Below are 111947 nucleotides of genomic sequence, written 5' to 3'. Positions count from 1 at the left end.
CGCCCGGCGTCGCCGCGAACACGACCGTTCAACCGCTCATCGACCATGATTTCACGGTAAATGCCGGGCAGACGCTCTACACAACGACTCTGGACACGTTGTTCGCCAACGACGGGCTGCAGACGAACTACTCCACATTCACGAACGCGGGCTCGCTTTGGAACGTCGAGACAGGCAGGGATGCGTTCATCATCTATGCCTTCAATTTCGGCACGATCGTCAACCAGGGTCTGACGGTCGCACAGTCCACGGACAATGATGCGGCAGCCTATTTCGTCGAGAGCACGTTCCAGGGCGGCCTGACCAACACCGGCCGGATCTACGCCATCGCGCCGCAGGGCACGGCGATCGGCGAGTCCGACTGGTCGCCCAATCCCACGGTCCTCAACAGCGGGCTGATCGCCGCCCAGGGGCGCGGCGCATATGCGGTCGAGCGCTGGAATGGCGGCGCCGTAGTCAATGGCGCCACCGGCGACATCCTGGCCGAAGGGGGCGCTGGCGGCGCCGTAGCCGTCTATCTGGGCCGCGGTCACTTCGGCGATCCCGGGCATGCCGACGTCAACAACGCCGGGCTCATCGAGGCCGCTTCCACCGACCCTTCGGTCGCCTCGGTCGCCATCGACCTCAGTTCGCTCGACGTCGAGAACATGACGGTGCTCAACAGCGGCCGCATCGTCGGGGACTACGCCATCTATGTCGACGACGGGGCTTTCTCGCCACCGGCAAAGAGCCCCGACTACGTCGTCAACACCAGTTCAGGCGAGATCGACGGCGAGATATCGCTGGGCCTGGGCGACGACCACGTCACCAACCAGGGCCAGATCGTCGGCTACGTCGACATGGGCGACGGCAATGACGTGTTCGACAACACGGCGGGACGTCTGACCGGAACCGCCGACATGGGGCTGGGCAACGACACCTTCCTCGGCGGGGCCGGCGCCGACGCCGTGGTCGGCGGCCGCGGCGACGACCTGCTGATCGGCAACGGCGGCAACGACCTGCTGCTGGGCGGACGGGGCAACGACACCCTGATCGGTGGTGCGGGCAACGACGGGCTGTACGGCGAGACGGGCGACGACACCATCACCACCCAGGGCGGCGACCACGTCGAGGCGGGTTCCGGCAACGACACCGTGATCCTGGGGGATCTGCAGTTCGCCAGCGTCGATGGCGGCGTGGGCTACGACAAGCTGGTGCTGCCGACCCTGGCGCATCCCCTCGACCTGCAGGCCGCTCTGGCCGCCGGCCGCATCGCCGGCTTCGAGGAGCTCGACCTGACCGGGGCGCAGACCGTGGTGGTCCGTCCGGGGGACGTCCCGACCCTCACAGGCGGATCGCAGCTAGTGATCGCCGCCGGTCAGGGCAGCCAGGTTGACCTGGTCGGCGTCTGGACCCAGGGGGCGACCCAGACCATCGCGGGCGTCGCCTACGCGACCTTCACCAGCGGCGGCGAGACGGTGCTGGTCAGCGGGGCCGGCGCAGTGTCGATCCTGGGCGCCCCGCCCGCCGGGGCCGCCGGGCTCGACGCGGTCGCGGCCGGCGCCGCCGCGCCCCTGCCCGGATCGACCCCTGGGGCGGACCTCGCGGCCAGCGTGACCCAGGTGTCCGATTTCGTGCTCAGCTCGTCCCTGGCGATCGAGGCGGATGAGACCTGGACGACGCCGGTGGCGGACGGCGTGACGGTGATCGCCGGGCCCAGCTATCCGATCTACGCCCTGTCGAACGCCGGGACCATCACCAGCAGCGGCGGGCTGAACGGCGCGCGCAGCGTGGCCGGCGACTTCCTCTCGTTCACCAACACCGGAACCGTCACCGCCACGGTCACCGGCGACGACAGCCAGCTGAGCTTCAACCAGGCCCACTACCAGATCTATGGCATTTCAGGCGGCGGGTACGACGACGCCGTCGCGGTGGTGGCCGAAGGCTACAGCGTCCTGACCAACAGCGGCCTGATCAAGGCCAACGCGCAGGCCGGCGCCGCCGACGCCGCCGCCTGGAGCGTGATCCACAACAGCGGCACGATCGCGGCGGTCTCCAGCGAGCTCTACGCCATCGGCGCCGCCGCGCCGACGGTAGACAACAGCGCGAGCGGGGTGATCAGCGCCGACGGGGTGCTGGCCGCCTATGGCATCGCCGTGAACGGCGGCGGCGAGACCCTCGACAACGAGGGCCTGATTTCGGCGGTCGCCCACGGGGGCAAGAGCTACGGGGTGTTCGTCACCTATGGCGGCGGCGCCAGCAACATCGTCAACAACGGGACGATCACGGCCGACGTCGCCATCGAGACCAGCGTGGTGGTCAATTATGGCGTCATGACCATCGACAACGGTGGCCAGATCAACGGCCAGATCCTGCTCGACCTGACCCAGGGCGGCGGCGGGTCCTGGCAGGACCTCGTGCTTAACCACGGCGCCATCAACGGCGACATCCACCTCGGCGGGGAGCGCGACGTCTACATCGGTACGGGCGGCCAGGAACAGGGCGTCGTCTATGGCGAGGACGGCGACGACCTGCTGGTCGGGGGCGCCGGCGCGGACCACCTCGACGGCGGGACCGGAGATGACATCCTGCAGGGCGCCGCGGGCGCCGACATCCTGACCGGCGGCGCGGGACACGACACCTTCGTCTATCGCAGCCTCGCGGATTCCACCGCCGCCGGATTCGACACCATTACCGATTTCGAGACCGGCGTGGACCACATCGACCTGACGGCGCTGTCGGTCTCGTCTGTCGATCTCGTCGCGTCTGGCGCCGTCACTGTGCTGACCGCGCACACCGCCCAGGGCGACCTGGTGATCCACGTGCAGGGGGCCGTCGCGCAGAGCGATCTTCTCCTGACGCCCGCGGCGACCGTGCAGGGAACCGAAAGCGGCGACGCCCTGATCGCCGCCGCCGGCGGCGGGACGGTGCAGGGCGGGGCGGGTGACGACCTGCTGATCGGCAGCTCCGGAAACGACCGGCTGGACGGGGGCGCCGGCTCGGACCTGATGTTCGGCGGGGCGGGCAACGACACCTATGTGGTGGACGCGACGGACGGGAGCACCGACGTCGTGCGCGAGCTGTCCGGCCAGGGGGTGGACACCATCGAAGTCCACCTGGGCCCCTACAATTCGGTCTACGCCCTTCCGGACAACGTCGAGAATCTGACGCTGTTCACCAACGGCGGCGGCCACGAGCTGTTCGGCAACGCCCTGGACAACACGATCACCGGCAGCGCCTACGCCGACATCATCCACGGCGGGGCGGGGGCCGACCGCATGGTGGGCGGCGCCGGCGACGACACCTACTACGTCGACGATCCGAACGACGTGGTGGTCGAGAACCCCAACGAGGGCACGGATCTCGTCAACACCACCACCAGCTGGGTGATGTCGGACAACGTCGAGAAGCTGACGGTGGACCCCCTGGCCGGCCCGGTGACAATCACCGGCAACGCTTCGGCCAACACCATCACCGGCAACGACGCGGGCGACGTGATCAACGCGGGCGACGGCGACGACACCGTGACCACGGGCGCCGGGGCGGATCAGATTCACGGCGGCGCGGGCGCCGACCACATCGTTTCAGGCTTGGGCGCGGACGTCGTCTACGGCGACGACGGCAATGACCAGATCTGGGGCGATCAAGGGGCGGACGTGCTTTATGGCGGGGCGGGCGACGACCACCTGACCGGCAATTCGCCGATCATCTTCGACCTGATCAGCGAGGTCTATCGCCAGGCGACCCCGGACGACGACGCCACCGACATCCTCGACGGCGGACCGGGCAACGACGTTCTCGACGGGCAGGGCGGACGGGACATCGCTCTCTATCAGGTCGCATCGACCGTCGCGAGCTGGACGCACAATGCCGACGGTACGTGGACGGTGAACGCCGGTTCGGATGGGGTCGACACCCTGACCAGCGTTGAGGTGCTTCGGTTCACCGATCGCGACGTCAGCCTCTCCGCCGACTTCACCGGCCAGTTCGACGCCAACGGCGACACTTATGCCGACGTCCTGTTCCGCGACGCTTCAGGGCAGCTGGCCAGCTGGCAGATGAAGGACCTCGCGATCAGTTCCGGCGGCGCGATCGGCAATCCGGGTGCGGGCTGGACCCTGGTCGCCGAGGGGGACATCAACGGCGACGGTCAGAGCGACCTGATCTTCCGCAACGCTGCGGGGGTGCTCGCGGACTGGACGCTGACGGCCACGGGGATCGGCGCCGACAGCGGCACGCTCGGCGATCCCGGCGCCGGCTGGTCCCTCGTCGGCGTGGGCGACTTCAACGGCGACAACATTTCCGACCTGCTGTTCCGAGGCCCTGACGGGAGCCTGGCGACCTGGGACTACGGTCGGCCCGGGGCCACGGCCCAGACGCCCTACGCCCCCAATCGGATCGGCGGCGGGAACCTGGGCTCGCCGGGGGCGTCGTGGGCGGTCAAGGCGGTGGCGGACTTCGACGGCGACGGCAAGGCCGACATCCTGTTCGAGAACGCGGCCGGCCAGTACGCCGTCTGGACGATGCACGACACCACCATCGCCCAGAGTTCGCAGCTGGGCTCTCCGGGGGCCGGCTGGAGCTTCGCCGGGACCGGGGACTTCAACGGCGACGGCAAGGCCGACGTGCTGTTCGAGAACGCCTCGGGCCAGTACGCCAGCTGGGACCTGAACGGCGGGTCGATCGTCGGCGGCGGCAACATCGGCGCCCCGGGGTCGGCCTGGACCCTCGTGCAGATCGGCGACTTCAACGGCGACGGCAAGTCGGACCTGATGTTCCGCAACACCGACGGGACCCTGGCCACCTGGGACTTAAGCGACACCGCCATCGTCGGCGGCGGCACGGTGGGCAATCCCGGGAGCGCCTGGAGCCCGGTGGGGGGCAGCCACGGCCAGGGCTTCGCCGACCTGGTGTTCGCCAACTCGAACGGGACCTGGGCCACCTGGATGATCAACGGCGGCCAGATCGTCGGCGGCGGCAACCTGGGAACCCCGGGGAGCCAGGCGACCCAGGTGCTGGGCGACTTCAACGGCGACGGAAGCCGCGACGTGGCCTTCCAGGGCGCCAACGGATCGGTCTCCACCTGGCTGACCGACGGGGCGCATGTGATCGGCGGGACCAGCCTGGGCAACCCCGGCGCCGGCTGGACGCTGGTCGCCTCGGGGGACTTCAACGGCGATGGCCAGTCGGACCTTCTGTTCCGCAACGCCTCGGGCCAGCTGGCCACCTGGGACCTGCACGGCAACGCCATCGTCGGCGGCGGCGCCCTGGGCTCGCCCGGCTCCAGCTACGTCTTCGAAGGGGTCGGCGACCTCAATGGCGACGGCAAGGCCGACATCCTGTTCAAGAACGCCACTACCGGGACCTATGCCGCCTGGCTGATGAACGACACCCAGATCGTCTCGGGCGGCGACATCGGCAATCCCGGCGGCAGCTGGAGCTTCAAGGCCCTGGGCGACCTCAACGGCGACGGCAAGGCCGACATGCTGTTCGAGGACGCCAGCGGCGAATACGCCAGCTGGGACCTGAACGGCACGCAGATCATCGGCGGCGGCGACATCGGCGCCCCGCACGGGACCTGGAGCTTCGCCGGCCTGATGGACCTCAACGGCGACGGCCGCGCCGACATCCTCTTCCAGGACGCCAACGGCAATCTCGCCAGCTGGACCCTCAACGACAACCACATCACCGGCGGCGCCACCTTCGGCAACCCCGGGGCGGGGTGGCATCTGATCGGATAGGCGGGCGGCGGCGCAGCGCCCCGCCCCCCAAAACGGCCGTAACAGAAGACGCGAGACCGAGGAGTCCCAGTGCCGACAGTCATCTTTACCGCCAACGACGGCGTCCACGGCACAAGCCTCTTTGCCACGGATGGCTCCACCGTGACCCCGGTGGAGCTCCCCGCAGCGGCCAGTCCGTTCACCGTGCTCAACGGCGTCGCCTACTACTGGGCGCCCGACGGAGCCAACGGCGCCTACGGCCCCGAATACAAGCTCTGGCGCACGGACGGATCCACGGGCGGCACCTTCATCGTCGGCACGGGAGAAAGCGGCGGGGGCCAGGCGCCGCAAGTGATCTCGCTGGGCGGGAACATCTATTACGTCGGCGGGGACGCCTCGCATCGCCAGGCGCTTTACGTCATGGACGGAACCGCCGCCGGCCAGTTTGTCAGCCTGCTGGGCAGCGATCCGAACCAGGCCTACGGCGGCTCCTTTTTGGGGACCGTGGGCGGCCACATCCTGCTCATCGCCTCCAACGATTTCTGGATCAGCGATGGCGCCGCGGCCGGCACCCACGCGCTGACCGACAGCACCGGCGCCAAGCTGATGGGCGGCGAGGCGTATTTCGTCGGCGGAAAGGCCTTCTTCCTTGCTGCCAGCGGGGCGCTGGGCTCGCAGCTCTGGTCCACGGATGGCGTCACCACCGCCCCGGTTCCCACCGACAGCGCGATCTTCGCACAGGGGATGAGTGGGTTTCCGGCGGCGCTCGGCAACGAGCTGATCTTTGCGGTCAACACCGGCGGCGCGTCCCAGGAGCTGCGCGCCTGGGACGGCGTGTCCGCGACCAGTGTCACCCTGTTCTCGGCGCCGAACGGCATCTACAGCTACGGCAACTGGACGTCCGGCGGAAAGTACTACTTTACCGCGACTGATCCCAATACCCGCGGCCAGGCCCTATTCGTCACCGACGGGACCGCCGCCGGTACGTCCGAGATCGCGCAGGGCGGTTTCCGGGCCGGGATACAGCTGGGCGGCAACTACGTGCTCTACGACGCCAGCAGCAACATCTATGTCTCGGACGGCGCGCCGGCGCATACGACCCTTGTGTCGACCCAGGCCGCCGGCGTCGCCAACTTCATACAGGCAGGCGGCGAGGTCTTCTTCCTCCGCTCAGGCGCAACCTCTCAGGAGCTTTGGGAGAGCGACGGCACGGCGGCTGGGACCCATCTGGTGCAGAGCGGCTTCGCCTCCGTCGCCGGCCTGACCGCGGTGGGTGGCAAGGTGGTGTTCAGCGCCTCCACCGATGGCGTGAACATCGAGCCCTGGGTTTCCGACGGCACGGCCGCCGGCACGCACCAGTTGGCCGACATCGACCCGAAGCAGCCCGGAGCGCTGTCGATCAGCAATGAAGTGGCGTTCGGCTCGGACATTGCCTTCATCGGATCCATCCCTGCGCCCCTCAGCTATCCGTCGACCAAGAGCGCGATCTGGATTTCGGACGGTACGGCGGCCGGCACACAAATCGTGATCAATGCCGGCGCCGGCGCCGGGGTGGCGCCGTCGTCGCTGAGTGGGCCGCTCATTGTGGCCGGCTCGAACCTCTATTTCGACTACACGGTGGGCAGCCAGACGCATCTGATGGTGCTCGCGGCGGGGTCGACGACGCCTGTCGACCTGCAGGGGGCGCTTGGCCTCACGACGACGCCGTCCAAGCTGATCGCCATGGGCGGCAAGCTGTACTTCGCTGATCCCGCCGCCCTGTCAGGCTCCAGTCAGGGCGGTCTTTATGTCACCGACGGCACCGTCGCCGGCACGGCCCTGGTCGCCCCGTTGAGCGTTCTGTCGCAGCCGGTGCTGCTCAATGGCCAGATGGCGTTCGTCGGCAGTTCTTCAGCGGTTGCGAATGGGCTGTTCCTGTCTGACGGCACGGCCGGCGGCACGCACGCCGTGGCCGCCCTGCCCACCGACTTCGCGGCCCAGTCGCTCACCGTCTCCGGCGGCAAGCTGTTCTTCGTCACCGGCAGCACCGCCACCGGCGCCGAGCTGTGGATTAGCGACGGCACAGCCGGCGGAACGCACCTGGTGTCTGACATCGCCCCCGGCGCGGCCAGCGCGGGGATCGCCAACCTGACGGCCTATGGCGCGGGCGTGGTGTTCGACGCCAACGACGGTACGCACGGTTCGCAGCTCTGGTACTCCGACGGGACGGCGGCGGGCACGATCCAGCTCGACCTGAACCAGACCCACGACCCCAGCGCCTCGCTCTACACGAGCAGCGGCTTCAGCTTCGGCGGCAAGACCTACTTCATCGGCGGAACTGCAAACCAACCCGACGCCTTGCTGGTGTCCGACGGCACGGCGGGAGGCACTTCGGTCGTCACCAGCATTGGTATCGGCAGTGACGCTGAAGGCGCCTTCGTCGGTTCGGTGGGCGGCAAGCTGATGTTCAACGACTCCGGCCAGCTGTTCGTGACGGACGGCACGGCGGCTGGTACGGTCAAGATCACCCCCAGCGGCCTGGAGCTGAGAGCGGCCGCCTCACCGCTGCTGGTGCTGGACGGCAAGGTCTTCTTCGATACCGACCAGCCGAACAATCCAGCCTATTCCGCCGGTGTCTACGTCTCCGATGGCACGGCCGCCGGCACGCACCAGATCGCCGCGGCCGGCAGCGTCCTGACGGCTGCAGGCGACAACCTGTACTATTTCGGCGGCGACCAGACCCATGGGTCCGGCATCTTCGCCTACAACGCCTTGTCGGGGGCGACGACCTTCGTCGTGGCCGACAACGACTTCAGCAACAGCTCCGGAAGCCTCGGCGTCGCGGTCGCCGGCAAGCTGGTGTTCACCGTCCCCGGGGATAGCTTCGCCAGCGCCATCATGGTCAGCGATGGTACGGCCGCGGGGACCACGGTGCTCGCCAACGCACCTTCCGGCTCCCTGGGCTTCTTCGACAACACCGCCTTCGATGGCAAGGCGGCGTTCATCTCGGTCGGCGCCAATGCCAACGGGGTCTGGGTCAGCAACGGGACCGCGGCCGGCACGCACGAAGTGTTCAGCGGCATGGCGATTCAGAATTTCAGCCTAACCGCGATCGGGACCCGGCTCTACTTCATCACCCACGACGACAGCTACACCGTCACCCAGCTTTGGGAGTACGACGACGCTACCGGCACGGCTGCCCAGGTGAACACCGGAGCCGTCGCCGACATTCCCGACAATCTGGTCCAGGTGGGCGCCGGCGCCTACTTCATTGCCGACGACGCGAGCGGCGCGGCCCAGCTCTGGCATATCGACGCCACCAGCCATATCACCCAGGTCAGCACCACGGCGAACGGCGGCTTCGTCAACCTGCCATATCTGTACCACGCCCAGTCGGGATTGAATGGCGGCCTCGTCTACTTCGGCGACGATACGACCCACGGCAACGGTGTCTACTACGCCGCGGCCGGCGGTTCGATTTCGTTCCTGGCCAGCGTGACCACAGCACAGAACTTCTCCGTGATCGGCAACCTGGCCTATTTCGAAGGCCAGGATTCCACCAACGGCACGGAGCTATGGGTCACCAACGGCACGGCGGCCGGCACCCACCGGCTGACCGATACGCAATCGCCCAACGGGGCTGGCGCCACGGGCTTCGTGACCCTGGCCGGCAAGCTCTACTTCACGGCCAGCGACGGGGTGCATGGCGCCGAGTTGTGGACGTTCAACGGCCAAGCCGCCGGGGCGAGCCTGGTCACCGACCTCAATCCAGGAAGCGCGGGCTCCGGCGTCACCAGCCTGATGGTGATGGGTAACGCCCTCTACTTCATCGCCAGCAGCGGGTCGGGCGCGGCAGAGCTGTGGCGTTCCGACGGCACGGCGGCGGGCACGGTGGCGATCACGACGACCGCCAACGGCTCCAGCCCCAGTTCCCTGACCCTGGACGGCTCGGAGCTGTTCTTCGCCGGCTCGGACTCCGCCCATGGTTCGGGTCTGTTCGTCACCGACGGCACCGCAGCCGGCACGCACTTCCTGCACGCCTTCAGCGCGGCCGACAGCTTCAGCGTCTCCAACGGCAAGCTCTATTTCCGCGGGGCGGACAGCGGCGGCGATTCCGAGCTCTGGGTGTCCGACGGGACGGCGGCAGGGACCACCAAGCTCAGCGACACCGGCATCAATCCTGGCTCTTCCGCCGGGGGCTACACCGCCATCGGGACAGGCAGCCAGCCCGCCCACATGGTCGCCCAGGACTTCAACGGCGACGGCAAGTCTGATGCCCTGTTCGTCGGCGCGGGCGGAACCCTGGCCACTTGGCAGCTGAACGACGCGGCGATCGCCTCGGGCGGCGGGACGCTGGGGTCTCCGGGGTCGGGCTGGCGCTACGTGGGCAGTGGCGACTTCAACGGCGACGGCAAGGCCGACGTGCTGTTCGTGAACGCCGCGGGGAGCCTCGCCACCTGGCAGCTGAACGGCTCGGCGATCGCCGGCGGCGGGAACCTGGGCTCACCGGGCGCGGGCTGGAGCGAGGTGGGGATCGGCGACTTCAACGGCGACGGCAAGTCGGACGTGCTGTTCCAGAACGCGGCCGGGATGCTGGCCACCTGGGACCTCAATGGGACCAGCATCGTCGGCGGCGGCAACCTGGGCTCGCCGGGGGCGTCGTGGGCGGTCAAGGCGGTGGCGGACTTCGACGGCGACGGCAAGGCCGACATCCTGTTCGAGAACGCGGCCGGCCAGTACGCCGTCTGGACGATGCACGACACCACCATCGCCCAGAGTTCGCAGCTGGGCTCTCCGGGGGCCGGCTGGAGCTTCGCCGGGACCGGGGACTTCAACGGCGACGGCAAGGCCGACGTGCTGTTCGAGAACGCCTCGGGCCAGTACGCCAGCTGGGACCTGAACGGCGGGTCGATCGTCGGCGGCGGCAACATCGGCGCCCCGGGTCCGGCCTGGACGCTCGTGCAGATCGGCGACTTCAACGGCGACGGCAAGTCGGACCTGATGTTCCGCAACACCGACGGGACGCTGGCCACCTGGGACTTAAGCGACACCGCCATCGTCGGCGGCGGCACGGTGGGCAACCCCGGGAGCGCCTGGAGCCCAGTGGGGATCAGCCACGGCCAGGGCTTCGCCGACCTGGTGTTCGCCAACACCAGCGGGACCTGGGCCACCTGGATGATCAACGGCGGCCAGATCGTCGGCGGCGGGACGCTGGGAACCCCGGGGAGCCAGGCGACCCAGGTGCTGGGCGACTTCAACGGCGACGGCGCGCGCGACGTGGCCTTCCAGGGCGCCAACGGATCGGTCTCCACCTGGCTGACCGACGGGGCGCACGTGATCGGCGGGACCAGCCTGGGCAACCCCGGCGCCGGCTGGACGCTGGTCGCCTCGGGGGACTTCAACGGCGATGGCCAGTCGGACCTTCTGTTCCGCAACGCCTCGGGCCAGCTGGCCACCTGGGACCTGCACGGCAACGCCATCGTCGGCGGCGGCGCCCTGGGCTCGCCCGGCTCCAGCTACGTCTTCGAAGGGGTCGGCGACCTCAACGGCGACGGCAAGGCCGACATCCTGTTCAAGAACGCCACTACCGGGACCTATGCCGCCTGGCTGATGAACGACACCCAGATCGTCTCGGGCGGCGACATCGGCAATCCCGGCGGCAGCTGGAGCTTCAAGGCCCTGGGCGACCTCAACGGCGACGGCAAGGCCGACATGCTGTTCGAGGACGCCAGCGGCGAATACGCCAGCTGGGACCTCTCGGGCACGCAGATCATCGGCGGCGGCGACATCGGCGCCCCGCACGGGACCTGGAGCTTCGCCGGCCTGATGGACCTCAACGGCGACGGCCGCGCCGACATCCTCTTCCAGGACGCCAACGGCAATCTCGCCAGCTGGACCCTCAACGACAACCACATCACCGGCGGCGCCACCTTCGGCAATCCCGGGGCGGGGTGGCACCTGATCGGATAGGCGGGGCGGTTCGCGAGGCGCGTCCGCGACTGGAGCGGAACGACGCACCCTCGATTTCCTCTTCCCAAGGCGCGGGCGCCGAGAGCACCTTCGGACATCCGCAGGAAGCGTCGGCGCCGACTTGCCTATGCTCCGGCGGAGCCAGGGGCGTCGGCGTATGAAGATCCAGATCGTGTACGATTCCAGCGTCGCCAATGCGCCGGCTGGATACAAGACCGCGGTGCAGGCGGCGGTCAGCTACTTCGAGCACATGATCGTCAATCCGATCACCGTGAAGCTGACGTTCAGCTACGGCGAGCTCAACGGCCAGGCCCTGGCCTCAGGCGCCTTGGCCGAGAGCAGCACCAACGGCAACATCGAGACCTATTCCAGCCTGGTGGGCTATCTCACCGCCGCCGCGACCTCGGCGGTGGACAAGGCTTCGCTGGCCACCTTCCTGGCCAGCGATCCCACCAATGGCGGACGCTTCTGGGTCTCGGACTCGGAAGCCAAGATCTTCGGCCTGGGCAGCGAGCCGGGCTACACCGATCCGCAGGACGGCTTCGTCGCCGTCAGCAGCACCGCCAGCTTCACCTGGGACCCCAACAACCGCTCGGTCGCGGGGGAATACGACGGCGTCGGCGCCATCGAACACGAAATCTCCGAGGCGCTGGGCCGAATCTCGTACCTGGGGACGGGCAGCTTCCAGGGCTTCAGCCTGTACGCCCCGCTGGACCTGTTCCGCTTCTCCGCGCCGGGGACGCACGTGTTCACCGCGGCCGACGGCGTCTTCTCCTACGACGGCCAGCACCTGCTCTACGGCTACAATGGGCCGGGTTCGAACGCCGACTACGGCGACTGGGGCACGGGCATCATCGGCGACGCCTTCGGCTACGGCTACGCCGGGGTGTCGGGCCTGGTGTCGACCGTCGACCTGCAGGAGATGGACGTGCTGGGCTTCCGCCTGGCGGCGCCCACCACCAACGACGCCAACGGCGATGGCTACAGCGACGTGCTGTTCCGCAGCAGCGCCGGCGCCTATGCGCTGTGGGAACTGAACGACACCGCGATCATCGCCGGCGGGACCATCGCCAATCCCGGCGCAGGCTGGCGGCTGGTCGGCGGCGGCGACTTCAACGGCGACACCCAGGCCGACCTGCTGTTCCAGAACCTCGACGGCCGCGTCGCCACCTGGCAGCTCGGCGGGCCGCACATCCAGGGCGGCGGCACGATCGGCAACCCCGGCGCCAACTGGATCGCCATCGCCACCGGCGACTTCAACGCCGACGCCTCCAGCGACATCCTGTTCCGCAACGTCGCCACGGGCGACTATGCGACCTGGGACGTCAGCGGCGCGTCGATCATCGGCGGCGGCACGCTGGGCAATCCCGGCGCCGGCTGGGTGTTCAAGGGCGTCGGCGACTTCAACGGCGACGGCAAGGCCGACATCCTGTTCGAGAACGCCAGCGGCCTCTATGCGACCTGGCAGATCGACGACAACCACGTCGTCGCCGGCGGCGGCAACCTGGGCAATCCGGGCGCGGGCTGGGTGTTCAAGGGCCTGGGCGACTTCAACGGCGACGGCCGGACGGACGTCCTGTTCGAGAATGGCGCCGGGGCCTACATGACGTGGGATGTCGGCGGCGCGGCGGTGATCGGGGGCGGCCAACTGGGCAATCCCGGCTCCAACTGGACCCTGGTCGGCATCGGCGACTACAACAGCGACGGAACCAGCGACCTGCTGTTCCAGGGGACCGACGGGACCCTGGCGACATGGGATCTGAACGACACCGCCATCGTCGGCGGCGGCAATCTGGGCAACCCGGGCTCGTCCTACCTGCCGGCGGTGACGTCGCCCTGGACGCCACCCACCCTGGTGTTTCAGCGCGCCGACGGGACCCTGGCCACCTGGATGGTCAACGACCACCAGATCATCGGCGGGGGCACGCTGGGCTCGCCCGGCGCCGGCTGGACGGCGGGCCCGGTCGGCGACTTCAACGGCGACGGCTTCAAGGACATCGCCTTCCAGGCCCAGGACGGGACGATCGCCACCTGGGAGACCAACGGCGTCCAGCTGATCGGCGGCGCCACCCTGGGCAAGCCCGCCGCCGGGACCAGCATCGCCGGGGCAGGGGACTTCAACGGCGACGGGCAGGGCGACCTGCTGCTGAAGGCGGCGGACGGAAGCTTCAGCGAATGGCTGCTGCACGGCCCAGCGGTGGTCGGCCAGGTCAGCCTCGGCAAGGCCGACACCGGATACGCGCTGCAGGCCATCGGCGACTTCAACGGCGACGGCCGAGCCGATCTGCTGTGGCAGAACCCGACATCCGGCGTCTACGAAGTGTGGCTGATGAACGGCGCCCAGGTCGCGTCCCGCTCCACCCTCGGCGCCCCCGGCGGCTCCTTCACCTTCAAGGCCATCGGCGACTTCAACGGCGACGGCAAGGCCGACGTCCTGTTCGAGAACGCCAGCGGCCTGTTCGCCACCTGGGACCTGAACGGGGGTTCGATCATCGGCGGCGGCAACATCGGCAATCCGGGCGGAACCTGGGTGTTCGACAGCGTGGCCGACCTCAACGGCGACGGCCGCAGCGACCTGATCTTCCACGATGCGTCAGGCAACTATGCCAGCTGGGAGCTGAACGACACGCACATCATCGGCGGCGGCGCGCTCGGGGCGCCGGGCGCGGGATGGCATCTGCTCGGCTAGCTAGAGCCTGCCGCCTTTTGATGGAACCATCAAAAGGCGATCAGCAGGCTCGCCCTCTCTAAGTCTACGAGCACGATGGCTTTTGTCGATTCCGACAAAAGCCATCGTGCTCTAGGCGGCGCTGGTCCTGGGCGGTCGCCGACCGGCGGCCAAGCTCATGCCGACGCGCCCGGTCCGCCGGAGGCTTGCGCCGAATGCCATCGCCACGCGGTCTCGACGATGGCCTCCAGGTCGTAGGTCGGCCGCCAGCCGAGCGTGGCGGCCGCCCTGCCGGCGTCGGCGACCAGGGCTGGCGCATCCCCTGGACGACGCCCGGCCGTCTCCACCGGGAAGGTCCGGCCGCTGACCTTGCGGACGGCGTCCAGCAGCTCCCTGACGGTGACCCCGACCCCGGCCCCCAGGTTGAACGCCGTCGTGGCGCCGCCACCCATCAGGTACCGCAGGGCGGCCACGTGCGCGTCAGCCAGGTCGAGCACGTGCACGTAGTCGCGCAGGGCGGTGCCGTCACGGGTGGGGTAGTCGTCGCCGAAGATCCTGAACCCCGGCCGCTGGCCGAGCGCCGCCTGGATCGCCAGGGGGATGGCGTGGGTCTCCGGATCGTGCGCCTCGCCGATACGGCCCTCGGGATCGGCCCCGGCGGCGTTGAAGTAGCGCAGCGCCACCGACTGGAAGCCGTCCGTCCCGGCCAGGCGGGCGAGCGCCTGTTCGACCAGCCGCTTGGTCTCGCCGTAGGGATTCAAGGGCGCCTGCGGATGGTCCTCGTCCAGCGGCAGGCGCTGCGGCTCGCCGTAGATGGCGCAGGTGGACGAGAACACCACCCGGCGCACGCCCGCCGCCCGCGCGGCCTCGATCACGGTCAGGGCGCCCGCGACGTTGCTGTCGTGGAAGCGATCCGGATGCTTCACCGACTCGCCGACCTCGATCAGGGCGGCGAAGTGCAGCACCGCGCTGGGGCGGACCCGCCGCAAGACCTCGTCCAGCCTGGGGCGGTCGCGGATGTCGCCCTCTTCCAGCGGGCCCCACTGCACGAAGCGCCGGTGTCCGTTGCTGAGGTTGTCGTATGTCACCGGGCGAAAGCCGGCCTGAGCCAGCCGAAGACAGGTGTGCGCGCCGACATAGCCGGCGCCCCCGGTCACCAGGACAGTCTCCATCGATCGCGCCTCCCAGGCTCGTGTTCCGTCGCGGAGAGCGGGCGGGGCGACGCCAGCCGGCGTTCCGGCGCCGAGCGAGCGGTCGCAGGTCGGCGTCGGGCAGTCAGCGCTGTCGCAGAGGGTGGGAGGTTCGGGAGGCATTCAGCGCCGGGACGCGAGCGGCGTCACGTCCCGGACTGAATGGTGGAGCTAAGCGGAGTCGAACCGCTGACCTCTTGAATGCCATTCAAGCGCTCTACCAACTGAGCTATAGCCCCGGGAAACCCAGGTCCTTCGGGGTGGCCCCCTCGGGAGGCGCGGAACCTAGAGCGACGGCTTTTCCCGATCAAGAGCCGTTTTCAGCCAAAATGCCGCAATTTGCATTTTGGCGGTTCCGCGGTGGCGAACGCCTGCGCCCGCCACCGAAAACCGTCGACGCCGCACGGTCTAGCGATCGTCGGTGTCGCCCTCCTCCGGCAGACCGTCGATTTCGTCCTCGCTGAAGTCGTCGTCGTCCTCGTCCTCCAGGAACGGCACGTCGTCGTCCTCGTCGTCGGCCAGGTCGTCCTCGGCGAAATCGACGCCCACGTCCTCGTCGGCGACCGGCGTGTCGCCGTCGTCGTCGTCCGTGGTGATCAGCGGCGGCTCGTCGGCGGCGGCGTCCAGCTCGGGCGCCTCGTCCGGCTCGGCTTCGAAGCCGTCCTCGCTTTCGGCGACCACTGCGACCTTTTCCTCTTCCGCATCATCCTCGGGCAAGGTGGTGCGGGCGCGCACGCGACGGTTGCGCAGCGCCTCTTCAGGATCGAAGTCCGTGCCGCACTTGGGGCAATGCGCAGGGCGGCGGGTCAGGTCGTAGAATTTCGTCGAACAGTTCGGGCAAATCTGTTTTGCGCCCAGTTCGGGATTGGCCAAGGTGGCGACCTCTGGAAGATGTCGTGGAGCGGCGGCTCCCTTGCCACGCGAGCGCGGCGCTGTCAAAAGGCGAATCCTTTGTCTTCAGAGCCGGTTCGAGAGGCTCCCGAAATCCCAATGAGCGAAGCTGGAATGAAAGCCCGTCCCGGCGGGCCGTTGCGCGGCCGCGTGCGCGCGCCGGGCGACAAGTCGATTTCCCACCGGTCGATGATCCTGGGCGCCCTTGCGAGCGGCGTGACCGAGATCGAAGGCCTGCTGGAAGGCGACGATGTGCTGGCCACCGCCGGCGCCATGCGCGCCTTCGGGGCGCAGGTGGAGAGCCTGGGCGGCGGCCGCTGGCGCGTGACCGGCGCGGGCGGCTTCAGCGAGCCGGCCGACGTGATCGACTGCGGCAACGCCGGCACCGGCGTGCGGCTGATCATGGGGGCGGCCGCGGGCTTCACCCTGGCGGCGACCTTCACCGGCGACCGGTCGCTGCGCGGGCGGCCGATGAACCGGGTGCTGAAGCCGCTGGGCCAGATGGGCGCCAGCTGGATCTGCCGCGAGGGCGGCCGTCTGCCACTGACGCTGCGGGGCGGCGGCCTGACGGCGATGAGCTACCGCCTGCCCGAACCCTCGGCGCAGGTGAAGTCGGCGGTGCTGCTGGCCGGGCTGAACGCTGCGGGCGTCACCGAGGTGATCGAGCCGGAGCCGACGCGCGACCACACCGAGCGGATGCTGCGCGCCTTCGGGGCGCGGGTGGACGTCGCCGACGAGGCCGACGGCCGGCATGTCCGCCTGGCGGGCGGCCAGCCGCTGACCGGAACCCGCATCGTCGTGCCGGGTGATCCTTCCTCAGCGGCGTTCCCGCTGGTGGCGGCGATCATCACCCCGGGCTCGGAGGTGACCGTCGAGGGGGTGCTGCTCAACCCGTTGCGCACCGGCCTGTTCGAGACCCTGCGCGAGATGGGCGCGGACCTGACCATAGAGAACGCGCGCGAGGAGGGCGGCGAGCAGGTCGGTGACGTCGTCGCCCGGCACTCGGCGCTGAAGGGCGTGGCCGTGCCGCCGGAACGGGCGCCGTCGATGATCGACGAGTATCCGATCCTGGCGGTGGCCGCCGCCTATGCCGAAGGGCCGACCGTCATGCGCGGCATCGGCGAGCTGCGGGTCAAGGAAAGCGACCGCATCGCCATGATGGCCCAGGGCCTGGCCGCCTGCGGCGTCGGCGTCGAGGAGGAGCCGGAAGGCCTGATCGTGGTTGGCGCCGCCCGGGCCAACCACGCCGTGCGCGGCGGCGGCCTGGTGCGCACCCACGGCGACCACCGCATCGCCATGAGCCACCTGATCCTCGGCCTCGGCGCCGACGAGGCGGTGGCCGTCGACGAACCCGGCATGATCGCCACCAGCTTCCCGGGGTTCGGGGCGCTGATGGCCGGCCTGGGGGCGGACATTGTCTGAGGCGAAGGGCGCTGACCGCCCTCCCCCTTGTGGGGAGGGGTGGTCCGAAGGACCGGGGTGGGGGAGTCCTGCCGCGGCAACGGACGCCAAGCGGCTGGCGGCGGGGCCCGTGGCTGGGTTCCCCACCCTGATCGCTTCGCGATCTGTCCCTCCCCATGAAGGGGAGGGCGGATAGTGGGCTTCGTCATCGCCGTCGACGGGCCGGCCGCCTCGGGCAAGGGCACCATCGCCGTGCGCCTGGGCGCGCTCTACGGCTATCCGGTGCTGGACACCGGCCTGCTGTACCGCGCCGTTGGCGTGGGGCTGCTGAAACTGGGCGGAGACCTGGACAGCGAGGCGGCGGCGGCCGAGGTGGCGCGGCGCCTGGACCTCACACACCTGGAAGACCCGGCCCTGCGCACCCGCGCGGCCGGGGAGGCGGCCAGCCGGGTGGCGGTGCACGGCGACGTGCGTCAGGCGCTGCTGGACTTCCAGCGGGCGTTCGCCGCGCGCGAGCCTGGCGCGGTGCTGGACGGGCGCGACATCGGCACGGTGATCGCCCCCGGCGCGCCGGCCAAGGTCTATGTCACCGCCACCCCGGAGGTGCGCGCCGATCGCCGCTTCCGCCAGCTGGTCGGCCAGGGCGAGGCGGTGACCTACGACGAGATCCTCGCCGACATCCGCCGGCGCGACGAGCGCGACGGCCATCGCGACGCCGCGCCGATGCGGCAGGCCGAGGACGCGGTCTTGCTGGACACCACTGAAATGACTATAGAAGCGGCCGCCGATGCGGCCCGCCGCATCGTCGAGGCGGCGCGCGCCAGGTGGGAGGGATCCCCCGGCTAATCCAACCGCGCCATTCCCCTCGATGGCCGCGGGAATTCACCAGCGCTCCGGACCCTCCGACAAGATCGTCGGGGCGCTTTCGGTTCAACCCCTAACCGGACCCAAGGTCCCGGCGCCGCAGGCCCCGGGGCCCGACTGTCCATTCAAGACGAAAGAACGATTTAGCCAATGGCTGATGATCTGAGCATGAACCCGACGCGCGACGACTTCGCGGCCCTTCTCGACGAGAGCATGGGCGGCAGGGACTTCGCCGAGGGTACGGTGGTGAAGGGCCGCGTGTCGGCCATCGAAAAGGACTTCGCCATCATCGACGTGGGCCTCAAGACCGAGGGCCGCATTCCGGTGAAGGAATTCGGCGTCGACGAGAACGGCAAGGCCACGATCAAGGCCGGCGACACCGTCGAGGTGTTCCTGGAGCGCGTCGAGAACGCCATGGGCGAAGCGGTGATCAGCCGCGACAAGGCCCGCCGCGAGGAAGCCTGGACCCGCCTGGAAGGCGTGTTCGCCAAGAACGAACCGGTGCTGGGCGCCATCGTCGGCCGCGTGAAGGGCGGCTTCACCGTCGACCTGGGCGGGGCCTCGGCCTTCCTGCCGGGCAGCCAGGTGGACATCCGTCCGGTGCGCGACGTCGGCCCGCTGATGGGCCGCGAGCAGCCGTTCGCGATCCTGAAAATGGACCGTCCGCGCGGCAACATCGTCGTCTCCCGCCGCGCCATCCTGGAAGAAGCCCGCGCCGAGCAGCGCACCGAACTGGTGTCGCAGCTGCAAGAGGGTGAAGTCCGCGAAGGCGTGGTCAAGAACATCACCGACTACGGCGCGTTCGTGGACCTGGGCGGCATCGACGGCCTGCTGCACGTCACCGACATGAGCTGGAAGCGCGTTTCCCACCCGAGCCAGGTCCTGGCCGTGGGCGACACCGTCAAGGTGCAGATCGTCAAGATCAACCCGGACACCCAGCGCATCAGCCTGGGCATGAAGCAACTGCAGTCCGACCCCTGGGACGGCGTGGAAGCCAAGTACCCGGTGGGCGCCAAGTTCACCGGCCGGATCACCAACATCACCGACTACGGCGCCTTCGTGGAGCTGGAGCCGGGGGTCGAGGGCCTGGTCCACGTGTCGGAAATGTCCTGGACCAAGAAGAACGTCCACCCCGGCAAGATCGTCTCCACCTCGCAGGAAGTGGATGTGGTCGTGCTGGACGTCGACGCCTCCAAGCGCCGGGTCAGCCTGGGCCTGAAGCAGGCCATGCAGAACCCCTGGGAGCAGTTCCTGGAACAGCACCCGATCGGTTCGAGCGTCGAAGGCGAAGTCAAGAACGCCACCGAGTTCGGCCTGTTCATCGGCCTCGACAACGACATCGACGGCATGGTGCACCTGTCGGACATCGACTGGAACACCCCGGGCGAAGAGGCCATGGCCCGCTACAAGAAGGGCGATGTGGTCAAGGCGCGCGTGCTTGACGTCGACGTCGAGAAGGAACGCATCAGCCTGGGCATCAAGCAGCTGGGCGGCGATCCGCTGGCCGGCGACGTCTACCGCAAGGGCCAGACGGTGACCGTGCAGGTCACCGAGATCACCTCGGGCGGCATCGAAGTGCGCTTCGGCGAGGATGAAGCCCCGATCACGGCCTTTATCCGCAAGTCGGACCTGTCGCGCGACCGCTCCGAGCAACGCCCGGAACGCTTCGCCGTCGGCGATCGCCTGGACGCCCAGATCACCAACGTCGACAAGGCCGCCCGCCGGGTGTCCCTGTCGGTGAAGGCCCTGGAAATGGCCGAGGAAAAGGAAGCCATCGAGCAGTTCGGCTCGTCGGACTCCGGCGCCTCGCTGGGCGACATCCTGGGCGCCGCGCTGCGCGAGAAGGCCTCCAAGGAATAAGCCTCCCGGGGTTCGCCCCGAAGGCTGCGAAGGGCCCTTCCCCGGCGACGGGGGAGGGCCTTTTTCGTGCGCGCGGCTGCGGCGTCTGGTCGCATGCCGTCGCTTCGCATTGAGGCAGACCATCGGCCCCTGGCGTCCGCGGACGCGCAGCCGGCGAAGACCGGCGGGAGGAATGGATGGACAAGGTCCTGGACGGCGCCCACGGGCCCGCATGGCTCAAGAAGATTCCCAGCGAAGTGGGCATGACCGCGGCCGTCGTCCTGGTCGTGTTCGGGGTGGTGGCGACCGGTTCGGCGATCTCGTCGGCGGTGGGCGGTTCCTCGCCCTGGCTGTTCGCCGCCAGCTATGCCGGGCCGGCGGCCCTGGCCTACGGCGTCTACTGGCTGGCCAGCCGCCGCCGCTGACGCGCCTCAGTCCCGGGGCGCGCGCAGCGCCTCGAGCCCCGCGTTGAACAGATGCCAGCCGCCCCTGGTCAGGTCGAGGCTGGCCCAGGCGAAGCCGGCGTCTCGGGCGGCCTCCAGCGTGGCGACGCTGTTGACGCCATGCAGGCCGGGCATCGGCCCGACCGCCTTCAGCAGCGCCGCCAGGCCGACCAGGATCGGCCGCTCCTCCGACAGCTTCAGGCTGTCCGCCTCCAGGCTGGCGCCGGCGAAGCCGCGGTCCATCAGCCGGGGCACGTCGCTGCCGCCGCCCGCCAGCCGCACGAGCACTCCGCCGAACATCGGCCTGAGGCCGGCGGCGGCTTCGGCCAGGGCGGCGGCTGGCGCCCCCGGCTCGATATCCGTGAACTCGGCCACCGGCACCACCTGCCGCGCGCCACGCGCCAGGCCGCCCAGCCGCAGCAGCTCGCGCCGCACCCGCTCGGCCTTGGCGCACGCCCAGGGGATGGGGATCAGGGCCATGGGGGCCGGCCCGCCGCTATGGCGATCGGCCTGTGGCAGCACCTTCACCCCCTGCCGCACGGCCGCCAGGGTGACGCGTTCGCGATCCACGGCATTGAGGCTGTCGAGGGCGACGGCGCGCGCCTCGGCGTCGGCCGTGCGGATCCGGCAGGTCAGCGCCCAGCCGCGGGAGGTCGCCTCCACCAGGGCGAGCACCGGCCGCCAGTAGCCCTCCACCTGCAGATCCCGACCCGACGCCGACGCCAGGCGCGTGGCGAATCGGGCGGTCGCCGGCTGGGCCGCCACGGGGGTCGAATCAGTGGGCGTGGAGGCGTCCATGCCGGTCGAGGTTCCCAAATCCGGTCGCGGGCCTTCCTCCGAGACGCCTACAGGCTTGGCATATCGGGCTTTCGAGGGGTTTAACGCCCGTCCTCGTCGCGCAACCCCTTGAAGATCAAGCGACGTTTGGGCAAAGGTCTCGCCCGGGATAGGGGCAGAGTGTCCATGATCAAGTCCGAGCTTATCGCCGCGTTGGCGAGCGAGAACCCGCATCTCACCCAGCGGGACATCGAGCGCGTGGTGGGCGTGATCCTGGAGCGCATGATCAACGCCCTGGAGGAGGGTGGCCGCGTCGAGCTGCGCGGTTTCGGCGCCTTCTCCGTGCGCGCCCGTCCCGCACGCGCCGGCCGCAACCCGCGCACCGGGGAGACGGTCGAGGTTCGCGCCAAGCACGTGCCGTTCTTCAAGAGCGGCAAGGAACTGCGCGCCCGGCTGAACGCCGACTGACCCGGCTCGACCGGAGGGCCGGTTGACGGCGCTCCCGAAGCCCGGGAAAGTCCCGGCAAACGGAGGGGCCCATGAGCATCTTCAAGGAATTCCGCGAGTTCATCGCCCGCGGCAACGTCATCGACCTGGCCGTCGGTGTGATCATCGGCGCGGCCTTCGGCAAGATCGTCACCAGCCTGGTCGAGCAGGTGGTGATGCCGCCGATCGGCCTGGTGCTGGGCAAGGTGGACTTCTCGCAGCTGAAGATCGTGCTGCAGCCGGCTGACACCCTCAGCAAGAAGGGCGAGGTGGCGATCCTCTACGGCGCCTTCTTCAACACCGTGATCCAGTTCCTGATCGTCGCGGTTGTGGTGTTCCTGATGGTGAAGATGGTCAACACCCTGCGTCGCAAGGACGCCGAGGCGCCCGCCGACCCGCCGGCGCCGACCGTCACCGAGGCCCTGCTGGTCGAGATCCGCGATCTGCTGAAGAGCCGCCCGTAGGTCGGGCCCGTCGTGGCGCCGACCCCGGACATCACCCTCTACGCCTCGATCCACAGCCGCAGCTTCATGGCGCGGTGGATGCTGGCAGAGCTTGGCCTGCCGCACCGGATCGTCGACGTCGATATCCGCCGGCGGCGGCACAAGGCGCCCGACTACCTGCGCATCAATCCGATGGGCAAGGTCCCGGCGATCACCGACGGCCCGGTGGTGGTCACCGAGAACCCCGCCATCTGCCTCTACCTGGCCGACCGCTATGGCCTGGGGACCCTGGCGCCGGCGACGGACGATCCGCTGCGCGGCCCCTATCTGCGCTGGTGCGTGTTCGCCACGGCCGTGTTCGAACCGGCGGTCTATCTGACCGATCAGCCGGACGACGACGCCTCGGCCAGCGGTCGCGGCTGGGGCCGCCGCGAGACCGTGCTGAGCCTCATGGACGACCTCCTGGCCGGCGGACCGTGGATCCTGGGCGAGCGCTTCTCCACCGCCGACGTGGTGCTGGGCTCGGTGATCTCGGTGGCGCTGTTCACCGGCCGGATGCCGGCCACCCCCGAGACCATGGCCTACAACGATCGCATCTCGGCGCGGGAGGCCTACAAGACCGCCGCGGCGGCGAACTGGCCCCCGCCTTCCTAGATAAGGCGCGATGATCGACGATTTCGACAGGGGCGAGCGGCGCATGGCGGACCGCGGCGCGGGGCGCGGACCGCTGTTTGCCCTGGCGGCGGTGCTGATCGCCACCTTCGGCCTGCAGTTCCTGTTCGCGGACGACTCCCTGCTGGAATGGGCGGCGGTATCGTTCGCCGCCCTGGCCGAGGGCCGCTGGTACACGCCCCTGACCTCGGTGTTCGTGCACGCCGGCGTGCTGCACATCGGCATGAACCTGATGGCGCTGATCGCCCTGGGCGCGCCGGTCAGCACGCGGTTTCCCGGCACGGCGCGGGGCGTGGCGGCCTTCTTCGCCTTCTTCCTCGTGTGCGGCGTGCTGGCCAGCCTGGGCTTCGTGGCCCTGCACCCCTACGGCCAGGCCGGCGCGGTGGGCGCTTCCGGGGCGATCTGCGGCCTGTGGGGCGCGGCGACCCGGCTGGTGGACGATCGTCGGCGGCTGTCGCCGATCTGGTCGCACACCGTGTGGCTGAACGTGCAGTCGCTGGTGAAGCAGAACCTGCTGATGATCGTGGTGCTGTTCGGCTTCAGCCTGCTCAGCCAGGGCCAGACGGTGACCATCGCCTGGCAGGCCCACCTGGCGGGGTTCGTTGCCGGCCTGCTGCTGATCGGGCCGTTCCTGCGTCTCGGCGGCTGGCGCGCGGCGCCGGACTTCGCCGACCTGGCGGCTTGACCACGCCGCCACAGAGACTACCTGTCGCGCGGGTTTCTCCGAGCGGGGCGCATGCGCAAGGCCAAGATCTGCGGACTGTCGACGCCTCAGACCGTGCAGGCGGCGCTGGACGGCGGCGCGGCCTACCTCGGCTTCGTGTTCTTCGACAGGAGCCCGCGCAACGTCGCCCCGGAGCTGGCCGCCCGGCTGATCGCCCCCGTCCGGCAGACCGCCGCCAAGGCGGTGGCCCTGCTGGTGGATCCCGACGACGCCACCGTCGACCAGATCGCACGGATCGTGCGACCCGACTTCATCCAGCTGCACGGCCGCGAAACGCCCGAGCGGACGGCGGCGGTCGCGGCGCGCGCCGGCATCCCGGTGATCAAGGTGCTGCCGGTCTCGGAGGCGGCGGACATCGACCCGGCCCGGGCCTATGAGGGGGCGGCCGAGCACCTGATGTTCGACGCCAAGCCGCCGAAGGACGCCGATCGGCCCGGCGGCCTGGGCGAGCCGTTCGACTGGACGCTGCTGGCCGGCCGACGGTTCGAGCGGCCCTATCTGCTGGCGGGCGGCCTCGATCCCTGGAACGTGGCCCAGGCGCTGGCGTCCAGCGGAGCGCCGATCGCCGACGTTTCCTCTGGCGTGGAACGCGGTCCCGGACTAAAGGACCCCTCCCTGATCGCAGCCTTCCTCGAGGCGGTTCGCCGCGTCTGATGCGACCGCGCCTGACGGAACACCGCCCGTGAACATGATCGCCACGCCCAACGACTACTCGGCCTACCCGGACGCCCATGGGCGGTTCGGCGACTATGGCGGGCTGTATGTGCCCGAAACGCTGATGCCGCTGGTCAAGGACCTGGACGCCGCATACGCCGCCGCCAAGGCCGACGAGGGGTTCCAGGCCGAGCTGGCCTCGTTCCTGAAGCACTATGTCGGCCGCCCCAGCCCGCTCTATTTCGCCGAGCGGCTGACCGAGCATTTCGGCGGCGCGAAGATCTATCTGAAGCGCGAGGAGCTGAACCACACCGGCGCGCACAAGATCAACAACTGCATGGGCCAGATCCTGCTGGCCATGCGCATGGGCAAGACCCGGATCATCGCCGAGACCGGCGCCGGCCAGCACGGTGTGGCCACGGCCACCGTGTGCGCCCGCTTCGGCCTGCCGTGCGTGGTCTACATGGGCGCGGTGGACGTTGAGCGGCAGGCGCCCAACGTGCTGCGCATGAACCTGCTGGGCGCCGAGGTGCGGCCGGTCACCTCCGGGGCCTCGACCCTGAAGGACGCCATGAACGAGGCGATGCGCGACTGGGTGACCAACGTGCACGACACCTACTACCTGATCGGCACCGCGGCCGGTCCGCACCCCTATCCGGCGATGGTGCGCGACTTCCAGGCGGTGATCGGCGTCGAGGCCAGGGCCCAGCTGCTGGAGGCCGAGGGACGGCTGCCGGACGCCGTGGTGGCGTGCGTGGGCGGCGGCTCCAACGCCATCGGCATCTTCCACCCGTTCCTCGACGACGAGACGGTGAAGATCATCGGCGTCGAGGCTGCGGGTCACGGCATGGACACCGACCAGCACGCCGCAGCGATCAACGGCGGCCGCCCGGGCGTGCTGCACGGCAACAAGACCTATCTGCTGCAGGACCGCGCCGGACAGATCCTGGAGGCGCACTCGATCTCCGCCGGGCTGGACTATCCGGGCATCGGCCCGGAGCATTCCTGGCTGCACGACGTCGGCCGCGCCACCTACCTGACCGCCACCGACGACGAAGCCCTGGAAGCGCTGCAGCTCTGCACCCGGCTGGAGGGGATCATCCCCGCGCTGGAGAGCGCCCACGCCCTGGCGCGGCTGGCGGACGTCACCCGGCAGGTGGGCAAGGACGGGATCGTGCTGCTCAACCTCTCCGGCCGCGGCGACAAGGACCTGGCCACCGTGGCCGCGCACCTCGGGCGCAAGATCTAGGGGCCCCGCCGTCTTGACCGTTTCCCGTATCGACGCCCGCTTCGCCAGGCTGAAGGCGGAGGGCCGCGCGGCCTTCGTGCCCTATATCATGGCCGGCGATCCCGACGCCGCGACGGCGCTGAAGATCCTGCAGGGCCTGCCGGGCGCCGGGGCCGACCTGATCGAGGTGGGCTTCCCGTTCTCCGACCCGATGGCCGAAGGCCCGCCGATCCAGCGCGCCGCGCTGCGCGCCCTGGCGGCCGGCGCCACGCTGGACACCGTGCTGGACACCATCCGCCGCTTCCGCGAGGGCGACCAGGACACGCCCATCATCCTGATGGGCTACATGAACATCGTGCTGCACCGCGGGTTCGAAACCTTCGCCCGCGACGCCGCCGCGGCCGGGGTCGACGGCCTGATCGTGGTCGACTGTCCGCCGGAGGAATCCGGGCCGCTGGCCGACGCCCTCGACGCCGCCCAGGTGGCGCTGATCCGGCTGGCGACGCCGACCACCGACGATGCGCGGCTGAAGGTGGTCGCCGCCCGCACCTCGGGGTTCGTCTACTATGTCTCGGTGGCCGGGGTGACCGGGGTCAAGGAGGCCGACGCCGCCGCCGTGGCCCCCGCCGTGGCCCGCGTTCGCGCCGCCTCCGGCCTGCCGGTGGCGGTGGGCTTCGGCATCCGCACGCCCGAGCGCGCCGCCGCCGTGGCGCGGGTCGCCGACGCCGTGGTGGTGGGCTCGCAGCTCTGCGACGACATCGCCGAGGCCATCGCACAGAACCGTGATGCCGTGGCGAAAGTTCTGGAATCGGCGGGCGCGCTCGCTAAGTCTGTGCGCTCCGCAAGGCTTAGCGCCGACTGAATCAGGCAGGAATCTAAGTCAAACATGGCCCTGGCCGACGACAAGCGAAACAAGCCCCCACGTCCCCCGCAGCCCGCGAACCGCGAGCGGGGCGGCTGGCTGGCGAACATCGCGCCGGGCTTCCGCAAGCTGGTGTCCAAGCGCGAGACGCCGGACAATCTGTGGGTCAAGGATCCCGACAGCGGCGAGATGATCTACCGCTCGGACCTGGAGGCGGCCCTGTGGGTCACCCCGTCCGGCCGGCACATGCGCATCCGCCCGGCCCAGCGCTTCGGCATCACCTTCGACGGCGGCAAGTTCAAGACCCTGCCCATGCCGAAGTCGCCGGACGACCCGCTGGAGTTCACCTACGGCAAGTCCTACCGCGAGACGCTGAACGCCGCGCGCAAGGCCACCGGCGAACAGGACACCATGGCCGCGGCCGTGGGCGAGATCGGCGGCCAGACCACCGTGGTGCTGGTGCAGGACTTCGCCTTCATGGGCGCTTCGCTGGGCGTGGCCGCCGGCGAGGGCTTCCTGGCGGCGGTGGACGAGGCGATCAAGCGCGACGTGCCGTTCGTGGCGTTCACCGCCTCGGGCGGCGCGCGCATGCAGGAAGGCTCGCTGTCGCTGATGCAGATGGCGCGCACCACCCTGGCCATCCAGCGCCTGCGCCAGGCCAAGCTGCCCTATATCGTGGTGCTCACCGACCCGACCTATGGCGGCGTGACGGCGTCCTACGCCATGCTGGGCGACGTGCACTTGGCCGAACCGGGGGCGCAGATCGGCTTCTCCGGCCGCCGGGTGATCGAGAGCACCATCCGCGAAACCCTGCCGCCCGGCTTCCAGACCGCCGAGTTCCTGATGGAGCGCGGCATGGTCGACAAGGTCACGCCGCGCGCCGAACTCCCCCGTGTGCTGGGCTCGATCCTGCGCACCCTGCTGATGGGACGGTCCCGTCTTTCCGCCGCCTGATCCCCAACCGCCCGCCCCCACGCCCGCCGGGGGTCCGCCCGTGAGGCCCGAGTACGACGCGATCCGCGCCTCGGACGTCACCATCGCGCGGCTGCGCGCGCTGCACCCCAGCCTGATCGACCTGTCGACCGGCCGCATCGAGCGGCTGCTGACGGCGCTCGGCCGGCCGCAGGACCGCCTGCCGCCGGTGATCCACGTGGCCGGCACCAACGGCAAGGGCTCGACCTGCGCCTACCTGCGCGCCATCGCCGAGGCGGCTGGTCTGAAGGTGCACGCGATCATCTCGCCGCACCTGGTGCGCTTCGCCGAGCGCATCCGCATCGCCGGTCAGCTGATCACCGACGAGGAGCTGTCGCTGCGCATCGACGAGGTCGAGGCGGCCAACCAGGGCCAGCCGATCAGCTTCTTCGAGATCACCACCGCCCTGGCGCTGCACGCCTTCGCCCAGACGCCGGCCGACCTGACCGTCGTCGAGGTGGGCCTGGGCGGGCGCTTCGACGCCTCCAACGTGTTCGCCGCCCCGGCGGTCAGCGTGATCACCCCGGTCGACTACGACCACCTGGAGATGCTCGGCCCTGAGCTGTCCAAGATCGCCTGGGAAAAGGCCGGCATCATCAAGCGGGGCCGCCCCGTGGTGGTGGCGCGCCAGCTCGAGGAGGCGCTGCAGGCCATCGAGAGCGAGGCCCAGACGCTGCACGCGCCGATGACCCTGATGGGCCGCGACATCGACGCCTTCGAGCAGAACGGCCGGCTGGTGGTGCAGCTGGAGGACGGCCTGCTGGACCTGCCGCCCCCCAGCCTGTTCGGCCAGCATCAGTTCGACAACGCGGGCCTCGCGGTGGCGGCGATCAAGACCTGGGGCCATCCGGCGATCGACGACGCGGCGATCGCCCGCGGCGTGGCGTCCACGGTCTGGCCCGGGCGTTTCCAGCCGATCACCAAGGGCCCGCTGGCGGATCTCGCCCGGCCCAGCGGCGCGGACCTGTGGCTGGACGGGGCGCACAATCCCCACGCCGGCCGCGCCCTGGCCGACGCCGTGGCGCGCCTGGCGGCGCGTGACGGGCGGCCGGTGGTGATGATCGTCGGCATGCTGGGGCGCAAGGACAACCGCGGCTTCTTCGAAGCCTTCCGCGGCGCGGCGCACAAGGTGTTCACCACCAGCTTCGAGTCCCCCTCGGCGACGCCGCCGGAGGAACTGGCCGCCTCGGCCACCGCCGTGGGCCTGGACGCCGAGGTCGCCAACGGCGTCGAGGACGCCCTGGTCCGCGCCCTGGCCCGCCCCGGCGCGCCACCGCACGTGCTGATCTGCGGCTCGCTGCACTTCGTCGGCGACGTGCTGTCGCTCAGCCCTGACACCTGGCCGACCTAGATCGGTCTCCGCTGGAGCCCCCATCCCCGCCTTCGGCGGTACTTCCCCCAAGGGGGGAAGAGAACTTTCATGCGGGCTGAGTTGCTGTTTCTCTTTCCCCCTCTGGGGGAAGTCCCCGCGAAGCGGGGGATGGGGACACGAAAAAGGGTGGGGAAGCATCCGACTCCCCCACCCTGGTCGCTTCGCGATCTGTCCCTCCCCACAGGGGGGAGGGTGAAATCAGGCCGCGGATTCCACGCCGGCTTCGGACAGCCACTCGAGGATCTTGGACTTGGGCATGGCGCCCACCTTCATCGAGGCCATCTGGCCGTCGCGGAACAGCATCATCGTCGGGATGCCGCGCACGCCATAACGGGCGGGGGTGGTGGGGCTGTTGTCGATGTCGACCTTGGCGATCGTCACCTTGCCCGCCAGTTCCTCGGCGATCTGTTCCAGCGCCGGGGCGATCTGCTTGCAGGGGCCGCACCACTCGGCCCAGAAGTCCACCAGCACGGGCTTGTCGGCCTTCAGCACGTCCTGTTCGAAGGTTTCGTCGGTGACCTTGACGGTGCTCATTGAAAAACTCCCAGAAGTCGCGGAGCGGCCGCGACTCATCAGATGGCGCATGTAAGCCACTCGGGCGGCACTTCAACTGTTTGCGACGATCTCGTCCAGCACCTCGAGCATGAGATTTTCTGGGACCGGCATGAGGCGCGGTCCGTCCGTCCAGACCAGCGCCGCCTCGATGCTGCGGCCGGGGAACACCTCGGCCAGCACCGCGCGATAGACCGCCATCTGCACCACATAGGCGCGGTCGGCGTCCTCGATGCGCGCGGGGGCGGGCCGATTGGTCTTGAAGTCCACCACCAGCACCCGGGCCGGCGTCACCATCAGCCGGTCGACGCGGCCGGAGATCGCCAGGCCCGGCGGCAGCCGCGCCGCCGCCCCCGCGAGCGCCACCTCGGCGCGCGAGCCCGGGCCGAACACCTCGGCGAAGCGGGCGTCGCCGAGCACGGTCAGCGCGGCGGCGGCCATCTCGGCCCGCTGGGTCTCCGAGAGATCGCGCTCGCGGGCCAGCAGCCGGGCGGCGCCGTCGGCGCGCTGGTCCGGCGGAAGGTCGGGCAGAATCTGCAGCAGCCGGTGGATGATCTCGCCGCGGCGGAAGCGGCCCAGGCCGTCCACCAGGCTGAGCGGCGAGGGCGCGGGCCCCCGGCCGCCATCCTCGCCCAGCGTCGACGGGGAGGCGTAGCGCAGGGCGGCGGGCTCGGGCGGGGCCAGGCGGCGGGCCCACACGGGGAGGGCGGCCACCTGATCCGCCTCCGGCCGGGCGGCGCCCATCAGCACGGGATCGGCGCCGATCCGCCGGCCTTCGCCGCCCCCATCGAGGGGGAAAGAGCGCGCCGCGTCGGAGGCGTCGAAGGCGCGGTCGACATAGTCGCGCCAGCTGCGCTCGAACAGGTGCGGCCGGGTCTCCACGCCGCAGACGATCAGCCGGTCGCGGGCGCGGGTCAGCGCCACGTACAGCAGGCGCAGGCTCTCGTGGTCGTGGGCCGCGTCGCGGGCGGCGCGGGCCTCGGCCGAGGCCGGGCAGTCGTCGGCCTTGCGCGGCGCCCACAGGAAGCCGCCTTTGGCGGCGTCCAGCAGCGGACCGCCCTGGGCGGTGGCGCGGGTGGTGGTGTCCGGCAGGATGACGATCGGCGCCTCCAGGCCCTTGGAGCCGTGCACGGTCATCACCCGCACCTCGCCGCCGGCGCGGGTCTGCGAGTCCTCCTGCTCGCGCTTCACCTCCAGCTCGGTGTGCGAGAGCGCGGCGATTACCGACTCCAGGTCGCGCAGGTCGCGTCCCTCGGCGGCCAGCACCTCGGCGACGAACGCCTCCAGCGCGTCCTCGGCCTCGGCGCCGAAGCGCGCCAGCATGCGCTGGCGCATCGACTGGCCGGTCTCGTCCAGCCGGCTCAGCACCCGGCTGAAGAACTCGAACGGCGGGCGCAGCCGCGCCGCATCGATGGCCCAGGCCAGCAGGTCGCGGGCCGCGCGCCACGCGCTGCGCTCCTCCGCCCGGGCGACCAGGGTCGCCCACAGTCCGCCTGCGCGGCCGTAGGCCAGGTCGTAAAGGCCCGTCTCGTCGATGTCGCAGAACGGGCTGCGCAGCAGGCCGGCCAGGGCCAGGTCGTCGGCCGGGAAGCGCACGAAGCGGGCGAGGGCCATCAGGTCGGCGAACACGATGTGCTCGGACAGCAGCAGCCGGTCGGCGCCGCCCACCGCGACGCCCTCGCGCTTCAGGGCGCGGATGATCTCGTGGAACAGGGCGTTGCGCCGGCGCACCAGGATCAGAAAGTCGCCGGCCGTGCAGGGGCGCAACTGCCGGGTCTGCCGGTCCTGCACCGCCTCGCCGCGGAGGATCATCGCCTTGACCGAGCGGGCGATGCGGCGGGCGAGCTTGCGCCCCGCGCTCTCCGCCGGCTCGGCGTCCACGGGCGCCCAGGGGTCGGGATCCGGCGCGGGGTCGCCCACCTCCAGCGGCCAGGCCTCGACACAGCCGCCGGGGTGACGGCGGGCGATGTGCTTCACCGGAAAGCCAACCACGCGCCCGGCGTCGGCGGGGCGCAGGCCGGCCAGGGCCTCGGGATCGGCGAACACCTGGTCGACGAAGCCGAGCACCTCGGGCGCCGAGCGCCAGCTCTCCTGCAGCGCCACCTGTTCGAAACGCGCGCCCGCCTGCCGGGCCAGGGCCTGGAAGCCCCTGGCCTCGGCGGCGAAGCGCTCCGGCGCGGCGCCCTGGAACGAGAAGATCGACTGCTTCTCGTCGCCGACCGCGAACACGGTGCGCAGCAGGGCGGCGGCGCCCTTGCCGACGAAGAACTCGTCGGTCAGCCGGCGCAGGATGCCCCATTGCTCGGGGGCGGTGTCCTGGGCCTCGTCCAGCAGCACGTGCTCCAGGCCGCCGTCCAGCTTGTACAGCACCCAGGCGGCGTCGGCCCGCACCGTCAGCAAGGCGTTCACCCGCTCGATCAGGTCGCCGAAGTCGAGACCCCCGCGCAGGGTCTTCAGGGTCTCGTAGGCGCGGGCGTAGGCGGTGGCGAGGACCAGGGCGTTCCAGGTGTCCCGCGCCACCTTGGCGGCGCCGCGGCGCTCACGGGCCTCCACCAGCCGGGCCTGTTCCTCGGCCAGCCACTCGGTGGCCCAGGGCTCCAGCCCCTGGGTGCCGACGCGCGCGCGCGGCTGGCCCTGCTGGTTGAGGAACACGCCACCGAGCCCCTCGAACGTCGGTTCGGCCTCCACCTTGCGCATGCGCTCCGCCGCCTGGGCGTCCGAGGTCTTGCCGGTGGCCGCCAGCGCCTCGGCGGCGCGCCGCCACTGGCCCCAGCGGATGCGTTCCAGGGCGGCGGCGGTGATCGCCTCGGGCTCCGTGGGGCGGGCGAAGCCGCAGCGGCGCCAGATGTCGCGCTCGGCCAGGGTCGGGCCGCCGCAGGCATCGATGTAGCCGGCGATCGACCGCCGCCGCGCCTCGAAGATGGCGAACATGGCGTTGAAGCTGCGGTAGTCGAGCTCCACGGCGAAGTGATTGTATGCGGTGGCGATGGCGGCGTCCGGATGGCCCATCGCCTGGCGCGCGGCGGCCTCGCGGGCCTCGGCCGACAGCTGCGCGGCGGCGGCGTCCTCCAGCACCTGGAACCCGGGCGAGACCCCGGCCTCCAGCGGAAAGCGCCGCAGCAGCTTCTCGCAGAAGGCGTGGATGGTCTGGATCTTCAGGCCGCCGGGAGTCTCCAGGGCCCGGGCGAAGAGGGCGCGGGCGGCAGACAGGTCGCGATGGCCCTCGTCGAGCTCCTGCAGGGTGGCGCGAAGGGCGTCGTCCCGCATCACCGCCCAGTCGCCCAGCTGCTGGAACAGGCGTCGCTGCATCTCCGCGGCGCCGGCCTTGGTGTAGGTCACGCAGAGGATCGCCCCCGGCGCCGCCCCGGCCAGCAGCAGCCGGGCGACGCGCTTGACCAGGGTCGAGGTCTTGCCCGCGCCGGCGTTGGCGGCGACGAACACGGTGGCCTTCGGGTCCGAGGCCTGCACCTGCGGGTCCCACATCGTGAACGGCAGCCGGGGGTCGCTCACTCCGCGCCCTCCGGTACGCCGTCGACCACGTCCGGCTCGCCGATCACGTGCCACTCCCAGAGCCGGGCCAGATGGTCGTAGTCGCCGGCATAGCGGCCGATGAACTGCGGCATGGCCCACGACAGGTAGCCGGTCTCCGGCTGGTCGAACCAGTCGATGCGCTTCCTCAGGCCCGCCAGCGCGGCGTCGGCCAGGGCGCGGGCCTCGCCGCCCTCGGCGCGCACTTCCTCGCGACCGGGCGTGCGCCCGCCGCTGACGCGCACATAGACCAGCTGCCGGGGCTCGACCGGCCCGAGGTCGGCGAAGCCGCCGGCGGCGATGATGGCCGCGGTCAGGGTCAGCTGCGGCGAGAGGCCGGCGCGCACCTGCCGGGCGCTGGGCGCGGCCCCGGTCTTGTAGTCGAGGATGTCGGCCACCGCCCCGCGCGCCTCGATGCGGTCGGCCTTGGCGGTGAGGGTGAAGCGGCCGCCGGGCGCATCCAGCTCCAGCTGGCCGCTCTGTTCGATCACCAGCCGCGCGCCCGGCCGACGCCGGCGCTCGAAGGCGACCACCCAGGGCGCCGCGTTGGCGGCCAACGCCAGCTCACGCGCCATGCGCCCCTCCGGCACGCCGGCGGCGCGCAGGGCCTCGCCCAGCAGCTCGGCGAACAGGGTCTCGGCCTCGGGGGGCAGGATGTCGGGGTGCTCGCGCGAGAACCGTTCGAAGGCGGCGTGGATCGCGGTGCCACGGGCCAGGGCCTCCACCGGCGCGTCCGGCGGGTCCAGCGGCCGCAGCTGCAGGATCTCGCGGGCGTAGACCGCGTAGGGGTCGCGGATCCAGCGCTCGACGCCGGTCACCGGCATCCTGCGAGGCCGCACCGCCAGCGGCGGGGTCGGCCGCGGACGGGCGGCGGGCCTGAACCGGGCTGGCGCGTCCAGCGCGCGCGCCCAGGCCAGCACCTCGGGTCGGCGCGGCAGCGCGACCTTGGCGCCCCGGGTCAGGGTGTCCAGCCGCCAGAGCCAGCGTGAGGCCACGGCCGGGGCGCCGCCGCGCCGTTCGGCGTGGATCAGGCTTACCCGGGGGGCTGAGGCGGCCTGGGCGAAGTCGTGCGCGGACAGGCCGATGCGCCGCTCCGGCGGCGGTAGCCCCAGGGTCTTGCGCATCGGCCGCGACAGGAACGGATCGATGGGCGCCGCGGGCGGCCAGACGCCTTCTTCCAGTCCGGCCAGGATCAGGTGGTCGGCGCGGATCAGGCGCGCCTCCAGCACGCCCAGGATCTTCAGGCGCGGGTGGGTGGCCCCGCCCGGGCGCACGGTCTCGCGCGACATCAGGCTGTCCAGCAGTTCGGCGAAGGCCACCGCCGAGACGGGTGGCAGCCCCTCGCTCTCGGCGATCACGGCCGACAGCAGCCCGGCGGCCGCCTCGCCGCCGAGGCCGGCCCACAGCTCGCCCGCCCCACCGGCGGGACCGGCCGCCAGGCGCTCCAGGGCTTCGGCGACGGCGCGCGCGGCGAGGGCCGCCGGCGCGGGCCCCTCGGCGAACACCGCCTCGACGGCCTGCAGCGGCGCCTGGAGAGCCGGCAGAAGCGCCAGGGCGTCGTCCAGGCTTTCGCGCCGGGCGGCGACCCGTTCGGCGTCCTCGTCCTCGCGCGCCTCGCCGGCAGTCTCCAGACGGCGGCGCAGCGCCTCCCAGCCGCCAGGGCGGGGGCCGCGCAGGCCGTACCGCTCCAGGGCGCGGCGGCGGCGTTGCAGCGTCGCCTCGTCCAGGCCGAGGCGCACCAGCGGATGCTTGACCAGGGCCAGCAGGCTGACGGGGTCGCCGGGGTCGGCGGCGACCCGCGCGGCAAGGCTGGCCAGCACGGCCACCGGATACTGCGCCAGGGGCTGGCCGGCGGAGGTGTCGGCGCCGATGCCCCAGCGGGTCAGCCGCGCGCTCACCCGCCGCGCCAGGTCGACGTCGTGGGTGATCAGGGCGCAGGTGGCGCCCGGGGTCTCCAGGGTCTCGCGCATCAGGAGCGCGGCGGCGGCGGCGGCCTCATCCTCGCTGCGCGCGGTGATCACCGACAGGCCCTCAAGACCGACGGCCATCGGGTCGACGCCGGCGGCCTCGCCCTCCCGGCGCAGCGCCTCGATCTGCTTCAGCCAGTCGGCGGTCGCGTCGGCGGGCCGCAGGGCCTCGTTGATCAGCCGCCGCCGCCAACGGCCGCGGGCCTCGGTCTCTGCGGCCGGGTCCCAGTCGCGCACCGCCGCGCGGTCGATCCCCGCCCGGTCCAGCAGCCGGCGCATCGAGCCCTGCGGATGCTGGTTCTCGACCTGAACCCAGGCGGTCTCGGCCAGGGACTTGTCCAGTCCGGGGAGCACGACGGCGCCGCGCGGCGCCCGCGACACGGCGGCCAGCAGGTCGGCGGCGGCCGGAGCGGTGCCGGTCGAGCCGGCGGCCACCAGCACCTCCGCCGGCGGGCGCTCGCTCCAGCGCTCCGCCAGGCGGCGCAGCAGCGCCACCCGCCGGGCGGCCACGTCCACCAGCCCCAGCTCCGCCAGCCGCCGAGGCCAGGCTTCGAGCGCCAGCCCCAGGAACTGCGCCGACCTGCGCCAGTGCAGGGCGAGGTCGCCCTGCACGAGGTCGCCCACCGCGCCCGGATCGGCGACCTCCTCGATCTGCAGGCCGTCCAGGAACACCGCCAGGGCGTCGGCCAGCTCCAGGGCGCCGCCGGCGTCCAGGTCGTCGCGCTGCAACAGGTGACGGTTCTCCGCCACCAGCCGCGCCAGCTCGAAGCGCCGCCGCCACGGGCTGATGGCCGCCGGCAGGTCCAGCGCCAGGTCTCCGGGCTCGAACGGCGGCTCACCCTCGTCCAGGTCGCCGATGGCGCGCACCTGGGGCAGCAGCACCGCGCGCGTTCCCGCCGCCTTCAGGAAGGCTTCCGCCAGGCCGCGGGCGGCGCGGCGGGTCGGCACCAGCACCACCGCCTCGGCCAGCGCTTCCGGGCCGAGCGGCGAGAGCGCGGCGTGCACGCCGGCCGCCAGATCCTCGAGGAACGGGCGGTGGGCGGAGATGGTGAACCAGCGCGGCGAGGGCGCGTCCAGGAACCCGCTCATCGCCCGGCGCCACCGTCTGGGCCAGGCCTCATCGCGCCGCGGCCCGTTCCGCCTCCGCGAGGCGGGCCTCGGCCACGCGCCGGGCGGTGGGATCGCCCACATGCATCCACAGCCCGGGCGGCGCCACGCCGCGGATGCGGCCGCGCTCGGCCAGCGCCTTCCAGACCGGCAGCAGGGAGAAGGCCCCTTCGGGTCCGTCCGCCACCACCTTCGGGTCGGCGATGTGCACGCCGACATAGACGTAAGGGGCGATCTCGCCGGGTTCCTTGAACCGAAGACGCCCGTCGGCCTCCAGGAAGACGTCGCCGGTGTCGTGGAAGCCGAGCGAGGTGGCCGTGGGCGCCAGCATCAGGCAGACGTCCATCCGCCCCGGGTCCCACCCCTGCGCCACCGCATCCAGGGCCGGGACGTCGCCGGGGACCCAGACCGAGTCGATGTTGGCCACCCAGACGGGCCCCTCGCCCAGCAGCGGGATGGCCTTCTTCAGCCCGCCGCCGGTCTCCAGCAGCTGGGCGCGCTCGTCGGACAGGGCGATGGCCGGCGGCCGGCCGGCCCGACCGGCCAGGTGCTGCTCCACCTGTTCGGCGAAATAGTGGACGTTGACCACGGCGCGTTCGACGCCCGCCTCGGCCAGGCGGTCCAGCATGTGGTCGATCAGCAGCTTGCCGCCCACCTCGACCAGGGCTTTGGGCCGGTCGTCGGTCAGGGGGCGCATGCGGGTGCCGAGACCGGCGGCCAGCACCATGGCGGTGGCGGGCCCGCTCATGCACGCGTCCCGCGGGGCGCGTGGCGTTCCAGCCAGGTCTTCAGCGGCGCCAGGGCCGGGTCGGCGACGCAGCGGTCGAGGTAGGTCCAAAGGCGCGGCATGAAGGCGGCGTAGCGCGGCTTGCCGTCGCGCACCACCAGCCGCGAGAAGATACCCAGGATGCGCGCCACGTTCAGCGCCCCCAGGCTGTGGAAGTCGGCGGCGAAGGCCTGGCGGTCCAGGTGCGGATGCAGATCGAAATAGCGGTCAAGGCAGGCGGCCTCGCGACGGGCGCCGACGTCCCGGCGGGCGTCGTGCAGCAGCATGGACAGGTCCCAGGCCGGATGGGCGCGCAGGGCGTCCTGGAAGTCCAGCAGGCCCACCCGCGCCGCGCCCGAGCGCTGCGGCAGCCAGACGAGGTTCTCGGCGTGATAGTCGCGGTGGCAGAACACGCTGGCGCCGGCGGCGCCCCGCGCGCGGATCGGCGCCCAGATCGCCTCCCATTCGTCGACCGCCGCCTCGTCGAAGCAGAGGGTCGGGTTGTAGCGCGGCAGCCACTCGGTGAAGAGATCGCCGGCGGTCTTCAGGGCCAGGTCGTCATAGGCCAGCAGCGGCCAGCTCAGCCCGTCGGCGTGCAGCACCGACGGCGGCCGCTCGGCGTGCAGCACCGCCAGCACGTCGATGGCGGCGTCGTACAGCGGCGCCTCGTCCTGGCCCTGGGCGATCAGGCTGGCGTAGAGGCCGTCGCCCAGATCCTCCAGCACCGCCAGCCCCGCCTCGGCGTCGGCGGCGATCACCCGCGGCGCCGAGAGGCCGCGCGAGGTGAGGTAGCCGGCGCAGGCGACGAAGGCTTCCACCCGTCCTGCCGCCAGCCGCGCCAGGGCGTTGTAGCCCAGGGCCCGCCGCTCGTCGTCCGTGGCGCCGGGCGGGCAGGGATGGGTCTCCACCGACGGCGGCTGGTCCATGAAGATCAGGCTGGGGCCCCGGGTCGGATAGAGCCGCTCGTAGCGGCGCGTGGAGGCGTCGCCGGCCAGCATCTCGCGCTTGGCGTCCGACAGTCCGTTGTCCCGCAGGAAGGCGGCCTTGATCGCCTCGCGTTCAGGCTTCAAGGGGGCGCTCCTCCCAGGACCCATGCGGCGTCAGGCGCGCGCGCCGCGCCTCGCCGTCCAGGCTGATCTCCACGTCCAGCCGGTCGGGCGGCAGGTGATGGCCCAGGCGCTCGGGCCATTCGATGATCGCAGCCCCCTCGCGCAGGGCCTCGTCCAGGCCGATCTCATAGGCCTCGTCGGCCGAGGTCAGCCGGTAGAGGTCGAAGTGGGCCAGCGAGAAGTGCGGCGCCGGATAGAACTGCACCAGGGTGAAGGTGGGGCTGGGCACCTCGGTCTCGTCCGGGCACAGAGCGCGCACCATGGCGCGGGCCAGCACCGACTTGCCGGCGCCGAGGGGGCCGGACAGGCAGACGGCGTCCCCCTTCTGCAGCACGCGCGCCAGGGACTGGCCCAGGTCCACCGTGTCGGCCTCGTCGTTCAAGCGGAACTCCCCTTCGGCGTGGAGCAACATGGCGGCCTCAGTCGTTGTGTCCGGACCATGCCCGTCCCGGCGGGGGCGGAGCAAGCGCGGCGCGGTTGACCGGTTCATGCGCCGGGGGGAAGCATGCGCGCAAGCCCAGAGCATTTCCTCCCGGGGCGGTCCCGATTCCCGCGTAGGAAATGCTCCGGACCTGAGAAGCTTGCGAGCCGTCCCGAGCCTATGGCTCGCGACGGCTCTGAGGAGATTACGGATGAAGAAGATCGTGCCTTGGCTGGCGGCCATAGCAGTGCTGGCGGTCGTCGGCGGCGGGCTCTACGGCTGGTGGGCGGTGGACCTGCGCTGGCGGCCGCACACCATCAAGACCCACCAGGCCGAGATCGCCAAGGCCCTGGAAGGCGCCGGCTGGGTGTCGCCGAAGCTGGGCCCGAACAAGCTGTACATGGTCTCGTACCGCAGCTGCCCGGACTGCATCCGCTTCGAGGACGAGGTGTTCCCCAAGCTGCAGGCCGCGGGCGTGGACACGCGGGTGATCATGATCGCCCGCGCCGACCACAACGGCCAGTCGAAGTCGACGCCGCCGGAACGGGCGACGGTCGCGGAGCTGTGGATCAACAAGTCGTGGAAGCTCTACCAGGACTGGGCGGGCGTGAAGCCGGCTACCGCCTGGACCGCGCCGGGCGTACCGGCCGCCGACGGCGACACCGCGCGCACCGCGGTGGTGGACGCCGGCCGCAACCTCGTCGAACAGCTGCGCCCGTTGCTGAAGGACAACGGCGTCAACTTCGCCTACCCGACCCTGATCTGGTGGGACAAGAAAGGGGTCATGCGGGGCTGCGCCTGCGAGAAGGCGCAGACCTACCGCTATGTGCTCAAAGAACTCGGGGCGTCCTGAGTTCGGCGTCGTCGTCGGCGGTCACTGTTGTGATCCGCGCCGCCGCACGGTAACCGGCCACCGATGCCAGGCCTGACCCGCGCCGCCTATGACGAGAAGCTTGCCTCCGGGGAGCTTGCCGCCGATCCGGCCCAGGCCGCGGCGGTGGACGCCCTGTCCGCCCTGGAGGACCGCCTGGCCGACGCCCGGCCGAAGGGGCTGTTCCGCAAGGCCGAGGGGGTGAAGGGACTCTACCTCTGGGGACCGGTGGGGCGCGGCAAGTCCCTGCTGATGGACCTGTTCTTCGCCAATGCGCCGATGCAGCCCAAGCGCCGGGTGCACTTCCACGTGTTCATGGCCGAGGTCCACCGGCTGGTGGACGCCTGGCGGCGGGGCGACGCGGCGCAGCGCCAGGCGCGGTTCGGCCATGCCCATTCCGGGCGGATGAAGGGCGACGACCCGATCCCGCCGGTGGCGGACGTCCTCGCCCATGCGGCCCGCCTGCTGTGCTTCGACGAGCTGCAGGTCACCGACATCGCCGACGCCATGATCCTCGGCCGCCTGTTCGAGGCCCTGTTCGAGCGCGGGGTGACCCTGGTGGCCACTTCCAACCGCCCGCCCGACGAGCTCTACAAGAACGGCATCAATCGCCAGCTGTTCATCCCCTTCATCGACATGCTGAAGGCGCGGATGGAGATCGTCGCCGTGGCGGGGCCGCACGACTACCGCCTGGACCGGCTGCGCGGGGCGGGGACCTGGTTCTCGCCGATCGATCCGGACAACGAGCGCCAGTTCGACGCCCTGTGGCGCGACATGCTGAACGGCGACGAGGAACTGGGCGCCACCCTGGAGGTGCTGGGGCGCAAGCTGCACTGGCCGCGCGCGGCCGGCGGCCTGCTGCGGGCGAACTTTCTCAGCCTGTGCGTCGAGGCCCTCGGGCCGCAGGACTACCTGGCCATCGCCGACCGCTTCCATACCGTGTTCGTCGAGGCCGTGCCCCGCATCACCCCCGACCGGCGCAACGAGGCCAAGCGCTTCGGCACCCTGGTGGACGCCCTCTACGAGGCTCGCGCGCGGCTGGTGGTGCTGGCCGTGGCCGAGCCGGAGCAGCTGTACCCCGAAGGCGACCAGGCCTTCGAGTTCGAGCGCACCGCCTCGCGCCTGCAGGAAATGCGCTCGGCCTCGTGGCTGGAAGAGAGCGAACGGGGCGCGGCGTTTGCCTGAACCACGCACCTCACGCCGCGGCGCCCCCGGCCTTTCGTTGACACCCCGGCGGCTCGGCTTAAAAGTCCCGGCGCTTTCTGGAGGGACACATGGCTGATGCCTCGCCGGGCGTGCGACCGCGCCCCCTTTCGCCGCACATGCAGGTCTGGCGCTGGCACGTCACCATGGCGGCCTCGATCCTGCACCGCGCGGCCGGGGTGGCGCTGTACGTCGGCGCCCTGATCCTGGCCGGCTGGGCCGTGGCCCTGGCCTCCGGTCCGGACGCCTACGACGCCTATGCCGGTCTGCTGGGGTCGATCCTGGGCCGGCTGGTGCTGTTTGGCATCACCGTCGCGGTGTTCTTCCACCTGGCCAACGGCATCCGCCACCTGGCCTGGGACCTGGGCGAGGGCTTCCAGCCCAAGACCGCTAACACCACCGCGATCCTGGCCTACGCCTTCGCCGTCGTCGCCGCGGTGGGGCTCTGGGCGGTGATCCTGCTGATGGGAGGCCGCTGATGGCCAACTTCCGCACCCCGCTGCGCCAGGCGCGCGGCATGGGCTCCGCCAAGCACGGCGTGGGCCACTTCATCGGCCAGCGGGTCTCCGCCGTGGCCCTGATCTTCCTGGTGCTGTGGGGCGTAACCTCCGCCCTGTCGCTGAACGGCGCGGGCTATGAGGACGCCGTCGGCTGGCTGCAGCACCCGCTGAACGCCACCCTGCTGGCCCTGACGATCATCGCCGGCTGCTACCATATGCAGCTCGGCATGCGGGTGATCATCGAGGACTACATCACGGCGCCCGGCAGCAAGCTGGCGCTGCTGATCCTGAACCTGTTCGTGGCCTGGGGCGCCGGCGCCCTGGCCATCGTGTCCCTTCTCAAGGTCGCCGTCGGCGGCGGAGCGCACTGACCATGGCGTCCTATTCCTTCATCGATCACAAGTTCGACGTGGTCGTGGTGGGCGCCGGCGGCTCGGGCCTGCGCGCGGCGCTGGGCTGCGCCCAGGCGGGGCTGAAGACGGCCTGCATCACCAAGGTGTTCCCCACCCGCAGCCACACCGTGGCGGCGCAGGGCGGCATCTCCGCCAGCCTCGGCAACATGGGCCAGGACGACTGGCGCTGGCACATGTACGACACCGTCAAGGGGTCGGACTGGCTGGGCGACCAGGACGCCATTGAATATCTGGTGCGCAACGCCCCGGCCGCGGTCTACGAGCTGGAGCACTGGGGCGTGCCGTTCTCGCGCACCCCGGAAGGCAAGATCTACCAGCGCGCCTTCGGCGGCATGACCAAGAACTACGGCGAGGCGCCGATCCAGCGCACCTGCGCGGCGGCCGACCGCACCGGCCACGCCATGCTGCACACCATGTACGGCCAGTCGCTGAGCAAGGACGTCGAGTTCTTCATCGAGTACTTCGCCCTCGACCTGATCATGGACGAGGGGACGTGCCGCGGCGTGACGGCGTGGAAGCTGGACGACGGCACCCTGCACCGCTTCCAGGCCCAGACCACGGTGCTGGCCACCGGCGGCTACGGCCGCGCCTATCTGAACGCCACCAGCGCCCACACCTGCACCGGCGACGGCGGCGGCATGGTGCTGCGCGCGGGCCTGCCGCTGCAGGACATGGAGTTCGTGCAGTTCCACCCGACCGGCATCTACGGCGCCGGCTGCCTGATCACCGAGGGCGCCCGCGGCGAGGGCGGCTACCTGACCAATTCCGAGGGCGAGCGCTTCATGGAGCGCTATGCGCCGACCGTGAAGGACCTGGCGCCGCGCGACATGGTCAGCCGCGCCATGACCATCGAGATCCGCGAAGGGCGCGGGGTGGGGCCGAAGAAGGACCACATCTTCCTGCACCTCGATCACCTGGATCCCAAGGTGCTGCACGAGCGCCTGCCGGGCATCTCGGAGACCGCCCGCATCTTCGCCGGCGTCGACGTGACCAAGGCGCCGATCCCGGTGCTGCCCACCGTCCACTACAACATGGGCGGCATCCAGACGAACTTCCACGGCGAGGTGGTGACCAAGGTCGCCGGCGACGAGAACAAGGTGGTGCCGGGGCTGATGGCGGTGGGCGAAGCGGCCTGCGTGTCGGTGCACGGCTCCAACCGCCTGGGCTCCAACAGCCTGATCGACCTGGTGGTGTTCGGCCGCGCCGTCGGCCTGCACTGCGCCGAGATCCTCAAGCCGGGCGCAACCCAGCCGGAGATGAAGGCGGCCTGGACCGAGGGCCACCTGGCCCGCCTCGACCGCCTGCGCAACGCCAGCGGCGGCACGCCGACGGCGCAGCTGCGGGGCGAGATGCAGCAGGCGATGCAGGAGGACGCGGCGGTGTTCCGCACCGGCGAGTCGCTGAAGTCGGGCGTCGAACGGCTGGCGGCGGTGCACGCCAAGCGGCCGGACCTGAAGGTCTCCGACCGGGGCATGATCTGGAATACCGACCTGATCGAGACCCTGGAGCTGGAGAACCTGATCCCGCAGGCGATCGTCACCGTCAACGGCGCGCTGAACCGCCAGGAAAGCCGCGGCGCCCACGCCCGCGAGGACTTCGACCAGCGCGACGACGTCGAGTGGATGAAGCACACTCTGACCTGGTTCGACGACGCCAGCGGGGCGGTGACCATCGACTACCGCCCGGTGCACTCGACGCCGATGACCAACGAGGCCCCGTCGATCCCGCCGAAGCCGCGGGTCTACTAGGGCTTCGGCTTCCAATGCTGTCATGCGGTGACCGTCCGGGCGCAAGAACCGGGCGGCGCGCCGCAGCGCGCGGGCCTATAGTCCGCGTATGAGCCAGTCCTTCGTCATCTTCGACACCGACATCGGCGATTGCGCTCTGATCTGGGGCGAACGCGGGATCGTCGGCGCCATGCTGCCCGAGAGCCGGGTGCGCGAACGGGTCGCCCGGCGCTTCCCGGACGCCATCGAGGCAGAGCCGACCGGGCCGGTCGCCCAGGCGGTCGCCGACGTCCGCGCGCTGATGCGCGGCGACGCCGCCGACCTGACCGGCGTGCAGCTGGATTACCGCGATGCGCCGGAACTCTGGCGCCGGGTGTGGGACATCGCCCGCGCCATCCCGCCCGGCGAGACCCTGACCTATGGCGATATCGCCCGCCGGCTGGGCGACGTGGCCCTGTCGCAGCAAGTCGGCCAGGCCCTGGGCAAGAACCCGATCCCGATCATCGTGCCCTGCCACAGGGTGGTGGCCGCGGGCGGCCGCACGGGCGGCTTCTCGGCGCCGGGCGGGGTCGCCACCAAGATGCGCATGCTGTCGATCGAGCGGGCGCGCACCGATCCCGAGCCTGGCCTGTTCGGCGACCTGCCGCTGGCGGCCCGGCCGGCCGCGCCCCGCTGACGCCTGCCCCCGGGACGACTCGTCGCGGGCCGCCCGTGGCGCGGACATTGAAAAATCGCGCCGGCGCCCATAGAAACGGCGCCGCTGAGTGAGTTTAGGACTTCGTTAATGAGAGCGTACGCCCCGCTCCGGGGTCTCGGCGTCGTGGCGCTCTGCGCCGTGGCGCTCTCGGCCTGCAACCACAATGCGCCCGCCGCCGCGCAGGCGGCGGCGAAGGCTGCGCCGCAGGACGCCTGCTCGCGCCTGGCCGGCGCGTGGACCTCGGACAATGTCGGCAATCGCATCCAGGTGCAGGTGCAGCGCCGCGGCAAGCTGATGGTCTGGCGCCAGCTGGTGTTTCTGGGCAACACCGAGGCCACCGAGGAAACCACCTTCTTCGCCGCCTGCGCCGACGGCCAGATGAAGACCGGCACCTACTGGGGCGACGCGGTCTACGACAAGCGCACCGACACTGTGGCCATGCACGGCCGCAGCTTCAGCCGCAATTCCTGACCCTGAAGGGCTTTAGCGTCGCGCCGAGGGCATCCGCCCCTGGGCGACGGCGATCGCGTCCAGCAGTCGTGTGACCGTGCGTTCGGCGCCGCGAACCGACAGGGTCTGCCACTCCCCGGCGGGGGTGAGCACGCGCACCTCGTCCCCCTGCACGACGATGTTCAGGGGTGTGTCGACCGCTTGGTCGTTCGCGGCGAAATGCGGGCTGACGAACTGCATGGGCTGGCTCTGGGATGTCCTTCGCCGCTTCCAACGCGCAAGCCGGCGGCGCGATCCCTCGCCCTGGTCGCGACGATGCGCGATCGGGCCAAACCCCGCATGGACAGACCCCGCCTCGGGGTCTAGGGACTATCGCCAAAGTCCAGGCAGGGGATCGAGTAGAGCATGGTCCAGCTCACGCTTCCGAAGAATTCCGTGGTCGGCAAGGGCCGCCACCATCCGGCGCCGGCCGGCGCCAAGCGCGTGAAGACCTTCAAGATCTATCGCTACGATCCGGAGGGGACCGAGAACCCCCGCTGGGACACCTACGACGTGGACGTCGACGCCTGCGGCCCGATGCTGCTGGACGTGCTGATCCACATCAAGAACACCATGGACCCGACCCTGGCGTTCCGCCGCTCGTGCCGCGAGGGCGTGTGCGGTTCGTGCGCCATGAACATCGGCGGGCGCAACACCCTGGCCTGCACGCATGGCTGGGAAGAGGTCCCGGGCAAGGAAATCCAGATTGCGCCGCTGCCGAGCCAGCAGGTGGTCAAGGACCTGATCCCCGACCTGACCCTGTTCTACGCCCAGTACGCCTCGATCGAACCGTGGCTGCACACCGAGACGCCTCAGCCGCAGGCCGAATGGCGCCAGTCCGAGGCCGACCGCGCCAAGCTGGACGGGCTGTATGAGTGCATCCTGTGCGCCTGCTGCTCGACCTCGTGCCCCAGCTACTGGTGGAACGGCGACAAGTACCTGGGCCCGGCGGCCCTGCTGCACGCCTACCGCTGGCTGATCGACAGCCGCGACGAGTCCACCGGCGAGCGCCTGGACGCCCTGGAAGACCCGTTCAAGCTCTATCGCTGCCACACGATCATGAACTGCGCCCAGGTGTGCCCCAAGGGGCTCAATCCGGCCAAGGCGATCGCCGAGATCAAGCACATGCTGGTGGAGCGCACGATCTAGCAGCCAGGGAGAACGGGGGTTGAGGCGGACCGTCGCCTCGGCCCTGGGTTATCGACGATCCGTCAGCTTGCATTCTGAAGTTGACGCAGGCGTCATTTATCTGCATCGGAAGAAGAATGAGCCAACAGGCCGAAGCAGGGGTGGTGATCGTCGGGGCGGGGCATGCCGGAGGCACGGCGGCCGCGCTGCTGCGCCAGTATGGCTATGCCGGCGCGATCACCATCGTCGGCGACGAGCCGATCGCGCCCTACCAGCGTCCGCCCCTGTCGAAGGCGTGGCTGAAGGGCGAGGCCGACGCCGACAGCCTGGCCCTGCGGCCGGCCAGCTTCTATCAGGAACAGAACATCGATCTGGTGCTGGGCGTGGCGGTCACCGGCATCGACCTGGCCGCCCGGACCGTGGCCCTGGCCGACGGGCGCAGCCTGGCCTACGCCCACCTGATCATCGCCACCGGCGCGCGGGCGCGCTCGCTGCCGATCCCCGGCGCCGACCTGGCCGGCGTGTTCGTGCTGCGCTCGGCGGCCGACGCCGAGAACGTCAAGGCGGCGCTCGGCCCCGGCAAGCGCCTGGCGGTGGTGGGCGGCGGCTATATCGGGCTGGAAGCGGCCGCCTCCGCCCGTGCGCTCGGCGCCGACGCGGTGGTGATCGAGGCGGCGCCGCGCATCCTGGCGCGCTCGTCGTGCCCTGAGCTCTCCGACTTCTTCACCGCCTACCACAAGGCCCGCGGCGTCGGCTTCGAGCTGAACGCCGCCATCGTCAGCTTCGAGGGCGACGACCACGTCACCGGCGTGAAGCTGGCGGACGGGCGGGTGATCGCCTGCGACGACGTGGTGGTGGGGGTCGGCATCATCCCCAATGACGAGCTGGCGAAGGCCGCCGGCCTGAAGTGCGCCAACGGCATCGAGGTGGATCTGGAGGCGCGCACCTCCGATCCGGTGGTGTTCGCCATCGGCGACGTGACCCAGCGCCCCTTGCCGCTCTACGCCCGCAGCCACCGGCTGGAGAGCGTGGCCAACGCCCTGGAGCAGGCCAAGCAGGCCGCCAGCGCGATCACCGGCCGCGCGGCCCCGCCACACGAAGTCACCTGGAACTGGTCGGACCAGTACGACCTGAAGCTCCAGATGGCCGGCATGCCCTTCGACGTGGACCAGACGGTGGTCCGCGGCGATCCGGCCACCGGCAAGTTCGCCGTCTTCCATCTCAACGGGGACGTCATCCAGGCGGTGGAAGCCGTCAACGCCCCGGCCGAATTCATGGCCGGACGTCAACTCATTGGTCAGAGGAAGCCGGTTTCTCTCGAGAAGCTGGCCGATCCGGCCGTTTCCATGAAAGAGGTCGCCGCCTGAGACAGGGCGGCGCGGGGAGTCCATGGCCAAGATCACCTACATCGAACACAACGGTACGGAACACGTCATCGACGTGAAGAACGGCCTCACCGTCATGGAAGGCGCGATCAAGAACAACATCCCGGGCATCGACGCCGACTGCGGCGGCGCCTGCGCCTGCGCCACCTGCCACGTGTACGTGCAGGACGGCTGGCTGGAGAAGACCGGCGACAAGTCGGCGATGGAAGAATCGATGCTGGACTTCGCCGAGAACGTCGAGCCGAACTCGCGCCTGTCCTGCCAGATCAAGGTCACCGACGCCCTCGACGGCCTGGTGGTGACCATGCCGGAAAGCCAGCACTAACCCACGTTGTCATCCCGGAATCCGCGCAGCGGGTATCCGGGACCGCGGCAAGCACAGCCATGTGCCGCTGCCGTCCTGTCAGCGCTTCCGGCGGTCCCGGATAAGCCGCGTTCGCGGCTTTCCGGGATGACAGTGAAATTGTGGGCGCGGACTCCGCCGCCTCAGAACAGCTCCGGCCGTCCCGTCGACTGCGCCGCCTCGGGCAGGTGACAGGTGAAGGCGGCGCCGTGGCCGGGCTCGCTCTCCAGCGCGACCCAGCCGCCGTGCAGCTCCACCAGCGACTTCACCAGCGCCAGGCCCAGGCCCGGCCCGCCGCGCTCCTGGCCGACGAAGCGGTCGAAGATGTGCGCCTGGACGTGGAACGGGATGCCGCGGCCGGTGTCGGAGACCTGCAGCCGCACCTCGCCCAGCGCCCGCAGCGCCGAGAGCGTCACGGCCCCGCCTGCCGGCGTGTGGCGGATGCCGTTCTCCACCAGATGGTCCAGCACCTGGCCGAGGCGGCGGGCGTCGCCGCGGATCAGGCCCGGGTCGGTCCCCTCGGCGATGGTCAGGGTCACACGGCCGATGTCGGCCTGGCCGGCCCAGCGGGCGATGGTGTCCTGCATCAGGCCGCTGACGTCGACGTCCTCCATGTCCAGCGCCAGCTCGCCGGCGTCGATCTCGGCCATGTCGAGCACGTCGTTGATCGAGCGGGCCAGCTGGGTGGCCGCGGCGCGGACCGCCGCCACGTGGCCGCGGGCCCGGTCGCTGAGCCCCTCGGAGCCCCGCTCCAGCAGCTCGGAATAGCCGATGATCGTGGTCAGCGGCGTGCGCAGTTCGTACGACACGCTGCCGACGAACTCGCGCTTCAGCCGCTCGGTCTCGGCCAGGGCCGCCTCGCGGTCGGCCAGGGCGCCTTCCAGCCGGCGGGTGTCGGTGACGTCGGCGAAGCCGATCAGGGTGGCCCCGTCGGGCAGCGGGCGCGACTGGTAGGCGACGATGCGCCGATCGGCGGTGGTCACCTCATCCTCCACCGGCGCGCGCGCCTTGGAGTCGGTGTCGGTGATGCGCGCCTTCAGGTCGCGCCAGAACTGCATGTCGTGCAGGCGCGGCACGCACAGCTCGGCGATGGCGTCGAAATCGGCCGCATGGGCCAGCTGCTCGCCGCTGACGTTCCAGAACCGCTCGAACGCCTCGTTGTGCAGCTTCAGCCGGCCATCCGAGCCGAACACCGCCACCGCGTCGGTCAGCTTGTTCAGCGTCGCCTGCTGCACCTGGATCAGCTGGTTGAACTGGGTCTTCAGCCGCAGCTCGGGCGTGATGTCGGAGAACACCATCAGCAGGCCGCCCTGCGGATGCGGCAGGCTGGTGACGCGCAGGGTCCGCTCGCCGGGCACCGGCCAGATCTGCTGGTCACTGGGGCCCAGCTTCTCGTAGCGGGCCAGTTCGGCGGCCTTGAACGAGGCGTAATCGACGGTCTCGGGCAGGCGACGGCGCTGGCGCAGCCGGTCGAGCAGCTCGGCGTGGGTCGGCCGCTCGGAGATGAACGCCGGCTCCAGGCCCCACAGCTCGGCGAAGGCGCCGTTGCAGAACGACAGCCGCTTGTCGCGGTTGAACACCACCACGGCGTCGGCGATCAGGTTCAGCGTCTGGTCGTGGGCGGCCATGTGCCGGCGCAGCACCTCGCCGGCCTCCTCGGCCTCGGTGACGTCCTGGGTCCACACCCCCACGCCGCCGGCCTCCAGCGGCTGCACGGTGACGCGGAAGGCGCGGCGGCCCGACGGGTGGTTGATCCAGCGCACCGCCTCGCGCCGTTCCCCGGCGGCGATCGCCTCGCGCGCCTGGGCGGCGATGCCGGCGTCGAAGGTGGCGCCCCGGGCGATGGCGGCTTCCAGGCTGTCGGCGCCCACGGCCTGCAGCCAGGCGCGGTTGACCCACAGCGGCGAGCCGTCGGCGGATCCCACCCAGGCCGGCTCGCGGCGCGCGTCGATGAAGGCCGCCAGGCGTGCGGCGGTGGGCAGGCCGGCTTCCGAGGCGGCGATGGCCGACAGCCGCAGCCAGGCGATGGCCCCGGCCGAGCGACCCTCCACCGAGACGCCGCCCTTCACCCCGCGGGTCTCGAAGGCGCACGGCTCGCCGCGGGTGAACAGGGCCTCCAGCCGCCGGGCGTGGTCGGGATCGCTGCGGGCCAGGGCGTCGGTGACGGCCTGCGGATTGGCGGTGGCCAGGCCCAGCACGGCGGCGCAGGCGGCCAGGCTGTCCTCGCCGGCGATCAGGCTGGCGACGCCGTTCTCGATCGCCACCAGGGCGGTGTCGAAGGCCTCGGCCGAGGCCTGGGTGGCGGCCGAGCGCCGTTCCGCCGCGGCCGTGCGGGCGCCGAGCTCGTCCAGCCGGGCCGCGGACGCGCGGCGGCTGGCGACCGCCCACAGCGTCGCGCAGATCGCCAGGCTCACCGACCCGCAGGCGGCTGCCAGGCTCAGGTCTTCCGGCGTCATCCAGCCTCAGTCCGAATCAGTACCCCAGCCCACCATAGGCGAGGGCAAGCGGATCTGGCGACGGCATGTGGTCGCGCGGGGCGCTTTCTGCCCCGACCGCGCAAAGACGATTCCTTCGGCGCGCGGGGCGGGGCAAGATGGGGCATGAGCGCAATCCTGTTTCCCGTGGCCGCCGACGCGGAGTCGGCGCTCGCCGCCTCGTTGGGCCGGGCCGGCCGCGAGCGCGAGGCCGAACGGCTGGCCGGCGCGGCGGTGCGCTTCGTCTCCGAGGCCGTGGGGCCGCTGTACGGCACGCGCGACGCCGCGCTCGACGCCTGCGCAGGGCAGGTGGAGGACGACCGTCCCGGCCGTCTGCGCGCCCTGCCGCCGGAGGACCGCTATTGCCAGCTGCGCGAGGTGGTGGCGGGCGCGGAAGGGCGCTGGCCGACGCTGTCGCCGTTGACGCCGGATTTCGCCGACGGCCGGCGCTGGCCGAAGCCGGCCGACCAGCCCCGCCTGCCGACGGGCTGGCGGTTGTCCGTCAGCTACTGGCGTATCCAGGCGGCCGCCGACGCCGGACCGTCCGCCGACCAGGCCCGCCAGGCGCGCAAGACCGCGGCCGGCGCCGAGGCGGACCCGGACGCCCTGCGCGCCATGGCCGCGCAGCCGCTTCGCCCGGTGCGGCCGCAACAGCCGCTGGACATCGGCCTGTTCGAGGTGCGCCCGCCCGAGGCGCCCGACACCCTGATCCCCGACGAGTGAGCGCCCCCGCATGACCGCTGACTGGAGCCCGCTGGCGGCGCCCTCGCTCGACGACCTGGCCGCCCTGGCCGAGACGGCCTTCGCCGCCCTGCCGGCGGAGATCCGCAAGGCCGCGGGTGAGGTGGTGTTCCGGGTGGACGACTTCCCGGACGACGAGATGCTGGAGGCCCTCGGCATCGAGGACGCCTTCGAGCTGACCGGCCTCTACCAGGGCGTCGATCGCATCCACCGCTCGGTGTTCGACCCGGCGCCGGAGGCCTCGCGGGTGTTCCTGTTCCGGCGGCCGATCCTCGACGAGTGGGCCGAGCGGGGCGACGTCACCCTGGGCGAGCTGATCAGCCACATCCTGGTGCACGAGATCGGCCACCACTTCGGCCTGTCCGACGACGACATCCACGCCCTGGAGGACCAGGCGGACTAAGCCCGCACGGGTCAGCCGAGGCCGAGCGCCCGCACCACCATGCCCTGGTCGAAATAGGGCCGCTCGCAGATGATCCGGTCGCCGCCGGGCGGGAACTCGAAGCTGGCCGCCATGCGCACCCGGAAGGCGCGGCCGGTCGGCTCGATCACGCCCTTGGGCGTGCGCAGCGGCCCCAGGTGCGTGCCGGTCAGCCAGAACTCCACCAGCACCGTGTCGCCGGCATGGGCGATGGCGATGATCTCGTTGCCCTGGTCGGGAAAGGGCGTCCGCGAGGCGGCGAAGTAGCCGCGCACCTGCTCCTCGCCGTCGAACACGGCGCCCGAGCCGTACATTTCGTAGCGGGGGTGCTCGAACGTGGCGATCACCGCGTCCCAGTCGCAGGTCACCTCCAGCGCCATGTGATCGCGCACGCGCTGGATGCGGCGTTCGGCGAGGTCGTGCATCGGTCTCCTGTCCCATGTGACTGGCCTGAGATCAGGCTGTTCGGGCCCTAGCACAGATGCGGGGCGGCGTCCGCGCCCGCCACCCCGCGACCGGGCGTGGCGGCGTCAGCCGGCGGCGGCGGCCTGGGCGGCCTGCACCGTCTCGGCCATCCGCTCGGCAAGGCCGCGGGTGTCCCAGTAGACGGCCCCCTCGTACATGCGATCGCCGCGGATGTTGAAGCGGTCGACGCCGGTCCAGCTCAACGGGCGGCCGGCGAGGGTGGCGCTGGCGCGCCACTCGATCATCACCGCATCGCCGGTGGGCGCCCAGCGGATCACCGAAATGCGCAGGTCCGGCAGCTGGTCCAGCACGCCGCGGAACAGCGCCACCACGGTCTCGCGGTTCCCGGCCTCGCGCATCGGCGGGATCAGGTTGCGGGTGTCGGCGTGCATCAGCTCACGCAGGGCGTCGGGATCCACCTTGGCCCACTGGGCGGCGAACCGGCCGACCACATCCCTGGCGGCCTCCAGCTGGGCCGCCGTCGGCGGCACGAAGGCCTGGATCGCGAGGGCGGCGGCGTCGGTGGGGGAAATCTCGGTCATGGCGACCTCCTGTTCACAAAAGAATACGACCGAACGTATGTATTCAAGTTCATCCTCGTCAAGTTGATTTCGTACGATCGGACGTATAATTTGTTCGCATGGACACCGTCTCCGCCCCGACCGTCGACGGCCGTCGCCTGCGTGGCGACCGCACCCGGCAGACCGTGCTTGCCCACGCCGTCCGCATCGCCGGCTGTGAGGGGCTGGAAAGCCTGAGCTTCGGGCGTGTGGCGCTGGCGGCGGGCGTGCCCAAGAGCACGCTGCAGACCTTGTTCAAGGACCGCGACGGCCTGCAGTCCCAGGTGCTGGACGCCGGCGCGGAGGCCTTCGCGGCGGGCCTGCGCGCCCGGCTGGGCGGCGACGGCCCCGCGCTGCACCGGTTGCGCCACCTGTGCGCCGCCTGGTTCGATCTGGTCGAGGCCTGCGAGACGCCGGGTGGCTGCCTGGTCACCGCCGCCGCGGCGGAGTTCCGCTGCCGCGAAGGCCCGCTGGCCACGAAGGTCGCCGAGCACCAGGCGCGCTGGCGCCAGGCGGTGACCCAGGCGGTGGCGGCCGCCCGGGCTGAGGGGGCGCTGCGCGCCGACCTCGATGTCGATCAGCTGGTGTTCGAGATCCTCGCCTTCCAGGGGGCCGCCAACCTCGTCGCCGGGCGGGCTGGGGCGCTGGATCTGGTTCACGCCCGCCGGGCCGTCGAAGCCCTGCTGACCCGGGCGGCGGCCGCCTGAGCGGCGCCAATTCCGTTAGGTCGCGAACCATGTCACGGTCCAGCTTGCAGGCGCCGGGAGAGACGCCTTGGGGGAGGACTGCATGCACAGCCTGGTGGCGATCGTCACGCTTCTGACGTTGCTTCTGTATTTCTACATGGGCCTGGCGGTGGGCCGGGCGCGGGCGAAATTCGGCGTCGCCGTGCCCGCGATCAGCGGCCATCCGGACTTCGAGCGGGTTTTCCGGGTGCAGGCCAACACCCTGGAATGGCTGCCGATCTACCTACCGTCGCTGTGGCTGTTCGCCCTGGCCTGGAACGACCGCGTCGCCGCCGGTCTGGGGCTGGTGTGGATCGTCGGCCGCTACCTGTACATGACCGGCTACTCCAAGGCCGCCGAGAGCCGCGAACTGGGGTTCATGATCCAGGCGCTGGCCACCGGCGCGCTGCTGTTCGGCGCCCTGGGCAAGTTCATCTGGATCGCGGTGCAGACGGGGATCTGAACCTGGCAGCACTCGTGCGGACAGGCTGCCAAGTCCCTGTATTTACGACAGTTTTACGACTCGAGTCGGAGCGTTAACCTCGTTGAGTCGGCGGCGTCCGGCCGCCGGCCAGCGGGGGTATCACCATGACCGTCAATTCGTCCGGCTCCGAGCTTCTGCGCCAGCTGCGCGGCGAGCGCCTGACCACCACCGAGGTGCTCTATTACATGCCGGACCATCCGGCGCTGCTGCAGCGGTTCCTGTGGCAGACGCTGGACCTGGCGCCGGACTTCCCGCGGGTGCACCGCTTCCTGGATTTCTGGCGCGCCGAGATCGAGGCCGTGATCCACTCCGTCACGGTCAGCGCGGCCGGCCTGATGGCCCCCGCCCGGCTGGAGGTCAGCCGCAGCGTCGGCGTTCTGAACTGAGCGCGGGCTGCAATCGCGCAACGCCCGATACCGTCGCGCAATAAAGCGCCGCTTGTTTCGCCGCAATTTGATCGGGTTCAATTGCGAAACGAACGCGCGCGTGGGACGTTCATCCCCTCGAGGGATGTGGCCGCGCTTACTCGCGGTCCTGAGGGTTGGTGCGACGATGAAGCTGAAGACCTTGGCCCTGATCGCGGCGCTGGGCGCCGGATCGCTCGGGCTTGCCGCCTGCGAAACCGCAACGCCCTATCAGCCGCTGGCGAAGAGCAACGCCGTCTCGGGCGGCTTCACCGACCAGAAGCTGGACGAGGGCCACTTCCGGGTGACGTTCTCGGGCAACAGCCTGACCTCTCGCCAGACGGTGGAAACCTACCTGCTGTACCGCGCGGCCGAGCTGACCAGCCAGTCCGGCTACGACTGGTTCGAGATGGCCGACCGCCACACCGACCGCGACCGCCAGACCTTCGTCGACCCCGACCCGTTCTACGGTCCGGGCTATCGCTGGGGCTACTGGCGGCCGTACTGGCGCTACTACGGCCACGGCTACGGCTGGCGCACCTGGGACCCGTTCTGGGGCGACCCCTTCTGGGGCGACACGGTTCAGACCGTCGAGCGCTTCCAGGCCGAGGCGGAGATCATCATGCACCACGGGCCCAAGCCCGAGGGCTCGCACGGCTTCGACGCCCACCAGGTGATGGACAACCTGGGCCCGAAGATCCAGCGGCCCAGCCCGCAGAAGTGAAGCCCGCGATCTGATCGCCGCTCAAGAAAAAGGCCCTTCCGCGAGTGTCGCGGAAGGGCCTCTTCGTATCGGGCCGCCGCGCTGGGCGGCGGTCCGCCGTGGCTTAGCGCGGGGCCATGCGGATGGCGCCGTCCAGACGGACGTCCTCGCCATTGAAGTAGCCGTTGGTGATCATCTGCAGCGCCAGCGAGGCGTATTCGTTGGCGTCGCCCAGGCGCTTGGGGAACGGCACCGAGGCGGCCAGGGCTTCCTTCACCTGCGGCGGGGCGCCCATCATCAGCGGGGTTTCGAAGATGCCCGGCAGGATGGTGTTGACGCGGATGCCTTCGCTGGCCAGGTCGCGGGCGATCGGCAGGGTCATGCCCACCACGCCGCCCTTGGAGGCCGAATAGGCCGCCTGGCCCATCTGGCCGTCCTCGGCCGCCACCGAGGCGGTGTTGACGATCGCGCCACGCTCGCCGTCGACCGGCTCGAGGGTCAGCATGCCGGCCGCGCTCTTGGCGATGCAGCGGAAGGTGCCGACCAGGTTGATCTGGATGATCATGTTGAAGGCGGCCAGCGGGAAGTGCTTGATCTCGCCGGTGTTGCGGTCGCGGCTGGCGGTCTTGGCGGCGTTGCCGGTGCCGGCGCAGTTCACCAGGATGCGCTCCTGGCCGTTGGCGGCGCGGGCCTTGGCGAAGGCGGCGTCGACTTCCTCGTCGGAGGTGACGTTGCACTTGCAGAACACGCCGCCGACGTCCTTGGCGACCTTTTCGCCCTTTTCCTCGTTCATGTCGAAGATGGCGACCTTGACGCCCTGCGCCGCCAGGGCGCGGACGGTGGCCTCGCCGAGGCCGGAGGCGCCGCCGGTGACCACCGCGGCGACGGAACTATCGAGCTTCATGGACGTGTCCCTGTGATTTGGAGTCTGAGGGGTTTTGCCGTCAAATGGGCGAACCTGGAGGGCGGTTTAGACTCATGAGCGCCAACTCAAAAGCGTCACCCCACGTCAACGGCGACGGTTTCGACCCCGGGGCGGTGCTCAGCCCTTCGCGCGCCCTCAGCCCGGTGGTCACGCGGCTCAACGAGCGCATCGTGCACGGCGGGTTCTGGCCCAAGCTGAAGCGGGCCGCGGCGAAGATCCCGTTCGCCGCCGACGCCCTGGCCGTCTGGTATTGCGCCCGCGACGACGAGACGCCGGCCTCGGCCAAGGCGATGATCATGGCCGCGCTGGCCTATTTCATCCTGCCGGTGGACGCCATTCCCGACTTCCTGCCGGCCATCGGCTACACGGACGACGCCGCGGTGATCGCCGCCGTGCTGGCCATCGTCGCGCGCAACCTCAAGCCCTGGCACCGGGCGGCGGCCAAGGCCGCGCTGGAGCGGCTGGCGGGCGAGGGCTGAGTTGGACACAGCCGCGACGGCCGCCGGTGCGGCCGCTCCCGCCGTCGACCTGGCGCCCTCGCACGCGCCGCCGTTCGACCCGTTGGCCATGCATGTCGGTCACGCGAATACGCCGGCCGGGAATCTGCTCTTGCTGGCAGGCTTCGTGTTCGCCCTGACCTATGGGCTGGCCTATTTCCGCCGCCCCGCCTCGCCGGTGCGCACCGTGGTCAAGACCTGCGCGGTGGCGGCGCTTGCTGGCGTGAGTGTGTTCAACGGCTCACCCTGGCTGCTGACGCTGGCCCTCGTCTTCTGCGCCATCGGCGACGCCTTCCTGGCCGGCGATCCCAAGCGCTGGCTGCCCTTCGGCCTGGCCAGTTTCCTGGCGGGACACCTGACCTATGTGGCGCTGTTCGTCGCCACGCTGTCGCAGGTGCGCCGCCAACTCGCGGGCATCTCCACGCCGGTGGAGCTCTCACCCACGCCCACCCGCTGGGCGATGATGGCGGGCGCCGTCGTGATCGGTGTCGGGATGCTGGCCTGGCTGTGGCGCAGCCTCGGCGCCTTGCGCTGGGCGGTCTGCGCCTATGTCGCTGCGATCCTCGCCATGGTCTGCTCGGCCTGTGCCCTGCCGCGGCTGTTTGTCGGCGCGCCGACGGGCGCCCTGCTGTTCTTCGCCTCCGACGGAGTGCTGTCGGCGCAGTTGTTCAAGCAGCGGTTCACCGGCCTCGCCGGCCAATGGGTCGTCTGGGGCTGCTATTTCATCGGCCAGGTACTGATCGTCATGGCCTTCAGCCCGCTCACCGGGTGAACGCTACGCCCGGCAGCAGGTCGTTCAGGCCGACGTGCCAGAGGCCGGCCACCAGGGCGGCGAACAGGATCAGGCCGGCGACGGTGTTCGACCGGAACAGCGCCAGCGCGCCCGCCGGATCGTTCAGCTTCAGCCGGGTCGGCTGGCGCGACAGGTGGATGGCGTAGGCGGCGATGAAGGGCACGGCCAGCGGCCCGAGATGACCGGTCCACCAGGCCGCCAGGGCCAGGAAGGCGGTCAGCATGTAGAAGATCAGCACCGCCATCGGCGCCTGGTCCCCCAGCCGCCGGGCCGACGACTTCACCCCGATCAGGGCGTCGTCCTCGATGTCCTGCACGGCGTAGATGGTGTCGTAGCCCAGGGTCCAGAACACGCCCGAGGCGTACAGCAGGAAGGCCGGCCACTGCAGGCCGGAGGGGAGGGCGAGGGTCAGGTCGATGCCGTGCGCCCAGGCGCCGGCCAGCATCGCCAGGCTGAGCGCCATCGGCTGGCCGTCCTGCGCCGCGGCGAAGCCCAGCAGGGCGCCCCAGTTGAAGGTCAGGCCCAGCCACGCCTGGGGCCACCAGGTCACCCGCTTCATGAACGGGTAGACCGCCACCAGGCCCAGCGAGATCAGCCCCAGCAGCACCGACAGGAAGTTGAAGCTGAGCAGGATCGCCAGGCTGGCCAGGCTGCAGGCCACCAGAAAGCCCCACGCCGCGCGCTTGCCGATCTGGCCGGAGGGGATCGGCCGCATCGCCGTGCGCGCCACCTTGGCGTCGATGTCGGCGTCGACGATGTCGTTGTAGGCGCAGCCCGCCGCCCGCATCAGCGCCGCGCCCACGAGGAACAGGCCCAGCAGCAGCGGGTCCGGCCACTCGCCGCGCATCGCCGCGGCCAGGGCGATCCCCTGCCAGCCCGGCAGCATCAGCAGCCAGATCCCCGTCGGCCGGTCGAACCGGCCGAGCTTCAGCCAGGGTCGCAGACCCGCCGGCGCATAGCGGTCGACCCAGTTGCTTGGGGCCGCGTCGGGAAGCCGGGTGTCGGTCATACGGTCTCCTCCCCCGCTGGGGGAGGGGGACCCCCGAAGGGGGTGGAGGGGGCCCGGCGCCGGACGTCGGTTCTCCGCTGGAGCCCCCATCCCCGGCTTCGCCGGGACTTCCCCCAAGGGGGGAAGACAACCGAGCGCCGCGTCTGCAACCTAGAATCCCACGCGCTGGGTGATCGCGCCGTCGCAGACCAGGTTGGCGCCGGTAATGAAGCTGGCGCGGGGGCTGGCCAGGAAGACGGTGGCGTTGGCCACCTCCTCCGGCGTGCCCATGCGGCCCATCGGGTTGCGCGACAGGGCGCCCTTGAAGAACTCCGGCATGCCCTTCTCGACCTGGTTCCAGACGCCGCCCTCGAAATAGATGGTGCCGGGCGAGACCAGGTTGGCGCGCACGTTCTTGGGCGCCAGGTCGCGGGCCAGGTTCTTCACATAGGGGATCAGCGCCGCCTTCACCGAGCTGTAGGGCCGACGCGCGCCGGACACCTCCACAGCCGAGACGGTGCCGATCACCACCACGGCGCCGGCGCCGGACTTTTCCAGGTAGGGCACGGCCGCCTCGCAGCCGCGCACGGTCGACAGGATGTCCACCTCGACGGCGTGGCGCCAGCTGGCCGGGTCGTTGCCCCCGCCCATGGCGCCGGAGATGTTGGCGACGAAGATGTCCAGCCCACCCAGCGCGGCGGCCGAACGGTCGACGAAGCCGGCCAGGGCGTCGGCGTCGGCCACGTCGAACGCCTCGCCGAAGCTCTTCGCCCCCTTGGCTTCGAACGCGGCCACCGCGTCGGTGACCTGCTCGGGCGTGCGCGCGCAGACCGCCACGTCGCAGCCCTCGGCCACCAGCAGGTCGGCGATCGCCCGGCCGATGCCGCGCGTGCCCCCGGTCACCACCGCCTTATTGCCCTTCAGTCCCAGATCCATGGTCCGCTCGTCCTTGCTTGGTTACGCCAGGCTGGAGCCCCCATCCCGGCCTTCGGCCGTACTTCCCCCAGCGGGGGAAGAGAACGGAAGCGGCAACCACTTTATCTCTTCCCCCTTTGGGGGAAGTCCCGGCGAAGCCGGGGAAGGGGGCAGCGCCGGCGTCAGGCCCGCTCGAACACCGCGGCGATGCCCTGGCCGCCGCCGATGCACATCGTCTCCAGGCCGTAGCGGCCGTCGCGGCGGTGCAGCTCGCGCAGCAGGTTGGCCAGGATGCGGCCGCCCGTGGCGCCGATCGGGTGGCCAAGGCTGATGCCCGAACCATTCACGTTCAGCCGGTCGCGCTCATCCCAGCCCCAACCCTTGAGCACCGCCAGCACCTGGGGCGCGAAGGCCTCGTTCAGCTCGACCAGGTCGATGTCGTCCCAGCTCATGCCGGTGCGGGCGAACAGCCGCTCGACCGCCGGCACCGGGCCGATGCCCATGCGCGAGGGATCGCAGCCGGCCGCGGCCCAGCCGACGAACCAGCCCATCGGTTCCAGGCCCAGCTCGGCCAGCTTGTCCTCCGACACCACCAGGCAGGCGGCCGCGGCGTCGTTCTGCTGGCTGGCGTTGCCGGCGGTGACCACGCCGCCCTTCTCGATCGGCGCCAGCTTGGACAGGCTTTCGGCGGTGGCGTCCGCGCGCACCCCCTCGTCCTTGGCGAAGATCACCGGGTCGCCGCGGCGCTGCGGCACCGCCACCGGCACCAGCTCGTCGTCGAACTTGCCCGCCGCCCAGGCCGCGGCGGCGCGCTGGTGGCTCATGGCGGCGTATTCGTCGGCCTCCTCGCGGCTGATCTGGTAGTCGCGGGCCAGGTTGTCCGCGGTCTCGATCATGCCGGAGATCACGCCGAAGCGGCTGATCGGCTGGCTCATTACCCGTCCGCGCGACAGCCGGTCGTGCAGGGTAACCGAGCCCATCCGCGCGCCGTTGCGCATGTCGGTGGTATAGTACTCGACTTGGCTCATGCTCTCGACGCCGCCGGCCACCACCACGTCGGCGGCCCCGGTCTGCACCATCATCGCCGCGTCGATCACCGCCTGCAGGCCCGAGCCGCAGCGGCGGTCCAGCTGGTAGCCGGGCACGGTGATCGGCAGATCCGCCGCCAGCGCCGACCAGCGGGCGATGCAGGGCGCCTCGCCCGAGCCGTAGCCCTGGGCGAAGATCACGTCGTCGATCTTTTCCGGGTCGATCTTCGTCCGCTCGACCAGCGCCTTGAGGATCACCGCGCCGAGTTCGCCGGCCGGCATCGAGGCCAGGGCGCCCTGGAACTTGCCCACGGCGGTGCGGATGGGGGAGACGATGGCGGCGCGTTTCATTGACCTTGGGCTCCGATCGGCGATGTTGCCGTGTCACTGGGACGGGATCGCGGCCCGGTCAATGGTCTTGACGCGGTCGCGGCGGCGCTTAAGTCCTACTTCAACGATGGGAGTTGAGCGCATGTCCGATCACCCACACCACCACCACGCCACCGGTCCTGACGACATCCCCGAGGATGCCTGGAAGCAGTCGGGCGTGCGGGTGATCCCCGGCGACCAGCTCGACGCGAACACCGCCCAGACCCCGGGCATGAACCGGGCCGCGGCGATCAACTTCGCCCGGGTCGGGGCGCAGAAGCTGTGGGCCGGCACGGTGCATATCCATCCGGACGCCAAGACCGGCGCCCACCACCACGGTCCGCTTGAGAGCGTGATCTATGTGGTCAAGGGCCGGGCCCGCATGCGCTGGGGCGAGCGCCTGGAGTTCACCGCCGAGGCCGGCCCGGGCGACTTCATCTATGTGCCGCCGTTCGTGCCGCACCAGGAGATCAACGCCTCGCCGGACGAGACCCTGGAGTGCGTGCTGGTGCGCTCCGACAATGAGGCGGTGGTGGTGAACCTGGATATCGAGCCGGTGGAGAAGCCCGAGGGCGTCGCCTGGGTCGATCCGATCCACAAGGCGCCGTAGCTCTTCTTCTTTTTCTGTCATCCCGGAATCCGCGCAGCGGATATCCGGGACCGCGGCAGGCGTCGGCGCTTGCCATGCCGGTCGACCCCCGCGCTTCCGGCGGTCCCGGATGAGCCGCGTCGCGGCTCTCCGGGATGACAGTGGGGAGGGATGGCGCCAGCTGCGATCTCTGCTGCCACCGGCGGGCGCGATCTGTGGCATTATCGCCATGATCGCGCCAAGTTTGCCGCCCGGCCTGCCGCCGGGGTCAAAAATGGCTTAAGTGACCAGCTTCCTCGGCGCGCCCGTTCCCGGACGCCCGGATCTTTCCCACCGTAAGCGCGTGTCTCCTGCCGCCGGCGAACGCCATCGCCGCGTGCGGACCCGCGCGAGTCTGGATCCATGGACCAGTACGACGACGACGAAGTCTCCCGCGAACGCGTCCTGTCCAACGGGCGGGTGCTGCGCTTCATCGCGGGGTTCTGGGCGCGCCGGCCGCTGCTGCTGATCGGCACCATGCTGCTGACGCTGGCGGCGATCGGCTGCGAGATGCTGGTGCCGCCGGCGACCTCGCGGCTGATCGACATCATCGGCAAGGGCCCGGCGCATGCCGCGGAAGGCTGGCAGGCCTGGGCCGTGTTCGTGGGCGTCTATGCCGGCTTCGCGGTGATCCGCAACGTCGCGTTCCGCTTCTGGAACCCCCTGGCCGCGCACAACATGGAGGAGATGACCAACGAGGGCTTCCGGCAGGTGCAGGGCTTCTCGTCCGACTGGCACGGCGACACCTTCGGCGGCGCCACGGTCCGCCGCCTGACCCGGGCGATGTGGGGCTACGACGTGGTCTCCGACGCGGTGGTCGCCTGGATCGGCCCGGCGCTGGTGGTGCTGGTCGGCCTGTCCATCGAGCTGATGCTGCTGTCCTGGACGGTGGGCGTGTTCTCGCTGGCCCTGGTGGCGCTCTACATCACCTCCAACATCCTGTTCTCGAACTACTATGTCCGTCAGGCCAACGTCCGGTCGGTGGCGCTGGATTCGCGCATCGGCGGGGCGATCGCCGACTCCATCACCTCCAACGCGACGGTGAAGGGCTTCGGCGCCGAGGCCCGGGAAGAGGCGCGGATCGCCATCGTCACCCGCGACTGGCGCAAGGCGACGATCATCACCTGGAACCGCTATCTGAACGTCTGGGTGCTGCACAACCTGCTGCTGGCGATCATGGCCGCTGGCCTGTCCGGCCTGATGCTGCGCGAGTGGGCCGCCGGCCGGGCCAGCGCCGGCGCGGTGGGGCAGGTGATCACCGCCTTCCTGATCATGAGCGGCTACCTGCGCAACATCGGCGAGAACATCCGCATGGCGCAGCGGGGGCTGGCCGACGTCGAGGACGTCGCGCGCTACGCCACCACCGCGCCGCAGGTGGCCGACCAGCCGGGCGCCCCGGATTTCGTTGGCACGCGCGGCGAGATCGTCTTCGACCACGTCACCTTCCGCTACAAGTCGGCGGAGGCGCCGATCTACGCCGACTTCTCCCTGCGCATCGCGCCGGGCGAGCGCCTGGCCCTGGTCGGGCCGACCGGCTCGGGCAAGTCGACCTTCGTCAAGCTGATCCAGCGGCTGTACGACCTGCAGGGCGGGCGGATCCTGATCGACGGCCAGGACGTCGCCGCGGTCACCCAGGGCACCCTGCGCCGGGCGATCGCCGTGGTGCCGCAGGACCCGGCCCTGTTCCATCGCACCATCGCCGAGAACATCGGCTACTCACGCCCCGACGCGACGCTGGACGAGATCATGCTGGCGGCGAAGCGGGCCCGGGCGCACGACTTCATCGCCGGCCTGCCCAAGGGCTACGACACCCTGGTGGGCGAGCGGGGGGTCAAGCTCAGCGGCGGCGAACGCCAGCGGGTGGCCATTGCCCGGGCCTTCCTGGCCGACGCGCCGATCCTGGTGCTCGACGAGGCCACCTCGTCGCTGGACGTGGAGACCGAGGTGCTGGTCCAGGCCGCCACCGAGGAACTGATGGCCGGCCGCACCACCATCGTCATCGCCCACCGCCTGTCGACCATCCGCGGCGCGGACCGCATCCTGGTGTTCCAGGACGGCCGGGTGATCGAGGAAGGCCGCCACGGCGACCTGGTGGCCAAGGGCGGCGCCTATGCCCGGCTGCATGCTGTGACCCAGGGGTGAGCCAGGCGAACGCAAGCGTCGTTCGCCGTTCAATCATGGGCGCGCCCTGGCTGCGTCGTGCCGGGGTCGTGATGCTGGCCGGGCTGTTGTTGGTTCTCGTTGCTGCCTTGGCCTCGGACGGTGGGCACAGCTCGGCGGCGAACGCGGAGGTCTGGCGTCGAGCGAAGGACTGGACGGCGCTCGCGGAGGCCCGCGTCGCGGTCGGAGAAACGCGGCAGGACGCCACGGCCTGGCTGCACGCCGTAACACCGCCCGATCAGGACGCCCTCGGCGACTACGACCCGCAAAGTCGCACCTTGGCCGCGATTGTTGAGACGGTGCCGGTTCACGACTACGTCTGCGATGCGTGGTTTATCAGGGTGACGATCCAGCTTGGCGTCGACGACCGAGTGATCTCGAGGAAGGTCACGACAGCGGGCGAATGTCTCTGAGCCGTGGCTGTCGCGGCGCCCCACCAATAAGCGAGGCGGCGGGCGCCCGCGAGGACGCCTGCCTGTCCCCGGCCTGCCGTCGCCGCCTTCGTCCGCCGTCACCCTCGTGCGCCGTCACCCTCGGGCGTAAGTCCCGAGGGTCCATGCACGCGTGAGAACGACTGGCGCGCTTCGAAGGGCGCGCCACACGCCACCGGCTACCGCCTCGGCGGCGCTCCGCTGCCGCTCGCGACTTCGCTTCACGTGTTCTTGGATCCTCGGGACTTGCGCCCGAGGATGACGGTGAAGAGGGACTTGGTTCGCCGTTAAACCAGAGGGTCCCGCGACGCTGTCGCATTGTCGCAGCCGCCCGCCCCGGCGCGGGAACTCCTTGACGGTTGAACTATCCGTCCCTATGTGCACTGCAACAAATTGGTGCAGCGCACAAAGAGAGGCCCGTCATGATCAAGTCGATCAGCCAAGCCATCGAGGCCCTGTTCGCCCCGGTGTTCGAACTTCTGGGCGACCTGCCGCCCGCCGCCGTGAACCGCCTGTTCGCGCCGTTCTAAGGCGCTACGGACCCTTCGCGGGACCTACCCTTCAGGGGTGAACGACCCGAAGACAGCGATGAGGGCGGCCGAAAGGTCGCCCTTTTTGCTGACCGCGACCTCGCCCAGGCCGAGCCAGGCCGACATCCGCCGCAGCTCCTCGGCCAGCGCCGGGGCCACGTCCTGCGCCATGGCGTGCGGCTCCAGGTGCGCCGACTGCACCAGCAGCGCCCCGGCCTTGCGGTCGGCCTTGAGGTCCACCCGGGCGGTGATCGCGTCGCCCTGCAGGAACGGCAGCACATAGTAGCCGTGCTCGCGCTTGTGCGCCGGGGTGTAGATCTCCAGCCGCACCTTGGTCGCGAACACCCGCTCGGTCCGTTCGCGGCTCCAGATCAGATTGTCGAACGGCGACAGCAGCGCCGCGGCCGGCAGCCGGCGTGGAATCCGCGCTCCCGGGACCAGGTAGGCGGGATTGCGCCAGCCCTGCACCCTGACGACCTGAAGCTGGCCCGCCTCCGCCAGTTCGGCCAGCCGCGCCTTGGTGTCCGCCACCGGCAGCCGGAAATAGTCGCGCAGGTCGGCCTCGGTGGCGACGCCCATGGCGTTGGCGGCGATGATCAGCAGCCGGCGCTGGGCCTCGTCCTCGTCCGGGGTCGGCGCGTCGCGGACCGCCGGCGGCAGCACCCGCTCGGTCAGGTCGTAGACCCGCTCGAAGCCGCGACGGGTCCTGGTGGTGATGAAGCCGGACCAGAACAGCCATTCCAGCGCCCGCTTGCCGTTGCTCCACTCCCACCAGCCGGCCTTGCGCGGACCTTCCTCGGCGAAGTCGGCGCCGGTGACCGGTCCGCGCCGCTCGATCTCGGCCAGCACATGGTCGATATAGTCGCGCCGTTCGCGGCCGAACGTCGCCAGCCCCTGCCAGGTCTCCCCGGCCCGCGCCCGTTCCATGCGCCAGCGCAGCAGCGGCTGATGCTCCATCGGGATCAGCGACGCCTCGTGCCCCCAGTACTCGAAGAAGAACGGCTTCTTGCCCCAGGCCTCGGTCTCCAGCAGCGCGCGCGGATAGGCGCCCAGCCGCGAGAAGTGCGGCAGGTAGTGGGTGCGGGTGACCACGTTCACCGAGTCGATCTGGATCACCCCCAGCCGCGCGGCGGTCCTGCGGAACGCCCGCCGCCCGATCTCCCCCTCCGGCCGCGGCTCGGCGAACCCCTGGGCGGCGAGGGCGATGCGCCGGGCCTGGCGCGCGGTGAGGTCATGGCTCATGCGGGGAGGCTAGTGACACCGGGCGGGCGGCGCCAGCCGGCGGTGGCAGCAGTCGCCCTCCCCTTCATGGCCCCAAAGGGGGAGGAGAAGTGCCGTTACCGTTCTCTTCCCCCACTGGGGGAAGTACGGCCGAAGGCCGGGATGGGGGCTCCAGCCAGGCGCCGACAGTTCCCATTTTGTTCCATCCATGGCAGAGCTCTGCCATGGATGCGCCCAAGCGCACGATCGACAGGGCCCGCACCCTTTCGCGATCGGTGGCTGCGCGACCAGGGCGTGCGCACGGTGCGCATCGCGGCCGTTGACGTGCGCGACAACCTGGACGGGGTCGTGCAGATGATCGTCCTCGTGGCGCGCGGAGAATGGGAAGGCTAGGTCGGTTCTCCGCTGGAGCCCCCATCCCCGCTTCGCGGGTACTTCCCCCAAGGGGGGAAGAGAACCGTTCTCCTCCCCCCTTGGGGCCCATGCAGGGGAGGGCGGGCGATCTTTCCCTCCCCATGCAGGGGAGGGCGCACCGTGCGCGGAGCCTACTTCTCCAGCCGCCCGTCGGTCAGGGCCGCCTCGTCGAAGGGATAGAGGATCGCGGGGTCAGGCGGGGCGACGTCGGCATGGATCTCTTCCGGCGCCAGGGCGTGCAGCAGGTGGCGGATCACGTTCAGCCGGGCCAGCTTCTTCTCGTCGGTGTGGACGACATACCAGGGCGCGATCGGCGTGGAGGTGCGCGTGAGCATCTCGTTGCGGGCCTTGGAATAGTCCTTCCAGCGCCGCTGGGCCTCGGCGTCCAGGTCGCTGACCTTGAGCTGCTTCAAGGGGTCCTCGCGCCGGTCGTTCAGCCGCCGCGCCTGTTCCTTCTTGGAGATGTCCAGCCACAGCTTGACGATGCGCGAGCCGCCTTCCTCCAGCATGCGCTCGAAGGCCGGCACGTCGCGCAGGAACTCCTCATGCTCGCGCGCGGTGCAAAAGCCCATCACCGGCTCGACGCCGGCGCGGTTGTACCAGGAGCGGTTGAAGATCGCGAGTTCGCCGGCCGAGGGCAGGAACCGCACGTAGCGCTGGAAGTACCACTGGCTGCGCTCGCGGTCGGAGGGCTTGGGCAGGGAGACCGCGTGCGTGCTGCGCGGCGCCAGATGTTCGGTGATGCGCTTGATCGAGCCGTCCTTGCCGGCCCCGTCGCGCCCCTCGAAAATGATCACCACCTTGCCGCCGGTCTTGATCAGCCACTGCTGATAGCGGACGAGAGCGATCTGGAGCTCGCGAAGATCCTTCTTGTAGCCCATGGGCGGTCTCCCGATCGGATCGAAGCCGCCACCATAGCCGCCCGCGATGTCTTGAGGAGAGCGCGATGATCCGACTTTGGGTTCCGGACGACCTGGCCGCCGGCGCGGCGCTGGAGCCCTCCCGCGAGCAGGCCCACTACCTGGTCAACGTCATGCGCCTGGCCCCGGGCGCCGATCTGGCGCTGTTCAACGGGCGCGACGGCGAGTGGCGCGGCACGCTGACCGAGGTCTCCAAGCGCGGCTGCCGCCTGGCGGTGGGCGCGCGCCTGCGGCCGCAGCAGGCGGCGCCGGATCTCGACCTGATCGTCGCCCTGGTCAAGCGCACGCGGCTGGAGACCATCGTCGAGAAGGCGGCCGAGCTCGGCGCGAGGCGGGTGCGCCTGGCCATCACCGAGCGCACCAACGCCGACCACGCCAAGGTCGCCCGGCTGCAGGCGATCGCCATCGAGGCCGCCGAACAGACCGGCCGCCTGGACGTGCCGCAGGTAATGGAGCCGCAGAAGCTGCCTGCGCTGCTGGCCGATCTCGGCGAGGATCGGCGGCTGTTGTTCTGCGACGAGGCGGGCGAGGCCCTGCCGGCTCAGACGGCCCTGGCCGGAGCCGGCGGCGAGGCCTGGGCGATCCTGATCGGGCCGGAGGGCGGCTTCTCCCCGGCGGAGCGGCAGGCCATCCGCGCGCTGCCGGCGGCGACGCCCGTCTCCCTCGGCCCCCGCATCCTGCGGGCCGACACGGCGGCGATCTCGGCGATGACCCTGTGGCAGTCGGCGCTGGGCGACTGGCGCGTCTGAAGGTTTGCTATCATCAGCTCTGCTGACAGGGCCTTGAGCTTAGCCCTCTCGACGCCCACCTCACTCAGGTTCTAGAGGGAGTGGGGCGTCGTGCGACGCCGGGAGGACTGGATGGCCGATACGCTCTGTGACGACCGCCCGCTGGCGTTCGAGGACCTTGTGGCGTGGTTCGCCGAGGGGTCGAAGCCGACGTCGGAATTCAAGGTCGGCGCCGAGCACGAGAAGTTCGTCTTCCGCGATGGCACCCATGCCCCCGTGCCCTACGACGGTCCCGACGGCATCAAGGCCCTGATGGAAGGGCTGATGCGGTTCGGCTGGCAGGGGACCTACGAGGCGAACGCCGCCGGCGGCGAGACCCTGATCGGCCTGCACCGCGGCATGGCCAACATCAGCCTGGAGCCGGGCGGCCAGTTCGAGCTTTCCGGCGCGCCGCTCGCCACCATGCACGACATCTGCGAGGAGACCGGCCAGCACCTGGAAGAGGTGAAGACCGTCGCGGCCGACCTGGGGCTAGGGTTCCTGGGGCTCGGCTTCAGCCCGCTGTGGCGGCGCGACGAAGTGCCGGTGATGCCCAAGGGGCGCTACAAGATCATGCGCGAGTACATGCCCAAGGTCGGCGGCCTGGGCCTCGACATGATGTTCCGTACCTGCACCGTCCAGGCGAACCTCGACTTCGCCAGCGAGGCGGACATGATCGACAAGTTCCGCGTCAGCCTGGCGCTGCAGCCGATCGCCACCGCCCTGTTCGCCAATTCCCCGTTCACCGAGGGCCGGCCCAACGGCTTCCTGACGTCGCGGGCCAATGTCTGGACCGACACCGACGCCGACCGCACCGGCCTGCTCGACTTCGTGTTCGAGGACGGCTTCGGCTTCGAGCGCTACGCCCGCTACGCGCTGGACGTGCCGATGTACTTCGTCAAGCGCGACGGCCGCTACATCGACGTCGCCGGCCGCTCGTTCCACGACTTCATGGCCGGCCGCCTGACCGAGGTGGATGGCGAGCGCCCGACCCTCAAGGACTGGGCCGACCACACCACCACCATCTTCCCGGAAGTGCGCCTCAAACAGTACCTGGAAATGCGCGGCGCCGACGCCGGCTCGTGGAGCCGGCTCTGCGCCCTGCCGGCGCTGTGGGCGGGGATCCTCTACGACCCGGCGGCGCAGGCCGCGGCCTGGGACCTGTGCAAGCACTGGACCGCCGAGGATCGCCATACGCTGCGCGCCGACGTGCCCCGCCAGGCCCTGAAGGCCACCGTGGCCGGCCGCACGGTGCGCGATGTCGCCCGCGACATGCTGGCCATCGCCCACCAGGGCCTGAAGAACCGCAACCGCCTGTCGGGCGGCATGGTCGACGAGACCAACTATCTCGGCGAACTCGAAGACATCGCCGAGACCGGCGTCACCGCCGCCGAACGCCTGCTGGACCTCTACAACGGCCCCTGGCAGGGGAATGTCGGCGAGGTGTTCGAGGCGTTCGCTTACTGACGAAGCCCCCTCCACCATCGGGCTTCGCCCGACGGTCCCCCTCCCCCGTTTCACGGGGGCGGAGGAGGGATGGCGTCATGTCACTCCTCCCACGCGCAGCGACGCAAAGCGGGGGAGGGGGACCATTCGGCGAGCAGCCGAATGGTGGAGGGGGCCAGCGGCGCCCCTCGCCAGAGCGCTACGCCGCCCCCGGCTCCGAGACGTTCGGCGCCCAGCGGTCCTTCTGGCTGGCGCCGGAGCCGGAGTCGGTGTGCTGCACCACGGCGTCGACATCGGTGTCGCCCCCGGCGACCTCCTGGAACGAGACGATGTTCGGATAGAACGCTACGCGATCGGTGATTACCGACATGGCGTCATAGGGCTTCTCATAGGTCCACACCGCGTTCTCGCGGATGTCCCCGTCCATATCCAGCGTGAAGTAGCTGGCGTCGCCCTTGTAGGGGCAGTGGGTCGCGTGGTTCGTGCGGTGCAGGTAGTCCATCGCCACGTCGTCGCGGGGGAAGTAGAACACCGGCTTGTAGGTGCTCTCCTTCAGGGTCAGCACGTTGGCGCTGTCGGCGATCACATGCCCTTCGAACAGGACCTGTACCCGGCCCGGATGGGCGGTGACGGTGATCGGATGGTCGGGGCCGGGAAGCTTCATCTCACCCATGGTCGGTCTCCTCCTGGATCGGGAACGCGCTCCTAGCCTAGGTGGGTCCGGGCGGGCCTGAAGGTAAGGGGCGCGCAACAGCCTTGCTTGTGAAAGCCGCCTCGGCGTGATTGTTTGCCCGCGATTTCGCATATCCAAGGTCAGAGTTTCATGGACATCGTCTTCGTCGCCGGGATTCTCATCACCGTGCTGACGGCCATCCCCGTCCTGCTGCAGCTGCGCCAGCACCCTCGTGGCCTGTTCGTGCTGTTCTTCGCCGAGATGTGGGAGCGGTTCTCGTACTATGGCATGCGCGGGCTGCTGATCTTCTACCTGACCCAGCAGTTCCTGTTCGACGACAAGTTCAGCCAGCACCAGTATGCGGCCTACACGTCCCTGGTCTATCTGCTGCCGCTGATCGGCGGGCTGCTGGCCGACCGCTTCCTGGGCACGCGCAAGGCGGTGCTGTTCGGCGCGGCGCTGCTGGTGGCCGGCCACATGGCCATGGGCATCGAGGGCAAGCCGGCGGTGCAGACCCTGACCTGGGGCGGGGCGAAGTACGAGTTCCAGGTCGACGGCCGCGGCGCGGAGCGCCATGTGCGGCTGAAGGTCGGCCAAGGCGCCTACGACTACGGTCCGGCGGCCAACGGCGGGCTGCAGATCAAGGGCCTGCCGGCCGCCTCGCCGCTGCCCTCAGTGCTGCCCAGCGGCAGCTACAAGCTGGGCGTGGAGAAGCGCGACCCGCTGTTCACCGGCATCCTCTACCTGGCCCTGTCGCTGATCATCGTCGGCGTCGGCTTCCTGAAGGCCAACATCTCCACCATCGCCGGCCAGCTCTACCCCAAGGGCGACCCGCGCCGCGATCCCGGCTTCACCCTGTACTACTACGGCGTCAACCTCGGGGCCTTCTGGGCGGCGCTGGCCTGCGGCTGGCTGGGCCAGTCGATCGGCTGGTGGGCCGGCTTCGGCGCGGCCGGCGTGGGCATGCTGCTGGGCATGGTGGTGTTCGTCTGGGGCAAGCCGCTGCTGGAGGGCCACGGCGAGCCGCCGGATCCGGCGGCGCTGAAGAAGCCGCTGCTGGGGCCGATCAGCCTGGAGGGGACGATCTACCTGGGCGGCCTGGCCGCGATCGGCGCGGTCTGGCTGCTGGTGCAGCAGTCGGCGGTGGTCGGCTTCATGCTCGGCCTCGGCTCTGTAGCCGTGCTCGGCTACCTGGCCTGGTTCATGGCCACCCAGTGCACCCGCGAGGAGCGCGAGCGGATGATGCTGGCGCTGGCGCTGGTGGCTGCCTCGGTGGTGTTCTGGACCCTGTTCGAACAGGCCGGCTCGTCGCTCAACCAGTTCGCCGAACGCAACAGCAACCTGGCGATCGGCTTCGGCCAGAGCATGACCGCGGCCCAGACGCAGTCGTTCAACGCCGGCTTCATCCTGCTGGGCGCGCCGGTGTTCGCCGCCCTGTGGGCCTGGCTCGGCCGTCTCGGCCGCGATCCCAACCCGGCCATCAAGTTCGGCCTGGGCCTGCTGCAGGTGGGCCTGGGCTTCTTCGTGCTGGTGTGGGGGACGGGCTTCGCCGACGCCGCCTTCAAGGTGCCGGTGGTGTTCCTGGCGCTGGCCTATCTGCTGCACACCACGGGCGAGCTCTGCCTGTCGCCGGTGGGCATGTCGCAGATGACCAAGCTGTCGCCGCCCGCCCTGATCTCGACGATCATGGCCACCTGGTTCCTGGCTTCGTCCTGGGCGCAGTTCATCGGCGGCTGGGTGGCCGGCCTGACGGCGGCCGAGACCATCGGCGGCCAGGTGCTGGACCCGGGCAAGGCGCTGACCACGTATGCGCACGTGTTCGGCCTGATCGGCGCCTGGGGCGTGGGGGCCGGGGTGGTGATGCTGGCGCTCAGCCCGATCCTGAAGCGCTGGGCCCACGGCGCCAGCGACACCCATCCGCTGCCGCGCCCGGAAGTCGACGGCGACCGCCAGAGCGTCGACCCGGCGCGGGCGTAGAGGGCCGCAGCAATCTCTTCCCCCTCTGGGGGAAGTACCGGCGAAGCCGGGGAAGGGGGCTCCCGCCTGGCGCGGGCGTCAGCTCTTCGCTGGAGCCCCCATCGTCTCGGCGCCTGCGGCGCCGATCCACTTCCCCCACCGGGGGAAGAGAAGCGTCTCACCCGAAGGTCTTGCGCACCGCGATGTGCACCAGCCGGCCGTAGTGCAGGTTGCGGGTGTCGATCACCGGATCCGTGGCGAGGTCGCGCGGGCCGGGGAAGTACTCGCGGATGTGCTCGAAGCCGCGGGCGGTGGCGTTGTCGAACTCCAGGCGCAGCATCCAGTCCGGGCGCGGCTTGTACTCGATGTGGAACGCCACCCAGGTCTTCAGCCGGTCGGTGTCGATCTCGTTGAAGCGGTAGTAGGTCTCGCGCCAGGCGCCGATGATGTCGAAGCCCCAGGTGGCCTTCCAGCGCGGCAGGCCCTGGGTGAAGTGGATCTCGCTGTCGTAGTGGTGCAGGCCGGAGATCTCGCGCATCTGGCCGGTGGTGGGATCGCGCACCGACGAGTGGCGCCAGGTCCCGGTGGCGGTCAGCACGCCGTGCTTCAGGCCCAGCCGGTCGGTGGGCAGGTTGAGGTTCAGCGCCAGCTCGTCCTTGGTCCCGGCGCCGATGTTGCCCGGGGTGTCGAAGCTGCCGGTGGGGTCGGGCACGTGGTCCTCGACGTCGCGCAGCCAGTAGTGCCGGCCGGTCAGGGTGATCTGCGCCGCGCCCCAGAAGCGGTGGTCCCAGGCGGCCTCGGCCACCCAGTCCTGCTGCGGGTTGAGGTTGGGGTTGCCGCCGTGCACCGAGCCGCCGCCCAGGCTCGCCGCCGAGGCGGTGAAGTCGTCGAAGTTCAGCTGCCCGACCTCGCGCTCGAACCTCACCCGCACCTGGTCGGCCGCGTCCGGCGCCCACGACACCAGCACCCGGGGCTTGGGGTAGAACAGGCTGCGGCTGCTGGCGACGTCGCCGCTGGAGCGGATCCGCGAGGCCTCCGCGCGGATGCCGGTCTCCACCGTCAGGTTCGGCCGCACGCGCCAGGTGGCGGTGGCGAACGCCTCGCCGCGCGCCTCGGTGACCATCACATTGGCCGCCGGCAGCGGCACGGGCGCGCCGCCTTCCTCGTACAGGGTGTGGCTGCGCAGCCAGTTGTAGGCGCCCTCGCCGCCCGCCTCGAAGTTCAGGGTCGGCGTCGCCTGGTACTTCAGGCTGGAGCGCAGGATGCTCTCGCGGGTCGACTTGTCGAGGATGAACCGCTCGTCGACCGTCGGACCGGCCAGCCGCTCGTCGTAGTTGTTCACCCCGAACTGCTGCAGCAGGAAGGTCTCGCTGGACAGCTTGCCGGTGATCGGCCGCTCGTAGCGGGCGCCCACCTCGTAGGTGTCGGTGTCCTGGTGGTCGTGCTCCAGTTCCAGGCCGCGCGGTCCGACGAACGCGTCGCGCAGGTGGGCGTCGTACGGGTTGAGGAACACCGTGGCGTCCAGCTTCAGCCGACCGCCGGCCACCGGCGTCTCCACAGCGCCGGTCAGCTTGTAGTTCCAGGCCAGGGCGTGGCCGTACTCCTGGCCATGGTCGATCAGACCGGCCGCGTTGCGCACCGTGCGCGGGCCGTCGCCGACCCCGTCGTCCAGGCCGCTGGCGGCCAGCAGGGCGCCCTCGAACGCCGTCTCGCCCACCCGCTTGGAGCCCTCGATGCGCAGGCCGCCGGACACGTCACCATTCTCGACCAGGCTGCCGGCGACCTGCACCGTCAGCTTCAGGCCGCGGTCCTCGCGGCGGATGACGTTGGCGATCACCGTCTTGCCCTGCATGTCGATGCCGGGGGCGCCGCCGCGGATCACGTCGATGCGCAACACCTGGCTGGCGGGGATGCGCTTGAGGATCTCGTCCAGCGGGTCGCCCTTGGTCGCCGGCCGGGCGCCGTCGATCAGCACATTGCCCGCCGCCCCGCCGAAGCCGCGGACGCTGGAGCCGGTGTCGAGCACGAAACCCGGCAGCAGATTGACCATGTCGAGGGCCGTGGTCGGCGCGCTGGCCGCGAAACAGGCCGGGGCGAAGCTCGACGTCGAACCCGCCTTCAGCTGCGGCGCCACGCGCAGGCCCGGGGCCACGGCGCAGCCGGTCTCCGAGGCGGGCTGGGCCGGGGTCGAGACGCCGGACGGCGAGGCGGCGCCGGCTGCGCCGCCCTCGGAGGACGCCTGGGCGATCGCCGCCGCCAACACAAAGCCGACCGCCATGTTTCCTCCCTGAAACGAGGCGCATTGCTCGCAAGGGTTGGAAGGCGTCGCCAGTTAATTCGGTGTAAGGCGGCGGGCGGGGTGTTTTCACCCCTGTCCCGCGCCGATTGCTAGACGGACGTGCCGCCCACGGTCAGGCCGGTAATCTTCAGCGACGGCTGGCCGACGCCCACCGGCACGCTCTGGCCGGCCTTGCCGCAGACGCCCACGCCCGGATCGAAGTCGAAGTCGTCGCCGATCATGGTCACCCGGGTCAGGGCCGAGGGCCCGTCGCCGATCAGGGTGGCGCCCTTCACCGGGGTGGTGATCCTGCCGTCCTCGATCAGGTAGGCCTCGGTGCACTGGAACACGAACTTGCCGTTGGTGATGTCCACCTGGCCGCCGCCGAAGTTGGCGCAGTAGAGGCCGCGCTTCGTCGAGGCGATCATGTCCTCGCGCTTGTCGGTCCCCCCCAGCATGGCGGTATTGGTCATCCGCGGCATCGGCATGTGCGCGAACGACTGGCGACGGGCGTTGCCGGTGGCCGTCAGCCCCATCAGCCGCGCGCTCTGCCGGTCGTGCATATAGCCCTTCAGGATCCCATCCTCGATCAGCACGGTGCGCTCGGTGGGCGTGCCCTCGTCGTCGACGGTCAGCGAGCCGCGGCGCCCGGGGATCGTGCCGTCGTCGAACACCGTGACGCCCGGCGCGGCCACCCGCTCGCCGATCCGGCCGGAAAAAGCGGACGAGCCCTTGCGGTTGAAATCGCCCTCCAGCCCGTGGCCCACCGCCTCGTGCAGCAGCACCCCGTTCCAGCCCGGGCCCAGCACCACGTCCATCTCGCCGGCGGGGCAGGGGACGGCATCGAGGTTGACCAGCGCCTGGCGCAGGGCCTCCTCCACCTGCTCCTGCCAGCGATCCGGCGTGATCCAGGCGTCGAAGCCGGCGCGCCCGCCGGCGCCGGCGAAGCCGTTCTCGCGACGGCCGTCCTTTTCCACCGTCAGGCTGACGTTGATGCGCACCAGCGGCCGGATGTCGCGGATCAGGCGGCCGTCCGCGCGCAGGATCTCCACCACCCGGCGCTCGCCGGCCAGGGACGCCATCACCTGAACCACGCGCGGGTCGCGGGCGCGCGCGAAGGCGTCGATCTCCTGCAGCAGGGCGACCTTGTCGGAGAAGGCGGGCGCGGCCAGGGGGTCGTCGTCGCCGTACAGGCGGGTGTTGGTGGCGCGCGGGCCCTCGGCGGAGACGCCGGCATAGCCGCGCTTGGCCAGCCGGGCGGAATCGGCGGCCCGGCGGATCGCCGCCTCGGACACCTCCGAGGCATGGGCGTAGCCGGCGGTCTCGCCGGCGACCACCCGCAGGCCGAAGCCCTCGGCCGAATCGTAGGTGGCCGACTTCAATCGTCCGTCGTCGAACAGGAAGCTCTCGCTCTCGGAGCGTTCCAGGAACAGCTCGCCGTCGTCCGCCCCGTGCAGCGCCTCGTTCAGGATATCGCCGGCGCGGCCGGGATCGACGCCCGAGGCTTCCAGGATCGAGGCGGCGAGGGTCGGTGCGTTCATGATCGGCTTTCCGTGGCGGGTCTGCCGGTCGCGATGGCGCGCGCCCGGCGGTCGCGCCTAGAGATAAGGCGTCGGGGCGGCTTTCGAAACCGCCAATCCCCGGGTCCGGCCGCCCCCGGCCCCAGGCGCCGCCGCGATGCGCGCTAGCGCCTTGGCAAGCCGCAATGATCCGCGTATGCACGCGCCCGGAAGGCTGGAAGCCTGGGGTGCGACAAATAGGCCCGCGGCAAGTGGGCTCAAGCGTCCCGGCTTTGCGCTATGGAGAGTCGGGACCCGGCGCGCCCCTGGTGGGACGTCGGCCGGCGGAACAGGCCGTGAGGGACATGAAGTCGAAGTTTTCGGGGATCGGACGGCTGGCGGCGGGGGTCCCGGCGGCCGTCTTGGGGGTGGCCATCGCGGCCCAGGCATGGGCCGAGGACAAGCTCGGTCAACCGACGGACGGCGCGATGGATCTGCAGCCGTCGGCTTCGGCGATCCGCACCGAGGCGATGAACTTCCACAACCACATCCTGCTGCCGATCATCACGATCATCACGTTGTTCGTGCTGGCGCTGCTGGTGATCGTGGTGGTGCGGTTCAACCGCCGGGCCAATCCGACCCCCGCGCGCTGGAGCCACAACACGCCGATCGAGATCGTCTGGACGATCGCGCCGGTGCTGATCCTGATGTTCATCGCGATCTTCTCGTTCCGGCTGCTGTTCGACGAACACCACATGCCCCATACCGCCGACCTGACCGTCAAGGTCACCGGCCGGCAGTGGAACTGGGACTACGAATATCCTGACCAGAAGATCAGCGCCTTCACCTCCACGCTGATGGATGAGTCGACCGCCAAGTCGAAGGGCGTGCCCTTCCAGCTGGCCACCACCGCCCCGATGGTGGTGCCGGTCGGCAAGGTCGTGCAGGTGCTGGTGACCGGCGAAGACGTGATCCACTCCTGGTCGGTGCCCGCCGTGGGCGTGAAGATCGACGCCGTGCCCGGCCGGGTGAACCAGACCTGGTTCATGGCCAACAAGACCGGCACCTTCTACGGCCAGTGCTCGCAGCTGTGCGGCATCGACCACGCCTTCATGCCGATCGAGGTGAAGGTGGTCAGCCAGGCCGATTTCGACGCCTGGGTCGCCTCCAAGGCCCCGAAGACCGCCCCGGCCGCCGCGGCTCCGGCCACGCCCGCCGCCGCCGCCGCCGCCCCGGCGGCGTCCGCCGCGCCGGCGGCCGCCAGCCCGGCCGCCGCTTCGCCCGCCGCTTCCGCCGCGCCCGCGGCGAGCCCGGCGAAGAAGTCCTAAGCGTATCGTTCGAGGAAAAGCTCAGACCATGGCCAACGCCGTAGACACCCACGAACGCGCCGCTCACGCGGATGGGCACGACGCCCACGCCGCGCACGACCACAAGCCCGGGTTCTGGACCCGCTGGTTCCTGTCGACCAACCACAAGGACATCGGCACCCTGTACATGATCTTCGCCATCCAGGCGGGCATCATCGGGGCGCTGTTCTCCGGCCTGATCCGCTGGGAACTGTACGAGCCGGGCCTGCAGATCTTCGCGCCCAACTCGTGGATCGCGCCGTTCCTGCACATCACCAACGAGGCCACCGGCAAGCACGCCTATTACGTGATCACCACGGCGCACGGCCTGATCATGATCTTCTTCATGGTCATGCCGGCGATGATCGGCGGCTTCGGCAACTGGTTCGTGCCGCTGATGATCGGCGCGCCGGACATGGCCTTCCCGCGGATGAACAACATCAGCTTCTGGCTGCTGTGCTCGTCGTGGGTGCTGCTGCTGACATCGACCTTCGTCGACGGCGGTCCCGGACGAGGTTTCGGGGGCGGGTGGACGATCTATCCGCCGCTATCGACCACCGGCCACACCGGACCCTCGATGGACTTCGCCATCCTGGCCATCCACCTGGCCGGCGCCAGCTCGATCCTCGGCGCCATCAACTTCATCACCACCATCTTCAACATGCGCGCGCCGGGGATGACCATCCACCGCATGCCGCTGTTCGTGTGGGCGATCCTGGTCACTGTCTTCCTGCTGCTGCTGTCGCTGCCCGTGCTGGCCGGCGCCATCACCATGCTGCTGACCGACCGCAACTTCCACACCCACTTCTTCGACCCGGCCGGCGGCGGCGATCCGCTGATGTTCCAGCACCTGTTCTGGTTCTTCGGCCACCCGGAAGTGTACATCCTGATCCTGCCGGGCTTCGGCATCATCAGCCACATCGTCTCGACCTTCTCGCGCAAGCCGGTGTTCGGCTACCTGGCGATGGCCTACGCCATGGTCGCCATCGGCTTCCTCGGCTTCATCGTGTGGGCGCACCACATGTACACCGTGGGCATGCCGGTCGACCTGCAGGCCTACTTCGTGGCCGCCACCATGGTCATCGCGGTGCCCACCGGCGTGAAGGTGTTCTCCTGGATCGCCACGATGTGGGGCGGCTCCATCGAGTTCAAGACGCCCATGCTGTGGGCGATCGGCTTCATCTTCCTGTTCACGGTGGGCGGGGTGACGGGCGTCGTGCTGGCCAACGCCGGCATCGACTATAACCTGCACGACACCTACTACGTGATCGCCCACTTCCACTACGTGCTCAGCCTGGGCGCGGTGTTCGCGATCTTCGCCGGCTTCTACTACTGGTTCGAGAAGATGTGGGGCGTGCGCTACAACGAGTTCCTCGGCACGCTGCACTTCTGGATCATGTTCGTCGGCGTGAACCTGATCTTCTTCCCGCAGCACTTCCTGGGCCTGCAGGGGATGCCCCGGCGCAACCCGGACTACCCGATGGGCTTCTACACCTGGAACCACCTGTCCTCGATCGGCTACGCGATCACCCTGGTGGGTCTGGCGGTGTTCCTGCTGGTGCTGCTGGAGGCGGCCGTGCGTCGTCGTCCGGCCCGCGCCAACCCGTGGGGCGAAGGCGCCACGACGCTGGAATGGACCCTGCCGTCGCCGCCGCCGTTCCACCAGTTCAACGAACTGCCGGTGATCCACGCCGACAGCCACCACTAGACTTTGGCCCGGCGCTCCGCTTCGGCGGGGCGCCTGGTTGGGCTTCATGACCGATCACCTCGCCATCGCCGTCCCTGCCAGCCGCTCTCCCGCGCGCTGGCAGGACTATGTCCAGCTGCTCAAGCCGCGGGTGATGTCGCTGGTGATCTTCACCGCGGTCACCGGCCTCTTGTGCGCGCGCACGCCGATCAACCCGATCCTGGGCGCGGTGGCCATCCTGTGCATCGCGGTGGGCGCCGGCGCCTCGGCGGCGCTGAACATGTGGTACGACGCCGACATCGACGCCCGCATGCGCCGCACCCGCGGCCGGCCGGTGCCGGCGGGCCGGGTGCAGGGCGCCGACGCCCTGGCGCTCGGCATCACCCTGTCGCTGTTCTCGGTGGGGCTGATGGGCATCGCGGTGAACGCCCTGGCCGCCGGCCTGCTGGCCTTCACCATCCTGTTCTACGCCGTGGTCTACACCATGTGGCTGAAGCGCTCGACGGCGCAGAACATCGTCATCGGAGGCCTCGCCGGGGCGCTGCCGCCGGCGGTGGGCTGGGCCGCGGCCTCGGGCACGGCGCCGCTGAACGCCTGGCTGCTGGTGGCGATCATCTTCTTCTGGACGCCGCCGCACTTCTGGGCCCTGTCGCTGTACACCAGCGAGGACTACGCCAAGGCCGGCGTGCCGATGATGCCCGTGGTCAAGGGCGCGGCCTCCACCCGCCGCCAGATCCTGGCCTACAGCCTGTTCCTGGTTCCGCTGTGCCTGACGCCCGCCTTCACTGGCCTGGGCGGACCGATCTACCTGGCCGTGGCGGGCCTGGGCGGGGCGGTGTTCCTGATCCTGGCCGCGCGGCTCGCCGCCAGCCGGGCCGGCGACATGCCCGACCCGCGCGAGCGCGACGCGGCCCTCTATGACGTGCGGGCCGGCGCCAAGGCGGCGCGCAACCTGTTCGCCTTCTCGATCCTCTACCTGTTCGTGATGTTCGCCGCCCTGCTGGTCGAGCGCGTGCTGGGCGTCGAGCCCCTGACGCTGCTGACCACCCTGACGGGGGTGCGGCTGTGAGCGATCCCTGGAACGAAGGCGATCAGGCGGCCAAGGCGCGGCGCGGGCGCAGCCTGGCGATCGCGCTCGGCCTGCTGGCCTTCGTCGCGCTCGTGTTCATCATCACCATCGTCAAGATCGGCGGAAATGTCGCGCTCCCCCACCCGGCCTAGGCGGTCGGGCGGCAACGCCCGCGTCGCCCTGATCTGCGCCTTCGTCTTCTGCGGCATGGTGGGGGCGGCGTTCGCCTCCGTGCCGCTGTACAAGAAATTCTGCCAGGCCACCGGGTTCGCCGGCGCGGTCAAGCGCGCCGACGCCAACACTTCGGCGGTCTCCGACCAGACCGTCACCATCCGCTTCGACACCAACGTGCGCGGCCTGTCGTGGAGCTTCGAGCCGGTGCAGCGCACCCAGGTGCTCAAGCTCGGCGAGAGCAAGCTGGCCTTCTTCCGCGCCACCAACACCGGTCCGGTCGCCGTCACCGGCCGGGCGCTGTACAACGTCGCGCCCCAGACGGCGGGACCGTACTTCTCGAAGCTGGAATGCTTCTGCTTCAAGAACCAGACCATCAAGCCCGGCGAGACGGTCGAGTTCCCGGTCGTCTACTATGTGGATCCGCGGTACGCCAAGGACCCGGACAACGCCACGCAACACGAGATCACACTGTCCTACACCTTCTTTCCCGCGACCGATCAGAGCGGGGCCAAGGCGGCGGCGGGGAGCGGCGCTCCCAGGCCGGCGCAGGGCCTTGGCGGATAGGCGCGGGCAAGGCTATAGCACCACCACTCATGTTCAGGATCGGCGGCGCCGGGGGCGCCGCTGGGGGATGAAGAGGCTAAAGACAGCGACATGGCCCACGACGGCGTCAAACACGACTACCACCTCGTCAATCCGAGCCCGTGGCCGCTGATCGGCTCGATCGCGGCGGTGGTCCTGGCCATGGGCCTGGTCGCCGGTCTGAAGGGCTTCGCCGTGTTCCCGAAGGGGAACTGGGTGCTGCTCGGCGTCGGCTTCCTGGGCGTGTTCTGGACCATGATCGGCTGGTGGTCGGACGTGGTGAAGGAAGCCAACGCCGGCGACCACACCCCGGTGGTCTCCATCGGCCTGCGCTACGGCATGATCCTGTTCATCGCCTCGGAGGTGATGTTCTTCGTCGCCTGGTTCTGGATCTTCTTCGAGATGGCGCTGTTCCATCACGTGCGCACCGGTTCGGCCCTGGATGACGTGAAGAGCGCGTGGGCCACCTGGCCGCCGAAGGGCGTCGAGACGGTCGACGCCTTCCACCTGCCGCTGATCAACACCCTGACGCTGCTGCTGTCGGGCACCACGGTGACCTGGTCGCACCACGCCCTGCAGCAGGGCGATCGCAAGTCGGCTCAGACCGGCCTGATCCTGACCATCCTGCTGGGCATGCTGTTCACCTCGATCCAGGCGTACGAGTACCACCACATCCTGTCCGAGAAGCTGTTCTTCAATTCCGAAGCCTCGAACGCCGGCCTCTATGGCTCGGCCTTCTTCATGGCCACCGGCTTCCACGGCTTCCACGTGCTGGTCGGCACGATCTTCCTGATCGTCTGCCTGATCCGGATGATGAACGGGGGCTTCTCGCCCAAGCAGCACTTCGGCTTCGAGGCCGCCGCCTGGTACTGGCACTTCGTCGACGTGGTGTGGCTGTTCCTGTTCACCTTCATCTACGTGATCTTCGGCGCAGGCTGGGGTCATTGACTCCAAAGCCGGGGGTAAACCCCTTCCTCGCCGGGTTGGCGGGGCGCTGTCCGAACTGCGGGGAAGGCCCTCTCTTCGAGGGCTTTCTTCGCGTTTCGGCGACCTGCTCGGCCTGCGGTTTCGACCTGGCCAAGGCCGACAGCGGCGACGGGCCGGCCGTGTTCGTGATCATCATCGCCGGCTTCCTGGCGGTGTTCGGGGCGCTGTTCACCGAAGTCGCCGCCCGCCCGCCGATCTGGCTCAACCTTTCCATCTGGATGCTCGTGGCCCTGGGGCTGTGCCTGGCGCTGCTGCGCCCCACCAAGGGGCTGATGCTGGCCGCCCAGTTCGCCAACCGGGCGTCCGAGGCCGGGCGTGATGACATCTGAGACGCCGGCCGCCTCGCGCCGTTTTCCGATCGGCCTGACCATCGCCGCGGCGGTCGGCGTGGCGATCCTGCTGGGCCTGGGGGTCTGGCAGCTGCAGCGGCTGAAGTGGAAGGAAGGCATCCTTGCGCACGTCGCGGCGCTGAAGACCGCCGCGCCGCAGCCGCTGGACGCCGTGCTGGCGCGGGCGGCCAAGGGCGAGAACGTCGAGTTCCAACGGGTCAGCGCCGACTGCCTGCCGTTCCAGTTCCCGCAGAGCCGGGTGTTCCTCTACGCGATCGAGGGCACCGACATCCATTGGCGGCCGATCAGCCCCTGCGCCATCGACGATCCCGGCTACGGCATGATCGCCATCGATCGCGGGGTGCTGGCCGGGGCGGTGGGCATGACCCCGCCCAACCAGGCCGTGCCGGACGTGCGCCAGGTGGTGGGGGTGCTGCGCAACGTCGACGCGCCGAACTTCACGCAGAAGGACCTCAAGGAGACCGCCGCCAGCGGCTACCAGTCGCGCGACCACGCGTTGAAGGCGCTGACCGCGGCCACCCGGCTGCCTGCCCCGCGGCTGATGCTGGTGGTCGAGCGGGAGTATCCGGCCCCGGCGGGGATCACCGCCGCGCCGCTGCCGATCGACATCCCCAACCGGCACCTGGAGTACGCCCTGACCTGGTTCGGCCTTGCCGCCGCCCTGGCCGGCGTCTATGCCGCCCTGCTCTTTCGGAAGGGTGGAGTGAAATGAAGTACGTCTCCACGCGCGGCGAGGCGCCGGCGGTCGGATTCCTGGACGCGGTGCTGTCGGGCCTGGCGCCGGACGGCGGCCTGTACGTGCCGGAGACCTGGCCGCAGTTCAGCGCCGAAAAGCTCGCCAGCTTCGCCGGGCGTCCGTACGCCGAGGTCGCCGCCGCGGTGATCTCCGCCTTCGCCGACGGCGAGCTGTCCGAAGACGTCATTGCCGAGGTCTGCGCCGAGGCCTACGCCAGCTTCGCCCACGATGCGGTGACCCCGCTGCGCCAGCTGGCCCCCGGCCGCTTCCTGCTGGAGCTGTTCCACGGGCCGACCCTGGCGTTCAAGGACGTGGCCATGCAGCTGCTGGCCCGGCTCTACGACCACGCCCTGGGCGAGGCCGGCCGCACCATGACCATCGTCTGCGCCACCTCCGGCGACACCGGCGGGGCCGCGGTGGAGGCGTTCCGCGGCCGGCGCAACGTGCGCATCGTCGCCATGTTCCCGGACGGCCGCATCTCGCCGGTGCAGCGCCGCTTCATGACCACCGTCACCGACGACAACGTGCGCACCCTGTCGGTGGCCGGCGATTTCGACGACTGCCAGGCGATCCTGAAAGGGCTGTTCCAGGACGCCCAGTTCGCCCACGCTGTCGACCTGTCGGCCGTGAACTCGATCAACTTCGCCCGCATCGCCGCCCAGGCGGTGTACTATTTCGTGGCCGCCGCGGCCCTCGGCGCGCCGCACCGGCCGGTGAGCTTCGTGATCCCCACCGGCAACTTCGGCGACGCCTTCGCCGGATACGTGGCCTCGCGCATGGGCCTGCCGATCGAGCGCATGGTGGTGGCCACCAACTCCAACGACATCGTCGCCCGCGCGGTGGAAGAGGGCCGCTACGCCAAGGGCGAGGGCATGGCCACCCAGAGCCCGGCGATGGACATCCAGGTCGCCTCCAACTTCGAGCGGCTGTACTTCGAGGGCGTGGCGCGCAACGGCGTCGAGACCGGCCGCGCCTTCCGCGCGTTCGCCGCCTCTGGCGCGATCGACCTGCCGCCCGCCGCCCGCGCCGAGATCGCCCGGCTGTTCCGCGGCGTGGCGGTGGACGAGGCGGAGACCTCGCGCACCATCCTGGCGACGCTGAACGCCACCGGCGCCCTGGTGGACCCGCACACGGCCGTGGCCCTTGCCGGCGCGAACCGCGTGGGCCCGGTGAAGCCGACGACCCCGGTGGTGGTGCTTTCCACCGCCCATCCGGCCAAGTTCCCCGAGGCGGTATACGCCGCGGCCGGCGTCACGCCGGCGGCCCCGCCGGTGGTGCAGACACAGGCCGGCCTGCCGGAACGTTTCGACTCCATCGCCGCCGATGCCGAGGCGGTGAAGACCTATGTGCGGGATTTCGTGAAGGCTTGAGCGGCGCCCCCAACCTCCATCGTCTGGCCAACGGCGTCACCGTCATCTGCGACCCGGCGCCGGGCTATGAGACCCTGGCGCTCAGCGTCGTCGCCGGCCGCGGCTCGCGCTGGGAGGACGAGGCCCGCTCGGGCTGGTCGCATCTGTTGGAGCACATGGTGTTCAAGGGCGCCGGCCAGCGCTCGGCGCGCGACATCGTCGAGGCGATCGAAGCCGCCGGCGGCCAGATCAACGCCGCCACCGGGCACGAGCGCACGAGCTTCCAGGTCCGCGCCCTGCGCGGCGGGCTGGAGCTGGCCATGGCGGTGACCGCCGATCTGGTTCAGCGACCCACCCTGGACGAGGGCGACCTGGTCCGCGAGAAGCAGGTCGTCGGCCAGGAGATCGCCGAGGCGGCCGACACCCCCGACGACCAGGTCTTCGAGCTGGCCCAGACCCAGGCCTTCGCCGGCCAGGCCATCGGCCGGCCGATCCTCGGCACGCCGGAGGCCCTGGCGCCGGCCACGCCCGCGGCGATCGAGGCCTGGCGCGCCGCCCTCTACGCGCCCGACCGGCTGGTGGTCAGCGCCGCGGGCGCCGTCGACGAAGACGAACTGCTGCGTCTCGCCGAGGCCCACTTCGGCGCGGCCGCCTCGCCCGCCGCCGCCGCGGCCGATCCCGCCAGCTTCACCGGCGGCGACGCCGTCGAGGTGCGCCGGCTGGAGCAGGCGCACGTGGTGTTCATGCTGCCCGCGCCGGGCCTCAAGGACCCCGACCATTTCGCCCTGCGGCTGTTCGTGGAAATCCTGGGGGGCGGCATGTCCTCGCGCCTGTTCCAGGAGGCGCGCGAGAAGCTGGGCCTGGCCTACGCCATCGACGCCTTCTCCGACATCTACGACGACGCCGGGGTGCTGGGCGTCTACGCCGGCTGCGCGGCCAAGGACGCCGGCCGCCTGGCGGAGGTCACAGGCCAGCAGATCCGCGCCATGGCGGCGGGTGTGGACCCCTCCGAACTGGCCCGCGCCAAGGCGCAGCTCAAGGCCTTCGTGTTCATGGGGCGCGAGTCCCTGCTGACCCGCGCCGAGCAGGCCGCCTCGCAGCTGCTGTCCTTCGATCGCCTGCTGTCCTCCGCCGAAATCGCCGAACGCATCGACGCCGTGACCATCGACGACCTGGTCCGGGTCGGCGTCCGCGCGCTCGCCCCTGGCCGCGCCGCCACCAGCGTGCTGGGCGCCAAGGGCGCGTCCCGCGCCGGAGGACGGCTGCGCGAGGCGCTTTTCGCCTAGATTAAGTCGCAGCGGACGCTTGGCTTTCGGACGGGATCGGCGCCAAAATCGGCCATGGCTCTGCTGGACTGGATGTCGCCGGACAACGACCTGCGCCTCGAGGGCGACAAGGTCCGCCTGCGCCCGCATCGTAGCGGCGACTTCGCCGAGTGGGCCGACCTGCGCGCGCGCTCGCGCGATTTCCTGCAACCGTGGGAGCCGACCTGGCCTCGCGACGATCTCACCCGCGGCGCCTACAAGCGGCGGCTGCAGGCCTACGCCCACGATCTGGAGCGGGGCCTGGCCTATCCCTTCCTGGTGTTCCGTCAGACGGACGGGGCGATGGTCGGCGGCATCACCCTGTCGAACGTGCGGCGCGGCGTCGCACAGATGGGCTCGATCGGCTACTGGGTCGGCCAGCCCTTCACCCGCCAGGGCTATACGGTGGCGGCGGTGAACGCCGTCACCCGCTTCGCTTTCACCCGGCTGGGGCTGCACCGCATCGAGGCGGCCTGCATCCCGACCAACGAGGCCTCGCGCGGGGTGCTGCTGAAGGCCGGTTTCAAGCACGAGGGAATGGCCCGTGCTTATCTGAGAATTAACGGTATTTGGCGAGATCATCTCCTGTTTGGTCTGATCTCGCCGGCCCCGGCCAGCGAGCAGAGGCACGAGGACGTGCTCGTTTAGTTCGCGGAGTGACGATGGCGTCACCATTGGTCTGGGATGCGACGACGGTGCTGGAGGCGCTGGGCGCCGCCGATGTCGCGCTCTGGCTCTGGGAGCCGGAGAAGGACCGCCTGCGACTCACGGGCGCCTCGCGCGCGCTGGGCATGGGCCCGCTGGCCCCCGAGTGCTCTTCCGCCGCCATCCGCTCCCTGGTGCTGCCGCAGGATCGCGCCGGGGTCGAAGATCTGCTCCGGGTGCGTGAGCCGGGGGTCGAGGTCGCGGCCCGGGTTCGCATGCGCGGAGCCGAGCCGTGCCTGTGGCGCGGCATCTGGCTGGAGGAGGGCCTGCGCGCCGCCGGCGTCGCCGCCCGCGAGACCCGTTTCGTCGGCTCCGAGGCCGACCCGCTGACCGGCCTGCTGGACCGCCGCAGCTTCGTCGCCCGCGCTCGCGAGCGGCTGAACGAGGCCGGCGAGTACGAACTGGTGGTGGCCGACCTCAACCGGCTGCGCCGCCTGAACGAGGCCCTGGGCCACGAGCGCGCCGACCTGGTGCTGGCCGCCCTGGGCTCTCGCCTGGCGGCCGCCTTCCCGCGCGAGGCGCTGCTGGCGCGGATCGGCGAGGACGAGTTCGCGGTGATGGTCCCGACCGGCGCTGGCGACAACGCCGAGGTGCTGCGCCGGGCGCTGGAGCAGCCGCTGCGCGTGGCCGGCTTCGACATCCTGCCCACCCTGGCCATCGGCGCCGTGCGCGCCGAGGGCGGCGACGACGCCCAGGAGGCGGCCGAGCTGCTGCGCCGGGCGGAGCTGGCGGTGGAGGCGGCCAAGAACGCCGGCCGCGGCGCGCCCCAGGCGGCGGCCTACGGCAAGGCGCTGGAGGGCGACGGCCTGTCGCGCCTGGCCCTGGAGGCCGACCTGCGCGGCGCCATCGGACGCGGCGAGATCGTGCCCTTCTTCCAGCCGATCGTGCGCCTCTCCACCGGCGAGCTGTCCGGCTTCGAGGCCCTGGCGCGCTGGCGCCACCCGCGGCGCGGCTTCCTGGCCCCCGACGACTTCCTGGGGCTGATGGACGAGATGGGGCTGATGGTCGAGCTCGGCTCGCATATGATGCGCGCCTCGGCCCGGCAGCTGGGCGCCTGGCGCAAGGCGCACCCGGCCATGGAGCACATGACCTGCTCGGTGAACCTGTCCACCGGCGAGATCGACCGCCCCGGCCTGATCGAGGACGTGGCGGCGCTGGTGCGCAAGAACGAGCTGCCCAAGGGCGCGCTGAAGCTGGAGATCACCGAGAGCGACATCATGCGCGACCCGGACAAGGCCGCGCAGACGCTGCGGGCCCTGCGCGACGCCGGCGCGGGCCTGGCGCTGGACGACTTCGGCACCGGCTTCTCCTCGCTCAGCTACCTGACGCGCCTGCCGTTCGACACCCTGAAGATCGACCGCTATTTCGTGCGCACCATGGCCACCAACGAGGGCTCGGCCAAGATCGTCCGCTCGGTGATCAAGCTGGGCCAGGACCTGGCGCTGGAGGTGGTGGCCGAAGGGGTCGAGAACGCCGTCATGGCCCGCGCCCTGCTCAGCCTCGGCTGCGACTACGGCCAGGGCTTCGGCTACGCCCCGGCCCTGTCGCCGCAGGAGGCCGAAGTCTACCTCAACGAAAGCTACGCCGACGGCGCCGCCCCGCTGAAGGCGCGCGGATAGGGGGCGCGGCCCCTCCGGCGTTCCACGGCGGCCCGGCCGACGTCGAGCCCCTCGCGCGCGAGGCGTACCGGAGGCCTGCGCCCTGCGGGCGGGCCCTGTGATTGTCCGGTACGGGGGCCGTGCTCGCAGTCGATCTTCGACCCGTTGCCGACTATGCAACCTACGGGCAAGAAGAGAGCTTAGGCTGGGATAGCGGAGTCGCCACGATGCGGAGAGGGGCACTTGCACCTGTGGTCATTGCGGCAGTTCTGCTAAGCGGGCCCGCCGCGCTCCCCGAACCACAGGCAAAGCAATTCGCCCTAGGCCAGGCTCAATTCGCGTATGACCGCACAAGCTCCGGCGCGGTGCTGTGCGTGTGGTCTATGGACCTCGAGGTACAGGCGGCCACAAAGGCATGCCGATTGCCGCGAACGTCAACCGATGACGCGATAGACAAGGCTGTCTTGGACATCGACGACTTCATCATCGCTAACTCGTCAGTACATCCGACCCGCGCTGCATTGGAGGATTTCAAACGCCGAACTTCGGAGGCATTCATCGATCAACTTCATAGGAGCGACTTCGAGAGTTACTGTCGAGGAAGCGACCTGGCAGTATTCCGCAGCATCTCTCCCGCCCGCGTGGCCTCGTCGGTCCGGACGCTTCTCGCGAAGCCTCGTGAGCCCGTTATGAACCCTTGCCTCTAGTTCCCCTTTCCACCCTTCTCGGACGCTCGCGAGGTCCGCATTTGGATGTCAAGGGCGAAGGGGCAGTTGCCGGCGCGACGGCAGGCGCTGACTGCCGCCCTCCGGCGCGCCGATGGCGAGACATCAGTCCTTTGACGTCGCGCCAGGAAGCAGCTCGTCGAGCAAGGGATTGGGGAACCTTCGAACCTGAGTGATGGCGTAGAACCGCTCAGCAAGACCTTGAACTTGATGAAGTTCACGCAGCATCCCGCTCTTCAGTTCGTCGCGCACGACGATCGGCGGAACGAGAGCATAGGCTTGCCGCTCGCGGGCGAGGAGCCGCAGCATCGCCATGTCGTCCACCTCCGCCATGATGATTGGCCGCACGCCTGCCAGATCGATCATGCGATCGAACGCTGACCTGACCTCGCTGCCCAGGCTCGGCAGGAGTAAGGGAGCGCCGTGCAGATCCGCCGGAAATTGAAAGGGCGCAGGCCCCGTTCGCCCGACCACGCTGACAGGCTCTTCGTCGAGAAGAAGGCTGCGGAATGCGGATCGCGCGTCCTGAGGCGCCGGACTGTTGGACAGCACCACGTCGATGACCAAGGCCTCGAGATCCTGGAGGAGTTCACGCAGGGCGCCCGATCTGACGACGAGCTCGACGTCGTCCCGACCAACCAGCGGCCGCAGAAACTCCAGCTGGAAATTGCGCGACATCGTCGGGATCGCGCCAACCCGGAGAACCTTGCGGTCGAGGTCAACGCGACCCTGCAAGGTGTTGAGGAGTTCTTCGCCGGTCTTGAAAACCGTGTCGGCATAGTCGAGCGCCACTCGCCCAGCCTCGGTGAGGCGCAGCCGCTTTCCGACTCGCTCGAACAGCTGATGGCCAATCTGAAGTTCCAGCTTCTGGAGCTGAACCGACAAGGCGGAGGGCGCGACATTCAATTTCTCGGCGGCGCGCCCCAACCCGCCCTCGTGAGCGATCACCCAGAAGTACCGGAGGTGGTTGTAGTTCAGCTGTGCCATTCGGCTTTTATACAAAAGCGAACGATGAGCTTCAAAGAATGAATTTCCACGAATGTTTCTCCATGCATAAGAGGTGGGTCGCCTTCGCATCGGAGACGACAAGTGACCTGGATCATCTGGCTCGCCGCAGCCGCCCCGCTCGCCTATCTGGCCGCTGCAATCGTCCCTGAGCGCGCCTTCCCGATCCTGAAATCCTCACGCCTTGCCAGCTGGGCCTCGCTTGGCGCAGCGACACTGGGCCTCCTCCAGTCGGCCCTGATCGGCAGGGCTCAAACGCCCCTCGTCGGGCTGGAGGGCTTCGGATTTGCCGAGCGGATTGATCTTCTGAGCACGGTGTTCTGCGCGCTGATCGCCTTCATTGGCCTGATCGTCGTGGCCTACAGTCGCAACTACCTGGATGGTGATCCTCGGCAGAGCCGTTTCGTTCGTGACCTTTGCCTGACCCTCGGGTTCGTCCAAGGCTTGGCGCTGGCAGGCAATCTTGGGCAGCTGGTTCTCTGCTGGATTGGCGTCGGCTTCTGCATAAACCGGCTTCTTCTCTTCCGCGCCCAGCGGCCGGCGGCGATTCTTGCAGCCCGCAAACGGTTCCTGGCGAGCCGACTTGCAGAAGCCTCTCTGGTGGGGGCCTGCGCCTGCCTCTGGCATGCGGCCGGCAGCGCGGACATTCAGGTGATCTTGGCGCTGGCCCACGGCGCCCAAGGGGCCGAATGGAGCGCCGCGTCCGTGCTGCTGGCGCTGGCGGCGATCCTCAGCTCGGCGCAGCTCCCCCTTCATGGCTGGATCCTGGAGGTCATGGAGACGCCAACACCCGTCTCGGCGTTGTTGCACGCCGGTGTGGTGAATGCGGGTGGCTTTCTGCTGCTGCGGTTTGGCGAGGTTGTGGCGAGCAATCCTGGCGCCCTGGGCCTGTTGACCATCATTGGCGCCACGACCGCGATCTTCGGCTCGCTCGCCATGCTGCCCCAGACCTCGGTGAAGGTGAGGCTCGCGTACTCTACGGTCGCCCAAATGGGGTTCATGTTGCTGGAATGCGGTCTGGGCGCGTTTCCGGCGGCTCTGCTCCACATCGTTGCGCACGCGCTCTACAAGGCGCACGCCTTTCTTTCGGCTGGCGCAATCGCGACCGCCAAGGTCTCCCTTCCCGTCTCGCCCCCGGCGTCAATGGCGACGACCCTGGCGATTCCTGCCTCGGTCGTGCTGAGCGCATTCGCCGCTAGTGCGGTGGGCGCGGGGCCAACACAGCAGCCTGGCGCGTTCGTGCTGTGGGTGGTGCTATTCCTGGGGCTAGCGCGCATCTGGCTTTCGCAAAGCCCGGGACGCTCCCCCGTCCACATTGTCCTCGGCAGCACGGTGGTTGTCGCCTCGTATGCGGCTGGCCAGGCGCTCTTCGCCAGGATTTTGGACGCGCATGCCGCCCAGCCGACGTGGCAGGCGGCCAGCGCCGCGATCATCGTCATTGCCCTGATGACCGGCCTGGTCTGCCTCCAGCTTCAGCTTCCCGGCCGCGCCAATTCGCCCGCGTGGGCACGCGCCTACGCCCTCGCTTCGAATGGCTTCTATCTCAACACCTTGGCCAATCGGTGGGTGCTCAGGCTCTGGCCTGCGCCGCACCTCAATGCCAAACCCTATGGAGCGGCCCAATGAGCCTCGCCGTCAGCGAACTCCCGACAGATCGGGCGCAACCCGTCCAATCCCTCAAACCCAGCTGGTCGAAAAGCGCGCGCCTGAAAGGCGCGATCAAGCAGGCGTGCGAGCGCATAGCGCCGCTTTGGCCGCTTTCGAGCTTTGTCGCGGTCAATCCCTTTCTAGGCTTTTCGGGACTGCCGTTCGCCAGCGCAGTTCGCGAACTCCGGCGCCTCACCGGGGCGCGGGCTGTGATGCCGCGGGACTTCTACCGCCAGGCGCTCCAGGCCGGTCGGATTGAGCCAGTTGACCTGGCCGCCGCGCTTTCGGAGGCGCCGCCCGGCGCAGGATTGACGGCGGAGCGGTTGATCCGCGCCCTCGCCCTCGACCCCCCAGCAGCGTCGCCTGTCAGGCGCATCGCGACCGTGGCCGACGTCCTGGACAAGCTGGCCGCGGGCGACCGGCAGGTGTCGCGGACGGCCTTCATGGTCGACGAAATCTCCAAGTGGTGCGCGGCCTACTTCGACGAAGGGGAGGCGGCGTGGCCCGCGCCCTGGCGCGACATGCCCCTGTACACGGCCTGGCGGTGGTCCGTCCGATTTGATGGAAATTCACGCGCCATGGGGGTGAAGGGGTTGGCGGACACGGTCGCTGGCCTGGCCGCTAACCCGGTCGAAGCGATTGCCGAGGTTCTGGAGAGGCTGGCGATTCCCGTCGATCAGTGGACAGACTACCTATACCGGGCGCTCTACGACGTCCGGGGCTGGGCCGCCTACGTCCGCCGCTTGGACTGGGAAGAGGAACGCTCCGGCGTCGCGGGCGGGCGGCTGGTCGACCTCCTCGCGATACGGGTCGTGTGGGGCTATGCGCTCTACCGCCAGCGCAAGGACACGGCGTTCGTTTTCGCCTGGCGCGAAGCCGTCGCCAGCGGGGAGGCGTCCCAGGGCGCGTTGGCCGCGGCGGACGACCTGGCGATCGATCTGGCGCTCCACCGCGCCTACGAGATCGCCCTGCAGCGGCGGTTCTTCCGCATGCTCTCCGGAGGACCTGAACCAAGAGCGTCATTCCGTCCTGCGCTGCAGGCCGTCTTTTGCATCGATGTACGCTCGGAGACATATCGCCGAGCCCTGGAAGCCGTCTGGCCTGAAGCCGAGACGCTCGGGTTCGCCGGCTTCTTTGGCATGCCGCTCAATTACGGCCAGGGCGATGAAGAAGCGCACGCCCAATGCCCCGTTCTGCTTCGCCCGACCGTCAATCTCCAGGCGGTCTTGAAGCCAAGTGGCAATCTGATCAAACGCTCGACGACGGCGAGTTCGTTCTTGAGCCAGCTCAAGCAATCGGCGGTTTCATGCTTTGGCTTCGTCGAGGCGTTTGGCTTGTCTTACGGAGCGAAACTCGCGTTGGCGGCCAAGGGCGATGCGGGCGCGTTCGCAGCCCCCGAAACGCCATCCCTCATGAGTGACGGCCTCGACTTGGCAAGGCGGGCCGCACTTGCCGAAGGCGCGCTCAAAGACATGTCGCTCGTCGAAGACTTCGCGCGCCTCGTGCTTATGGTCGGTCACGGATCAAGCACGACCAACAACGCTCACAAAGCCAGTCTCGATTGCGGCGCATGCGGCGGTCACAGCGGTGCGCCGAACGCCCGGTTCGCCGCCGCGCTCCTCAACGAGCCGGCCGTTCGCGGCGAACTCGCTCAAAGAGGTATCCGTATCCCGACGGATACCTGGTTCGTGGCCGGCCTGCACGACACCACAACGGACACTCTGTGGATCATGGACCGTGATCAGGTCCCCGCAAGCCACCGTATTGAACTCGCACACGCCCTCGATCACTTCGGGACGGCGTCTCGCCTGGCGCGCGCTGAACGCGCGGGCCTCATGGGACTTCAGCCCGGCCAGGAGGATGCTGTCCTGGCGCGGAGCGGAGACTGGTCCCAGGTGCGGCCGGAATGGGGACTTGCCCGGGCGGCCGCCTTCATTGCCGCTCCGAGATCGATCACCAGAGGGCGCGACCTTGAAGGCAGGGTTTTCCTGCACAGCTATGATCGCAATGCCGATCCTGGGCTCGAGGTGCTTGAGTTGATCCTGACCGCGCCCTTGATCGTGGCGAGCTGGATCAGCCTGCAGTACTACGGCTCTACTGTGGACAACGCCGCCTTCGGTGCGGGCGACAAGACGCTTCACAACGTCTGCGGACGGGTCGGCGTTCTTGAAGGCAACGCGGGCGATTTGCGACCAGGGCTGCCCCTCCAGTCCGTGCACGACGGAAAGCACTTCGTCCACGAGCCCGTTCGTCTGAGCGCTTTCATAGCGGCTGAGCCTGAAGCGATCTCCGAGGTGCTCTCAAGACAGCCAAAGGTCCGTGAGCTGGTGGACAATGGCTGGCTGTTCCTCTTCACGCTTGATGACGCGGGACACACGACCCACCGATATACCGGGTCTCTCTCGTGGGAGGCCTTGGCGTGAGCGGGCAGCCTTCAAGAGGCGGCCGCCGCTATTGGGTTCTCGGCGGGCGTTGGGTCGATGACGCCACGCACCTGCCATGGCCACGCGTGTATGGGCCGTTTCAGGACTATCAGGCGGCGCGTACAAACGCCGACGATCTCAATGGCCGAGGAGACGAGGGCCTACGATTTCTGGTCGTTGCCGATGTGCCGGAAGGCATCCAATGGCCACGCGACTGACTCACCTTGAGAGCCTGGAATCGGAAGCCATCCAGATTCTCCGCGAGGGGATTTCGGAGGCGCGCAGGCCCGTCCTGCTGTTCTCCGGCGGCAAGGATTCGACGGTGCTCGCCCACCTCGCTGCTTCGGCCTTCCATCCAGCACGCCCGCCCTTACCGCTGCTGCATATAGACTCCACCTTCGAGTTCCCTGAGACGCTGGAGTTCCGCGATCGCCTGGCGGCGAATCTCGGCTTCGAGCTCTATGTTCGAAGAAACGAAGACGGCTTGCGACGGGGTGTCAGTCCCTTCGTGCACGGTTCAGCCGCCTACACGGACATCATGCGCACCATGCCGCTCAAAGCGGCGCTTGATGAGCTTGGAGCCGACATCATCTTCGGCGGGGCCCGGCGGGACGAGGAAAAGGCGCGCGCCAAGGAACGTGTCGTCTCGATCCGATCCGAAGGGCACGCCTGGGAACCGCGTGCGCAGCGTCCTGAACTATGGCGGCAGTACAATACCCGGCTCGGCCCGGGTCAGACGGCCCGCGTGTTCCCGCTCTCGAATTGGACGGAAGCTGACATCTGGACATATTGCCATGCCCGCCAGCTTCCTCTGGCGCCGCTCTACTTCGCCGCGGCGCGACCGACTGTCAGCCGCGACGGCGCGCTTCTGGTCGTGGCCGATGATAGGTACCCGTTCCGTCCGGGCGAGCAGGTCAGGGTAAGGTCTGTCCGATTTCGAACCGTGGGCTGTTGGCCGGTCACTGGAGCCATCGTCTCGAAAGCGAAGACCTTGCCTCAGGTCATGCGCGAAACCCTGCTTGCGACGACGTCGGAGAGGCAAGGGCGCCTGATCGACACCGACGATGGTGGTTCACTCGAGCTCAAGAAGCGGCAGGGGTACTTTTGACGCGATGCTCAGAGCTGGCCTCGGCGAGCCCCGGACCTTGCCTTGGAGTCGATCGGGCTCTGTACCCTGCTGACTAGATCGCCACGGCCACCGGCGCAGCGGCAAGAACGTTCAAATTCACCGCTGGGAGACCCGCCAATCCGGGGCGGGCGAGCAGATAGCCTTGCACATGGCGCACGCCAAGTTCTGTCAGCGTGGCGAGTTCGCCGGGCGTCTCTATGCCCTCGCACAGTAGCTGAATGCCCAGATCTTCCAGCAGCCGAAGCAGATGGCGAATAATCCGCTGCTTGACGCTGTCGCTATCAACATCGCGGATCAGATCCATATCGAGCTTGACGATATCGGGTTGGAACCTCGCCAGGAGCTTCAGCCCTGCGTGCCCCGCGCCGAAATCGTCTATCGCCGTCATGAAGCCCATGGCCTTGTAGGCTCTGAGGATGTTCGTCACATGGGCGACGTCCAGTTCTTCATCCTCGGTGAATTCAAAGATGATCCGGTTCGTCGGAAATCCGGTTCTCATGGCCGTCGCAAGTGTCAGCCGAATGCAGGCCCGGGGCTCATAGACGGCATTCGGCATGAAATTGATCGACAGTCGCGCGCCGGTCTCGCTCAAGCCAAGCGCTGAGGCCATCTCTATGGCCTTTACCCGGCACTGCTGATCGAAGGCGTAGCGGTTCTTCTCGTCGACGAGGTCCAGGATTGAGCCTGCTCCTTCACCGTTGACGCCCCGAACCAGAGCCTCATAGGCGAAGGGAGTTCCAGTTCTGAGGTCCACGATCGGCTGAAACGCCATCGTGAAGGGAAAATCCAACCCTTCACCGTCTCGACAGCCCTCACAAGCTCGCGTCATCGCCCAGTCCCCGTGCCGTACCAGAGGCGGCAGACCCGGGACACTTGCACAAGATCGTTGAGCTCGGATTACCCCAAGGTCCAACTTCCCCTCAGAAGACGTTCTTCGTCGCGGGAAGCGGCCTCGGGTCGAGTTGCCGCCCCTAGACCGTCACCCCGCCCGGCGCGGTGAATGCGGAGGCCGGCGCATCGCCGGTGTTCACCACCTCCGACGGTTCGAAGATGATCACCTCGGCTTCGGCGTCGGCGGCGGTGCGGTGTTCGACGCCGCGGGGGACGACGAAGAACTGGCCAGGGGCCAGGGTCACGACACGGTCGCGGAACTCGATGCGGAAGGTCCCGCGCCAGACGAGGAACATCTCCTCGGCGTCCGCGTGGCTGTGCCACGGAAACACGCCCTGCACCTTCACCAGGCGCACGTCCTGGCCGTTCAGCTGCGCGGCGATGCGCGGGCGCCAGTGATCGTCGAAGGTGGCGAACTTGTCGGCTAGGTCGACGGCCACGCCGTCCATCGCGGGGGCGGTCACGCCCGCCCCGCCTGGGCCGACAGGTGTTCGGCGGAGACGCCGATCTTGGCCAGCGCGCGGGACCACTTGTGCTCGTGGTCGTCGCCGAACAGCAGCGCCTCGTCGGGCTCGCAGGTCAGCCAGACGTTCTCGCGCAGCTCGTTCTCCAGCTGTCCGGCGCCCCAGCCGGCGTAGCCTAGCGCCATCACCGCCTTGCGCGGATGGCGGTCGTGGCTGGCCAGGGCTTCCAGCACGTCGCGGGTGGCGGTCAGCATCAGGCCGTCGCCGACCACGATGCTGGACGGTTCGGACACATAGTCGTCGGTGTGCAGCACGAAGCCGCGCTCGCGCTCCACCGGCCCGCCGAACAGCACCAGGTCCTCGGGCGCCTCGATCTCCGAGGCGACGCCCAGGCGCTTGAGCAGGTCGGGCAGGGTGAGCCCGTCCACCGGCCGGTTCACGGTCAGGCCCATGGCGTGCTGGTCGTTGTGCGCGCACAGGAAGATCACCGCGCGCTCGAAGCGCTCGTCGCCGATGCCCGGCATGGCGACCAGCAGGCGGCCGGCGAGATAGGGGCTGCTTTCGCTCATGGCTGCATGATTGGCGCCGAAGGCGGCGGTTTCAAGCCCGCGCGGCCAGCTCATTCCGATCGATCGCACACAACAGGTCTTGGCGCGGCGTGCGCCGGGCTCTATCTGGCAGGCGCACCCCAAGGGAGGACTGCTGAGATGACCGTCAAAGTGGGCGACAAGGTTCCCGCCGCCACCTTCACCACCTGGGGCGAAAGCGGCCCCACCCCGATCACCACCGACCAGCTGTTCGGCGGCAAGACGGTGGCCCTGTTCGCCGTTCCGGGCGCCTTCACGCCCACCTGCTCGGCCAAGCACGTGCCGGGCTTCAAGGCCAACGCCGCCGAGCTGAAGGCCAAGGGCGTCGACACCATCGCCTGCGTCTCGGTCAACGACGTGTTCGTGATGAAGGCGTGGGGCGCCGACCAGGGCGTCGGCGACGACATCCTGATGCTGGCCGACGGCAACGGCGACTTCACCAAGGCCGTGGGCCTGGAGATGGACGGCTCGAAGTTCGGCATGGGCCATCGCTCGCAGCGCTATTCCATGATCGTCAAGGATGGCGTGATCAGCGAGCTCAACGTCGAACAGGGCGGCGAATTCAAGGTCTCGTCCGCCGAGTACATGCTGGCCCAGCTCTAGGTCCGGCGACGTCCGGCGGGAACGTTAAGAAAGGTTAACCCATTCAGGTCCCGTTCAACTCGCCTTTGCGAGGGTGGACGCCTTGATATGCGCGGCGGCGCTCGCGTCGCCGGGCATAGGCCACCAGGGAGCCTGATGATGAAGGCCTTGTTCGTTCTCGCCGGCGCGACCGCCGTCCTGGCCGCGGTCCCGGCCGCCGCCTCGGCGTGCAGCTGCGCCGCGACCCACCACGTCGCCCATCACCGGGCGCACTACGCCAGGCCGGCGCACTCTGCGACGCCGGCGCGGCGCGCGCACTACAGCCGGGTGATCGTCCGCCACGAGCCGGTGCGCACGGTCTACGTCACGCGCGTGGTGCGTGTGCCGGAACCCTATCCCCAGCCCTATCCGGTGCGCGCCTACGGCCCGCCGCCCCCGCCGCCGCCCGGCCCGGACCGGGTGGTCTGGCGCCATCACTGGCGTCATCACCCGCCGATCTACGATCGACCCGACTATGCGCCGCGCCCCGATGCCGAGTGGGCCTATCCGCACGACGGCTGGCGCGCGGACGTGAACCGCTACTGAGATGACAACCGAAGTCTGGGGGCGCTTACGCCCCCAGCGCTTCCGGCGTGGCGCGGAACAGGTCGACCGAGCCTTGCGTGACCGCCTGGGTCAGGCCGGGGGCCTGGGCCAGGATCTGCTCGGCGAACACCCGCGCCAGGCCGATCTTGGTGCGGTAGTAGTCCTGCGGACCCTCGCCGGCGGCCAGCATCTCGGAGGCGGCCAGCGCCTCCTTGGCCAGCATCCAGCCGCCCACCACGTCGCCCAGCAGCTTCAGGTAGGGCGTCGCCCCCGCCAGGGCGTCCGGCTGGGCGTGGCCGCGCCGCTCGATCAGCCAGCCCGTGGCCGCCTGCACGGCCGCCAGGCCCGTCTCCAGGTGGGCGCCGATGGTGTGCAGCCAGCCGTCGTCGGCGCTCTTCAGCGCCGCGGCGGTGGGGAAGATGTCGCCGACCAGCTCGCGCACCGCCTGGCCCTTGTTCAGCGCCAGCTTGCGGCCCATCAGGTCGATCGCCTGGATGCCGTTGGTGCCCTCGTAGATCGGCAGGATGCGGGCGTCGCGGTAGTGCTGCGCCGCCCCGGTCTCTTCGATGAAGCCCATGCCGCCGTGGATCTGCAGGCCCATGGAGGCCACTTCGACGCCGATGTCGGTGGACCAGGCCTTGGCGATCGGCGTCAGCAGCTCCTGGCGGAATCGCGCGGCGTCGCGGTCGACCGGGTTGCCGGCGGTGGCCGCCAGGTCGGCCGCCACGGCCGTCGACAGGCAGATGGCGCGCGCGGCGCTGATCTTGGCCTTCATCAGCATCAGCGAGCGGCGCACGTCCGGATGGTCGAACAGCCGCGACGGCGTGGCGCCGGTCCAGGCCGAACGGCCCTGCTGGCGCTCCAGGGAATAGGCCAGGGCCTGCTGGTAGGCGCGCTCGGCGATGGCGACGCCCTGGGCCCCGACCTGAAGCCGCGCGGCGTTCATCATCACGAACATCGCCGCCAGCCCCTGGTTCGGCGCGCCGACCATCTCGGCCTTGGCCCCTTCGAACAGCATCACGCAGGTCGGCGAGCCGTGGATGCCCAGCTTGTGCTCGATCGAGCCGGCGCGCAGGGCGTTGCCCTCGCCCAGGCTGCCGTCCTCGCGCACCAGTCGCTTGGGGGCCAGGAACAGGCTCAGGCCCCGGGTGCCGGGCGGGGCGTCGGGCAGGCGGGCCAGCACCAGATGAACGATGTTGTCGGCGACGTCGTGGTCGCCCCAGGTGATGAAGATCTTCTGGCCGGTGAGCTCATAGCCCCCTTTGCCGTCCGGCTTGGCCTGGGTGGTCACCGCGCCGAGGTCGGAACCCGAGGCCGGCTCGGTCAGGTTCATCGTGCCGGTCCACTCGCCGGACACCAGCCTGGGCAGGTAGAGCGACTTCTGCCGCGCGGTGCCGTGCAGGGTGATCGCCTCGATGGCGCCCTGGGTCAGCATCGGGCAGAGGCCGAACGCCATGTTGGCGGCCTGCACCATCTCGAAAACGGCGATCTCGAGCACCTTGGGCAGCCCCTGGCCGCCGTGTTCGGCGCCGGCGGACAGGCTGTTCCAGCCGCCCTGCGCGAACTGCCGATAGGCGTCGGCGAAGCCCGGGGCGCTGATCACCTGGCCGTTCTCGAACCTGGCGCCCACCCGGTCGCCGATCCGGTTCAGCGGCGCCAGCACCTCGGCCGAGAAGGCGCCGGCCGCCTCCAGCACCGCCGCCACGGTGTCGGCGTCCGCGCCGGGAAAGGCGCTCTCCAGCCGCCCGAAATCCGCCGCATGGTTCAGGGCGAAGATCAGGTCTCGAACCGGCGCTTTATAGGTCATGGAAAGGTCCCTTCGAACGTCGTCCTATCTAGAGCAAATTCGCCCCGGGTCGACTGCCCGGACGCCATTTCGGGGAAGCTTTGCCCCGCAGGCGCCGGGCTCACGACTTCGTGAAGCCGGGAAGGTTTTGCCTCGCTGGCCCGTCCTCTAAATCGGCCGAACCGTAACACTATCGATCACAGTTGGAGCGCTATGCCGCCTCGTCTCCCCCGTCTCGCCGCCCTGGCCCTGATCCCCGCCTTGCTGCTCGCGCCTGCCGCGGCGCTGGCCGCGCCATCGCATGACGTCGCCGATCTGGGCGGGGGAACCTATGTGGTGGACAAGCAGCACACCTTCCTGACCACCAAGGTGCTGCACCTGGGCGTGTCGTTCTACACCGCCCGCTTCAACACCATCGAAGGGACCTTCACCTACGACCCTGCCCGGCCGGAGGCGGCGCGGGTGCAGGCCAGCGTCGACGCCACCTCGATGGACGTGGGCGCCGACTACAGCGCCAAGTTCGCCGAGGAGTTCCTGGCCGCCGACAAGTTCCCGAAGATCACCTTCACCTCGACCTCGATACAGAAGGGGCCGGGCAACACCGGGACCATGACCGGCAACCTGACCCTGCGCGGGGTGACCCGGCCAGTGACGTTCAACGTCACCTTCAACGGGGCCGGACGCAGTCCCCTGCCGCCGTTCAGGTCGATCGCCGGCTTCACCGCCACCACCAGCATCAAGCGTTCGGACTTCGGCTCCGACTTCCTCAACAACGGCATCGTCGCCGATGACGTGGCGATCACGCTCGAGGCGGAGTTCGACCGCAAATGAGCGCCGTGACCGCCGCCCGCTATTCCGCCGTGGCCATCACGCTGCACTGGCTGATCGCCGTGCTGCTGATCGGCAACATCGGCCTGGCCTGGTACTTCAACACCCTGACGGGGCTGGAGCGGGTGGCGCCCACCCAGCTGCACAAGTCGATCGGCATCACCGTGCTGCTCCTGTCGCTGCTGCGGCTGGCCTGGCGGCTGGCGGTGAAGCCGCCGCCGCTGCCGGCGGGCACGCCGGCCTGGGAGCGGCGCGTGGCCGGGGCGACCCACCTGTTGTTCTACGTGGTGATGCTGGGCCTGCCGCTGACCGGCTGGTTCATGGTCTCGGCCAGCCCGCTGATCCACGCCTTCCCGATCAAGCTCTACGGCCTGGTGGAATGGCCGGCGATCGGTCCGCTGACCACCTTGCCGCACGACCAGATGCACGCCACGCACGAAGCCTTCGAGACCGCGCACGGCCTGCTGGCCAAGCTGAGCTACGGCCTGATCGTGCTGCACGTGGGCGCGGCGCTGATGCACCAGTTCGTCCGGCGCGACGTGATCGTGCCGCGCATGGTTCCGTTCCTGAGGCGCCCCGCATGATCCGGCTTCCTGCCCGCCTGGCCGCCCTGGCGGCGGTGGTTCTGGTCCCCGCTGCGGCGGTCGCCGCCCCGGCGCCGGCCTGGACGGTCGACAAGGCCGCCTCGCACGTGACCTTCGCCTCCAGCTTCTCGGGGACCGGCTTCACCGGCGGCTTCCGGCGCTGGGACGCGGCCATCCGCTTCGATCCGAAGAACCTCGCCGGCTCCAGCGTGACGGCGACGATCGACACCGGGTCGGCGGCCACCGGCAGCCCCGACCGCGACCAGGCCCTGCCCACCGACACCTTCTTCGCCGCGGGCAGGTTCCCGAAGGCCAGCTTCGTCGCCACCAGCTTCAAGGACCTGGGCGGCGGCCGCTACCAGGCGATCGGGACCCTGACGATCCGCGGGGTGGCGAAGCCTTTGACTCTGCCCTTCACCCTCGCCATCACCGGAGCGCAGGCGCACATGACGGCGGCGGTCGCCGTCAACCGCCTGGCTTACGGGGTGGGACAGGGCGAATGGCAGGCGACCGAGGCGATCCCCGCGGCGGTGACCGTGAGCCTCGACCTGACCGCGCGCCGGGCTCGCTAGACGGCGCCGCCCTGGAGGCCGCCGTCGCCGCCCTGCGCGCCGGCCAGCTGGTGATCTTGCCCACCGAGACCGTCTACGGCCTGGCCGGTGACGCCGGCGACGCCGCCGCGGTGGCGCGGATCTATGAGGCCAAGGGCCGGCCCAGCTTCAACCCGCTGATCGCCCACGTCGCCGACGCCGAGGCGGCCGGCCGCATCGCCGTCGTCGACGACCGTGCGCGCGCCCTGATGCAGGCCTTCTGGCCGGGGCCGCTGACCCTGGTGCTGCCGGTGCGGGACACCGCGGCGGTCTCGGATCTGGCGCGGGCCGGTCTCGACACGGTGGCCGTGCGCGCGCCGGCGCATCCGCTCGCCCACGCCCTGCTGGCGGCGTTCGGCGGCGCGGTGGCCGCCCCCTCGGCCAACCGCTCGGGCCGGCCCAGCCCCACCACCTATGCCGACGCCGTCGCCGAGACCGGCTTTGCCGCCGCCGCGGCCCTGGACGGCGGCCCCTGCGCCGTCGGGCTGGAATCCACGGTCGTCTCGCTGCTGGACGGGCCCGCGCGGCTGCTGCGGCCCGGCGCCGTGACCCGGGCGCAGATCGAGGCGCTGATCGGGCCGCTGGCCGAGGCCGAGGCCGACGCGAAGCGCTCTCCCGGGCGGCTCGCCCGCCACTATGCGCCCGCCGCGCCGGTGCGGCTGGACGCCATGGCCCCGGAGCCTGGTGAGGCCTTCCTGGCGTTCGGGCCGGCGCCGGCCTCGCCGATGACGCTGAACCTCAGCCCCTCGGCCGACCTGCGCGAGGCGGCCGCCAACCTCTTCGCCATGCTGCGGCGCGCCGACGCCCTGAAGCCCACAGCCATCGCCGTGGCGGCCATCCCGGACACCGGCCTCGGCGAGGCGATCAACGACCGCCTGCGCCGGGCGGCCGGCTTCGTCGGCTGACGCTGCAAGGCTTTGGGCGTAAGGTCCGCGCGCCATGACCGCCCCCGCCATCCCGCCCGTCTCCGCCGATGTGCTCGCGCGCCTGAAGGCCCTGCTGGGCGAGGGCGGCTGGAGCCAGGACCCCGATCGCCTGGCGCCCAAGCTGGTGGAATGGCGCGACCGCTGGAGCGGGACGACGCCGCTGCTGGCGCTGCCCCGGACCACCCGCGAGGTCGCCGCGGTGATCGGCCTCTGCGCCGAGGCAGGCGTGGCGGTCACGCCCCAGGGCGGCAACACCGGCCTGGTCGGCGGTCAGATCCCGCAGGGGGAGATCCTGCTGTCGCTGGAGCGGATGCGGGCCGTGCGCGACGTGGCGCCGCTGGACGATGCGATGGTGGTGGAGGCGGGCGTCACCCTGGCGGCGGCGCACGAGGCGGCGACGGCGGCCGGACGGCGCTTTCCCCTGAGCCTGGCGTCGGAAGGTTCGGCGACCATCGGCGGCCTGGTCTCGACCAACGCCGGCGGCACCGCCGTGCTGCGCTACGGGACCATGCGCGACCTGGTGCTGGGCCTGGAGGCGGTGCTGCCCAACGGCGAGATCTGGAACGGGCTCAAGCGCCTGCGCAAGGACAACACCGGCTATGACCTCAAGCAGCTGCTGATCGGCGCCGAGGGCACCCTGGGGGTGGTCACCGCCGCGGCGCTGAAGCTGTTCCCGGTGCTGGCCTCGCGCGCCGTGGCCTTCGTCGGCATCGAGGACCCGCACGATGCGATCCGCCTGCTGGCCCGCGCCAAGGCCGAGACCGGCGGACAGGTGGAGGCGTTCGAGCTGGTCAGCCGGCTGGGCGTCGAACTGGCGGGCAAGAACCTGCCGGGCGTCCGAGAGCCGCTGGAAAGCCGCCCGCCCTGGTACGCCCTGATCGAGATCGCCAGCGGCGAAGCCGGCGCCGCTGAGGCGGCGATGGAGCGACTGCTGGCGGCGGCTCTTGAAGAGGCGCTGATCAGCGACGCCGCCGTCGCCCAGAGCGAGACCCAGGCGCGGGCGTTCTGGGCCGTGCGCGAGGGCCAGTCGGCGGCGCAGAAGAGCGAAGGCCCGGCCTGGAAGCACGACGTCTCGGTGCCGGTGTCGCGCATCGCCGACTTCATCGAGGCGGCCGGCCGGACCCTGGAGGCGCGGTTCCCGGGCGTGCGCATCGACGCCTTCGGCCACGTCGGCGACGGCAACATCCACTACGACGTGCTGGGGCCGGTGGGCGTCGACGGTCGGCTGCACAACGACCTGCGCGACGCCGGCGCGCACATCGTCCACGACCTGGTGATGTCGCTGGGCGGCTCGATCAGCGCCGAGCACGGCCTGGGCACGATGAAGACCGAGGAGGCCGCCGGCTACAAGAGCGCCGTCGAACTGGCGACCGCCCGGGCGGTGCGCGCGGCCCTGGATCCGGGCCGGATCATGAATCCCCGCGTCCTGTTCTGATCGGGCGGCCGACAAGCCCGACGATGCTGTGACCTGGGTCACAGCGGGGCGGGCAGTCAGGCCCTATCCCTCTGTTCGTCGCCGCCGCGACGGACTTCAAAAGAGGGTTCGATCATGCAACGCCTTTTCGTCAGCGCCGCCATCGCCATCGCCGCCGTCGCGGCCGGCGCGCCGGTCTGCGCCGCCCCGGCCGTCGCCGCCGACTCTGCCTTCAGCGCCCCGGCCTTCGCCGCCCAGCTGCGCAGTGACACAGGCTACGCGGCTCTGAAGCAGAAGATCGCGCTCAGCGCCGAGGCCTACTGCCGCGCCCATCCGATCGACGGCACGGTCGCCAGCTGCCAGCGTGATGTCACCGACGCGCTGGTGGCCAAGGCGGAAGCCCAGCGCCAGGCGCTGATCTCGCAGCAGACCCGGCTGGCCGAGGCCCGGCGCTGACCGTCGGTCTTGGCGGGACGGGGGTGGGCGGTACACTGTGGTTTGATCATGCCGCCACGCTGCCGGAAGGGACGTTCATGAGCCAGGCGCCGGCGCCGTCCGAGCTGTCCGGCGCCACCGCGGCCCTCGCCCGCAGTCCGGTGTTCGGCGTGCTGGGCGAGACGGCTCTGGCGCGGCTGGCCGCCGCCGGAACGATCACGGACCTGCCGGTGGGCGCCATGCTGGCGCAGAAGGGGGACGCCGGCGACTGCGCCTGGCTGATCCTGCGCGGCGAGATCGAGGTGCGCGCCCTGTCCGCGGGCGGCCGGCAGACCCGGCTGGCGGTGCTCTCGGCCGGCGACGTCGCCGGCGAGATGTCGGCGATCGACGGCGGGGAGCGCTCCGCCGACATGGCGGCGACGCGCCATACCCGGCTGCTGCGCCTGAGCCGCGCGGCCCTGCTGGACGCGCTGGCCGACAATCCCCAGGCTGCCGTGGCCCTGGTGGTGCTGCTGTCCACCCGGATCCGCGCCCTCGACGACGAGATGGAGGCGCGCCAGGTGCTGGACCTCGGCGGCCGCCTGGCCCGCGCCCTGATGCAGCAGGCCACGCCCGAGGGGCTGGTCAGTGTCACCCAGGGCGCCCTGGCGCACCTGATCGGCGCCTCGCGCGAGAAGGTGAACCGCAAGCTGGGCGACTGGGTGCGAGACGGCATCGTCCGCGTGGAGCCCGGCGGCGTGCGCATCGCCTCGGCGCCCCGGCTGGAGGCGCTGGCAGCCCAGGCCTGGAGCCGATGAGCCGCATGCCCGCCAACGAGAACGGCCAGGTGGGCGAACATTGGTCGCTTCATGCTATCCTTGACCCGACGGGCAAGGACGGCGTCGTGGAGCACTTCAATCCCGACCGGCGGCTGACCACCATCGTCGCGCTCGACGTGGCGGGGTACGCCGCCCGCACGGCTGCGGACGAGGACGCCAGCGCCGGCGAGATCGCCGATCTGCGCGAGCGTGTCGAGGCCAGCTGCGAGCGCCACGGCGGCCGGCTGTTCAACACCGCCGGCGACGGCTTCATGCTGGAATTCCCGACCGTCAGCGGCGCCCTGGCGGCCGCCGAGGCCCTGGCCGGGTCCGGCCCCCCGGCGGTGCGCGTCGGCGTGCACCTGGGCGAGGTGCGGGTGCTGGCCAACGGCGACCTGCTGGGCCACGGGGTCAACGTCGCCGCGCGGCTGCAGGCCCTGGCCGCGCCGGGCGGGGTGCTGGTCTCCGCCGACGTCCGCCGCGCGATCCGCGGCGGCTACGCCGGGCGGCTGGTGGACCGTGGCGAGGTCCGGCTCGACAAGATGGACGAGACCCTGCAGGTCTTCGCCCTGCCGCCCGCCTCCAACGACGCCGCTCCGCCGCCGGCGGCGCCGATCGCGCCTACCCCGCCCCGTGGACCGTCGCGCCGTCGGATGCTGTGGCTGGCCGCCCCGGCCGTGCTCGCGGCGGCCGGCGCCGGGGGATACGGGGCCTGGCGCGCGACGCGGCCGGCCGCGCCCGCCAACCCGCGCGTGGCGGTGCTGCCCTTCGACAACCTCAGCCCCGACCCGCAGCTCGGCTATTTCGCCGACGGCCTCTCCGAGGACATCCTCAACGGCCTGATGCGCGTCGGGGGCATGCGGGTGACGGCGCGGGATTCCGCCTTCAGCTTCCGCGGCGTCCGCAAGGCCGGGGCCGGCCAGGCCCTGGGGGCCGACTATGTGCTGGACGGCTCGGTGCTGCGCGACGGCGCGCGGCTGAGGGTCAACGCCCGGCTGACCGACGTCGCCCGCCAGCAGACCCTGTGGTCGGAGAGCTACGACCGCGGCCTGGACCAGGGGCTGCAGGTCGAGGACGAGATCGCCGCGCAGGTGGCCTCGGCGCTGAGGGTGCATTTCGCCGGCCCCGCCGCCACGGCGCGCCAGCCGATCGACCCGCAGGCCTATGACCTCTACCTGAAAGGCCGCGAAGCCTCCCGGACCCATACCCCCGAGAGCGTGCGCCACGGGCGCGAGCTGCTGCAGGCGGCGGTGTCGCGGGCGCCGGCCTTCGCCGACGCCTGGCTGGAGCTGGCCACCAACTGTTCGCGCTCGATGATGCTGGAGCCGCTGGCGGCGCAGCTGCGCGACCAGCAGATCGGGCTGGCCGCGGCGCGCCGGGCGGTGGCGCTGGATCCCGGCCGCGGCGGGGCCTACGCCGTCGCCTCCACCCTGATGCCCTGCCTCAACCACTGGAGCGAGAAGGACGCCGTGCTCAAGCGCGGCCTCGCCCTGTCGCCGGACGACGCCGATGTCACCCAGTGGCGGGCCTGCCTGCTGTTCGAGTCGGGCCGCGTGCGCGCCGCCGCCGCCCTCGCGCGCAGGGTGGTCGCCCAGGCGCCGATCGACCAGTTCGCCAACGGCATCTTCGCCACCACCCTGACCTATTCCGGCCAGCTCGACGAGGCGGAGCGCGCCGTCGACCGCCTGGGCGCGCTGTTCCCCGGACAGCTGGCCAGCTATTGGCCGAAGGCCTGGTTCCTGGCCACCAGCGGCCGCGAGCGGGAGGCGGCCGCGCTGATGCAGGACCCGGCCCGTCCGCCCGGGCCGAAGGCGGAATTCGACGCCTTCACCGCCCTGTTCCGCGCGGCGGCGGACGGGTCAGAGGCGCAGAAGCGCGCCGCCGCCGAGGTCGGGCTGGCGGTGGCGGTGCAGGGCATGGGCTACGCCTGCCAGATGATGCTGCTGCTCGCGCGCATCGGCCACGAACAGCAGGCGCTGGACCTCGCGCGTTCGATCTATCTGAGGGGCGGCCCCTACCGGCTGGAGCGGGACGTGCAGTTCCTTGGCTCGAGCCGCTACCAGATGTTCGACGAGCCGGACACCAACTACCTGTTCCACCCCTACCTGGCGAAGCTGCGCCGGCAGGGCGCCCTGAAGCCGGTTTTCGATGGTGTCGGCCTGACGGCGTTCTGGGCCCAGGTCGGCCCGCCCGACCCCTGACCTTCAGATCTTTTGGCCCGGGGTGTTGGGATGCGCCAGGCTGACGTGGAAGCCGGCGATGGTCCAGCTCTTCTCGCCCTTGGTCTTGCGCAGCACCGTTTCGGCCATCACCGTGTTGTCGGGATAGACGTAGGCGTGCACCAGGGTGGCGACGGAGCCGTCGTTGGTGGTGTTGTAGTTCCAAGAGCGGTTCTCGACCTTGGTCGGCTCGCCCGCCGGCAGCTCGCCCTTGATCGCCGCCAGATCCGCCAGCTTGTCGGGCGCGCGCAGGAAGTCGGCCAGGTTCGGGTCCTCGCGCAGGTCCGCGCCCGTGCGGATCTCGTCGTAGAGTTTGCGCGCCTCGGCGTCGCTCTCCTTGTCGGCCGCCGGCAGGCTGCAGGCGCCAAGCGCCAGGATGAGCATCGCGGGAAGCATCGTCAGCCGTCGCATGGCGGTGTCTCCGGACAACGTCTGGCGGCAGGGTGACAGAGTCGGGTCCGCCTGTCTGCGCGCACCTGCCTGCCCGCGTTTGTCTGGGCGCGTCTGTTTGGGCGCGCCGCAGCCATTCGGTGCAAGACGCCTTTGTGCGCCTGCGAGAGATACCCACGACACAATCCGCGGCCTATGCTGCGGCGCAGCAGCAAGGAGCGCGCGATCCATGGCTTCCCCCTATAACCTCGCCGGCCACGTCGCCATCGTCACCGGGTCCACCAGCGGCATCGGCCAGGCCCTGGCCCACGCCCTGGCGGCGGAAGGGGTCAACATCGTCCTCAACGGCTTCGGCGACGCCGCCGCCATCGAGAAGGACCGCGCGGCGCTGGAGGCCAAGGCCGGGGTCAAGGTGCTGTTCCACGGCGCCGACATGACCAAGCCCGACGAGATCGCCGCCATGGTCGCCTTCGCCAAGGACCAGCTGGGCCGGCTGGACATCCTGGTGAACAATGCCGGCGTGCAGTTCGTCTCGCCGATCGAGGACTTCCCGATCGCCAAGTGGGACCAGATCATCGCCATCAACCTGACCTCCGCCTTCCACGCGATCCGCGCCGCGGTGCCGATCATGAAGGCCCAGGGCCGTGGGCGGATCATCAACATCGCCTCGGCGCACGGCCTGGTCGCCTCGCCGTTCAAGAGCGCCTATGTCGCCGCCAAGCACGGCATCGTCGGCCTGACCAAGACCGTGGCGCTGGAAGGCGCCGAGGCGGGGATCACCGCCAACGCCATCTGCCCGGGCTATGTGAAGACCCCGCTGGTCGAGGCGCAGATCGCCGACCAGGCCAAGGCGCGCAACATGACCCCCGAGCAGGTCATGCGCGACGTCATTCTGGACGCCCAGCCGACCAAGAAGTTCGTCGAGTTCGACCAGCTGGCCGGGCTGATGCTGTATCTCGCCAGCGACCTCGGCGCCTCCGCCAACGGCGCGGCGCTGGCCATCGACGGCGGCTGGACGGCGGAATAGGGCCTTTGCGTCGCCGGGCCGCTTGACCACCGCGGCGGCAGGCGGCCTCTTGCCTCCCCGACGCAAAACGGGAGGACGTCATGGGCTACAAGCCGTTCGATCTGAAGGGGAAGGTGGCGCTGGTCACCGGCGGCAACCGCGGCATCGGCCTCGGCATGGCCGAGGCTCTGGCCCAGGCGGGCGCCGACATCGTCATCTGGGGCTCCAACGCCGAGCGCAACCTCGAGGCCGAGGGCAAGCTGACCGGCTATGGCGTGCGGGTGCTGGCCCAGACGGTCGACGTCGCCGTCGAGCACGAGATCGTCGACGCCATGGGCGAGGCGGTCGCCGGCATGGGCCGAGTCGACACGGTGATCGCCAACGCCGGCATCGGCCTGGGCGCCCCGTCGTTCTCGGAGATGAGCCTCGACGTCTGGCGCCGGGTGATGTCGGTGAACCTGGAGGGCGCCTTCCTCACCTGCCGCGAGGCCTGCAAGCACATGGTGGCGCGGGCCGGCGCGGGGGATCCGGGCGGCTCGATCGTCGTCACCTCGTCGCTGTCGGCGATCTCCGGCGCGCCGCGCAACGAGGCCTACGCCTCCAGCAAGGGGGCGGTGATCACCATGATCAAGGGCATCGCCGTCGAGCACGCCCGCTACGGCGTGCGCGCCAACGCCATCCTGCCGGGCTGGATCGCCACCGACATGACCGCCGCGGCCCAGGAGTCCAAGGCCTTCGCCGACCGGGTGATCCCGCGCGTGCCGTTCCGCCGCTGGGGCCAGCCGGAGGACTTCGGCGGCATCGCCGTCTACTTCGCCTCCGACGCCTCGGCCTTCCACACCGGCGACGCGATCATCATCGACGGCGGGTACTCGGTGTTCTGATTGAAGTCTCTTCCCCCTTTGGGGGAAGTCCCGGCAAAGCCGGGGATGGGGGCTCCAGCGGAGAACCGCCGTTCGCGCCAGGCTGGAGCCCCCTCCACCCCTTCGGGGTCCCCCTCCCCCAAGGGGGGAGGAGAAGCGTGCTTTGACCCTAGGTCATACTTGCATCGCACCGCGCGCGGCGGGAGTTTGCCGCGAAACATCTCGGGAGAGACCGCCATGAGCCTGCACACGCCCCTTTGCGACCTGCTCGGCGTCGAGCATCCGATCATGCTGGCCGGCATGGGCGGGGTCTCCTACGCCGAGCTGGCGGCGGCGATGTCGAACGCCGGCGGCTATGGCGTGCTGGGCATGGCCGGCCGCGACCCGGCCTTCATCCGCGACGAGATGCGCAAGGTCAAAACGCTCACAGACAAGCCGTTCGGCGTCGACCTGCTGGCCGCCTCGCCCGAAAGCCTGACCGCCTCGGTGGAGATCATCATCGAGGAAGGCGCCTCGGCCTTCATCGCCGGCCTGGGCGTGCCGATGCCGATCATGGAACGGCTGAAGAAGGCCGGCCTGAAGGTGATGGTGGTCTGCGGGGCGGTGAAGCACGCGGTGAAGGCCGAGCAGGCCGGCTGCGACGCGGTGATCTGCCAGGGCGGCGAGGGCGGCGGCCATACCGGCCTGGTCGGCACCATGCCGCTGGTGGCGCAGGCGGTGGAGCGGGTGAAGATCCCGGTGGTCGCCGCCGGCGGCCTCTACGACGGGCGTGGCCTGGCCGCGTCCCTGGCGCTGGGCGCCCAGGGCGTCTGGATGGGCACCCGGTTCATCGCCTCGCAGGAGGCGCACGCCGGCGGCCTCTATCGGCAGACCATCATCGAGGCCACCGACGAGGACACCGTCCGCACCCGCTCCTATTCCGGCAAGCCGATGCGCGTGCGCAAGAACGCCTGGGTCGAGGACTGGGAGAGCCGGGCGGGCGACATCCAGCCGTTCCCGATCCAGGCCGGCATCTCCTCGCGCGCCGGCGCGATGGGCGGCATCGGCGGCCAGATCGAGGGCCTGGACCCCGACAAGTCCTGCTTCGCCATGGGCCAGTCGGCCGGCGGGGTGCGCGAGGTGCTGCCGGTGGCGACGATCGTCGCCAACATGCTGGCCGAGGCCGACGCCGCGATCAGCCGCCTGGCCAGGCTGCAGGCCGCCGGCCGCGCCCCGGTGACCGCCTGAGGGGGCGGATCAGGAGGCGGTCGAGCCGGGGGTGACCGCCGGCTTGGCCGCCGGTTCTTCCTTGTGCTTGAGCACCTCTTCCGGGCTGGCGACGAAGTCGTCGAAGTCGCGCAGGCAGTCGAGCCAGGTGTTGACCACGTCCAGCTGGTCGTCGCGGGCCTCGTGCGCGAACACCGGCACGCTCATCCACATGTTCGGCTGGCCGTCCTTGTCGAGATAGCCCGGGCACCACATGGTCCAGCGGTTCCAGCGGTTCATCTGGTCGTTGGTGACGTCCTTGGTGGTCCAGTAGGCGTTGAAGTTCTGGGTCGTGCACGAGGCCTTGGCGTCGTCGCAGTCGTAGAAGTCGACGTCGAAGAAGATCTTGCCGGCCTTGGCCTCGACATAGGGCTTGCCGTCCTTGCCGACCTTCAGGCTGCCGCTGGCGCCGTTGCTGGTGACCACGTCCAGCACATCCTTCGGCTTGCGGGCGTCGAAGTCCGCCGCCGCCGCGGGCGCGGCGACCGCCGCCGCCAGGACCGCCACAAGAGCCGCCACGAAAGCCGCCACCGGGCCCCGGACGCCAAAACCACTCATGCGAGACTCCCCCATGCGCACCGCTCCAGGGTGCTATGCGCCGCCCTCCGGCGCAACGGTCAAGCCTGAAGCCGCAGCGGCCATAGCCGGGGCCTGCGCCGCGCGCTAGTCTCGCGGCGACGACAACGCTGGGGAGGCATGGATCGTGGCGCTGCTGGGTCTTTTCGTCCTGATACTGCTGGTGATGCTGGCCCTGTGGCTGGCGCTGTCGGTGATCAAGGTGGTGCCGCAGGGGTGGGAGTACACGGTGCAGAGCTTCGGGCGCTACACGCGCACCCTGAAGCCGGGCATCGCCATCCTGACTCCGTTCGTCGAGGCCGTCGGCAAGCGCATCAACATGATGGAACAGGTGCTGGACGTGCCGCGCCAGGAGGTGATCACCAAGGACAACGTCATGGTCCAGGTCGACGCCATCGTCTTCATCCAGGTGATGGACGCCGCCGCGGCCGCCTACCGCGTGGCCAACCTGGTCACCGCCATCACCCAGCTGGTGATGACCAACCTGCGCACCGTGGTCGGCTCCATGGAGCTGGACGAGGTGCTCTCCCAGCGCGACCACATCAACACCCGGCTGCTGACCGTGATCGACGAGGCCACCAGCCCCTGGGGCGTCAAGCTGGCCCGCATCGAGATCAAGGACCTGCAGCCGCCGGCCGACATCTCCAACGCCATGACCCGGCAGATGAAGGCCGAGCGCGAGCGTCGCGCGGTGATCACCGAGGCCGAGGGCGAGAAACAGGCCGCCATCACCCGCGCCGAGGGCGCCAAGCAGTCGGCGATCCTGCAGGCCGAGGGCCGGCGCGAGGCGGCCTTCCGCGATTCCGAGGCGCGCGAACGCGCCGCCCAGGCCGAGGCCCAGGCCACCAAGGTGGTCTCGGACGCCATCGAGTCCGGCTCGGTCAACGCGCTGAACTATTTCGTCGCCCAGAAGTACGTCGAGGCCTTCGCCAAGCTGGCGGAGTCGCCGCAGCAGCGCACGGTGATCGTGCCGGCGGAACTGGCCGGCATCGCCGGCTCGATCTCGGGCATCACCGAACTGGTGCGCGCCGCCCAGGCCGGCGGCCCGCCCGCGCCCCCGGCCCCGCCGCGCCGCCCGCCGCCGGCCTCGCCCTTCACGCCGACCTCGGGGAGCTGACGCCATGGACGCCATCAGCACCTTCTATTTCGCGCATCCGTTCTGGGTCTGGCTCGGCATCGGCGCGGTGTTCCTGGTCATCGAGCTCAGCACCGGCTCGGGCTGGCTGCTGTGGCCGGCCGGCTCGGCGGCGATCGTGGCGGTGACCTGCCTGTTCGCCCCCCTGCATCCCCCCGGCCAGGCGGCCCTGTTCGCCGTGTGTACGGTGGTGACCACCTATCTCGGCCGCCGCTTCATGCCCCGCGGCCCCTCGCCCCTGCCCGATATCAACGACCAGACCGGCCGCCTGGTCGGCCACCGCGGCGAAGCCTGCGGCGCCTTCACCGCCGGCGAGGGCCGGGTGTTCGTCGACGGCAAGGAATGGGCGGCGGAACTTGAAGGCGGCGGCGCGTTGGCGGACGGCGCCAAGGTCGAGGTCGCCGCGGTGCTGGGCGGCGCGCGGTTGCAGGTCAGGGCGGCGGCCTGAGACAGCCCCCGTCCCAATAGCCCCC

The 111947-nt window shown here is 70.3% G+C and carries 100 protein-coding genes and 1 tRNA gene (1 of these 101 cut by a window edge); 71 read left to right on the top strand and 30 right to left on the bottom strand.

The features are described 5' to 3' along the window. From ACO2Q3_RS16340 to ACO2Q3_RS16330, 3 genes are all read left to right on the top strand, one after another. Positions 1–5720, top strand: partial view of an FG-GAP-like repeat-containing protein gene (locus tag ACO2Q3_RS16340; protein ID WP_423308389.1) — the 3' portion only. The gene continues 31 nt to the left of window position 1, outside the view; the window shows 5720 of its 5751 coding nt (coding positions 32–5751); its start codon lies off the left edge, out of view; it ends in the stop codon at positions 5718–5720. 69 nt (positions 5721–5789) lie between these two features. Continuing rightward, a complete protein-coding gene (locus ACO2Q3_RS16335) occupies positions 5790–11648 on the top strand; it encodes an FG-GAP-like repeat-containing protein (RefSeq protein ID WP_423308387.1) in 5859 nt (1952 codons plus the stop codon). Between the two features lie 157 nt (positions 11649–11805). After that, positions 11806–14337 carry an NF038122 family metalloprotease gene (locus ACO2Q3_RS16330; RefSeq protein WP_423308385.1) on the top strand — a complete coding sequence of 844 codons (2532 nt, stop codon included), beginning with the start codon at positions 11806–11808 and terminating at the stop codon, positions 14335–14337. A 155-nt stretch (positions 14338–14492) separates the two neighbouring features. Here ACO2Q3_RS16330 and galE read toward each other — a convergent pair whose 3' ends face one another. The 3 genes from galE to ACO2Q3_RS16315 all read right to left on the bottom strand — a co-directional run bounded on the left by galE (position 14493) and on the right by ACO2Q3_RS16315 (position 16379). Then, positions 14493–15488: a UDP-glucose 4-epimerase GalE gene (gene galE / locus ACO2Q3_RS16325; protein ID WP_423308383.1), complete on the bottom strand. Its 996-nt coding sequence runs from the start codon at positions 15486–15488 to the stop codon at positions 14493–14495. 181 nt (positions 15489–15669) lie between these two features. Continuing rightward, positions 15670–15745: transfer RNA gene (locus tag ACO2Q3_RS16320), tRNA-Ala, on the bottom strand. A gap of 169 nt (positions 15746–15914) precedes the next feature. After that, the gene (locus tag ACO2Q3_RS16315) at positions 15915–16379 is read right to left on the bottom strand and encodes a TIGR02300 family protein (RefSeq protein WP_423308381.1); all 465 of its coding nucleotides are present in this window, start codon (positions 16377–16379) and stop codon (positions 15915–15917) included. 117 nt (positions 16380–16496) lie between these two features. Here ACO2Q3_RS16315 and aroA point away from each other — a divergent pair, with 117 nt between their 5' ends. The 4 genes from aroA to ACO2Q3_RS16295 all read left to right on the top strand — a co-directional run bounded on the left by aroA (position 16497) and on the right by ACO2Q3_RS16295 (position 20926). Continuing rightward, on the top strand, positions 16497–17819 hold the full coding sequence (aroA, locus tag ACO2Q3_RS16310) for a 3-phosphoshikimate 1-carboxyvinyltransferase (protein ID WP_423308379.1): 1323 nt from the start codon (positions 16497–16499) through the stop codon (positions 17817–17819). A 174-nt stretch (positions 17820–17993) separates the two neighbouring features. Beyond that, positions 17994–18644, top strand: coding sequence for a (d)CMP kinase (cmk, locus tag ACO2Q3_RS16305; protein ID WP_423308377.1), 651 nt, complete (start codon positions 17994–17996; stop codon positions 18642–18644). Between the two features lie 168 nt (positions 18645–18812). Then, positions 18813–20522 (top strand): 30S ribosomal protein S1, encoded by a 1710-nt coding sequence (gene rpsA / locus ACO2Q3_RS16300; RefSeq protein ID WP_423308375.1) that lies wholly within the window; start codon positions 18813–18815, stop codon positions 20520–20522. 176 nt (positions 20523–20698) lie between these two features. Then, a complete protein-coding gene (locus tag ACO2Q3_RS16295; RefSeq protein WP_423308373.1) occupies positions 20699–20926 on the top strand; it encodes a hypothetical protein in 228 nt (75 codons plus the stop codon). 6 nt (positions 20927–20932) lie between these two features. On the opposite strand, the gene ACO2Q3_RS16290 is transcribed toward ACO2Q3_RS16295, so the two are convergent. Continuing rightward, a complete protein-coding gene (locus tag ACO2Q3_RS16290; protein ID WP_423308371.1) occupies positions 20933–21742 on the bottom strand; it encodes a hypothetical protein in 810 nt (269 codons plus the stop codon). A gap of 165 nt (positions 21743–21907) precedes the next feature. On the opposite strand from ACO2Q3_RS16290, the gene ACO2Q3_RS16285 reads away from it, so the two are divergent. The 9 genes from ACO2Q3_RS16285 to ACO2Q3_RS16245 all read left to right on the top strand — a co-directional run bounded on the left by ACO2Q3_RS16285 (position 21908) and on the right by ACO2Q3_RS16245 (position 29113). Further along, on the top strand, positions 21908–22189 hold the full coding sequence (locus ACO2Q3_RS16285) for an integration host factor subunit beta (RefSeq protein ID WP_423308369.1): 282 nt from the start codon (positions 21908–21910) through the stop codon (positions 22187–22189). A 71-nt stretch (positions 22190–22260) separates the two neighbouring features. Continuing rightward, positions 22261–22671, top strand: a complete 411-nt coding sequence (gene mscL / locus ACO2Q3_RS16280) for a large-conductance mechanosensitive channel protein MscL (RefSeq protein WP_423308367.1) — start codon at positions 22261–22263, stop codon at positions 22669–22671. Positions 22672–22683: 12 nt separating this feature from the next. Further along, positions 22684–23304 carry a glutathione S-transferase family protein gene (locus ACO2Q3_RS16275; RefSeq protein WP_423308365.1) on the top strand — a complete coding sequence of 207 codons (621 nt, stop codon included), beginning with the start codon at positions 22684–22686 and terminating at the stop codon, positions 23302–23304. 10 nt (positions 23305–23314) lie between these two features. After that, positions 23315–24007, top strand: coding sequence for a rhomboid family intramembrane serine protease (locus ACO2Q3_RS16270; protein ID WP_423308363.1), 693 nt, complete (start codon positions 23315–23317; stop codon positions 24005–24007). 51 nt (positions 24008–24058) lie between these two features. Further along, positions 24059–24700, top strand: coding sequence for a phosphoribosylanthranilate isomerase (locus tag ACO2Q3_RS16265; protein ID WP_423308361.1), 642 nt, complete (start codon positions 24059–24061; stop codon positions 24698–24700). A 28-nt stretch (positions 24701–24728) separates the two neighbouring features. Then, positions 24729–25949, top strand: coding sequence for a tryptophan synthase subunit beta (trpB, locus tag ACO2Q3_RS16260; RefSeq protein WP_423308359.1), 1221 nt, complete (start codon positions 24729–24731; stop codon positions 25947–25949). 13 nt (positions 25950–25962) lie between these two features. After that, positions 25963–26790, top strand: a complete 828-nt coding sequence (trpA, locus tag ACO2Q3_RS16255; protein ID WP_423308357.1) for a tryptophan synthase subunit alpha — start codon at positions 25963–25965, stop codon at positions 26788–26790. 24 nt (positions 26791–26814) lie between these two features. Then, positions 26815–27744, top strand: coding sequence for an acetyl-CoA carboxylase carboxyltransferase subunit beta (locus tag ACO2Q3_RS16250; protein WP_423308355.1), 930 nt, complete (start codon positions 26815–26817; stop codon positions 27742–27744). Between the two features lie 40 nt (positions 27745–27784). Continuing rightward, complete coding sequence (locus ACO2Q3_RS16245) at positions 27785–29113, top strand: bifunctional folylpolyglutamate synthase/dihydrofolate synthase (protein ID WP_423308353.1); 1329 nt, start codon at positions 27785–27787, stop codon at positions 29111–29113. Positions 29114–29332: 219 nt separating this feature from the next. Here ACO2Q3_RS16245 and trxA read toward each other — a convergent pair whose 3' ends face one another. From trxA to tsaE, 6 genes are all read right to left on the bottom strand, one after another. After that, on the bottom strand, positions 29333–29668 hold the full coding sequence (gene trxA / locus ACO2Q3_RS16240; protein WP_423308351.1) for a thioredoxin: 336 nt from the start codon (positions 29666–29668) through the stop codon (positions 29333–29335). Between the two features lie 72 nt (positions 29669–29740). After that, complete coding sequence (gene addA / locus ACO2Q3_RS16235; RefSeq protein ID WP_423308349.1) at positions 29741–33196, bottom strand: double-strand break repair helicase AddA; 3456 nt, start codon at positions 33194–33196, stop codon at positions 29741–29743. Further along, a complete protein-coding gene (addB, locus tag ACO2Q3_RS16230) occupies positions 33193–36270 on the bottom strand; it encodes a double-strand break repair protein AddB (RefSeq protein ID WP_423308347.1) in 3078 nt (1025 codons plus the stop codon). Before addB ends, addA begins: the two co-directional genes overlap by 4 nt. Positions 36271–36298: 28 nt before the next feature. Further along, complete coding sequence (gene murU / locus ACO2Q3_RS16225) at positions 36299–37036, bottom strand: N-acetylmuramate alpha-1-phosphate uridylyltransferase MurU (protein WP_423308345.1); 738 nt, start codon at positions 37034–37036, stop codon at positions 36299–36301. Further along, positions 37033–38148: an N-acetylmuramate/N-acetylglucosamine kinase AmgK gene (gene amgK, locus ACO2Q3_RS16220; RefSeq protein WP_423308343.1), complete on the bottom strand. Its 1116-nt coding sequence runs from the start codon at positions 38146–38148 to the stop codon at positions 37033–37035. The genes murU and amgK overlap by 4 nt, the downstream gene beginning before the upstream one ends. Beyond that, positions 38114–38575, bottom strand: a complete 462-nt coding sequence (tsaE, locus tag ACO2Q3_RS16215; RefSeq protein WP_423308341.1) for a tRNA (adenosine(37)-N6)-threonylcarbamoyltransferase complex ATPase subunit type 1 TsaE — start codon at positions 38573–38575, stop codon at positions 38114–38116. Before tsaE ends, amgK begins: the two co-directional genes overlap by 35 nt. Positions 38576–38795: 220 nt before the next feature. Here tsaE and ACO2Q3_RS16210 point away from each other — a divergent pair, with 220 nt between their 5' ends. From ACO2Q3_RS16210 to ACO2Q3_RS16180, 7 genes are all read left to right on the top strand, one after another. Beyond that, positions 38796–39437, top strand: coding sequence for a hypothetical protein (locus ACO2Q3_RS16210; protein WP_423308339.1), 642 nt, complete (start codon positions 38796–38798; stop codon positions 39435–39437). 63 nt (positions 39438–39500) lie between these two features. Then, a complete protein-coding gene (gene zapE / locus ACO2Q3_RS16205) occupies positions 39501–40640 on the top strand; it encodes a cell division protein ZapE (protein ID WP_423308337.1) in 1140 nt (379 codons plus the stop codon). Between the two features lie 89 nt (positions 40641–40729). Further along, positions 40730–41137 carry a succinate dehydrogenase, cytochrome b556 subunit gene (sdhC, locus tag ACO2Q3_RS16200; RefSeq protein WP_423308335.1) on the top strand — a complete coding sequence of 136 codons (408 nt, stop codon included), beginning with the start codon at positions 40730–40732 and terminating at the stop codon, positions 41135–41137. Continuing rightward, entirely contained in the window at positions 41137–41529 is a 393-nt protein-coding gene (sdhD, locus tag ACO2Q3_RS16195; RefSeq protein ID WP_423308333.1) for a succinate dehydrogenase, hydrophobic membrane anchor protein, read from the top strand. The genes sdhC and sdhD overlap by 1 nt, the downstream gene beginning before the upstream one ends. A 2-nt stretch (positions 41530–41531) precedes the next feature. Continuing rightward, positions 41532–43319: a succinate dehydrogenase flavoprotein subunit gene (gene sdhA / locus ACO2Q3_RS16190; protein ID WP_423308331.1), complete on the top strand. Its 1788-nt coding sequence runs from the start codon at positions 41532–41534 to the stop codon at positions 43317–43319. An 88-nt stretch (positions 43320–43407) separates the two neighbouring features. Continuing rightward, positions 43408–43974 carry a methylated-DNA--[protein]-cysteine S-methyltransferase gene (locus ACO2Q3_RS16185; protein ID WP_423308329.1) on the top strand — a complete coding sequence of 189 codons (567 nt, stop codon included), beginning with the start codon at positions 43408–43410 and terminating at the stop codon, positions 43972–43974. Positions 43975–44082: 108 nt separating this feature from the next. Next, positions 44083–44466, top strand: a complete 384-nt coding sequence (locus ACO2Q3_RS16180) for a hypothetical protein (protein WP_423308327.1) — start codon at positions 44083–44085, stop codon at positions 44464–44466. 12 nt (positions 44467–44478) lie between these two features. Here the strand turns inward: ACO2Q3_RS16180 and ACO2Q3_RS16175 are convergent, their stop codons facing one another. Further along, entirely contained in the window at positions 44479–44685 is a 207-nt protein-coding gene (locus ACO2Q3_RS16175) for a hypothetical protein (protein WP_423308325.1), read from the bottom strand. Between the two features lie 165 nt (positions 44686–44850). On the opposite strand from ACO2Q3_RS16175, the gene ACO2Q3_RS16170 reads away from it, so the two are divergent. The 3 genes from ACO2Q3_RS16170 to ACO2Q3_RS16160 all read left to right on the top strand — a co-directional run bounded on the left by ACO2Q3_RS16170 (position 44851) and on the right by ACO2Q3_RS16160 (position 47322). Continuing rightward, a complete protein-coding gene (locus ACO2Q3_RS16170) occupies positions 44851–45633 on the top strand; it encodes a succinate dehydrogenase iron-sulfur subunit (protein WP_423308323.1) in 783 nt (260 codons plus the stop codon). A gap of 116 nt (positions 45634–45749) precedes the next feature. After that, positions 45750–46979, top strand: coding sequence for an NAD(P)/FAD-dependent oxidoreductase (locus tag ACO2Q3_RS16165; RefSeq protein WP_423308321.1), 1230 nt, complete (start codon positions 45750–45752; stop codon positions 46977–46979). A gap of 22 nt (positions 46980–47001) precedes the next feature. After that, entirely contained in the window at positions 47002–47322 is a 321-nt protein-coding gene (locus ACO2Q3_RS16160) for a 2Fe-2S iron-sulfur cluster-binding protein (RefSeq protein ID WP_423308319.1), read from the top strand. 161 nt (positions 47323–47483) lie between these two features. On the opposite strand, the gene ACO2Q3_RS16155 is transcribed toward ACO2Q3_RS16160, so the two are convergent. Beyond that, positions 47484–49796 carry a PAS-domain containing protein gene (locus ACO2Q3_RS16155; protein ID WP_423308317.1) on the bottom strand — a complete coding sequence of 771 codons (2313 nt, stop codon included), beginning with the start codon at positions 49794–49796 and terminating at the stop codon, positions 47484–47486. Between the two features lie 144 nt (positions 49797–49940). On the opposite strand from ACO2Q3_RS16155, the gene ACO2Q3_RS16150 reads away from it, so the two are divergent. Then, the gene (locus ACO2Q3_RS16150; protein WP_423308315.1) at positions 49941–50537 is read left to right on the top strand and encodes a hypothetical protein; all 597 of its coding nucleotides are present in this window, start codon (positions 49941–49943) and stop codon (positions 50535–50537) included. Between the two features lie 10 nt (positions 50538–50547). Then, positions 50548–50958 (top strand): metallopeptidase family protein, encoded by a 411-nt coding sequence (locus ACO2Q3_RS16145; RefSeq protein WP_423308313.1) that lies wholly within the window; start codon positions 50548–50550, stop codon positions 50956–50958. Positions 50959–50969: 11 nt separating this feature from the next. On the opposite strand, the gene ACO2Q3_RS16140 is transcribed toward ACO2Q3_RS16145, so the two are convergent. Continuing rightward, a complete protein-coding gene (locus ACO2Q3_RS16140) occupies positions 50970–51401 on the bottom strand; it encodes an ester cyclase (protein ID WP_423308311.1) in 432 nt (143 codons plus the stop codon). Between the two features lie 105 nt (positions 51402–51506). Then, the gene (locus ACO2Q3_RS16135) at positions 51507–51983 is read right to left on the bottom strand and encodes a nuclear transport factor 2 family protein (protein ID WP_423308309.1); all 477 of its coding nucleotides are present in this window, start codon (positions 51981–51983) and stop codon (positions 51507–51509) included. Positions 51984–52081: 98 nt separating this feature from the next. On the opposite strand from ACO2Q3_RS16135, the gene ACO2Q3_RS16130 reads away from it, so the two are divergent. The 4 genes from ACO2Q3_RS16130 (at position 52082) to ACO2Q3_RS16115 (ending at position 54338) form a co-directional block, all read left to right on the top strand. Continuing rightward, positions 52082–52708 carry a TetR/AcrR family transcriptional regulator gene (locus ACO2Q3_RS16130; RefSeq protein WP_423308307.1) on the top strand — a complete coding sequence of 209 codons (627 nt, stop codon included), beginning with the start codon at positions 52082–52084 and terminating at the stop codon, positions 52706–52708. A gap of 82 nt (positions 52709–52790) precedes the next feature. Beyond that, entirely contained in the window at positions 52791–53189 is a 399-nt protein-coding gene (locus ACO2Q3_RS16125; protein WP_423308305.1) for an MAPEG family protein, read from the top strand. Positions 53190–53314: 125 nt separating this feature from the next. Further along, positions 53315–53596: a protein usg gene (locus ACO2Q3_RS16120; RefSeq protein ID WP_423308303.1), complete on the top strand. Its 282-nt coding sequence runs from the start codon at positions 53315–53317 to the stop codon at positions 53594–53596. Between the two features lie 166 nt (positions 53597–53762). Continuing rightward, positions 53763–54338 (top strand): CC0125/CC1285 family lipoprotein, encoded by a 576-nt coding sequence (locus ACO2Q3_RS16115; protein ID WP_423308301.1) that lies wholly within the window; start codon positions 53763–53765, stop codon positions 54336–54338. A 103-nt stretch (positions 54339–54441) separates the two neighbouring features. Here the strand turns inward: ACO2Q3_RS16115 and ACO2Q3_RS16110 are convergent, their stop codons facing one another. Next, positions 54442–55221, bottom strand: coding sequence for an SDR family NAD(P)-dependent oxidoreductase (locus ACO2Q3_RS16110; protein ID WP_423308299.1), 780 nt, complete (start codon positions 55219–55221; stop codon positions 54442–54444). A gap of 74 nt (positions 55222–55295) precedes the next feature. On the opposite strand from ACO2Q3_RS16110, the gene ACO2Q3_RS16105 reads away from it, so the two are divergent. Both ACO2Q3_RS16105 and ACO2Q3_RS16100 read left to right on the top strand, forming a co-directional pair. Beyond that, complete coding sequence (locus ACO2Q3_RS16105) at positions 55296–55721, top strand: YkvA family protein (RefSeq protein ID WP_423308297.1); 426 nt, start codon at positions 55296–55298, stop codon at positions 55719–55721. A gap of 1 nt (position 55722) precedes the next feature. Continuing rightward, on the top strand, positions 55723–56511 hold the full coding sequence (locus ACO2Q3_RS16100) for a lysoplasmalogenase (protein ID WP_423308295.1): 789 nt from the start codon (positions 55723–55725) through the stop codon (positions 56509–56511). On the opposite strand, the gene ACO2Q3_RS16095 is transcribed toward ACO2Q3_RS16100, so the two are convergent. The 3 genes from ACO2Q3_RS16095 to ACO2Q3_RS16085 form a co-directional block, all read right to left on the bottom strand. Then, on the bottom strand, positions 56501–57541 hold the full coding sequence (locus ACO2Q3_RS16095) for a UbiA family prenyltransferase (protein ID WP_423308293.1): 1041 nt from the start codon (positions 57539–57541) through the stop codon (positions 56501–56503). The two genes, ACO2Q3_RS16100 and ACO2Q3_RS16095, sit on opposite strands and share 11 nt — an antisense overlap. Positions 57542–57691: 150 nt before the next feature. After that, a complete protein-coding gene (locus tag ACO2Q3_RS16090) occupies positions 57692–58456 on the bottom strand; it encodes an SDR family NAD(P)-dependent oxidoreductase (RefSeq protein ID WP_423308291.1) in 765 nt (254 codons plus the stop codon). Between the two features lie 161 nt (positions 58457–58617). Beyond that, positions 58618–59814 (bottom strand): acetyl-CoA C-acetyltransferase, encoded by a 1197-nt coding sequence (locus tag ACO2Q3_RS16085; RefSeq protein ID WP_423308289.1) that lies wholly within the window; start codon positions 59812–59814, stop codon positions 58618–58620. Positions 59815–59935: 121 nt separating this feature from the next. Here ACO2Q3_RS16085 and ACO2Q3_RS16080 point away from each other — a divergent pair, with 121 nt between their 5' ends. From ACO2Q3_RS16080 to ACO2Q3_RS16070, 3 genes are all read left to right on the top strand, one after another. Next, positions 59936–60442 (top strand): cupin domain-containing protein, encoded by a 507-nt coding sequence (locus ACO2Q3_RS16080; RefSeq protein WP_423308287.1) that lies wholly within the window; start codon positions 59936–59938, stop codon positions 60440–60442. Positions 60443–60823: 381 nt separating this feature from the next. Beyond that, entirely contained in the window at positions 60824–62602 is a 1779-nt protein-coding gene (locus tag ACO2Q3_RS16075) for an ABC transporter ATP-binding protein (RefSeq protein WP_423308285.1), read from the top strand. Further along, a complete protein-coding gene (locus tag ACO2Q3_RS16070; RefSeq protein WP_423308283.1) occupies positions 62599–63033 on the top strand; it encodes a hypothetical protein in 435 nt (144 codons plus the stop codon). The genes ACO2Q3_RS16075 and ACO2Q3_RS16070 overlap by 4 nt, the downstream gene beginning before the upstream one ends. A gap of 572 nt (positions 63034–63605) precedes the next feature. On the opposite strand, the gene ACO2Q3_RS16065 is transcribed toward ACO2Q3_RS16070, so the two are convergent. Continuing rightward, positions 63606–64823: a winged helix-turn-helix domain-containing protein gene (locus tag ACO2Q3_RS16065; RefSeq protein WP_423308281.1), complete on the bottom strand. Its 1218-nt coding sequence runs from the start codon at positions 64821–64823 to the stop codon at positions 63606–63608. A 207-nt stretch (positions 64824–65030) separates the two neighbouring features. Here ACO2Q3_RS16065 and ACO2Q3_RS16060 point away from each other — a divergent pair, with 207 nt between their 5' ends. Beyond that, entirely contained in the window at positions 65031–65195 is a 165-nt protein-coding gene (locus tag ACO2Q3_RS16060) for a hypothetical protein (RefSeq protein WP_423308279.1), read from the top strand. Between the two features lie 152 nt (positions 65196–65347). On the opposite strand, the gene ppk2 is transcribed toward ACO2Q3_RS16060, so the two are convergent. Next, positions 65348–66097: a polyphosphate kinase 2 gene (ppk2, locus tag ACO2Q3_RS16055; RefSeq protein WP_423308277.1), complete on the bottom strand. Its 750-nt coding sequence runs from the start codon at positions 66095–66097 to the stop codon at positions 65348–65350. 65 nt (positions 66098–66162) lie between these two features. Here ppk2 and ACO2Q3_RS16050 point away from each other — a divergent pair, with 65 nt between their 5' ends. Together ACO2Q3_RS16050 and ACO2Q3_RS16045 are read left to right on the top strand one after the other, a co-directional pair. Continuing rightward, positions 66163–66885, top strand: a complete 723-nt coding sequence (locus tag ACO2Q3_RS16050; protein ID WP_423308275.1) for a 16S rRNA (uracil(1498)-N(3))-methyltransferase — start codon at positions 66163–66165, stop codon at positions 66883–66885. A 111-nt stretch (positions 66886–66996) separates the two neighbouring features. Next, on the top strand, positions 66997–68370 hold the full coding sequence (locus tag ACO2Q3_RS16045) for a glutamate--cysteine ligase (protein ID WP_423308273.1): 1374 nt from the start codon (positions 66997–66999) through the stop codon (positions 68368–68370). Positions 68371–68548: 178 nt separating this feature from the next. Here ACO2Q3_RS16045 and ACO2Q3_RS16040 read toward each other — a convergent pair whose 3' ends face one another. Then, the gene (locus ACO2Q3_RS16040) at positions 68549–69022 is read right to left on the bottom strand and encodes a DUF427 domain-containing protein (protein WP_423308271.1); all 474 of its coding nucleotides are present in this window, start codon (positions 69020–69022) and stop codon (positions 68549–68551) included. Positions 69023–69172: 150 nt separating this feature from the next. Between ACO2Q3_RS16040 and ACO2Q3_RS16035 the strand changes: the two genes are divergently transcribed. Beyond that, the gene (locus tag ACO2Q3_RS16035; RefSeq protein WP_423308269.1) at positions 69173–70999 is read left to right on the top strand and encodes a peptide MFS transporter; all 1827 of its coding nucleotides are present in this window, start codon (positions 69173–69175) and stop codon (positions 70997–70999) included. 157 nt (positions 71000–71156) lie between these two features. Here the strand turns inward: ACO2Q3_RS16035 and ACO2Q3_RS16030 are convergent, their stop codons facing one another. Together ACO2Q3_RS16030 and tldD are read right to left on the bottom strand one after the other, a co-directional pair. After that, positions 71157–73256 carry a TonB-dependent receptor domain-containing protein gene (locus ACO2Q3_RS16030; protein WP_423308267.1) on the bottom strand — a complete coding sequence of 700 codons (2100 nt, stop codon included), beginning with the start codon at positions 73254–73256 and terminating at the stop codon, positions 71157–71159. A gap of 110 nt (positions 73257–73366) precedes the next feature. Beyond that, a complete protein-coding gene (gene tldD, locus ACO2Q3_RS16025) occupies positions 73367–74797 on the bottom strand; it encodes a metalloprotease TldD (RefSeq protein WP_423308265.1) in 1431 nt (476 codons plus the stop codon). 323 nt (positions 74798–75120) lie between these two features. Here tldD and coxB point away from each other — a divergent pair, with 323 nt between their 5' ends. The 12 genes from coxB (at position 75121) to ACO2Q3_RS15965 (ending at position 86663) form a co-directional block, all read left to right on the top strand. Then, entirely contained in the window at positions 75121–76083 is a 963-nt protein-coding gene (gene coxB, locus ACO2Q3_RS16020) for a cytochrome c oxidase subunit II (protein WP_423308263.1), read from the top strand. Between the two features lie 28 nt (positions 76084–76111). Next, positions 76112–77809 carry a cytochrome c oxidase subunit I gene (gene ctaD / locus ACO2Q3_RS16015; RefSeq protein ID WP_423308261.1) on the top strand — a complete coding sequence of 566 codons (1698 nt, stop codon included), beginning with the start codon at positions 76112–76114 and terminating at the stop codon, positions 77807–77809. Between the two features lie 46 nt (positions 77810–77855). Next, positions 77856–78857: a heme o synthase gene (locus ACO2Q3_RS16010; RefSeq protein WP_423308259.1), complete on the top strand. Its 1002-nt coding sequence runs from the start codon at positions 77856–77858 to the stop codon at positions 78855–78857. After that, entirely contained in the window at positions 78854–79009 is a 156-nt protein-coding gene (locus ACO2Q3_RS16005) for a hypothetical protein (RefSeq protein WP_423308257.1), read from the top strand. Before ACO2Q3_RS16010 ends, ACO2Q3_RS16005 begins: the two co-directional genes overlap by 4 nt. After that, on the top strand, positions 78984–79595 hold the full coding sequence (locus ACO2Q3_RS16000; RefSeq protein WP_423308255.1) for a cytochrome c oxidase assembly protein: 612 nt from the start codon (positions 78984–78986) through the stop codon (positions 79593–79595). The genes ACO2Q3_RS16005 and ACO2Q3_RS16000 overlap by 26 nt, the downstream gene beginning before the upstream one ends. 90 nt (positions 79596–79685) lie before the next feature. Then, positions 79686–80561 carry a cytochrome c oxidase subunit 3 gene (locus ACO2Q3_RS15995; RefSeq protein WP_423308253.1) on the top strand — a complete coding sequence of 292 codons (876 nt, stop codon included), beginning with the start codon at positions 79686–79688 and terminating at the stop codon, positions 80559–80561. Beyond that, complete coding sequence (locus ACO2Q3_RS15990) at positions 80504–80929, top strand: DUF983 domain-containing protein (RefSeq protein ID WP_423308251.1); 426 nt, start codon at positions 80504–80506, stop codon at positions 80927–80929. Before ACO2Q3_RS15995 ends, ACO2Q3_RS15990 begins: the two co-directional genes overlap by 58 nt. After that, on the top strand, positions 80919–81662 hold the full coding sequence (locus tag ACO2Q3_RS15985) for an SURF1 family protein (protein ID WP_423308249.1): 744 nt from the start codon (positions 80919–80921) through the stop codon (positions 81660–81662). The genes ACO2Q3_RS15990 and ACO2Q3_RS15985 overlap by 11 nt, the downstream gene beginning before the upstream one ends. Then, the gene (gene thrC, locus ACO2Q3_RS15980) at positions 81659–83056 is read left to right on the top strand and encodes a threonine synthase (RefSeq protein ID WP_423308247.1); all 1398 of its coding nucleotides are present in this window, start codon (positions 81659–81661) and stop codon (positions 83054–83056) included. Before ACO2Q3_RS15985 ends, thrC begins: the two co-directional genes overlap by 4 nt. Beyond that, complete coding sequence (locus tag ACO2Q3_RS15975; RefSeq protein ID WP_423308245.1) at positions 83053–84321, top strand: M16 family metallopeptidase; 1269 nt, start codon at positions 83053–83055, stop codon at positions 84319–84321. Before thrC ends, ACO2Q3_RS15975 begins: the two co-directional genes overlap by 4 nt. Before the next feature lie 54 nt (positions 84322–84375). Next, positions 84376–84987, top strand: a complete 612-nt coding sequence (locus tag ACO2Q3_RS15970; protein WP_423308243.1) for a GNAT family N-acetyltransferase — start codon at positions 84376–84378, stop codon at positions 84985–84987. Positions 84988–85001: 14 nt separating this feature from the next. Continuing rightward, positions 85002–86663, top strand: a complete 1662-nt coding sequence (locus ACO2Q3_RS15965; RefSeq protein ID WP_423308241.1) for a putative bifunctional diguanylate cyclase/phosphodiesterase — start codon at positions 85002–85004, stop codon at positions 86661–86663. Positions 86664–87472: 809 nt separating this feature from the next. Here the strand turns inward: ACO2Q3_RS15965 and ACO2Q3_RS15960 are convergent. Next, positions 87473–88354 (bottom strand): LysR family transcriptional regulator, encoded by an 882-nt coding sequence (locus ACO2Q3_RS15960; RefSeq protein WP_423308239.1) that lies wholly within the window; start codon positions 88352–88354, stop codon positions 87473–87475. 102 nt (positions 88355–88456) lie between these two features. Between ACO2Q3_RS15960 and ACO2Q3_RS15955 the strand changes: the two genes are divergently transcribed. From ACO2Q3_RS15955 to cysD, 3 genes are all read left to right on the top strand, one after another. After that, a complete protein-coding gene (locus tag ACO2Q3_RS15955) occupies positions 88457–89998 on the top strand; it encodes a proton-conducting transporter membrane subunit (protein ID WP_423308237.1) in 1542 nt (513 codons plus the stop codon). Continuing rightward, entirely contained in the window at positions 89995–92442 is a 2448-nt protein-coding gene (locus tag ACO2Q3_RS15950) for a YbcC family protein (protein WP_423308235.1), read from the top strand. Before ACO2Q3_RS15955 ends, ACO2Q3_RS15950 begins: the two co-directional genes overlap by 4 nt. A gap of 202 nt (positions 92443–92644) precedes the next feature. After that, positions 92645–93550, top strand: coding sequence for a sulfate adenylyltransferase subunit CysD (gene cysD, locus ACO2Q3_RS15945; RefSeq protein ID WP_423308233.1), 906 nt, complete (start codon positions 92645–92647; stop codon positions 93548–93550). Positions 93551–93623: 73 nt separating this feature from the next. Here cysD and ACO2Q3_RS15940 read toward each other — a convergent pair whose 3' ends face one another. The 3 genes from ACO2Q3_RS15940 to ACO2Q3_RS15930 all read right to left on the bottom strand — a co-directional run bounded on the left by ACO2Q3_RS15940 (position 93624) and on the right by ACO2Q3_RS15930 (position 95495). Next, positions 93624–94361, bottom strand: coding sequence for an EAL domain-containing protein (locus tag ACO2Q3_RS15940; RefSeq protein WP_423308230.1), 738 nt, complete (start codon positions 94359–94361; stop codon positions 93624–93626). 181 nt (positions 94362–94542) lie between these two features. Next, positions 94543–94926 carry a cupin domain-containing protein gene (locus tag ACO2Q3_RS15935; RefSeq protein ID WP_423308227.1) on the bottom strand — a complete coding sequence of 128 codons (384 nt, stop codon included), beginning with the start codon at positions 94924–94926 and terminating at the stop codon, positions 94543–94545. Beyond that, positions 94923–95495, bottom strand: coding sequence for a YqgE/AlgH family protein (locus ACO2Q3_RS15930; RefSeq protein ID WP_423308225.1), 573 nt, complete (start codon positions 95493–95495; stop codon positions 94923–94925). Before ACO2Q3_RS15930 ends, ACO2Q3_RS15935 begins: the two co-directional genes overlap by 4 nt. Positions 95496–95633: 138 nt before the next feature. Between ACO2Q3_RS15930 and ACO2Q3_RS15925 the strand changes: the two genes are divergently transcribed. Then, the gene (locus tag ACO2Q3_RS15925) at positions 95634–96116 is read left to right on the top strand and encodes a peroxiredoxin (RefSeq protein ID WP_423308223.1); all 483 of its coding nucleotides are present in this window, start codon (positions 95634–95636) and stop codon (positions 96114–96116) included. 138 nt (positions 96117–96254) lie between these two features. Continuing rightward, complete coding sequence (locus tag ACO2Q3_RS15920) at positions 96255–96680, top strand: hypothetical protein (protein WP_423308221.1); 426 nt, start codon at positions 96255–96257, stop codon at positions 96678–96680. A gap of 25 nt (positions 96681–96705) precedes the next feature. On the opposite strand, the gene ACO2Q3_RS15915 is transcribed toward ACO2Q3_RS15920, so the two are convergent. Continuing rightward, positions 96706–98487 (bottom strand): acyl-CoA dehydrogenase, encoded by a 1782-nt coding sequence (locus ACO2Q3_RS15915; protein ID WP_423308219.1) that lies wholly within the window; start codon positions 98485–98487, stop codon positions 96706–96708. 192 nt (positions 98488–98679) lie between these two features. On the opposite strand from ACO2Q3_RS15915, the gene ACO2Q3_RS15910 reads away from it, so the two are divergent. From ACO2Q3_RS15910 to ACO2Q3_RS15875, 8 genes are all read left to right on the top strand, one after another. Beyond that, complete coding sequence (locus ACO2Q3_RS15910; RefSeq protein WP_423308217.1) at positions 98680–99297, top strand: YceI family protein; 618 nt, start codon at positions 98680–98682, stop codon at positions 99295–99297. Then, positions 99294–99878 (top strand): cytochrome b, encoded by a 585-nt coding sequence (locus tag ACO2Q3_RS15905; protein WP_423308215.1) that lies wholly within the window; start codon positions 99294–99296, stop codon positions 99876–99878. The genes ACO2Q3_RS15910 and ACO2Q3_RS15905 overlap by 4 nt, the downstream gene beginning before the upstream one ends. Then, complete coding sequence (locus ACO2Q3_RS15900) at positions 99875–100450, top strand: YceI family protein (RefSeq protein WP_423308213.1); 576 nt, start codon at positions 99875–99877, stop codon at positions 100448–100450. The genes ACO2Q3_RS15905 and ACO2Q3_RS15900 overlap by 4 nt, the downstream gene beginning before the upstream one ends. Continuing rightward, positions 100378–101373: an L-threonylcarbamoyladenylate synthase gene (locus tag ACO2Q3_RS15895; RefSeq protein ID WP_423308211.1), complete on the top strand. Its 996-nt coding sequence runs from the start codon at positions 100378–100380 to the stop codon at positions 101371–101373. Before ACO2Q3_RS15900 ends, ACO2Q3_RS15895 begins: the two co-directional genes overlap by 73 nt. Positions 101374–101407: 34 nt before the next feature. Next, positions 101408–102829, top strand: coding sequence for an FAD-binding oxidoreductase (locus ACO2Q3_RS15890; protein ID WP_423308209.1), 1422 nt, complete (start codon positions 101408–101410; stop codon positions 102827–102829). Positions 102830–102943: 114 nt separating this feature from the next. Next, on the top strand, positions 102944–103264 hold the full coding sequence (locus tag ACO2Q3_RS15885) for a hypothetical protein (protein WP_423308207.1): 321 nt from the start codon (positions 102944–102946) through the stop codon (positions 103262–103264). Between the two features lie 77 nt (positions 103265–103341). Beyond that, positions 103342–104040: a Crp/Fnr family transcriptional regulator gene (locus tag ACO2Q3_RS15880; protein WP_423308205.1), complete on the top strand. Its 699-nt coding sequence runs from the start codon at positions 103342–103344 to the stop codon at positions 104038–104040. After that, a complete protein-coding gene (locus ACO2Q3_RS15875) occupies positions 104037–106241 on the top strand; it encodes a hypothetical protein (RefSeq protein ID WP_423308203.1) in 2205 nt (734 codons plus the stop codon). Before ACO2Q3_RS15880 ends, ACO2Q3_RS15875 begins: the two co-directional genes overlap by 4 nt. 3 nt (positions 106242–106244) lie before the next feature. Here the strand turns inward: ACO2Q3_RS15875 and ACO2Q3_RS15870 are convergent, their stop codons facing one another. Further along, complete coding sequence (locus ACO2Q3_RS15870; protein ID WP_423308201.1) at positions 106245–106670, bottom strand: hypothetical protein; 426 nt, start codon at positions 106668–106670, stop codon at positions 106245–106247. Positions 106671–106878: 208 nt separating this feature from the next. Between ACO2Q3_RS15870 and ACO2Q3_RS15865 the strand changes: the two genes are divergently transcribed. The 3 genes from ACO2Q3_RS15865 to ACO2Q3_RS15855 all read left to right on the top strand — a co-directional run bounded on the left by ACO2Q3_RS15865 (position 106879) and on the right by ACO2Q3_RS15855 (position 109745). Continuing rightward, the gene (locus tag ACO2Q3_RS15865; protein ID WP_423308199.1) at positions 106879–107676 is read left to right on the top strand and encodes a 3-hydroxybutyrate dehydrogenase; all 798 of its coding nucleotides are present in this window, start codon (positions 106879–106881) and stop codon (positions 107674–107676) included. An 80-nt stretch (positions 107677–107756) separates the two neighbouring features. Beyond that, positions 107757–108539: an SDR family NAD(P)-dependent oxidoreductase gene (locus tag ACO2Q3_RS15860; protein WP_423308197.1), complete on the top strand. Its 783-nt coding sequence runs from the start codon at positions 107757–107759 to the stop codon at positions 108537–108539. A 216-nt stretch (positions 108540–108755) separates the two neighbouring features. Continuing rightward, on the top strand, positions 108756–109745 hold the full coding sequence (locus tag ACO2Q3_RS15855) for an NAD(P)H-dependent flavin oxidoreductase (RefSeq protein WP_423308195.1): 990 nt from the start codon (positions 108756–108758) through the stop codon (positions 109743–109745). Between the two features lie 9 nt (positions 109746–109754). Here ACO2Q3_RS15855 and ACO2Q3_RS15850 read toward each other — a convergent pair whose 3' ends face one another. Further along, positions 109755–110321 carry a YbjN domain-containing protein gene (locus ACO2Q3_RS15850; protein ID WP_423308193.1) on the bottom strand — a complete coding sequence of 189 codons (567 nt, stop codon included), beginning with the start codon at positions 110319–110321 and terminating at the stop codon, positions 109755–109757. A 184-nt stretch (positions 110322–110505) separates the two neighbouring features. Here ACO2Q3_RS15850 and ACO2Q3_RS15845 point away from each other — a divergent pair, with 184 nt between their 5' ends. Together ACO2Q3_RS15845 and ACO2Q3_RS15840 are read left to right on the top strand one after the other, a co-directional pair. Beyond that, positions 110506–111456 carry an SPFH domain-containing protein gene (locus ACO2Q3_RS15845; RefSeq protein WP_423308906.1) on the top strand — a complete coding sequence of 317 codons (951 nt, stop codon included), beginning with the start codon at positions 110506–110508 and terminating at the stop codon, positions 111454–111456. A gap of 4 nt (positions 111457–111460) precedes the next feature. Further along, positions 111461–111922 carry an NfeD family protein gene (locus ACO2Q3_RS15840; RefSeq protein WP_423308191.1) on the top strand — a complete coding sequence of 154 codons (462 nt, stop codon included), beginning with the start codon at positions 111461–111463 and terminating at the stop codon, positions 111920–111922. Positions 111923–111947 lie beyond the last annotated feature (25 nt).

It is taken from the genome of Caulobacter sp. KR2-114 (genome assembly GCF_049446115.1).
GTDB lineage: Bacteria > Pseudomonadota > Alphaproteobacteria > Caulobacterales > Caulobacteraceae > Acaudatibacter.
Note: the sequence above shows the minus strand (reverse complement) of the source record. Positions and strands in the feature narration are given on the sequence as shown.

What these genes read in the sequence shown, in the direction of transcription:
- ACO2Q3_RS16135 (WP_423308309.1), bottom strand. Translation starts at nt 51,983, where the DNA reads ATGACCGAGATTTCCCCCACCGACGCCGCCGCCCTCGCGATCCAGGCC.
- ACO2Q3_RS15855 (WP_423308195.1), top strand. Translation starts at nt 108,756, where the DNA reads ATGAGCCTGCACACGCCCCTTTGCGACCTGCTCGGCGTCGAGCATCCG.
- ACO2Q3_RS16095 (WP_423308293.1), bottom strand. Translation starts at nt 57,541, where the DNA reads ATGACCGACACCCGGCTTCCCGACGCGGCCCCAAGCAACTGGGTCGAC.
- ACO2Q3_RS16060 (WP_423308279.1), top strand. Translation starts at nt 65,031, where the DNA reads ATGCGCCCAAGCGCACGATCGACAGGGCCCGCACCCTTTCGCGATCGG.
- ACO2Q3_RS15985 (WP_423308249.1), top strand. Translation starts at nt 80,919, where the DNA reads ATGACATCTGAGACGCCGGCCGCCTCGCGCCGTTTTCCGATCGGCCTG.
- cysD (WP_423308233.1), top strand. Translation starts at nt 92,645, where the DNA reads ATGGCCACGCGACTGACTCACCTTGAGAGCCTGGAATCGGAAGCCATC.
- ACO2Q3_RS16050 (WP_423308275.1), top strand. Translation starts at nt 66,163, where the DNA reads ATGATCCGACTTTGGGTTCCGGACGACCTGGCCGCCGGCGCGGCGCTG.
- ACO2Q3_RS15950 (WP_423308235.1), top strand. Translation starts at nt 89,995, where the DNA reads ATGAGCCTCGCCGTCAGCGAACTCCCGACAGATCGGGCGCAACCCGTC.
- ACO2Q3_RS16030 (WP_423308267.1), bottom strand. Translation starts at nt 73,256, where the DNA reads ATGGCGGTCGGCTTTGTGTTGGCGGCGGCGATCGCCCAGGCGTCCTCC.
- ACO2Q3_RS16040 (WP_423308271.1), bottom strand. Translation starts at nt 69,022, where the DNA reads ATGGGTGAGATGAAGCTTCCCGGCCCCGACCATCCGATCACCGTCACC.
- ACO2Q3_RS16290 (WP_423308371.1), bottom strand. Translation starts at nt 21,742, where the DNA reads ATGGACGCCTCCACGCCCACTGATTCGACCCCCGTGGCGGCCCAGCCG.
- tldD (WP_423308265.1), bottom strand. Translation starts at nt 74,797, where the DNA reads ATGAACGCACCGACCCTCGCCGCCTCGATCCTGGAAGCCTCGGGCGTC.
- ACO2Q3_RS15970 (WP_423308243.1), top strand. Translation starts at nt 84,376, where the DNA reads ATGGCTCTGCTGGACTGGATGTCGCCGGACAACGACCTGCGCCTCGAG.
- ACO2Q3_RS16175 (WP_423308325.1), bottom strand. Translation starts at nt 44,685, where the DNA reads ATGCAGTTCGTCAGCCCGCATTTCGCCGCGAACGACCAAGCGGTCGAC.
- tsaE (WP_423308341.1), bottom strand. Translation starts at nt 38,575, where the DNA reads ATGTTGCTCCACGCCGAAGGGGAGTTCCGCTTGAACGACGAGGCCGAC.
- ACO2Q3_RS16130 (WP_423308307.1), top strand. Translation starts at nt 52,082, where the DNA reads ATGGACACCGTCTCCGCCCCGACCGTCGACGGCCGTCGCCTGCGTGGC.
- ACO2Q3_RS16265 (WP_423308361.1), top strand. Translation starts at nt 24,059, where the DNA reads ATGCGCAAGGCCAAGATCTGCGGACTGTCGACGCCTCAGACCGTGCAG.
- ACO2Q3_RS16085 (WP_423308289.1), bottom strand. Translation starts at nt 59,814, where the DNA reads ATGAAACGCGCCGCCATCGTCTCCCCCATCCGCACCGCCGTGGGCAAG.
- ACO2Q3_RS16120 (WP_423308303.1), top strand. Translation starts at nt 53,315, where the DNA reads ATGACCGTCAATTCGTCCGGCTCCGAGCTTCTGCGCCAGCTGCGCGGC.
- thrC (WP_423308247.1), top strand. Translation starts at nt 81,659, where the DNA reads ATGAAGTACGTCTCCACGCGCGGCGAGGCGCCGGCGGTCGGATTCCTG.
- ACO2Q3_RS16145 (WP_423308313.1), top strand. Translation starts at nt 50,548, where the DNA reads ATGACCGCTGACTGGAGCCCGCTGGCGGCGCCCTCGCTCGACGACCTG.
- ACO2Q3_RS16000 (WP_423308255.1), top strand. Translation starts at nt 78,984, where the DNA reads ATGTCGCGCTCCCCCACCCGGCCTAGGCGGTCGGGCGGCAACGCCCGC.
- ACO2Q3_RS16170 (WP_423308323.1), top strand. Translation starts at nt 44,851, where the DNA reads ATGGTCCAGCTCACGCTTCCGAAGAATTCCGTGGTCGGCAAGGGCCGC.
- zapE (WP_423308337.1), top strand. Translation starts at nt 39,501, where the DNA reads ATGCCAGGCCTGACCCGCGCCGCCTATGACGAGAAGCTTGCCTCCGGG.
- ACO2Q3_RS16250 (WP_423308355.1), top strand. Translation starts at nt 26,815, where the DNA reads ATGGCCCTGGCCGACGACAAGCGAAACAAGCCCCCACGTCCCCCGCAG.
- ACO2Q3_RS15850 (WP_423308193.1), bottom strand. Translation starts at nt 110,321, where the DNA reads ATGAGTGGTTTTGGCGTCCGGGGCCCGGTGGCGGCTTTCGTGGCGGCT.
- ACO2Q3_RS15965 (WP_423308241.1), top strand. Translation starts at nt 85,002, where the DNA reads ATGGCGTCACCATTGGTCTGGGATGCGACGACGGTGCTGGAGGCGCTG.
- ACO2Q3_RS16080 (WP_423308287.1), top strand. Translation starts at nt 59,936, where the DNA reads ATGTCCGATCACCCACACCACCACCACGCCACCGGTCCTGACGACATC.
- ACO2Q3_RS15895 (WP_423308211.1), top strand. Translation starts at nt 100,378, where the DNA reads ATGGCAGGCGACCGAGGCGATCCCCGCGGCGGTGACCGTGAGCCTCGA.
- ACO2Q3_RS15900 (WP_423308213.1), top strand. Translation starts at nt 99,875, where the DNA reads ATGATCCGGCTTCCTGCCCGCCTGGCCGCCCTGGCGGCGGTGGTTCTG.
- ACO2Q3_RS16010 (WP_423308259.1), top strand. Translation starts at nt 77,856, where the DNA reads ATGACCGATCACCTCGCCATCGCCGTCCCTGCCAGCCGCTCTCCCGCG.
- ACO2Q3_RS16125 (WP_423308305.1), top strand. Translation starts at nt 52,791, where the DNA reads ATGCACAGCCTGGTGGCGATCGTCACGCTTCTGACGTTGCTTCTGTAT.
- addB (WP_423308347.1), bottom strand. Translation starts at nt 36,270, where the DNA reads ATGAGCGGGTTCCTGGACGCGCCCTCGCCGCGCTGGTTCACCATCTCC.
- ACO2Q3_RS15875 (WP_423308203.1), top strand. Translation starts at nt 104,037, where the DNA reads ATGAGCCGCATGCCCGCCAACGAGAACGGCCAGGTGGGCGAACATTGG.
- ctaD (WP_423308261.1), top strand. Translation starts at nt 76,112, where the DNA reads ATGGCCAACGCCGTAGACACCCACGAACGCGCCGCTCACGCGGATGGG.
- sdhC (WP_423308335.1), top strand. Translation starts at nt 40,730, where the DNA reads ATGGCTGATGCCTCGCCGGGCGTGCGACCGCGCCCCCTTTCGCCGCAC.
- ACO2Q3_RS16330 (WP_423308385.1), top strand. Translation starts at nt 11,806, where the DNA reads ATGAAGATCCAGATCGTGTACGATTCCAGCGTCGCCAATGCGCCGGCT.
- ACO2Q3_RS16150 (WP_423308315.1), top strand. Translation starts at nt 49,941, where the DNA reads ATGAGCGCAATCCTGTTTCCCGTGGCCGCCGACGCGGAGTCGGCGCTC.
- ACO2Q3_RS15925 (WP_423308223.1), top strand. Translation starts at nt 95,634, where the DNA reads ATGACCGTCAAAGTGGGCGACAAGGTTCCCGCCGCCACCTTCACCACC.
- murU (WP_423308345.1), bottom strand. Translation starts at nt 37,036, where the DNA reads ATGAGCGGGCCCGCCACCGCCATGGTGCTGGCCGCCGGTCTCGGCACC.
- mscL (WP_423308367.1), top strand. Translation starts at nt 22,261, where the DNA reads ATGAGCATCTTCAAGGAATTCCGCGAGTTCATCGCCCGCGGCAACGTC.
- sdhD (WP_423308333.1), top strand. Translation starts at nt 41,137, where the DNA reads ATGGCCAACTTCCGCACCCCGCTGCGCCAGGCGCGCGGCATGGGCTCC.
- ACO2Q3_RS15915 (WP_423308219.1), bottom strand. Translation starts at nt 98,487, where the DNA reads ATGACCTATAAAGCGCCGGTTCGAGACCTGATCTTCGCCCTGAACCAT.
- ACO2Q3_RS16065 (WP_423308281.1), bottom strand. Translation starts at nt 64,823, where the DNA reads ATGAGCCATGACCTCACCGCGCGCCAGGCCCGGCGCATCGCCCTCGCC.
- ACO2Q3_RS16115 (WP_423308301.1), top strand. Translation starts at nt 53,763, where the DNA reads ATGAAGCTGAAGACCTTGGCCCTGATCGCGGCGCTGGGCGCCGGATCG.
- ACO2Q3_RS15920 (WP_423308221.1), top strand. Translation starts at nt 96,255, where the DNA reads ATGAAGGCCTTGTTCGTTCTCGCCGGCGCGACCGCCGTCCTGGCCGCG.
- ACO2Q3_RS15960 (WP_423308239.1), bottom strand. Translation starts at nt 88,354, where the DNA reads ATGGCACAGCTGAACTACAACCACCTCCGGTACTTCTGGGTGATCGCT.
- ACO2Q3_RS16180 (WP_423308327.1), top strand. Translation starts at nt 44,083, where the DNA reads ATGAGAGCGTACGCCCCGCTCCGGGGTCTCGGCGTCGTGGCGCTCTGC.
- aroA (WP_423308379.1), top strand. Translation starts at nt 16,497, where the DNA reads ATGAGCGAAGCTGGAATGAAAGCCCGTCCCGGCGGGCCGTTGCGCGGC.
- ACO2Q3_RS16210 (WP_423308339.1), top strand. Translation starts at nt 38,796, where the DNA reads ATGAAGAAGATCGTGCCTTGGCTGGCGGCCATAGCAGTGCTGGCGGTC.
- ACO2Q3_RS16160 (WP_423308319.1), top strand. Translation starts at nt 47,002, where the DNA reads ATGGCCAAGATCACCTACATCGAACACAACGGTACGGAACACGTCATC.
- ACO2Q3_RS16105 (WP_423308297.1), top strand. Translation starts at nt 55,296, where the DNA reads ATGAGCGCCAACTCAAAAGCGTCACCCCACGTCAACGGCGACGGTTTC.
- ACO2Q3_RS16140 (WP_423308311.1), bottom strand. Translation starts at nt 51,401, where the DNA reads ATGCACGACCTCGCCGAACGCCGCATCCAGCGCGTGCGCGATCACATG.
- ACO2Q3_RS15870 (WP_423308201.1), bottom strand. Translation starts at nt 106,670, where the DNA reads ATGCGACGGCTGACGATGCTTCCCGCGATGCTCATCCTGGCGCTTGGC.
- galE (WP_423308383.1), bottom strand. Translation starts at nt 15,488, where the DNA reads ATGGAGACTGTCCTGGTGACCGGGGGCGCCGGCTATGTCGGCGCGCAC.
- ACO2Q3_RS16185 (WP_423308329.1), top strand. Translation starts at nt 43,408, where the DNA reads ATGAGCCAGTCCTTCGTCATCTTCGACACCGACATCGGCGATTGCGCT.
- sdhA (WP_423308331.1), top strand. Translation starts at nt 41,532, where the DNA reads ATGGCGTCCTATTCCTTCATCGATCACAAGTTCGACGTGGTCGTGGTG.
- ACO2Q3_RS15905 (WP_423308215.1), top strand. Translation starts at nt 99,294, where the DNA reads ATGAGCGCCGTGACCGCCGCCCGCTATTCCGCCGTGGCCATCACGCTG.
- ACO2Q3_RS16075 (WP_423308285.1), top strand. Translation starts at nt 60,824, where the DNA reads ATGGACCAGTACGACGACGACGAAGTCTCCCGCGAACGCGTCCTGTCC.
- rpsA (WP_423308375.1), top strand. Translation starts at nt 18,813, where the DNA reads ATGGCTGATGATCTGAGCATGAACCCGACGCGCGACGACTTCGCGGCC.
- ACO2Q3_RS16295 (WP_423308373.1), top strand. Translation starts at nt 20,699, where the DNA reads ATGGACAAGGTCCTGGACGGCGCCCACGGGCCCGCATGGCTCAAGAAG.
- ACO2Q3_RS16270 (WP_423308363.1), top strand. Translation starts at nt 23,315, where the DNA reads ATGATCGACGATTTCGACAGGGGCGAGCGGCGCATGGCGGACCGCGGC.
- ACO2Q3_RS16110 (WP_423308299.1), bottom strand. Translation starts at nt 55,221, where the DNA reads ATGAAGCTCGATAGTTCCGTCGCCGCGGTGGTCACCGGCGGCGCCTCC.
- ACO2Q3_RS15930 (WP_423308225.1), bottom strand. Translation starts at nt 95,495, where the DNA reads ATGAGCGAAAGCAGCCCCTATCTCGCCGGCCGCCTGCTGGTCGCCATG.
- ACO2Q3_RS15885 (WP_423308207.1), top strand. Translation starts at nt 102,944, where the DNA reads ATGCAACGCCTTTTCGTCAGCGCCGCCATCGCCATCGCCGCCGTCGCG.
- ACO2Q3_RS16165 (WP_423308321.1), top strand. Translation starts at nt 45,750, where the DNA reads ATGAGCCAACAGGCCGAAGCAGGGGTGGTGATCGTCGGGGCGGGGCAT.
- ACO2Q3_RS16090 (WP_423308291.1), bottom strand. Translation starts at nt 58,456, where the DNA reads ATGGATCTGGGACTGAAGGGCAATAAGGCGGTGGTGACCGGGGGCACG.
- ppk2 (WP_423308277.1), bottom strand. Translation starts at nt 66,097, where the DNA reads ATGGGCTACAAGAAGGATCTTCGCGAGCTCCAGATCGCTCTCGTCCGC.
- amgK (WP_423308343.1), bottom strand. Translation starts at nt 38,148, where the DNA reads ATGGGTCCTGGGAGGAGCGCCCCCTTGAAGCCTGAACGCGAGGCGATC.
- ACO2Q3_RS15890 (WP_423308209.1), top strand. Translation starts at nt 101,408, where the DNA reads ATGACCGCCCCCGCCATCCCGCCCGTCTCCGCCGATGTGCTCGCGCGC.
- trxA (WP_423308351.1), bottom strand. Translation starts at nt 29,668, where the DNA reads ATGAGCACCGTCAAGGTCACCGACGAAACCTTCGAACAGGACGTGCTG.
- ACO2Q3_RS16045 (WP_423308273.1), top strand. Translation starts at nt 66,997, where the DNA reads ATGGCCGATACGCTCTGTGACGACCGCCCGCTGGCGTTCGAGGACCTT.
- ACO2Q3_RS15910 (WP_423308217.1), top strand. Translation starts at nt 98,680, where the DNA reads ATGCCGCCTCGTCTCCCCCGTCTCGCCGCCCTGGCCCTGATCCCCGCC.
- ACO2Q3_RS15995 (WP_423308253.1), top strand. Translation starts at nt 79,686, where the DNA reads ATGGCCCACGACGGCGTCAAACACGACTACCACCTCGTCAATCCGAGC.
- ACO2Q3_RS15845 (WP_423308906.1), top strand. Translation starts at nt 110,506, where the DNA reads ATGCTGGCCCTGTGGCTGGCGCTGTCGGTGATCAAGGTGGTGCCGCAG.
- ACO2Q3_RS15865 (WP_423308199.1), top strand. Translation starts at nt 106,879, where the DNA reads ATGGCTTCCCCCTATAACCTCGCCGGCCACGTCGCCATCGTCACCGGG.
- ACO2Q3_RS15880 (WP_423308205.1), top strand. Translation starts at nt 103,342, where the DNA reads ATGAGCCAGGCGCCGGCGCCGTCCGAGCTGTCCGGCGCCACCGCGGCC.
- ACO2Q3_RS15860 (WP_423308197.1), top strand. Translation starts at nt 107,757, where the DNA reads ATGGGCTACAAGCCGTTCGATCTGAAGGGGAAGGTGGCGCTGGTCACC.
- ACO2Q3_RS16035 (WP_423308269.1), top strand. Translation starts at nt 69,173, where the DNA reads ATGGACATCGTCTTCGTCGCCGGGATTCTCATCACCGTGCTGACGGCC.
- ACO2Q3_RS15840 (WP_423308191.1), top strand. Translation starts at nt 111,461, where the DNA reads ATGGACGCCATCAGCACCTTCTATTTCGCGCATCCGTTCTGGGTCTGG.
- coxB (WP_423308263.1), top strand. Translation starts at nt 75,121, where the DNA reads ATGAAGTCGAAGTTTTCGGGGATCGGACGGCTGGCGGCGGGGGTCCCG.
- ACO2Q3_RS16285 (WP_423308369.1), top strand. Translation starts at nt 21,908, where the DNA reads ATGATCAAGTCCGAGCTTATCGCCGCGTTGGCGAGCGAGAACCCGCAT.
- ACO2Q3_RS16155 (WP_423308317.1), bottom strand. Translation starts at nt 49,796, where the DNA reads ATGACGCCGGAAGACCTGAGCCTGGCAGCCGCCTGCGGGTCGGTGAGC.